Raw genomic sequence first — 111,399 nt, 5'->3', positions numbered from 1 at the left:
CGAAGTGAAGCCCGGTTCCCACGTCACGTTGCATTACCGGCTGGCACTGGCCGACGGCGCCGACATCGTCAACACCTTCTCGGACAAGCCGGCCACGCTGTTGCTGGGCGCGGGGCAACTGGCGCCGTCGCTGGAACAGATTCTGCTCGGGCTCAGGGTCGGCGACCATTCGACTTTTCAGCTAGCCCCCGATCAGGGGTTCGGCCCCCGCAATCCGGACATGCTCCAGCGCGTGACGCTGTCGACGCTGCGCGAGAACGGGATGGTCGGCGACGATTTCACGCCGGGCGAACTCATCGAGTTCAATGCGCCGGATGGCGGTCGCTACGCGGGGGTGCTGAAGGAAGTCAGCGAGACTTCCGCGCTGTTCGACTTCAATCATCCGCTCGCGGGCCAGGCGCTCACGTTCGAAGTGAAAATCATCGGAATCCTGTAATCATGAGTACCACCGATACGCTGTCCGGGCAGACCGTCGCCGCCGACGCCGAAATCCTGCTGGCCCAGCCGCGCGGTTTCTGCGCGGGCGTCGACCGCGCGATCGAGATCGTCGAGCGCGCCATCGCGATGCACGGTGCGCCGATCTACGTGCGTCACGAAATCGTCCACAACAAGTACGTGGTCGAGGATCTGAAGAAGAAGGGCGCGATCTTCGTCGAGGAGCTCGAGGAAGTGCCGGCCGGCAACACCGTGATCTTCAGTGCGCACGGCGTGTCGAAAGCCGTGCGCGACGAGGCCGACGTGCGCGGGCTGCGCATTTACGACGCAACCTGCCCGCTCGTCACGAAGGTGCACGTCGAAGTGGCGAAGATGCGCCAGGACGGTGTCGACATCGTCATGATCGGGCACAAGGGCCATCCCGAAGTCGAAGGCACGATGGGCCAGGTGGAGCGCGGCATGCACCTCGTCGAAAGCGTCGAGGACGTGCAGAAGCTCGAGCTCGCCGATCCTGAGCGCATCGCGCTCGTCACGCAGACGACGCTGTCCGTCGACGACGCGGCCGAGATCATCGGCGCGCTGAAGGCGAAGTATCCGAAGATTCGCGAGCCGAAGAAGCAGGACATCTGCTACGCGACGCAGAACCGCCAGGACGCGGTGAAGTTCATGGCGCCGCAATGCGACGTCGTGATCGTGGTCGGTAGTCCGAACAGCTCGAACTCGAGCCGGCTGCGCGAAGTGGCCGAAAAGCGCGGCGTGGCCGCGTACATGGTCGATGCACCGGACCAGATCGATCCCGCATGGGTCGCCGGCAAGCGCCGCATCGGCGTGACGGCCGGCGCGTCGGCGCCCGAGGTGCTCGCCCAGGCCGTGATCGCGCGGCTGCGCGAACTCGGCGTGCGCAACGTCCGCGCACTCGACGGCATCGAGGAAAACGTGTCGTTTCCGCTGCCGCGCGGGTTGAACCTGCCGCCCGCCGCCTGATTGCCGCATCGCACTCCGCGGAACACCGAAGCGCGCCCTCCCGGCGCGCTTTTTTTGTGCCTCGACATTCAAATCGCAACCATTATTCCCGGTCATGGTGCAACCCGGTTGCTCCGGCTGCGCCCAATCGTGTCTCAAAATTGGTTGCAATGCAGGAAAACCCCATCGAATCAGGAATATTGGCGTCCTATAAATGGAGTTACAATGCGCCCGTTTTCAAGCCGGAATGGCTTTGAAATCGGGATTTGGCAAGGCGCGGGAGACCATTCAATGCATGTGAAGTTGGCTTACGCCGTGTCCGTCGCCGCACCGGTTGCAATGCTTGCCGGCTGCAGCAAAAAGAGCGACGACGAGGCGGGCAGGGAGGCCGCGGGGGGCGCGGCACCATCGGCCGGCGGCGTGCGCGTCGCCGGAGCCGGACGTGCGGCGCCATCGGCGCGCCGTATCGCGCAACTGGGCAGGGACAAGGAAAACGGGGCACGTTTGACGAGTTTGACGATCGAGGAAATCCACGCGCGCAGCCTGGCGACCGGGCCGGCAGCGGGCATGCCGGCTGCGTCGCGGCCAGCCGCCGATCGACGGATGCCGGATGCTCACGGCCTGGCCGGCAGCGTGCCGAGGCCACTGTCCCCCCTTCAATTCGATTCGACGAAACAGCGCGCCGCCGCGACCGACCGTGTCGCGACGCGCAGTCTGGTTCGTACGATGGATTCCGATGCAGTCCTGACGAAAGTCGGGCGCGGCTGTCGCAACGCCCTCGCCGGCGACGCGACGCGGAATCCGATCCGTCCTGGCGCGATGCTTGCATGGCACTGGACGGGCCAAGGCACGGATGCCGGGAAACCGGACGACGGCCGTCTCGGCATGCTGCCCCACGACTTCAAGGAGGCCACGAACACCGTCCTCGATGTCGTGACGATTTAGCGACGGGACTCATGACGGCACCGGAACAGTGCGGTGCCGTTTTTGTATCCGCTTCGGCGGCAGGTCCGGCCGTACAGGCCGGGCGGCGCGCGCCGGAACGATCCACCCTTACCGGTATCGACTAGTACCCGCAGTGTCGCCGAGAAGGCGCGATTCCTCGCTTACCCGCGGGGCGCAACGTCCTCCGGCAGCACGGGCCAAGGAGCTTTAAATGGATATTTTCGTCCAGCAGGTTCTCAACGGGCTGGTGCTCGGCAGTGTGTACGCCATCATCGCGTTGGGATACACGATGGTGTACGGCATTCTCGGCATCATCAACTTCGCGCACGGCGACGTGCTGATGATCGGCGCGATGGTCGCGCTGTCGGCCATCACCGTGCTGCAGAACCACTTTCCCGGACTCGGCAACGTCGCGACGCTGACGATCGGCCTGGGCATCGCCGCGGTCGTCTGTGCGTTCGTCGGCTTCACCATCGAACGCGTCGCATACCGGCCGCTGCGCCGCGCCCCGCGTCTCGCCCCGCTGATCACCGCGATCGGCGTGTCGATCCTGCTGCAGACCGCTGCGATGATCATCTGGTCGCGCAACCCGCTGCCGTTCCCGCAGTTGCTGCCGACCGACCCGATCAACGTGATCAAGGCCACCGACACGACTCCCGGCGCCGTGATCTCGGTGACTGAAATCGTGATCATCGCGGTCGCGTTCATCGTGATGGGCGGCCTGCTGCTGCTCGTGCACAAGACCAAGCTCGGCCGCGCGATGCGCGCGATCGCCGAAAGCCCGAATACGGCGAGCCTGATGGGCGTGAACCCGAACTTCGTGATCTCCGCGACGTTCATGATCGGCTCCGCGCTCGCCGCGCTGGCCGGCGTGATGATCGCGTCCGAATACGGCAACGTGCACTTCTACATGGGCTTCATCCCCGGCATGAAGGCGTTCACCGCGGCGGTGCTCGGCGGGATCGGCAACCTCGGCGGCGCGATGGTCGGCGGCGTGCTGCTCGGCCTGATCGAGCAGCTCGGGGCCGGCTACATCGGCAACCTCACGGGCGGCGTATTCGGCAGTAACTACCAGGACGTGTTCGCCTTCGTCGTGCTGATCATCGTGCTGGTGTTCCGTCCGTCGGGCCTGCTGGGCGAACGGGTCGCGGATCGCGCGTAACGGAAGGGGAGCAAACAACATGACATCCATTCAACCGATCGAATCGTCGACGTCGCTGGTCGAAGAGCGCAATACCGCCAAGACCGTCGTCATCGGCATCCTGACCGCCGCGTTCGTGATCGCCGCGCCGATCATCATCGGCTCGGCCGGCGGCAACTACTGGGTCCGCGTGCTCGACTTCGCGATGCTGTACGTGATGCTCGCGCTGGGCCTGAACGTGGTGGTCGGCTTCGCCGGCCTGCTCGACCTCGGCTACATCGCGTTCTACGCGGTGGGCGCCTACACGGCGGCGCTCCTGAGCTCGCCGCACCTGACCTCGCAGTTCGAGTGGATCGCGGCGCTCGCGCCGAACGGGCTGCACGTGCCGTTTCTGCTGATCGTGCCGATCGCGATGGCGCTGGCGGCGACCTTCGGGATCCTGCTCGGCGCGCCGACGCTGCGCCTGCGCGGCGACTACCTGGCGATCGTCACGCTCGGCTTCGGTGAAATCGTCCGGATCTTCATGAACAACCTCGACCGTCCGGTGAACATCACCAACGGCCCGAAGGGGATCACGGGCATCGATCCGGTGCACGTCGGCGGCTTCAACCTGTCGCAGACGCATACGCTGTTCGGCTTCCAGCTGCCGTCGGTGTACATGTACTACTACCTGTTCGTGCTCTGCTCGCTGCTGGTGATCTGGGTGTGTACGCGTCTGCAGCACTCGCGTATCGGCCGCGCGTGGGCTGCGATCCGCGAGGACGAGATCGCCGCGAAGGCGATGGGCATCAACACCCGTAACGTGAAGCTGCTCGCGTTCGCGATGGGCGCGTCGTTCGGTGGCCTGTCGGGCTCGATGTTCGGCGCGTTCCAGGGCTTCGTGTCGCCCGAGTCGTTCACGTTCTGGGAATCGATCGTCGTGCTCGCCTGCGTGGTGCTCGGCGGCATGGGCCACATCCCGGGCGTGATCCTGGGCGCGGTGCTGCTCGCGATCTTCCCGGAATTCCTGCGCTCGACGATGAGCCCGCTGCAGCACGCGCTGTTCGGTCATGACATCGTCGACACCGAAGTGATCCGTCAGGCGCTGTACGGCCTCGCGATGGTGATCATCATGCTGTACCGCTCGGAAGGCCTGTGGCCCGCGCCGAAGCATGAGGACAAGATCGCGAAACTGGCGAAGCGCAACAGCAAGAAGCCGGTGCGCGCTTAACCTACGGACAAGGGGATACACACATGAGCGACAAGCAAATCCGACTGTCCGTCTCGGGCGTGAACAAGCGCTTCGGCGGGCTGCAGGCGCTGTCCGACGTCGGCCTGCAGATCCGCGAAGGCGAGATCTACGGTCTGATCGGCCCGAACGGCGCCGGCAAGACGACGTTCTTCAACGTGATCACGGGCCTCTATACGCCCGACTCCGGCGACTTCAAGCTGGACGGCACGAACTACACGCCGACGGCCGTGCACCAGGTGGCCAAGGCCGGCATCGCGCGCACGTTCCAGAACATCCGCCTGTTCGGCGGGATGACGGCGCTCGAGAACGTGATGGTGGGCCGCCACGTGCGCACCAAGCACGGGCTGCTCGGCGCGGTGTTCCAGACGCCGGCCGAACGCCAGGAAGAGCGCGAGATCAAGGAGCGCGCGATCGAGCTGCTCGAATACGTCGGCGTGCTGCAGTACGCCGACTACACGTCGCGGAACCTGTCGTACGGTCACCAGCGCCGGCTGGAAATCGCCCGGGCCCTCGCGACCGACCCGAAGCTGCTCGCGCTCGACGAGCCGGCAGCCGGGATGAACGCGACCGAGAAGGTCGAACTCACGCGCCTGCTCGACAAGATCCGCTCGGACGGCCGCACGATTCTCCTGATTGAGCACGACGTGAAGCTCGTGATGGGGCTGTGCAACCGGATGACGGTGCTCGATTACGGCAAGGTGATCGCCGAAGGTCTGCCGCAGGACGTGCAGAAGAATCCGAAGGTGATTGAGGCATATCTCGGCGCAGGGGTGCACTGATGGCAGCGGCAATGTTGAAAATCAAGGGCTTGCAGGTCAACTACGGCGGCATCCAGGCCGTCAAGGGCGTTGACATGGAAGTCCGTCAGGGCGAGCTCGTGACGCTGATCGGTGCGAACGGCGCCGGCAAGACCACGACGATGAAGGCGATCACCGGGCTGAAGCCGTATTCGGCCGGCGACATCGAGTACGAAGGCAAGTCGATCAAGGGCATCCCGTCGCACGAGCTGCTCAAGCGCGGCCTCGCGATGGTGCCGGAAGGCCGCGGGATCTTCGCGCGCATGTCGATCATCGAGAACATGCAGATGGGCGCGTACCTGCGCAACGACAACGAGCAGATCAAGAAGGACGTCGACCGGATGTTCGGCTTCTTCCCGCGCCTGAAGGAACGGGCGACGCAGCTCGCGGGCACGCTGTCGGGCGGCGAGCAGCAGATGCTGGCGATGTCGCGCGCGATCCTGTCCAAGCCGAAGCTGCTGCTGCTCGACGAGCCGTCGATGGGGCTGTCGCCGATCATGGTCGAGAAGATCTTCGAAGTGGTTCGGGAGATCTCGAAGGAGGGCATCACGGTGCTGCTGGTCGAGCAGAACGCACGCCTCGCGCTGCAGGCGGCCGACCGCGGCTACGTGATGGATTCGGGCACGGTCACGATGGAAGGCGACGCGAAGCAGATGCTCGACGATCCGAAGGTGCGCGCCGCGTATCTGGGCGAGTAAGCGATGGACTGAGCGGGCCCGGTTGCGCAGGTCGCATCCGGGCTGTCGAAAAGCCGTCACGGCAGAAACCGTGACGGCTTTTTTTCGTCTTGGTCGATCGCGTCGAACTCTGCGTGCAAACGCCACTCCATTCGACTGTCGGGTCGTGCACGCGGCCGGCCGTCGGCAAACCGACACACGGGCCGCGTAGCATCGATGACCCATCGGGACACGGAGAACGCGCATGAGTCTGGACTACGGTTTCGTGAAGGCGAAGGTGACGTCGGTGGCGAGGCTGAAGGGCTCGCCGCACGGCCGCGAGATCCAGTATCACGTTCACCTGACGCTGGCGTTGCCGGCGGGCGACTGGGACGTCGCGATCAACGTCGGCACCAGCGACGCGGACGATTTGCTGAACTACAAGCTCGTCTACGATTTCCACCATCCGGTCACGGCGACGCTCGCCGCCGCGGCCGAGGGCTATACCGATCTGACGGGGCAGGCCGCGCTGCCCGCGCTCGACTACCTGCGCAGCGACATCCTGAACGAGACGGGCGCGTGGCGCGCGAGCGCGGTGATGGACGGCACCGAGCATCCGGAGCCGATCCCGTCGCTGCTGCGGCTCGTGAACGCCGCGCAGTCGCAGGGCCTCGACGTCGTCGTGTTCGGCCGCACCTATGCGCAAGGCAATGGCATCCACGACACGCACATGAACCAGGGCTCGACGGGCCCGAACTACCTGCATCGCGCGGGTGACGACCACAACGACCACAACGACGTCTGGCAGGACGGCGCGCTGCTCGTGCGCGTGAGCGACACGCAATGGGCCGCGTATTTCGCGGCGTTCGAGCAGCAGGCCGTGCCGACCGACGCGCTCGGCAATCCGCTGCCGGGCGCGGGGCCGATCACGCGCTGAGCCGCTACTGCTACGAGCGGCCGTGTTACGCGGCCGACAGCGTCTTGCCGAACGAGATGCGTTCCTCGACGCGATAGCCGAGCGCGGCATAGAAGCGGCATGCGTCGTCGTTGCCGGGCAGCACCTGCAGGTTGATCTTCGGGCAGCCGCGTGCGGCGAGCGCGCGTTCCGCATGCGCGATGAGTGCACGGCCGATGCCGAGCCGGCGCGCGTCGTTCGCGACGCCGAACGAGTAGAGCCAGCCGCGATGTCCGTCGAAACCGGCCATCAGCGTGCCGACGACGCGCGCGCCGCTGGTCGCGACGAAGAACAGTTCCGGCTGCGTCGCGAGCTTCAGCTCGATCGATCGCAGCGGATCGCGGTGCGGCGGCGCACCGGCTTCGTCGTACTGCGGGAACGCGTCGCGCCATACCGCGAGCACGGCATCGGTGTCGGCGCGTTCGAACGGGCGGATAGCGACAGCATCGGCGGCGGCATCCATCGCGACGGTCTCCTTACAGCGTGTCGAGGATCGACCGCAGCATCGCCATCATCTGGTCGATTTCTTCGGTCGTCACGTTCAGGGCAGGCATGAAGCGCAGCAGGTTCGGCCGTGCGGCGTTCAGCAGCAGGCCGTCGGGCTGCATGTCGCGCGCCTTCTCGACGATCTGCGGGCCGATGTCCTTGCCGAGCAGCAGCGCGCGCAGCAGGCCTTCGCCGCGTTCGCCCTCGAAGCCGCGCTCCTCCGACAGTTCGAGCAGCTTGCGCTTCAGATACTCGCTGCGCGCACGCACGCCTTCGAGGAAGCCGGGTGCGACGAGCTGCGAGATCACCGAATAGCCGACCGCCGTCATCAGCGGGTTGCCGTTGTACGTACCGCCCTGGTCGCCGGCCTCGAACACCGCGACGTCGGCTTTCGACAGCAGCGCGCCGAGCGGTGCGCCGCCGCCGATGCCCTTCGCGAGCGTCATGACGTCCGGCTCGATGCCGGACAGCTCGTACGCGAACAGCTTGCCCGCGCGGCCGCAACCGCTTTGCACTTCGTCGACGATCAGCAGCAGGTTGTGCTGCTTCGTCAGCGCGCGCAGCGCCTGCATGAATTCACGCGTGGCCGGGATCACGCCGCCTTCGCCCTGGATCGGCTCGAGCATCACCGCGACGGTCTTGTCGGTGATCAGCTTCTCGACCGACTCGATGTTGTTCAGCTCGGCCTTCGGGAAGCCCGGCACCTGCGGCGCGTAGATCGTGTCCCAGCCCGGCTTGCCGCTGGCCGACATCGTCGCGAGCGTGCGGCCGTGGAAGCTGTGGTCGAACGTGATGATCTCGTATGCGCCGTTCTTGTACTTGCGGCCCCACTTGCGCGCGAGCTTGATCGCGCCTTCGTTCGCCTCGGCGCCGCTGTTCGTGAAGAACACCTTGTCGAACACGCTGTGCTGCGTGAGCAGACCCGCGAGCTTCGCCATCGGTTCGTTGTAGAACGCTGGCGACGGGTTCAGCAGCTTTTCGGCCTGCGTCTTCAGCGCCTCGACGATACCGTCGTTGCAGTGGCCCAGGCTGTTGACGGCCCAGCCCTGGATGAAGTCCAGATAGCGCTTGCCCGTGTGATCGTAGAGCCACGAACCCTTGCCGTGCGTAAACACGATGTCGGGGCGGTTCGTGATGTACATCAGCGAGTCGATCGGATAATCGTTCAGGGGCATGGCAGCAGACTCCAGCGGGCGTTGAAAGGGAAACGGGCAATAAAAAAGCCACGGAAGGCCGTGGCTGGTGGGTCGAACAGCTTGTGCGTAACCGGTGAAGCGGAGGAGGGTTACGCGCGAGTCCGTGACGAGCCGGCGGCATCCGGGCGGAGCGGCGAGCGGCGACGTCGGAAAGCGGACAGGAAGCGGTTCATGTGCGCAAGCATAAGGCATCCCGCGCCCCACTGTAAACCGCCGCGATGCCACGGATGTGACACGGCGGCGCGCAGCGGGGGCGCGCCGCGCCCGGTGCTCAGACCGGATGCGCGAGATCGGCGGCGCTCGTGAACGAGTCCGCGTAGAACTCGTCGGCCGGCAGCGCGTGGTGCTGCGTGAAGTCGCGCTGCGCGGATTCGACCATCACCGGCGCGCCGCACGCGTACACCTGGTGGCCCGACAGATCGGGCAGATCCTCGATCACCGCGCGATGGACGAAGCCGGTGCGGCCCGTCCACTGGTCGGCGTCGTCCGGCTCGGAGAGCACCGGTACGTACTTGAAGTTCGGGATCTCGCGCGCCCACTGCTCGGCGAGTTCGGCGAGGTAGATGTCCTTCTTGCGGCGCGCGCCCCAGTAGAGCGTCATCGGGCGGGTGATGCCCGAATGCTTCACGTGCTCGATGATCGCCTTGATCGGCGCGAAGCCGGTGCCCGACGCGAGCAGCACGATCGGCTTGTCGGAATCCTCGCGCAGGAAGAACGTGCCGAGCGGGCCTTCGAAGCGCAGGATGTCGCGCTCCTTCATCGCACCGAACACGTGGTCGGTGAACTTGCCGCCCGGCATGTGGCGGATGTGCAGTTCGATCGGGCCTTCCTCGTGCGGCGCGTTCGCCATCGAGTAGCTGCGGCGCGAGCCGTCCTTCAGGATGAATTCGACGTACTGGCCCGCGAGGTACTGCAGGCGCTCGTTCGCGGGCAACTGCAGCTTCACGACCATCACGTCGTCGGCCTTGCGTTCGAGCGCGGCGATCCGGCACGGCAGCTTCTTCACCTGCACGCCGTCGACGCCGGCGATCTCGCGCACGTCGATCTCGAGGTCGCATTGCGCCTTCGAGCAGCACAGCAGCGCGAGGCCGCGCGTGCGTTCGTCGTTGGACAGCGCCGACGCGGCATGCGGGCCCTGTTCGATCTGGCCCGATACGATCTGGCCCTTGCACGAGCCGCACGCGCCGTTCTTGCAGCCGTACGGCAGATGGACGTTCTGGCGCAGCGCGGCCGCCAGCACGGTTTCGTCCGACTCGACCTGGAATTGCCGGCCGCTTTGCTTGAGAGTGACGTTGAATGCCATAGAACCAAACTAGAACAAAATGGGGGGACCGTGCATGTCGCGCACGGCAGCTACAATGCAAAGCCGTTGCGCGTCGCGCAACGGCGGCTACTGATTTCGCAACCAACATGATCGCGACACGAATCCTGCGCCGGCCGCGCGTACTGATCGTCGGCTGCGGCGACGTCGGCATGCGCTGCGTCGCGCAATGGCGTAACGCGCGCCCCGACCTGCGTATCCTCGCGCTGACGAGCCATCCGGCTCGCCGCGACGAACTGCGCGCCGCGGGCGCGACGCCGATCGTCGGCGACCTCGATCGCCGGGCGGCGCTCGGCCGTCTCGCGGGCCTCGCCCGCACGATCCTGCATCTCGCGCCGCCGCCATCCGACGGCCGTGACGACCGGCGCACGCGTGCGCTGATCGCCGCAACGTCCATGCCCGCGCGTCGGCCGGCGGCACCGCCGGCCCCGGCGGTCGGCCGGCTCCGAACGCTGCGCACCGCGGCGCGACAGGCCGGCGCGCCCGTTCGGGCAGCGCGTATTGTACCCGAGGGCCTTCGCGCGCCGACGCTCGTCTATGCCAGTACGACGGGCGTCTACGGCGACTGCGGCGGCGCGCGCATCGACGAAACGCACCCGCTGCGCCCCGCGAATCCGCGCGCGTTCCGGCGCGTGTCGGCCGAGCGGCAACTGCGTGCGGCGACGGTGCGCGGCGTGCTGTCCGCACGCATCGTGCGCATCCCCGGCATCTACGCGGCGAACCGCCTGCCGGTCGCGCGGCTCGAGCGCGGCACGCCGGCGCTCGAGCCGGCCGACGACGTCTACACGAACCACATCCATGCGGACGATCTCGCGGCGATCCTGCGCCGGGCGGCCGAGCAGGGCAAGCCGGCGCGCGTCGTGCACGCGTCGGACGACACCGAATGGCGGATGGGAGAGTATTTCGACCGGGTCGCGCAGGTGCTCGGCCTGCCGAAGCCGCCGCGCGTGAGCCGCGCGGACGCCGAGCGCCTGCTCGAGCCGACGCTGCTGTCGTTCATGCGCGAGTCGCGGCGCCTGTCCAACACACGGCTCAAGGCCGAATTGTGCGTGACGTTGCGCTATCCGACCGTAGACGATTTCCTTCAAACGCTCGCGCCGGCCAGCGCGTCAGGTGAGCGCCGGTAACGCCTCGATCAGCAGGAAGCACAGCAGCGCACCGATCAGCGCGCCGATCAGGTTCGGATGATATTTGTGCTTCAGATGCATCGTGGCCAGCAGGCCTCCGATCACGATGACACCGATGACCGCGAACGCGATCATCACCGACGACAGTTCGAAAGAATGGTTGATGTTCATGATGCCTCCCCCTGCATCGCTGCTCTTGCAGCTTGTGATTTCAGTATAGCGGGGGAACCTGCGGCCGAGACGCGGCCAGGCACCGAACGGTCGTGCGGATTTTCCCTTACAGGGTTTTGACGGAATTGCGCAGCGCGGCAAGGTCGGCTTCGTCGAGCCATCGCCATGCGCCGGGCGCGAGGTCGGCCGGCAGCGCGAACCCGCCGATGCTTTCGCGGTGCAGCAATTCGACGCGGTTACTCGCCGCGGCGACCATCCGCTTGACCTGGTGGTACTTGCCTTCGAGCACGGTCAGCGCGAGTGCATGCGTGTCGCGGGCGTCGGCGGCGACGGCCGCGATCGGCTTCGGTTCGCCATGCAGTTGCACGCCGGTGCGCAGCGCGTGCAGTTGCGTGTCGTCGAGCGGGTGGCGCACGGTCGCGACGTAGGTCTTCGGCACCTTGCGCTTCGGCGACGTGTACGCGTGCACGAACTGGCCGTCGTCGGACAGCAGCAGCAGGCCGGTCGTGTCCTGGTCGAGCCGGCCCACGCATTGCACGCCGCGCGCGACGAGCGGCGCGGGCAGCAGGCTGAACACGCTCGCATGGTGCTGCGGATCGCGCGAACACTCGTAGCCCGCCGGCTTGTTGAGTGCGAGGTACGCGCGTGCATGGAACGGCCACGCCGTATCGTCGACCGAGAACACGAGGCCGTCGGTGTCGAAGGTGGCGTCCGGGTCGGTCGCGGCGGCGCCCGCGACGGCGACGCGGCCCGCTTCGATCAGACCGCGGCACTGGCGGCGCGAGCCGAAGCCCTGGGTGTAGAGAATGCTTTCGAGATCCATAGCGCGCGCATTCTATCAAGCACCGGCGCATGGGCGGCATGAACGCGCCCGCGCTGGTAAGCTGCCGGGACGCCGCGCAGCGCGCGGCACCCGTTCATTCTTCACGGAAAGTCCATGCCTTTCGATTCATTCCCGTTCGGCCGCCACGCTGCCGCCGTCATCGCGGCCGCGACCGTTTCGTCGGCCGCGTTCGCGCATGCGCATCTCGCGAAGAGCGACCCGGCGGCGGGCGCGGCGCTGGCCGCCGCACCGGCGGCCGTCACGATCGACTTCACCGAGCCGCTGGAGCCGGCATTCAGCTCGATCGTCGTCGTCGACGGCGACGGCAAGACGGTGTCGAACGACCGCGCGCGCATCGACGCGTCGAACCGCAAGCGGATGACGGTGCCGCTCACGGCGCTCGGCACCGGCGCGTATACGGTGAAGTGGGTGGCCGTCGCGACCGACGGGCATCGCACGCAGGGCGCGTACGGCTTCAGCGTGAAGTGACGCAACGGCGGCGGCAGGCCCGTGCCAGGGTTGCCGCCCGCCTTTATCCGACAGGAGGCTCCCGCATGAATCCGACGACGCTCGACGCACTCGCGGATTTCCCTCGTCAGCTCGAAGCGCATTTCGCGGCCGTGCCCGACGGCTATGCGCGCTGGACACCCGACGACTGGGCCGGCATGCCGAGCGAGCATTTCTCGCCGCTCGGGCAGCTCTGCCATGTGCGCGACATCGAGATCGACGGCTATCACGTGCGGCTGCGGCGCATGCTCGACGAAGACCACCCGCTGCTCGTGTCGATCGACGGCGACGCGCTCGCGATCGAGCGGCGCTACGACGACGCGTATGCGTCCGACGTGCTTGCGGCGATCCGCGACGCACGACGCGAAACGCTGGAATGGCTGTCGCGCCTCACGCCCGCACAGTTCGAGCGTACCGGCGAGTTCGACGGCTACGGTTCGCTGACCGTGCGCGGGCTCGTCCATTACCTGTGCAGCCACGACCAGCAGCATCTGGCCGGCATGCAGTGGCTGCTCGGCAAGATCGACGCGGCGCTGTACGCGCGCTGACCTGGCCCGCGGCCGCGCTCGGCTTCAGAATCCGGTGTCGCCGTCGGTGCGGCAGACCACCTTGTGCCGCTTTGATTGGATCGGTTTTCTGGATAATCCATCCAGCCGCGGCCGGCTGACCGGCGCGTCGCGCATGCCTACACTCCTAGCTTCGTTCAACGAAAAAAGGAGTCAACCGTGGCAACTCATACGCTCGCAGACAAGGTCGTCCTGATCGCAGGCGGCGCAAAGAACCTCGGCGGCCTGATCGCCCGGGACCTGGCGGGCCACGGCGCGAAGGCGGTGGCGATTCACTACAACAGCGCGGCGTCGCAGGCGCAGGCCGAGGAGACGGCTGCCGCGGTGCGCGCGGCCGGCGCGGAGGCCGCGACGTTCCAGGCGGACCTGACGACGGCCGCCGCGGTCGAGAGGCTGTTCGACGACGCGAAGCAGCGCTTCGGCAAGATCGACATCGCGATCAACACGGTCGGCAAGGTGCTGAAGAAGCCGTTCACCGAGATCAGCGAGGCCGAATACGACGAGATGTTCGCGGTCAACAGCAAGTCGGCGTTCTTCTTCATCAAGGAAGCCGGCCGGCATCTCGAGGATCACGGCAAGCTCGTCACGCTCGTGACGTCGCTGCTCGGCGCGTTCACGCCGTTCTACGCGGCGTACGAGGGATCGAAGGCGCCGGTCGAGCACTTCACGCGCGCGGCGTCGAAGGAGTACGGCGCCCGCGGGATCTCGGTGACGGCCGTCGGGCCGGGCCCGATGGACACGCCGTTCTTCTATCCGGCCGAAGGCGCCGATGCGGTCGCGTATCACAAGACGGCCGCCGCGCTGTCGCCGTTCAGCAAGACGGGGCTGACCGACATCGAGGACGTCGTGCCGTTCATCCGCCATCTGGTGACCGACGGCTGGTGGATCACCGGCCAGACGATCCTGATCAACGGCGGCTATACGACCAAGTAACCGGGGCGCTTGCCGGCCGCGCGGCGCACCGCACTGGCGCGTTTGCGTGGACAATGGACGGGCGCGCGACCACGAGGCCGCGCGCCCGTTTTCTCTGTGCCGCCGAAGCCGGCCGCGATGCGCGGCGGCCGGCGGCGACCGTCGTTCGAACCCGGGTTTCCCGCCGATGGACAAGCTGGATCAGGTCAGGATCTTCCTGCAGGTTGCCGAGATGGGCAGCTTCATCAAGGCCGCGCATGCGCTCGACGTGCCGCGCGCGACCGTGTCGGCGGCCGTCCAGCAGCTCGAGACGGCGCTCGGCACGCGTCTGTTGCACCGCACGACCCGCCAGGTGCAGCTGACCGCCGACGGCGCGCTGCTGCTCGAGCGCGGCCGGCGCCTGCTCGCGGAGGCCGACGAACTCGACCGCCTGTTTCGGCGCCGCGACCGTGACGTGGTCGGGCGGCTGAACGTCGACGTGCCGAGCCGGATCGCGCGCCGCGTCGTGGCGCCCGCGCTGCCGTCGCTGTTTCGCCGCCACCCGAAGCTGCAACTGTCGCTCGGCTCGACGGACCGCTCGATCGACCTCGTGCAGGAGGGCGTCGATTGCGCGATCCGCGTTGGGCGGCTCGCGGACAGCAGCCTCGTCGTGCGGCCGCTCGGGCAGTTCACGCTGATCAACTGCGCGAGCCCCGACTATCTGCGCGAGTGCGGCGTACCCGAGCATCCGGACGCGCTCGCGCACGGGCACTGGGCGATCGGCTATGCGTCGCCGACGACCGGGCGCGAGCTCGGCTGGGAATACTGCGCGGACGGGCAGCGGCACACGCTGACACTGCCGAGCCGCGTGATCGTCAACAACGCCGAAACCTATATCGCCGGCTGCATCGCCGGAATGGGCTTGATCCAGATTCCGCGCTTCGACGTCGAGCATCTGCTCGCAAGCGGCGCGCTCGTCGACGTGATGCCCGGCCACCGCGCCGAGCCGATGGACGTATCGGCCGTGTATCCGCACCGCCGGCATCGCTCGCGCCGGCTCAACGCGTTCATCGAGTGGTTCGGCGCGTTGATGGCGGATGCGTTGAACGACGCGGGCGCGCGCGGCAGCGGCGACTGACGGCGGCATCGTGCCGGTATCCAGTGGGCAGGCCTGCTGCTCGCCGGCCGATCGGCTCCGGTGCGAGGCGGCCCGTGCGACGAGCGCACAGCGCGTGTTCAGGCGGCGAACTGCCGCGTGCGCCCGGTGGCCCGCACCGCGTCGATCAGCGCGGCGCCGGCGCCTGAGGGTTTCGACGCGAATGCGTAAAAGCGTGCGGCCGGCAGCGCCGGCAGGCCGTCGTGCGGCCCGCATTCCCGCAAGCCGTCGCGCAATTGGCTGCGTGCGAGTGCCGTGACCGCGAAGCCGGCGAGCGCGGCCGACATGCAGCCGGCCATGCTCGCGCTTTCGAACAGCACGCGAAACGGCCGCAGCGCCGCGGCGAGCGCGGACACCGCGGCTTCCCGGTACACGCACGGTTCCGGAAACAGCGCGAGCGGCACGCCTTCCTCGGCGTCGAGCGCCGTATCGGCCGCGAAGGCCCAGACGAGCGGCTCTTCCCACAGCAGTTCGCCAGGCGTGTCGACCTGTCGGCATTGCTTGCCGAACACGACGTCGAGCCGGCCGAACGTCTGCTCCCGCAGCAGCGATGCGGTGATGCCGACCTTCAGTTCGATCGATGCGCGCGGATGGCGGTCGCGGAAGGTGCGCAGCACCTGCGGCAGCCACGTGCCCGCGAAATCCTCCGACGCGCCGATCCGCAGCGGCCCGTGCGCCGGCGCGCCGCGCAGCCGTGCCCGCACCTCGCGTTCCATGTCGACGATGTTGCGCGCGTACGCGTACAGCGTGTCGCCGGCCGGCGTGAGCGCGATCCGGCGGGTGGTGCGCGCCAGCAGCACGGTGCCGGCCGCCTGTTCGAGCCGCTTGATGTGGCCGCTCACCGCGGACGGCGTCAGCGCGAGGCGTTCCGCGGCCGGCGCGAACCCGCGGCGGTCGACGACCTCGAGAAAGGTGCGCAGCAGCGCGATGTCGAGCGTGGTCGACGCGGGGTCGGTCGGCGGTTGCATGGATCGATTCAACGCAAGAATTGAAGAATGAATCATGATACTCCGTGAATTGTGATGAAAGACCGACCTACCATCGTAGGTTCACGGTGACTTCACGGAGTACACGATGACGACCTATGCGCATGCGACGACCGCGTCGCTCGACATTGCCTATCTCGAATGGAATCCGCGCGGCGAACGCGTGGCCGTGCTGCTGCACGGCTGGCCGGACAGCCCGGTCGGCTGGGAGGCGGTGGCATCGGCGCTCGCCGCACGCGGCTACCGCGTGCTCGCCCCTGCGTTGCGCGGCTTCGCGCCGACGCGCTTTCGTGACGCGTCCGTGCCGCGCAGCGGCCAGCTCGCCGCGCTCGGGCGCGACCTGCTCGAATTCGTCGATGTGCTCGGTATCGAGCGGCCCGTGCTGGTCGGACACGACTGGGGCGCCCGCGCGGCCGCGAACGCATGCGGGCTACGCGACGGTGTTGCCTCGCAGCTCGTGATGCTGTCGGTCGGCTACGGCACCAACGATCCCGCCCAGCCGCTGTCGCTGCAGCAGGCGCGCAACTACTGGTATCACTGGTTCATGGCGACGCCGCGCGGCGAGCAGGCGCTGCGCGACGACCGCCGCGCGTTCGCGCGCCTGATGTGGGATACGTGGTCGCCGCCGGGCTGGTATCGCGACAGCGATTTCGACGCGGCGGCCGCCGCGTTCGACGGACCCGACTGGATCGACGTCGTGCTGCATTCGTACCGGCAGCGCTGGGGCTTCGCGCCAGGCACGCCGGCTTATGCCGACGACGACGCGCGGCTGAACCCGGCGCCCGTGCTGACGGTACCGACGCTCGTGCTGCACGGCGGCGCGGACACCTGCAATCATCCGGACAGCTCGGTCGGGCGCGAGCGGTTCTTCGCCGGGCGCTACGAGCGGCAGGTGCTCGACGGCATCGGGCACTTCCCGCAGCGCGAATCCGCGACGGCGGTCGCTGACGCGATTCTCGGCTTCTGCGAGCGGGATTGACGCGCGCCGGCCGGCCCGGCGCGCGAAGAAATCAGCCGTCGACACGCGGCGCGAGCAGATCGGCGAGCCCGATGTTCCGGAACATCTCGCGGCGGATGCGATCGCCGACACGGAACACTTCCTCGGCGCCGTCCTGCGACGGGTCGACGAACACGCGGTAGGGGCGCTTGCCGGCCGGCGCCGCGACGAGCTCGGCAATCGCCGTGGCGACGGCGCCGGCGTCGGCGTCCGCCGGTTCGAGCGCGGCGAGGCCCGTCAACGCCTGATCGGCGACGCCCGCGTACGGCCCGCTGTCGTACGCAGCCTGCACGGCGGTATCGGCCGGCTTGCCCGCATGGAGGAAGTGATTCGTGCCTCGGGTGAACGCGCCCGGCACGACGATCGACGTTTCGATGCCCCAGCGGGCGAGTTCGGCGGCGTAGGACACCGCGAGCGAGTCCATCGCGGCTTTCGCGGCGAAGTAGGGGGCGAGGAACGGCGGGGTGCCGCCGCGCGCCGACGAGGACGACACCCACACGAGCAGGCCGCGGCCCTGGCGGCGCAGGTGCGGCAGCGCCGCGCGGTTCACGCGCTGGGTCGACACGACGTTGACGTCGTAGAGCTGCGCAAGCTGCTCCGGCGTGAAGGCTTCGGCCGGCCCGAACACCATGTGGCCGGCGTTGTGGACGACGACGTCCAGACGGCCGTTGTCGGTGATCACGCGCTCGATGGCGGCGTCGACCGATGCGTCGTCGCCGACGTCGAGTTCGAGGCTGCGCAGGTCGACGCCGTGTTCCTGCGCATAGGCCGCGACGGCGGCGGCGCGCGGCGCGTTGCGCCCGGCGCGCTCGCGCATCGATGCATAGACCGTGTGACCGGCGCGCGCGAGCGCCTGGACCGTCAGCAAGCCGAAGCCGCTGGACGCGCCGGTGACGAGGACGACTTCCTTCATGAGCGATCTCCTGGCAGAAAGATGAGGTGGCGGCGAGGGGGCGTCAGCACATGCCGCCGTTGGCGCGCAGGATCTGGCCGTTGATCCACGCGCCGTTCGGGCCGGCGAGGAACGCGACGACGCGCGCGATGTCGTCGGGCTGGCCGAGCCGCTCGAGCGGGTTCAGCTTCGCGAGCCGCTCGACGAGTTCCGGGCTCTTGCCCTGCAGGAACAGCTCGGTCGCGACCGGCCCGGGCGCGACGGCATTCACGCGGATGCCGCGCCCGCGCATTTCCTGCGCAAGCACCTGCGTGAGGCTTTCGACCGCCGCCTTGCTGGCGACGTACACGCCGTAAGTCGGCATGCGCATGCCGATCACGCTGGTCGACAGGTTGATGATGCATCCGCCGTCGCGCACCCGCCTGGCCGCTTCGCGGCAGACGTTGAAGGTGCCTTTCACGTTGATGGCGAGCGTTTCGTCGAACAGCGCATCGTCGCAGTCGGCGATGGTCGCGAGCTTCATCACGCCCGCGGAATTGACCACCACATCCAGACCGCCGAATGCGTGTTGCGCGGCGTCGAACAGCGCGGCCACGGCCGCCGGGTCGGCGACGTTCGCCTGCACCGCGATCGCATGGCCGCCGTCGGCGACGATCGCGTCGACCACTTCGCGGGCCGGGCCGGCGCTCCCGGCATAGTTGACGACGACCCGGAAGCCGTCCCGGGCGAGTTGGCGGGCGATTTCCGCGCCGATGCCGCGCGACGAACCCGTGACGACGGCGACCTGTTCCGATGTGCTCATGTCCTGCTCCTGATGACTGGATGAATGCCGTTCGATCCGGCGACAGGACAACTGTAGGCTTCCGCGATCAATAAAAATAATGAATAATGATCAGTCGATGAATGACTGAAAGTATGTCTCATGGGATTCGACAGCAGGCTGCTCAGCGGTATCGGTGTGCTCTCCGCGGTGATAGAGGCCGGCACCTTCGCGCGGGCGGGCGAGGCGATGGGGCTGACTCAACCGGCGGTGAGCCGCGCCGTTGCCCGGCTGGAAGAGCGGGTCGGCATCCGGATCTTCAACCGGACGGCCCGCGCGATCACGTTGACCGACGAAGGGCGACGCTTTTACGAGGCGGTCGCGCCGCTGCTGGCCGGCATCGAGGAGGCGGCGCTCGACGCCGGCCAGTCGAAGGCGCGCGTGAGGGGGCGGCTGCGGGTCAACGTGGACGGCACGTTCGGCCACTACGTGCTGGCGCCGCGGATGGCGGAATTTCTCGACCGCTTTCCCGATCTGTCGGTCGAGATCAGCGTGCGGGACCGGATGGGCGACCTCGTCGCCGACGGTTTCGACGTGGCCGTGCGCTTCGGTATCCCGGAGCCGTCGTCATATCGGGCGCGACTGCTGCTCGAGACGCGTGTGCTGACCTGCGCATCGGCGGCCTACGTCGCGCGTCATGGCGAACCGCGTCATCCGCGCGATCTCGCGGACGGGCATCGTTGCGTGCTGATCCGCGATCCGGTGACGGGGCGACCGTACGAATGGGAGTTTCATCGCGGCAAGGAAGTGGTGCCGGTCGACGTCGCCGGCAGGTTGACCGTCAACGATACGGGCGGGCTGCTCGGCGCTTGCCTGGGCGGTGTCGGCATCGCGCAACTGCTGGAGCTCTATGCGCGGGAGATCCTCGCCGACGGGCGGTTGGCGCAGTTGTTGCCCGAGTGGGCCGACGAGACTTTTCCGCTTTATGCGTATCACCACGCGTCGAATCTCGTTTCGGCCAAGGTTAGGGTGTTTCTCGACTTCGTCCGCGAGTTGATGGCCTGAGTCTGCCGAGCGAACGGCGGCCGTCGGGTCATTCGGTGCGATGCGGAATGTTGTCCGGGAACGGATAGGGCGCATGCGGGCCGGGCCAGTCGGGTACGGGCGGCGCGCTCAGCACGTCGCACCCGCCGAGCACGAGCGCCAGCACGCCGCGGCAGGTCCGGCATGCAATCGCGCGCATGGACATGGGCGGCCTCCATGGTCGGCATTCCCTGATGCTTGGACTACCGGAGCGGGCCACCTGTTGCGGCGAATGCGGGCGCAACAACAAAAAACCCGCGAAGCGGCGAGCTTGCGCGGGTTTCGACAGTGGCAGCGCTTTCGACAGTGGCAGCGCATAACGCTGCGAAATTCTGGTGCCCAGGGCCGGAATCGAACCGGCACGCCTTGCGGCGGGGGATTTTGAGTCCCCTGCGTCTACCAATTTCACCACCTGGGCTTGATCCTGGCCGCGCGCCCGATGCAGATTGTGCGCGGCGAAACGCGAATTATGGCGGAAAACCGGGCACCGGGCAAGCAGCCCGGCGACCGGCTGCTTCTGCTACTGGCTCAGGTACACGAACCGGCCCTGCTTCACGATCCCCATCACGCTCGCGCGCTGGTCGAGCCCCACGTGATCCTTGTCGCTGGTATTGACGACGCCGTTCGGCACGACGAGCTCGTGCGCGCGTTCGAGCTCGCGGCGCAGCGCCGCGCGGAACGCGGGCGTGCCGGGTTGCGCCGCTTTCAGCGCGCGGCCGACCGCATCGGCGAGGCGCGGGTACACGCCCGCCGCATCGCCCGCGAACTGCGTGACCGTGCCGGCGCCGTATTTCGCCTCGTACGCGTCGACGAACGCGAGCGCGGCCTGGCGGGCCGGGTGGTCGGCCGGCAGCGTGCGGGCGACGACCACCGGCTGGGTCGGAAACAGCGTCCCGTCCACGTCCTTGCCGCCGAGCTTGATGAATTCCGGCGTCGCGATCCCGTGCGTCTGGTAGATCGGGCCCTTGTAGCCGCGCTCGATCAGCGTGCGCTGCGGCAGCACGGTCGGCGTACCGGCGCCCGCGATCAGGATCGCGTCCGGCTTCGCCGCGATCAGTTTCAGCGCCTGGCCGGTGACGCTCGCGTCGGTGCGGTTGAAGCGCTCGGTCGCGATCACGCGGATCTTGCGCAGGTCCGCGAAGCGCGTGAATTCGTTGAGCCAGCTGTCGCCGTAGCTGTCCGCGAAGCCGATGAAGCCGACCGTCTTCACGCCGTGGTTGGCCATGTAGCGGGTCATCACGTCGGCCATCGCGCGGTCGCTCTGCGCCATCTTGAATGCCCAGGTCCGCGCGCCCTCCTGCGGCTCGACGATCGAGCCCGAGCCGACCAGCGTGATCATCGGCGTCTGCGCGGCCGCCACTGCGTCGAGCGCCGCGAGCGCGGCCGGCGTGATGTTCGGGCCGACCACGACGTCGACGTGATCCTCGTCGACCAGCTTGCGGATGTTGCGTACCGCCGCGCCCGGGTCGGACGCGTCGTCGAGCACCGTGACCTGCACGGGTTGCCCGGCGATCGTCTTCGGCCACATCAGGATCGCGTTCTTGCTCGTGATGCCGATCGCGGCGGCCGGGCCGGTCGACGACAGGTCGACGCCGACCTTCAGGTCGGCATGCGCGGCCGCGCAGGCCAGCACGAGGGCGGCGCCGGCGGCGCGGCGGGTGCGGCGCAACAGGGTGGGACGTCGCAACAGGGCGGGAAGCGTCATGCGGGAATCTCCATCTCCGTCGGGCAACGAAAAGGGGCGCAATGTGCGCCCCCGTGTTCATACCTGTCCGTCAAAGCTCGTACGATTCGGCTTCGCCCTTGAGCGCCTGCTCGATCAGCTTGCGGTTCAGCGTGGGCGACAGCAGTTCGACCAGCGTATACACATAGCTGCGCAGGTAGGCGCCCTGCTTGAGCGCGACGCGCGTCACGTTGCTGCCGAACAGGTGGCCGACCGGGATCAGCCGCAGGCCGCGATCGCGCTCGGGATTGAACGCAATGTCGGCCATGATGCCGACGCCGAGGCCGAGTTCGACATAGGTCTTGATCACGTCGGCGTCGATCGCCTCGAGCACGATGTCCGGCGACAGCCCGCGCAGCGCGAACGCATGGTTGATCTTCTTGCGGCCGGCGAACGCATCGTCGTAGGTGATCAGCGGGTATTGAGCGAGATCGTCGAGCGTGACCGGCTTGCGTTCGAGCAGCGGGTGGTCGGCCGGCACGACGGCCGCGTGATGCCACTGGAAGCAGGGCAGCGACACGAGCTCCTTGTAGTCGGAGATCGCCTCGGTCGCGATCGCGAGATCGGCCTGGTCGTGGATCACCATCTCGGCCACCTGCGTCGGACTGCCTTGCAGGATCGACAGGTGCACCTTCGGGAAGCGCTTCTTGAACTCGGCGATCGCGGCCGGCAGCGAGTAGCGGGCCTGCGTGTGGGTCGCCGCGATGGTCAGGTTGCCCTGGTCCTGCGCTGCATAATCCTTCCCGACCCTTTTAAGGCTTTCCACTTCCTGGAGAATCCGCTCGACCGACGCGAGGATGATCCGGCCCGGCTCGGTGAGTGAGCGCACGCGCTTGCCGTGCCGCGTGAAGATCTCGACGCCCAGCTCGTCCTCGAGCTCGATGATCGCCTTCGATACCCCCGGTTGCGACGTGTAGAGCGCCTTGGCGGCCTCGGTGAGGTTGAAATTCTGCCGGACGGCCTCGCGCACGAAGCGAAATTGGTGCAGGTTCATTTATAACCCTTCCGCATATCAACAGAATTTTTTAGTCGTTTGAAATATAAGGCGAGTTTATTACGATTCACCGGAGTTTTTCAAATATGGATATCTGTTTTCGTCATTAGCAATCCAGCCGGCAGCGGTTGGCGGCGGTGACGACGGAACGGAGATTCGGGCGCGACGTGGCTAGGACGTCGCGCAGTCACCACGAAAACCCTGGGGTCCCCGAATGTATCAGTACGACCAATACGACCAGACGATCGTCGACGAGCGAGTCGCGCAGTACCGCGATCAGGTGCGCCGCCGGCTGTCGGGCGAGTTGAGCGAAGACGAATTCCGTCCGCTGCGTCTGCAGAACGGCCTGTACATGCAGCGCCACGCGTACATGCACCGCATCGCGATTCCGTACGGCAACCTGCGCAGCGACCAGCTCCGGATGCTGGCGCGCATCGCCCGCGAACACGACCGCGGCTACGGCCATTTCTCGACCCGCTCGAACATCCAGTTCAACTGGATCGAGCTGGAAGACACACCCGAAATCCTCGCGAAGCTCGCGTCGGTGCAGATGCATGGCATCCAGACGTCGGGCAACTGCATCCGCAACATCACGGCCGACCAGTTCGCCGGCGTCGCGCAGGACGAGGAGATCGATCCGCGTCCGTGGGCCGAGATCCTGCGCCAGTGGTCGACGTTCCACCCCGAATTCGCGTGGCTGCCGCGCAAGTTCAAGATCGCGGTGTCGGGCTCGAAGCGTGACCGCGCGGCCGTGCAGATCCACGACCTCGGCGTGTACCTGAAGAAGAACGCGCAGGGCGAGGTGGTCGCGAGCATCCTCGCGGGCGGCGGCCTCGGCCGTACGCCGATCGTCGGCGCGGTGATCAAGGAAGACCTGCCGTGGCAGCACCTGCTCACGTACTGCGAAGCCGTGCTGCGCGTGTACAACCGTTACGGCCGCCGCGACAACCTGTACAAGGCGCGCATCAAGATCCTCGTGAAGGCGCTGTCGCCGGCGAAGTTCGCGCAGCAGGTCGAGGAAGAATGGCAGCACCTGAAGGACGGCCCGTCGACGCTCACGCAGGCCGAAATCGACCGCGTGTCGCAGTACTTCCAGCCGCCCGTCTACGAGAAGCTGGCCGACACCGACGCGTCGTTCGAACAGCACCTGCTCGAGAACAAGGCGTTCGCGCGCTGGGTCGAGCGTAACGTCGCGCCGCACAAGGTGCCGGGCTATGCGGCCGTCACGCTGTCGCTGAAGGACCACCGCGTGGCCCCGGGCGACGCGACCGACGCGCAGATGGATCTGGTCGCCGACTGGGCGGACGCGTATTCGTTGGGCGAGCTGCGCGTGTCGCACGAGCAGAACCTGATTCTCGCGAACGTGAAGAAGCGCGACCTGTTCGCGCTGTGGGAAAAGGCGAAGGCGGCCGGTTTCGCGACGCCGAACGTCGGCCTGCTGACCGACATCATCGCGTGCCCGGGCGGCGACTTCTGCTCGCTCGCGAACGCGAAGTCGATCCCGATCGCGCTGGCGATCCAGCAGCGTTTCGACGATCTGGACTACGTGTACGACCTCGGCGACCTGTCGCTGAACATTTCCGGTTGCATGAACTCGTGCGGTCACCACCACGTCGGCAACATCGGCATCTTGGGCGTCGACAAGGACGGCGCCGAGTGGTACCAGGTGTCGCTCGGCGGCGAGCAGGGCACGGGCCGCAACGGCGCGCGTCTCGGCCGCGTGATCGGGCCGTCGTTCTCGGCGGAAGAAGTGCCCGACGTGATCGCGAAGCTGATCGATACGTTCGTCGAGGCGCGCATCGACGGCGAGCGCTTCATCGACACGTATGATCGCATCGGCATCGCGCCGTTCAAGGAGCGCGTGTATGCGGCGCGCCAGGCAGTGAACGCGTAATCAACCGGGTAGAGGGAATTTGCAGATGGCTTCGATTATCAAGAACCGCGCAGTGATCGACGACGCATGGCAGGTCGTACGCGCGGCGGAAGACGGTACGCTGCCCGCGGTCGACGCATTGCCGGCCGGCAAGGTGCTGGTGCCGTTCGCGTTGTGGCAGGCCGGGCGCGCGGCGCTCGTCGCCGCGAAGACGAAGGACGAACTCGGCGTGTGGCTCGCGCCGGACAGCGAACCGGCCAATCTCGTGGCCGACTTCGGCGCGATCTCGCTGATCGCCGTCGACTTCCCGCGCTTCGCGGACGGCCGCGGCTACAGCATCGCGCGCCTGCTGCGCGAGCGTCATGGCTGGACCGGCGAGCTGCGCGCGATCGGCGACGTGCTGCGCGACCAGTTGCTGTACATGTCGCGTTGCGGCTTCGACGCGTTCGCGGTGCGTGCCGACAAGGACATCCACGACGCGCTGAATGCGTTCACGGAATTCACGCAGCGTTACCAGGGCGCGTTCGACGAGCCGGCGCCGCTGTTCCGCCGCCGCGAGGCGGCTGCCGCCAAGGTGAGCGCATGAGCACCGCGACCGCCCCCGCGCTGACGCCGGAACTCGCCGCCAAGGTCGAGCGCCTCGACGCGCTGCTCGCGCAGATCGGCGAGCGTCACGACAAGGTGAAGTTCGCGAGCAGCCTCGCCGCGGAAGACATGCTGCTCACGCACGCGATCCTGTCGAAGGGCGTGTCGATCGGCATCTTCTCGCTGAACACGGGCCGCCTGCACGCGGAGACGCTCGGCATGATCGACCGCGTGCGCGAGCGCTACGGCTACGAGATCGAGCAGTTCCACCCGCGGCAGGACGCGGTCGACCAGTATGTCGCCGAGCACGGCCTGAACGCGTTCTACGAGAGCGTCGAGCTGCGCAAGTCGTGCTGCCACATCCGCAAGGTCGAGCCGCTGAACCGCGCGCTGGCCGACGTCGGCGCGTGGGTGACGGGCCAGCGCCGCGAGCAGTCGGTCACGCGCGCGGAGCTGCACGAGGAAGAACAGGACGAAGCGCGCGGGATCGCGAAGTACAACCCGCTCGCCGACTGGACGGAAGCCGACGTGTGGGCGTACCTTAAGGCGTTTGACGTGCCGGTCAACCCGCTGCATGCGCGCGGCTATCCGAGCATCGGCTGCGAGCCGTGCACGCGCGCGATCCGTCCCGGCGAGGACAGCCGCGCGGGCCGCTGGTGGTGGGAGTCGCGCGACACGAAGGAATGCGGGCTGCACATCACGATCACGCCGATTCCCGCGGATGCCGAAGCCGGCGCCGCGCACTGAACGCCCGATAAGAAACTGAATATTGCGCCGCCTGCGACAGCGGGCGGCACGAACCCAGAAGAGAAGGACTGAAATCATGAGCACGACGCTCGAGCAATCCGCCTTTGCCCCGCCCACCGGCGCCGACAGCCGCATGGGCCACCTCGACTGGCTCGAAGCCGAGTCGATCCACATCCTGCGCGAACTGGTTGCGGAATGCAGCAAGCCGGCGCTGTTGTTCTCGGGCGGCAAGGATTCGGTCGTCGTGCTGCATCTGGCGCTGAAGGCGTTCGGCCTCGGCGCGAACCGCAAGACGACGCTGCCGTTCCCGCTCGTGCACATCGACACGGGCCACAACTACGAGGAAGTGATCGACTTCCGCGACCGCCGTGCGCAAGAGCTCGGCGCCGAGCTGGTGGTCGGTCACGTCGAGGATTCGATCAAGCGCGGCACGGTCGTGCTGCGCCGCGAGACCGATTCGCGCAACGCCGCGCAGGCCGTCACGCTGCTCGAGACGATCGAACAGCACGGCTACACGGCGCTGATCGGCGGCGCGCGCCGCGACGAAGAGAAGGCCCGCGCGAAGGAGCGGATCTTCTCGTTCCGCGACGAATTCGGCCAGTGGGACCCGAAGGCGCAGCGCCCGGAACTGTGGAGCCTGTACAACGCCCGCCTGCACAAGGGCGAGCATCTGCGCGTGTTCCCGATCTCGAACTGGACCGAGCTCGACGTGTGGCAGTACATCGCGCGCGAGAACCTCGAACTGCCGTCGATCTATTACGCGCACCAGCGCGAGATCGTGCGCCGCAACGGGCTGCTCGTGCCGGTCACGCCGCTCACGCCGATGCGTGACGGCGAGACGAGCGAGCTGGCGCAGGTGCGCTTCCGCACGGTCGGCGACATCAGCTGCACGTGCCCGGTCGAGAGCGACGCGGACGACGTCGAGAAGATCATCGCCGAGACGGCGGTGACCGAGATCACCGAGCGCGGCGCGACCCGGATGGACGACCAGGCCTCCGAAGCCGCGATGGAACAGCGCAAGAAGCAAGGTTATTTCTGAAGCACACGAGGACATTCACATCATGAGCATCATCGAGAACACCGAAGACCTCGGCGTGTTGCGTTTCATCACCGCGGGCAGCGTCGACGACGGCAAGAGCACGCTGATCGGCCGCCTGCTGTACGACAGCAAGGCCGTGCTGTCCGACCAGCTGTCCGCGCTGTCGCGCGCGAAGAACAAGCGCACGGTCGGCGACGAGCTGGATCTCGCGCTGCTGACCGACGGCCTCGAAGCCGAGCGCGAGCAGGGCATCACGATCGACGTCGCGTACCGCTACTTCGCGACCGCGAAGCGCAAGTTCATCATCGCCGACACGCCGGGCCACGAGCAGTACACGCGCAACATGGTGACGGGCGCGTCGACCGCGCACGCGGCGATCGTGCTGATCGACGCGACGCGCATCACGGTCGAGAACGGCGTCGTGCAACTGCTGCCGCAGACCAAGCGCCACAGCGCGATCGTCAAGCTGCTCGGCCTGCAGCACGTGATCGTCGCGATCAACAAAATGGACCTCGTCGACTACAGCGAGGCGCGTTTCAACGAGATCCGCGACGCGTACGTCGCGCTCGCGAAGCAGCTCGGCCTGACCGACGTGCGTTTCGTGCCGGTGTCGGCGCTGAAGGGCGACAACATCGTCGGCGCGAGCGAGCGGATGCCGTGGTACGCGGGCGAGCCGCTCCTCGACGTGCTCGAGTCGCTGCCGGTCGAGACGCAGGCGCATGACGCGCTGCGCTTCCCGGTGCAGTGGGTCGCGCGCCAGGACGGCAGCTCGGCTGACGATTTCCGCGGTTACATGGGCCGCATCGAGTCGGGCGAAGTGAAGGTCGGCGACGCGATCGTCGTGCTGCCGTCGAACCGCACCGCGACGGTTGCCGAGATCGTCGCGCCGGTGCCGGGCGGCACCGCGGCAGTTCCGCACGCGTTCGCGGGCCAGACGGTGACGATCCGTCTCGAAGAGGACGTCGACGTGTCGCGCGGCGACATGTTCGTCACGACCGCCGAGCCGGTCGAGCCGGCCAAGAAGCTCGAGGCCGACCTGTGCTGGTTCGACGAGGCGCCGCTGTCGCCGCAGCGCAAGTACCTGCTGAAGCAGACCACCAGCACGGTGTTCGCGAAGATCGGCGCGGTCAAGCAGGTGCTCGACGTGCATACGCTGTCGCACGCGACCGACCGTCAGGAACTGAAGATGAACGACATCGGCCGCGTGGCGCTGACGCTGCAAAAGCCGATCGTCTGCGACACGTACGATGCGCACCCCGGTACGGGCGCGTTCGTGCTGATCGACGAGGCGACGCATCACACGGTCGCCGCGGGCATGATCCGCGCGTTCTCGGCGTAATCGTCAATCTGCGCGGCGGCGAACCGGCCGCCGCGGCAGGACCTTAGCGAAGCGACAAACATGGGCAAGGTGTATCTGATCGGAGCAGGACCGGGCGCGGCGGACCTCATCACGGTGCGCGGCATGCGGCTGCTCGAGCAGGCCGACGTCGTGCTGCACGACGCGCTCGTCGAGCCCGCGATGCTCGACTATGCGCCGAACGCGCGCAGGATCGCGGTCGGCAAGCGCTGCGGGCAGCGCTCGACCGCGCAGCATTTCATCAACAAGCAGATCGTCGATGCGGCGCGCGAGCATGCGTGCGTCGTGCGGCTGAAGGGCGGCGATCCGATGCTGTTCGGCCGCGCGGAAGAGGAAATGCGCGCGCTGGAAGCGGCCGGCATCGACTACGAGGTCGTGCCGGGCATCACCGCGGCGCTGGCCGGTGCGGCGACGCTCAAGCGTTCGCTGACGTTGCGCGGCGTGTCGCGCAGCGTCGCGTTCGCGACGCACAGCCGCGCGCCGGGCAGCGACGAGATCCGCGAAGCGGCGCGCGCCGATTCGATCGTCTATTACATGGGCCGCGACAGCGCGCCCGGCATCGCGCAGGAACTGATCGACGCCGGCCGTGCGCCGGCGACGCCGGTGGCGATCGTCGAGGCCTGCAGCACCGCACGCGAACGCACGCTGACGCTGACGCTCGCGCAGATGGCGGCCGGCGACGCGCAGGCGTGGCTCGATCCCGCGGAACCGAGCCTGCTGATGATCGGCGATGCGTTCGCCGAACGCGCACGGCAGGCGCAGGCGGGTGCGTCGGTGCGCCATGCCGCCTGAGCGCGGCTCGAACGCGGTCCGAAACGAAAAAAGCGCCGGCAGATGCCGGCGCTTTTTCTTTGGGTGCGGCGAAGGCGCGGGCTGCTACGCGTCGCCGCCGAGCTGGTCGATGCAATAGCGTGCGACCGCGTCGAGCACGCCGTCGTCTTCGCCGACGGCCGTCGCGCAGCGGATCTCGACGCCCGGATGCGCGGCGCGGCATGCATCGACGAGCTGCGGCAGGTCGCGGCGCACGTGGCCACCCTGGCCGAAGAACACGGGCACCACGGTGATGCGCGCGCAGCCGGCCGCGACTTGCGCGGCCACGGCCTCACCGAGCGACGGCGTCATCAGTTCGAGGAACGCGAGCGACACGTGCGTGGCAGGGGAGCCGGCGCCGCGCAGCCGCGCGGCGAGCCGCTCGAACGGCTCGGCCCAGCGCGGGTCGCGGGCGCCGTGGCCGAACAGGACGATACCGTGCGAACTCATGTGGAAGCCTCCGTCGTGACGACGCTCAGTGCCGGTCGACCCACTTGAGCGCGAACAGGCCGAGCGCGAGATAGATGAGGCCCGGCGTCGCGGCGGTGAGCGGCGCGGGCCACGTATTCAGCGTGCCGATGTGCGAGAACAGCGTGTTGAGCAGCTGGAAGCTCATGCCGAGCATGATGCCGCCGAACACCTTCACGCCGACCACGCCCGCCCGCGTGTGCAGGTACGCGAACGGCAGCGACAACACGAGCATCACGAACACCGCGAACGGATACAGCAGCTTGCGCCACAGCGCGATGTCGTAGCGCTGCGTGTCCTGCTGGTTCTCGCGCAAGTGCTGGATGTAGCGGAACAGGTTGATGATCGACATGCGCTCCGGCGACACGAGCAGCACCGACAGGATCTGCGGCGTCAGGTCGGAGCGCAGCCGGTATTCGGGCAGCGACACCTGCTGCGACCGGTACACGGGGTTCAGCGCATCGGCCGGCTGGCCGGTGATCGGCTTGATCGGCGTCAGCTCCGTCTCGGTGACGCCCTTCAGCAGCCAGTGGCCGGGCGGCTCGTAGCGGCCCGTCTGCGCGATCCGCACGTTCTGCAGCTGGAATTTCGAGTCGAATTCGTAGATGCGCACGTTGCTGATCGTCGAGTCGGGCGACAGGCTGCCGACGTTGACGAAGCGCGTGACCTGCTCGCCGTTCTCGCGGGCGGCGAGCGTGTCCTTGACCCACACACCGGACTGGAAGTTCGACGACACCGAGGCGCCGAGCGCCTGCAGCCGCACGCGTTCGGACAACTGGTCGGCGTACGGGCCGACGAATTCGCCGATCAGGTAGGTGACGATCACGAGCGGCACGCCGATCTTCAGCAGCGAGCGCAGCGCCTGGTTGGTCGCGAGGCCCGACACGCGGAAGATCGTGAATTCCGAGTTCGCGGCCATCTGCGCGAACACGTAGATCGCGCTGATCAGCGCGGCGACCGGGATGATCTCGTAGAAGCGCGACGGCGTCTGCAGCGCGACGCGCAGCACCGCGTAACCGAACTTGTAGTTGCCGTGCCCGACCGAGTTCAGCTCGCTGATCAGGTCGAAGAAGAAGAACAGACCCGAGAACGCGAACAGGATGAAGACGAACGTGATGTAGATCTGCCGCGCGAAGTATTTTTCATAGAGCCGCATCGATCATGCTCCCGAGCGGCCGAACAGCGCGCGTGTCAACAACGGACGATTGCGCACGCGCAACCAGAAAATGAACGCGACGATCGCCGCGACGACCACATGCAGGCCGACGAGGCCGACGCCGAACGACATCTTGCCCTGCTCGATCTGCGCCTGCACGACGTTCAGCAGGTTCGAGTACGTGAGGTAGATCAGCACGGCCATCACGAGGTTGATCGTGCGGCTGCGGCGCGGGTTCTGGTACGACAGCGGGATGCCGAGCACCATCAGGTTGATCGCGATCAGCGGCAGCCCCGCGCGCCACGCGAATTCCGCGAGATTGTCGCGCGTCGGGTTGCGCAGCAGGTCGGGCGTGGGCGTGCTGTTGGTGGTCTGCACGTTGGTGACCGGCTTGCTCGTGATCTTCACGCCGTAGCGCTCGAACTCCATGATCTTGAAGTTCGGCTGGCCGGGCGTGCCGTCGTAGCGGCGGCCGTCCTCGAGGACGACGAAGCGATCGCCGTCCTTCGAGGTTTCCGTATGGCCCGTTTGCGACACGACCACGTTGACCTTGCCGTTTTCCGTCGACGTGACGAAGACGTTCTGGACCTTGCTCTGGTCCGGCGACATCTTCTCGATGAAGAACACGCGATGGTTCGCGGCCGATTCGCGGAACTGGCCCGGCGCGAGCAGCGAGATTTCGTCGCGCTGCTGGAAGCGCGCGCGGATCATCTTGCTCTGCTGGTTCGACCACGGCCAGCCGACGAACGCGAAGAAGGTGATCAGCAGGATGATCGGCGTGGCGAACACGCCGATCGGCTTGATGAGGCGCGTGAGGCTCACGCCCGACGCGAGCCACACCACCATTTCGGAGTCCCGGTACCACCGGGTCAGCACGAACAGGATCGACACGAACAGCGTGACGACGAGCATCACGGCGAGGTAGCCGATCACGGTCAGGCCGATCAGCACGAGCACGTCCCGCGGATCGATTTCGCCGGACGCGGCGTAGCCGACGATGCGAATCATCATCGTCGTGAGCATGATCGTGAGCAGCACCATGAACACGGCGCCAGCCGTATACGCAAGCTCGCGCTGGAGGGAGCGTTCGAAGATCATTCTTGATGAGAAGAGGGCGGGAGGCTGCGCACGCGTGGTGGAGCGCTCGCGCCGCCACGGGAAAAATAGCGGATAATTGCGGCTTTCATCCTTAGCCCAGATTTTATCCGAGGACAAGCGCGATGGACTTTAGCATAAAAGGCTGTGATTGGAGCAAAGGCGAGGCCAAGGGGTTCCTGACCGGGAAGTCCGACTGCATCGTGCTCGGCATCTTCGAGGCGCAGACCCTGTCGGGCGCGGCGCTCGACATCGACACGGCCACCAAGGGACTGATCTCGCGCGTGGTGAAGGCCGGCGACATGGACGGCAAGCGCGGCAAGACGCTGTTCCTGCACGAAGTGTCGGGCATCGGCGCGTCGCGCGTGCTGCTCGTCGGGCTCGGCAAGCAGGATGCTTTCAATCAGAAAGCCTATAACGATGCGGCGACGACCGCCTGGCGCGCGCTGCTGGCGACCAAGGTCGTCCAGGTCACGTTCTCGCTCGCGCAACTGCCGGTCGACGAGCGCAGCTCCGACTGGGGCGTGCGCGCCGCGATCCTCGCGCTGCGCAACGAGACCTACCGCTTCACGCAGATGAAGAGCAAGCCGGAACCGGCGTCGCACACGCTCAAGCGCGTCGTGTTCAGCGTCGACCCGGCGGACGAAAAGGCCGCGAAGGTCGCGATCAAGCAGGCCGTCGCGCTCGCGAACGGGATGGATCTCACCCGCGACCTCGGTAACCTGCCCGGCAACGTCTGCACGCCGACCTATCTCGGCAACACCGCGAAGAAGATCGCGAAGGATTGGGGCCTGAAGGCCGAAGTCCTCGGGCTCAAGCAGATCCAGGCGCTGAAGATGGGGTCGTTCCTGTCGGTCGCGCGCGCATCGGTCGAGCCGCCGCAGTTCATCGTGCTGCACTACCAGGGCGCCGCCGCGAAGGCCGCGCCGGTCGTGCTGGTCGGCAAGGGCATCACGTTCGACACGGGCGGCATCTCGCTGAAGCCTGGCGAGGGCATGGACGAGATGAAGTACGACATGTGCGGCGCGGGCTCGGTGCTCGGCACGATGCGTGCGGTCGCCGAGATGGGCCTGAAGATCAACGTCGTCGCGATCGTGCCGACCTGCGAGAACATGCCGGGCGGCAATGCGACGAAGCCGGGCGACATCGTCACCAGCATGAAGGGGCTGACGATCGAGGTGCTGAACACCGACGCCGAAGGCCGCCTGATCCTGTGCGACGCACTCACGTACGCCGAGCGCTTCAAGCCGGCCGCCGTGATCGACGTCGCGACGCTGACGGGCGCGTGCGTGATCGCGCTGGGCGGCCACAACAGCGGGCTGTTCTCGACGAACGACGCGCTCGCGGGCGAACTGCTCGACGCGTCGCGCGAGGCGAACGACCCGGCATGGCGCATGCCGCTCGACGACGAGTACCAGGATCAGCTGAAGTCGAATTTCGCGGATCTCGCGAACATCGGCGGGCGCCCGGCCGGCGCCGTGACGGCCGCGTGCTTCCTGTCGCGCTTCACCGAGAGCTATCCGTGGGCCCACCTCGACATCGCGGGCACCGCATGGAAGGGCGGTGCCGCGAAGGGTGCGACGGGCCGTCCGGTGCCGTTGCTCGCGCAGTTCCTGATCGACCGCGCCGGCCAGTGATGGCGGGGCTGACGACGCTGCGGGTGCGCGGGCAATGACGCGGATCGATTTCCACTCGAACGTCGGCGATTCGCTCGCGTACGCGTGCCGGCTGCTGCGCAAGGCCTATCAGGCCGGGCAGCCGGTCGTCGTGCTCGCCGAGCCCGCGCGCCTGCGCGCGCTCGACGAGCGGCTCTGGACGTTCTCGCCGCTCGATTTCATCCCGCATTGCGGCGTCGACAGCGAGCACGCAGCCGGCACGCCGATCGTGCTGGCCGCCGATCTCGATCGTGCACCGCATCATCACGTGCTGCTGAACCTCGGCGCGACCGTGCCCGCGCAGTTCGCCCGCTTCGAGCGCCTGCTCGAAGTGGTCGGCAACGCGCCGGAAGAGCTGGCCGCGGGCCGCGACCGCTACCGGTTCTACCGCGACCGCGGTTACGCGCTGAACAACTACAAGCAGGGCGGCTAGCCGCAACCGTCGACGGAGTGTTCCCGTGACAGAAGCCGATTCATCCTCGATCCCGACACTGACCGACGTGCTGGTGCCGGGCAAGCCGGCGTCGGCGCGTTCGTCCGCGTCCGCCGCGCCCCAACCGCACGACAGCGCGGCCATTCCGGTGCTAACCGACGTGATCGCCCCGGGCGCCGCCGGTGCGGCGCCGGCTGATTTCCGTCAAACCGAAGCCGACCCCGAATCCGTCGTGGTCGAGCCCATCCCCACGCCGCACGTGCCGGCCGTCGAGTTGCCCGGCGACGCGGCGACGGCCGCCGCCGCAGGCGAGACCGATGCACCGGCCGAACCCGGCGCCGCGGAGCACGTGGTCGCAGAAGACGCGGCAGCGATGACGGCGCCGCTGCGCTCGTCGCTGGTCGATGACGACCTGCCGCCGCACACGTTCGCCGCGATTGCGCCCGAAGCGGTTGCGCACGCGCCCGGCACGGCGATGCCGCAGGCGGACCTGCCGAGTGCAGCGCCGCAGCCGGACGCGCAGGCCGCAGCGGGGCTGACGCCGGAAGATGCGCAGCACATCGCCGAACGGCTGCGCAATCGGCTGACGAATTATCTGACCGGTGCGGGGCGCGACGCCATCGAAGCGCGCTGTCGCGATGCGCTGCACGAGCATTCGGCCTGGCTGGTCGGCCAGATCACGCGCGAAGTCGCCCTCGCGCTGGAAACCGAGGTGATGGACTGGGTGCGCGATGCGGTCGATGAAGAGATCGCCCGCCGTCGCGTCGGTCATTCCGGCTGAACGGCCGATCTTTCGCGCTGGCGAAAAAGAGGGGGCGGGTCCGGTAAGGGCTTGCGAAGGCGCCGCAGAGGTGTGGCGCGGCCAGTACCAGGCCGCCTTCTTGCTGCGCACTGCACACGGCGCGGGTACGCCGCGCGAGTATCCGATTCAGCGGACCGACAGCACCCACTGGGCGAGCGTGTGGGCTTCGATGCTCGTCAGTTGCGTATTGGCGGGCATCGGCACGCTGCCCCATACGCCGACGCTGCCTTTTACGATCGATTGCGCCAGATAATCGGCGGCGTCGCCGCGCGCCGCGTACTTGCCGGCGATGTCGTGGAACGACGGGCCCATCAGCGGCTTGCCGATTGCATGGCACGCCATGCAGTTCTTGCGCTGCGCCAGCGCGAGCCCGTCGGTCTGGTCGGCACGCGCCGCCGCCGCGCTGCCGGTCAGCAGCGTGGCGAGCAGCACGCGCAATATCGTCTGTTTCATGCGGTTCTCCGCCGGCGGGGACGGCCGGCTTCATGGTCCGCGCATTATAGAAGCAAAGGGGAAGCACGTTTTGCGCGTTCCCGGCGGCCTCGTTTATCGGGGTCGCATGCCTTGCGGCCCTGCTTCAACCCGTGACCGCCCCCTGGTTCGCCGGTCGTGCGAGCACCGCGAATTTCGCGAGCACCCCGCGCGTATAGCGCGGCGCCGGCTGTCGCCACGCGGCGCGGCGCCGGGCGAGTTCCGCCTCGTCGACGTTCAATTGCAGCAGCAGCCGGTGCGCGTCGATCGTGATCGAATCGCCTTCCTGCACCAGCGCGATCGTGCCGCCGACGAACGCTTCCGGCGCGACGTGGCCGACCACCATGCCCCAGGTGCCGCCCGAGAAGCGTCCGTCCGTGATGAAGCCGACCGATTCGCCGAGTCCCTTGCCGATGATCGCGGAAGTTGGCGCGAGCATTTCCGGCATGCCGGGGCCGCCCTGCGGGCCGAGGTAGCGCAGCACGAGGATGTCGCCCGCGCGAATCCGGTCGCCGAGGATCGCGTCCATCGCGCTCTGTTCGTCGTCGAACACGCGCGCCGGGCCCGTGATCACCGGGTTCTTCAGGCCGGTGATCTTCGCGACCGCGCCGTCTTCCGCGAGATTGCCCTTCAGGATCGCCAGGTGGCCTTCCTTGTACAGTGCGCGGTCGATCGGGAAGATCACATGCTGGTCCGCGCGCGGCACGGCCGGCACGTCCTTCAGCTCGTCGGCGATCGTGCGGCCGGTGATCGTCAGGCAGTCGCCGTGCAGCAGCCCCGCATCGAGCAGGATCTTCAGCACCTGCGGAATCCCGCCGGCCCGGTGTAGGTCGGTCGCGACGTATTGTCCCGACGGCTTCAGGTCGCAGATCACCGGCACGCGCTTGCGAATGCGCTCGAAGTCGTCGATCGTCCAGTCGACTTCGGCCGCGTGCGCGATCGCGAGATAGTGCAGCACCGCATTGGTCGAGCCGCCGGTGGCCATGATCACCGACACCGCGTTCTCGATGGATTCCTTCGTGATGATGTCGCGCGGCTTCAGGTCGCGCTTCACCGCCTCGACCAGCACGCGTGCCGATTCGGCGGCCGAATCGACTTTTTCCTGGTCGGGGTTCGCCATCGTCGACGAATACAGCAGCGACATCCCGAGCGCCTCGAACGACGAACTCATCGTGTTCGCGGTGTACATGCCGCCGCACGAACCCGACGTCGGGCACGCATTCTTCTCGACGCCTTCGAAGTCTTCCTGCGACATCCGGCCCGCGGTGAATTCGCCGACGGCCTCGAACGACGACACGATCGTCAGGTCGCGGCCCTTCCAGTTGCCCGGGCGGATCGTGCCGCCGTACACGTAGATGCCCGGCACGTTCAGGCGTGCGAGCGCGATCATGCCGCCGGGCATGTTCTTGTCGCAGCCGCCGACCACCACCACGCCGTCCATCCACTGGCCCTGCACGCAGGTCTCGATGCAGTCGGCGATCACTTCGCGCGACACGAGCGAGTACTTCATCCCTTCGGTGCCCATCGACATGCCGTCCGAAATCGTCGGCGTGCCGAAGATCTGCGGGTTCGCGCCGGCCGCCTTCACGGCATCCACGGCCGCGTCCGACAGGCGCTGCAGGCCGGAATTGCACGGCGTGATCGTCGAGTGGCCGTTCGCGACGCCGACCATCGGCTTGTCGAAATCGTCCTTCTGGTAGCCGAGGGCGTAATACATCGACCGGTTTGGCGAACGGGCCACGCCTTGCGTGATGTTTTTAGAGCGGCGGTTGTACGACATGGGGAGCTCCATCGTTGTTTTGGCGACGCCGGCGCGACCGGTGCGCCGGGTGGATCAACCAAGCATGGAGTTTCAGTTATCGGATGTCCAATATATTATTTGTCGCTTATTAAGTCGTTTTACGAATGAGTCGAGCATGGCCGATCCCACCCCCGACCTGCGCCAGTGGCGCTATTTCGTCACCGTCGCCGACGAGCGCCATTTCGGCCGCGCGGCCGAGCGCCTGTCGATGACGCAGCCGCCGCTGTCGCAGGCGATTCGCGCGCTGGAGGACGCGCTGGGGGTCGCGCTGTTCGTGCGCACCAAGCGCTCGGTGGCGCTGACGGCGGTCGGCGCGGCGCTGCTGCCGGACGTGCGCCGGCTGCTGGCGTCGGCCGACGCGCTGCCGCCGCTCGCGCGGCGGCTCGCACGCGGCGAGGCCGGCTCGCTGTCGCTCGCGTTCGTGTCGACCGCCGACTACGGGCTCTTGCCGTCGTTGCTGCGTGCGTTCGGCGCGCGCTATCCGCAGGTGCGGCTGCAACTTGCGGAAGCGACGAGCGACGTGCAGATCGACGAACTCGTCGCCGGGCGCATCGATGCCGGGCTCGTGATTCCACCCGTGCCGCCGCGACACGCGGCCGGGCTGTCGTACCTGCCGGTGGTGCGCGAACCGCTGGTGGTCGCGATGCCGGCCGGGGCATCCGATGCGCCGGAGGACGCGCCCGTGCAGCTCGCCGAGGTTGCCGCGTTGCCGCTCGTGATCTTCCCGCGTCGTTTGGCGCCCGGCTTTTATGACATCATTACGGGCTGCTACGGCGCGGCGGGGGAAACCCCCCACATCGGCCAGGAGGCGATCCAGATGCAGACGATCGTCAGCCTCGTGTCGGCCGGCATGGGCGTCGCACTGGTGCCGCAATCGCTGCGTAACCTGCGGCGCACCGGCGTGGTCTACCGGCCGCTCGCCGGCCCTGCGCCGGTCGTCGAGACGGGCCTCGTGTGGCGCACCGGCGACGTGAGCCCCGTGCTCGCCGGCTTCATCGACGTCGTGCGCGCGCAAGGTCTTGCCGCGTGACGTGAACGATGGCGTGCGCGCCCCGTCCAACGCGCGGTGCCGCACATGTGCGACGGCCGTACCGTATTCGAAAACTTCTTCGCTAACCCATGATCATTCACCCGAATTTCGACCCCGTTGCGATCCATCTCGGGCCGCTGGCCGTGCGCTGGTATGGCCTCATGTATCTCGTCGGCTTCATCGCGGCAATCGTCGTCGGCCGGATCCGCCTGAAGCTGCCGTACGTCGCGGCGCAGGGCTGGACCGCGAAGGACATCGACGACATGATGTTCTACGGCGTGCTCGGCACCGTGCTCGGCGGCCGGCTCGGCTACGTGCTGTTCTACAAGGCCGATTTCTATTTCTCGCATCCGCTCGACGTGTTCAAGGTGTGGGAAGGCGGCATGTCGTTTCACGGCGGCTTCCTCGGCGTGACGCTCGCGATGATGCTGTTCGCGTGGCAGCGCAAGCGCCACTGGCTGCAGGTCACCGATTTCGTCGCGCCGATGGTGCCGTTGGGGCTCGCGGCCGGGCGGCTCGGCAACTTCATCAACGGCGAACTGTGGGGCCGCGTGACCGATCCGACGGCGCCGTGGGCGATGCTGTTCCCGGGCGCGATGCGCGACGATGCGGCGTGGCTGCCGAAACATCCGGAACTCGTCGAGAAGTGGCATCTCGCCGACGTGTTCATGCAATACCAGATGCTGCCGCGCCATCCTTCGCAGCTCTATGAAATCGCGCTCGAAGGTATCGCGCTGTTCTTCGTGCTGTTCCTGTTCGCGCGCAAGCCGCGGCCGATGGGCGCGATATCCGCGCTGTTCCTGATCGGTTATGGCCTCGCACGTTTCACGGTCGAGTTCGCGCGCGAGCCCGACGACTTCCTCGGCCTGCTCGCACTCGGCCTGTCGATGGGGCAGTGGCTGTCGTTGCCGATGATCCTCGCCGGTATCGCGATGATGGTCTGGGCGTATCGGCGTCGCGCGGCGAATGCGGCTGCTTGAAGTGACTACATGAAGTGGCTGCATGAGGTGGCCGCATGACGCAGTAGCGATGCACGTGCGCCTGGCACGCGCATCGGTCACCCCGATGCACATGAAAACGCCGGCCCTCGGGCCGGCGTTTTTCGTTTCCGACGACTGCGCGATGTGCGTTACTTCATCTGCACCGAGCCGTTGACGGTGACCGACACGGTGGCCTTGCCGCCTTCGACCGCGATCGGCGCGCTCATCTTCGCGCTGTCCATCGGCGCCGCGGCCATCGCCATCATGCGCGGGTACGGCTGCACGTTGCGGCCGCTGCCGACGTTCACGTCGCGGATCGTGTAGCTGCTGTAGCCGAACGCCTTCGCGGCTTCGTCCGCGCGGGCGCGGAACGACTTGATCGCTTCGGTCGTGAGCTTCTGCTCGGCCGTGCGCTGTGCTTCCGGCGACAGCGAGAATTCGACGTTCGCGACCTGCATCAGGTTCGACAACTGGCCCGCCAGCTTCGACGCCGCGGCGAAATCGCGCGATTCGAGCGCGACCTCGGTGCGGCCGCGCCATGCGGAGATCTTGCCGTCGCGATCGGTGCTCGGATACACGGAGAACGCGCCCGTGTGCGCGGTGACGCCCGACACGCCCTTCGCCTGCGACAGCGCCGCATCCGCGCGCTGGTTCAACTGCGCGGTGAGGCTGCCCGGGTCCTTGGCCTGCTGCTCGTAGAACAGCGTGATGTGGATGATGTCCTGCGGCACGTCGGCACTGGCCTGCGACGAAAGCGACAGCACGCCCGCCGGCTCCGGAAAGTGCGGATTCGCCGCCTGCGCGTGCGCGGCGGGCGACGCGAGCGTCAGCGCGACGGGAACGGCGGCGGCGAGGGCGAGCGACAGCGCGAGTGCGGATTTCTTGGTCATTGTTGGACTCCTTGTGCGAGGGCGCGCACGCGGATCACGCGTGCGCGACGCGGGCGTACCGCGCGACGAAAAAACGACAGCCGGCCCGATTGGCCGACAGCGGTTGCTTAGGCTGCGCGAATGCTTCGCGAGTTCCGTTACGGCAACGCGTACTGACCGGATTTGACGTTTGGCGCGCGCCTACTTCATCAACTTTTCGGTGATGAATCGCCATTCCGCCCGCGTGACGGGCGTGATCGACAGCCGGTTGCCGCGCGCGAGCACGCGCATGTCGGCGAGCTCGTCGTGTTCGCGCAGCGCGGCGAGCGGCACGAGCGGCGACTTCTTCACGAAGCGCACGTCGACGAGCAGCCAGCGTGGCGCTTCCTGCGTCGATTTCGGGTCGTAATAGGGGCTTTTCGGATCGAACTGCGTGGGATCGGGGTAGGGCGTCGACGATACTTCGGCGAGGCCCGCGATGCCCGGCTCGGGGCAACTGGAGTGATAGAACAGCACGCCGTCGCCGATCTTCATCGTGTCGCGCATGAAATTGCGCGCCTGATAGTTGCGCACGCCGGTCCACGGCAGCGAGCGCTGCGGTGCGTTGGCGAGATCGTCGATGCTCGCTTCGTCCGGTTCGGACTTCATCAGCCAGTATTGCATGGTCGTGATCGACGCAGAAAGAGGCTGCTACAAAAGAAAACGGCACCGGGCGTTGCCCGATGCCGTTGGATAGGCCCCCGCCTTGGCCGCTAGGCCGGCATCCTGAACCTGAGGTTCAGAATTGGTCGCAGTTAGCAGCACTTCGGGTACATCAGACAGAGTGACGCGCGCGCCCGTGCTACAAATTTCCGCAACCGTGCACATGGCATTGGTTCAAGGAATATATGACCTTGGCGAACCAGGCAGGGAAGCTGACTGAACTGTGTTTCGATGCGCCAATTTGACCACCGTTGATCGTCGAGATCAAGCGGAATCGACGTATCGTTTGAAACGTTACTGCGTCTCGTGCTGTGCGAGCACCGCGCCGAGCTGTTCGTTCATCTGGTGCATTGTACGACGGATTTCCTCGGCCGGAAATGCTTCACCGTGCCGCACGCTCGTTTGCAGTCGCAGCAATTCCGATGCGAGGGACAGCGCCGCCATCACCGCGATGCGATCGGTGCCGCGCACCGAGCTGTTCGAGCGGATTTTCGACATTTCGGCGTCGACGCGTGCGACCGCTTCGAGCAGCGCCGCTTCGGTCTCGGCCGAACAGGCGAGCCGATAGGGCTGACCGAGAATCGAGACTTCGATCTGCTTGGTGCTCATGCATGTTCTCCGTGGCTGGCCGCGTCATCGCCATCCGTGCGCGCCTGCGCATCGAGCAGGTCGAGCTGGTTGTCGGCTTGCTCCGCGCTCTTCGAGCGCGGCAGCTTTTCGAGAATCGCGTTCAGTTTCACCTGGGCGTCGTCGATCTTCGCCGACAGCGTGTCGCGCTCGGCCGCGAGCGCATTGCGTTCGTCGCGCAGCTGCGCGAGTTCCGCGCGGACCGTGTCCGCTTCCGCGCGCAATTGCGCGACCTGCTCCTCGAGCGCGAGCCGTTCCGAGTGATAGCGCTTGTTCAGCGAAATCAGACGGCCAATATTTTGAGATAGGGTTTCGAGTTCGTTGAGCATTTGCTGCGTCCTCTAAAGACCCAGCATTTTAGCGCGGAATAACGCGCAATCCGACATCTGTAACGTTTCCAGTCGTAACACCCCGGCTTCTTGCCGCGAATAGGCGTGTCCCGCGCCGCGCCGGACGCTTCCTTGACGCTCGCGCGACCGCCTCCTAAACTGGCGCCGCCTCGGTGCTCGCGCGCAGGACGCGCGGTTAAACGGGAAGCAGGGTGCGGGCTCCACGAGCGTGCCAACCTGCGCTGCCCCCGCAACGGTAAGCGGCCGCGTCGTGTGACGCAGGCCGGCTCGGGCGCGTTTCGCGTGCAGGTCGCAGGCGGGCGCGGGCCACTGCGCGTCATCGCGCGGGAAGGCGAGCCGGACCGCCGCCAGCCCGGATACCGGCCGAGACGGGGAGCCCGCACGGGCTTCATGACGCGCGACCTGCGGGGAAGCAGGGCGCGCAATGTTTCACGGAACGTTCTTCGATGCCGACCCCAATCGTCCGCCACGCGCCCCTGTCGCGCCCGGCCGGCTGCCGCAAGCGGATGCGCCGCGCGTCGTGCGCGCGGCCGTGCGCGGCATGAGCGCCGCACGCGCCACCGTCATCTGGGCCGCGCTGGCCGCGTTGGTCGCGCTGCTGTTCGTCGCGTCGCTGTCGATCGGCAGCGTGCCGATGTCGCCGTGGCAGGCGCTCGCATCCCTCGTGCCGCACGGCGGCGACACCCTGTTTGCCGACATCGTCCGGACGCTGCGCCTGCCGCGCGCGCTCGCGGGTTTCGCGTGCGGCGCGCTGCTCGCGCTGGCCGGCGCGTTGTTGCAGGTGCTGCTGCGCAATCCGCTCGCCGAGCCGTACGTGCTGGGTGTGTCCGGCGGCGCGGCCGGCTTCGCGCTCGTCGCGATGATCGCGGGCGGCGCATGGTGGCTCGTCGACGCATCCGCGTTCGCCGGTTCGCTCGTATCGGTCGCGCTGGTGCTCGGTCTCGCGCGGCGCGAGCTGTGGCGGGGCGACTCGCGCGACGCGTCGCCGCGGCTGCTGCTCACCGGCGTCGTGATCGCGGCGGGGTGGGGCGCGCTCGTCACGCTGTTGCTGTCGCTCGCGCCCGACGCGCGGCTGCGCGGCGTCATCTTCTGGCTGACGGGCGACCTGAACGGCGCGACGGCGCCATGGTTCGCGTGGGGCGCGCTGCTGCTGAGCGCAGGCGTCGCGCTGCCGGTCGCGCCGCAACTGAACGTGCTGCTGCGCGGCGACGCGACCGCGCAGGCGCTCGGCGTGCCGGTCGCGCGCCTGCGCGTGCGGATCTATCTCGTCGCGTCGCTGGCCGCCGCGGCTGCCGTGACGACGGCCGGGACGATCGGCTTCGTCGGCCTCGTCGTGCCGCATGCGTTGCGGCTCGCATTCGGCAACGACCAGCGGATGCTGCTGCCGGCCGCGATGCTCGCGGGCGGGGGCGGCGTGATGGCGGCCGACCTGCTCGCGCGTACCGCGATCGCGCCCGCGCAATTGCCGGTCGGCGTGATGACCGCGTTGATCGGCGTGCCGGTGTTCCTGTGGATGTTGCTGAGGAGGCCGATGCGATGACGGGCACCGCGGCACTGAACGCCGCCGCCGGCGACCTGCACTACAGGGCCGTCGACCTGACGCTGAAGGCCGGCGCGCGCACGTTGCTCGACCGCTTCACGCAGGCGTTCCGCCCCGGCGAGATCTGGTGCGTCGCCGGGCCGAACGGTGCGGGCAAGACGACGCTGCTCGCCACGCTCGCGGGATTGCAGCCGCCGGCCGGCGGACACGTCGAGATCGACGGCCGGCCGCTTGCCGCGTGGCGCCCCGAGCCACTCGCGCGGCGCCGCGCGCTGATGCCGCAGCAATTGCACGATGCGTTCAGCGCGACCGTGTTCGACACGGTGCTGCTCAACCGCTTTCCGTATCTCGGCGGCTGGGGCTGGGAGCGCGACGACGACCGCACGGCCGCGCGCGCTGCACTCGCGACGTTCGACCTGAGCCCGCTCGCGTCGCGCGACGTGATGTCGCTGTCGGGCGGCGAGCGGCAGCGGGTCGCGCTGGCCGCGACGCTGTGTCAGGATGCGCCGCTGATGCTGCTCGACGAACCGCTCGCGCATCTCGACCTGCATCACCAGATCGATTGCCTCACTGCGCTGGCCGCCTGGCTCGCGGCAGCCCCGCGCACGATATTGTTTTCGTGTCACGACCTGAATCTCGCGCGGCGCTTCGCGACGCATGCGCTATTGCTCGACGGCCGTGGCCATGCGTCGGCCGGCCTCGTGCACGACGTGTTGACGCCCGAGCGCGCGAGCGACGCGTTCGGCTATCCGCTCGTGCTGATCCGCGAGAACGGCCGCGATGCGCTGCTGCCGGCGTGGCCTGCGCGACAATGACCTTTCCTGTTCCGATTTTTCCGATGCGCGGCGCATGCCGCGCCCACGACCCGGCTCCTCGATGACGACTCCCACCCCATTCCCGCCCGCGATCGCGCCGCTCGACGACGCGCTGCGCAAGCGCCTCCAACATGTGATCGACCACAAGACCAAGCCGCCCGGCAGTCTCGGCCAGCTCGAGGCGCTCGCGCTGCAGATCGGCCTGATCCAGCTAAGCGAGCGGCCGGTCGTGCAGCGTCCGGTGACGATCGTGTTCGCGGGCGATCACGGAATCGCGGCCGAAGGCGTCAGTCCTTATCCGCAGGCGGTGACTGCGCAGATGGTCGCGAACTTCCTGGCCGGCGGTGCGGCGATCAATGCGTTCTCGGGTGTCGCACAGAGCACGCTCGAGATCGTCGATGCGGGCGTCGTATCGCCGCTGCCGGTATCGGACCGGCTGGTGTCGCTGCCGGTCGCGCGCGGCACGCGCAACTTCGCGACGGAGCCGGCGATGACCCGTGAAGAAGCGATGACGGCGCTGGCCGCCGGCGCGGCGCGGGTACGCCTGCACGCGTCGCTCGGCACGAACGTGATCGGTTTCGGCGAGATGGGGATCGCGAACACGTCGTCGGCCGCGTGCCTGATGAGCCGCCTGCTCGACGTGCCGATCGACGCCTGCGTCGGCCGCGGCACGGGCCTCGACGACCAGGGTCTCGCGCACAAGCGCGCGGTGCTCGGCCGCGCGCTCGTCAAGCACTCGCATGCGATCGCGCCGCTCGACGTGCTCGCGACGTTCGGCGGCTTCGAGATCGCGATGATGACGGGCGCGTACCTCGCGGCCGCGAGCGAGCGGATGACGATCCTCGTCGACGGCTTCATCGCGACCGCCGCGCTGCTCGTCGCCGAGCGCATCGCGCCCGGCGTGCGCGACTACTGCGTGTTCTCGCATACGTCGCACGAGGCCGGGCACCGGCGCATGCTCGAGCATTTCGGCGCGAAACCGCTGCTCGCGCTCGACCTGCGGCTCGGCGAAGGCACGGGCGCAGCGCTCGCGCTGCCGCTGGTGCGCGCGGCGGCCGCGTTCCTCAGCGAGATGGCGAGCTTCGAGTCCGCCGGCGTCGACAATCGTGACGCCTGAGCGCGCGCGCGGCATGTGGGCCGAACTGCGCTACTTCTTCGTCGCGCTCGGCTATTTCACGCGCGTGCCCGTGCCGCGCTCGATCGGCTACGCGGCCGGCGATCTCGACCAGGCCGCGCGCTATTTCCCGCTCGTCGGCGCCTGCGTCGGCGCATGGGGCGCGCTCGTCTATCTCGTCGCACTGCGCGTGCTGCCCGCGTCGATCGCGGTCGGGCTGTCGATGGCCGCGACGCTGCTCGCGACCGGCGCTTTCCACGAAGACGGCCTCGCCGACAGCTGCGATGCGTTCGGCGGCGGTTACACGCGCGACGACGTGCTGCGCATCATGCACGATTCGCGGATCGGCACGTTCGGCGCGGTCGCGCTCGTGATCGCGCTCGGCCTGAAATGGCAGGCGCTGGCGGCGATGCTGCCGCTGCGCGCCGCATGGACGATGATCGCCGCGCATGCGGCGAGCCGCGCGATGGCCGTGAGCCTGCTGATGTCGCTCGACTACGTGCGGCCCGAAGGCAAGGCGAAGCCGGTTGCGCAGCGGATGGGCGCACGCGCGGCGTGCGTCGCGGCGGGGTTCGGATTGCCGTGGCTGTTCTGGCCGGACTGGCGCATGGGCGTTGCCGCGTGCGTGGCGCTCATGCTCGTGCGCGCGTGGCTGGCCCGCTATTTCGTGAAGCGGATCGGCGGTTATACGGGCGACTGTCTCGGCTTCACGCAGCAACTGGGCGAACTGACGATCTATCTCGTGGTGCTCGGATGGACATCGTCCTGATCCGCCATCCGGCCGTCGGCATCGAGCCGGGCGTCTGCTACGGGCGCAGCGACGTGCCGCTCGCCGATTCGACCGATGGCGGTGCGCAGGCCGTGCGTGCGCATCTGGCGGAACTCGGTGCGCCGTTACCCGAGCAGGTCTGGACGAGCCCGCTGACGCGCTGCGCATCGATTGCCGAACGGCTCGCGCGGGCTTTCGACGTGCCGTTGCGGCGCGATGCCGACTGGCAGGAAATGGATTTCGGTGCGTGGGAAATGCAGCGCTGGGACGATATCGACCGCGCGGCGCTCGATGCATGGGCGGCCGACCTGATGCATGCGTGCGCGCACGGCGGAGAAAGCGTCGCGCGATTCGTCGCGCGGGTTGCGCGGCGGGCCGATGCGCTTGCGGCATTCGACGGGCCGCAATGGGTCGTCACGCATGCGGGCGTGATCCGCGCATTCGCGTCGCATGTGTTGCGCGTGCCGCTCGATACGCTGCTGTCGCGGCCGGTGCCGACCGGCGGGGTCGTGTGGCTGCGCACGGACGACGACACGCGCACATGGGAAGTCGTGCACTGGGACGCATAGGTGCACTTGCGTCTGCAAGCGAACGACGCGGCACACGGATCGATCTGCGCTCGGCCGCCGGACGCATCCGGCACCGATGCGCGATGAACGCGCGAGCCGCTGCGCGGGAAATCAGCGCACCGGCCGCCGCGCACGCGCGGCATCCAGATCCTCGCACAGCGCGGCCGCACCCTGCGCGATCCGCGGCGATGGCCGCGTCAGCAGATCGCCGTCGATCGCGAACAGGTTGTTGCGCGCCACGGCCGTCAGCGCGGGCCACGCACGCCAGCGCGCGAGGCTCGGCAGCGGTTCGTTCGAACGGGTCGCGCCGGCACTCGTCGTCACGATCGCTTCCGGATTCGCCGCGAGCACGGCCTCGTCGGTCACGGTCGGCGCGAGCGGCTTGAGCGACGCGAATACGTTGCGGCCGCCGCAGAGTTCGAACACTTCGTTGATCAGATGCGTGCCGTTGAGCGTCGTCAGCGGGCGGTCCCACACCTGGAAGAACATCGTGACGGGCGGGCGTGCCGCGTAGCGTGCGCGCAGTGTCGCGATGTCTCGGGTAAAGGCGGCCGCGGCGGCATCGGCAGTCGGTTGCGTGCCGAGCAGCGTGCCGAGCCGGCGCAACGACGACGACACGTCGTCGAGATGCTTCGGTTCGCTGAAGAACAGCGGAATGTGCAGCGCGCGCAGCGCGTCGGTCTGCCGCTCGGCGTTGCCGTGCCGCCACACGACGATCAGGTCGGGCTTCAGCGCGGCGATGCGTTCGAGATCGAGCGCCTTGTTGTCGCCGACGCGTGGCACCGCTTGCGCGGCGGCCGGATAGTCGCTGTACGTGACGGTGCCGACGAGCTTCGCGCCGCCGCCGGCCGCATAGACGAGCTCGGTCGCGTGCGGCGCGAGGCTGATTACGCGCTGGGCAGGCGCGGGTAACGTGACCGTGTTGCCGGCGTCGTCGCGGGTCGTGACGTCGGCGTGGACGAGCGGTGCGTGAGCGAGCGCGGCCAGCAGCGCGGCCGGCGCGAGCCGGCGGAACATGGGGGCGCTCATGCGGATGCCTTCAGCAGCGGCACGCAATGCGCGAGCGCGTCGCCGAGGCGCTGCCATTCGGCTTCGCTCGCCGGCAGGCCGATGCGTACGCTCGACGGCGCCGGGAAGTGCCGCGTCCAGATTCCGCGTGCCGCGAGCGCGGCATGCAGCGCCGCGGCGCGCGGGTCGTCGCTCCAGCTGAAGAGCGGCGTCGCGCGAACCGCGAAGCCGTGCGCACGCAGCAGCGCGGCCAATCGTTCGCCGTCGGCCGCGAGCCGCTCACGGGCGGCAGCTTGCCATGCGCGATCGGCGAACGCCGCGGCGACCGCGTGGCGCGCGGGGCCGCCGACCGTCCACGCGCCGAGCGTGTCGCGCAGCGCGGCGATCAGCGCGGGATGCGTGAGCACGAAGCCCGCGCGAATGCCGGCAAGCCCGAAGAACTTGCCGACCGAGCGCAGCACGACGAGCCCCGGACGATCGACCCGCGGCGCGAGCGAGGGCGCGGCGCCCGTATCGGCGAACGCTTCGTCGACGATCAGCGTGCCGCCGCGTGCCGCCAGTTGCGCATGCCAGCCGAGCAGGCGCGCGGTCGGCACGCACTCGGCCGTCGGATTATTCGGATTCCCGACGATGATGTGGCGCAGCGTTGCGGGCAGCGTATCGGCGTGGATATCGAGCGTGACGACGCGATGGCCGTGGCGCGCGAACGCGGGCGCGTATTCGCCGTACGCGAGCGCCGCGACGCCGGCGTCGCCGGCCGGCAGCAACGCGGGCAACGCGCGGATCGCGGCCTGGCTGCCGGCAACCGGCAGCACGTGCGCGGCATCGGGCGCGTGGTAGTGCTGCGCGGCACAGGCCGCGAGACCGTCGCCGTCGTCGGGCAGCCGGCGCCATGCGTCGGCCGGCACGGGCGGCACCGGGTAGCCGACCGGATTGATGCCGGTCGACAGGTCGAGCCACGCGTCGTACGGAATGCCGTGGCGGCGGGCGGCTTCATGCAGGTTGCCGCCGTGCGCGATGGATGAATCAGACATGATGGGTGGCCATGACGAGTGCGCCGCTCGCGACCAGCAGCGCGAGCCACAGCGCGAGCGTGCGCGTGACCAGCGACAGCGCGGCGACGATGTGAAGGGCGGTGGCCGTGGCCCCGGTGCCGAGCACCGGGCGATCCTCGATTTCGCCGTGATAGACGGCCGGGCCGCCGAGCTGCACGTTCAGGCTGCCGGCGCCCGCGGCCATCACGGGGCCCGCGTTCGGGCTGTCCCAGTGGCGCGCCTGCGTGCGCCAGCAGCGCCACGCGGCTGCCGTGTCGCCGAGCAGCGCGTAGCTCGCGGCGGTGAGCCGCGCGGGAATCCAGTTCAGCGCGTCGTCGATGCGCGCGGCGGCCCAGCCGAAAGTCAGGAAGCGCGGCGTGCGGTAGCCCCACATCGCGTCGAGCGTGTTCGCGAGCCGGAACAGCAGCGCGCCGGGGCCGCCCGCGACGACGAACCAGAAGAGCGCGCCGAAGATCGCGTCGTTGCCGTTCTCGAGCGCCGATTCGACGGCCGCGCGCGACAGCGCTCCTTCGTCGGCCTGGCTCGTGTCGCGCGACACGATGCGCGCGGTCAGCGTGCGCGCCGCGTCGAGGTCGCGCCGCAGCAGCGCGGCGGCGATCGGCGCGACGTGGTCGGCGAGGCTCTTCGCGCCGAGCGCGAACCACAGCAGCGCGACGTGCAGCGCTGCGGCGAACGGCCAGGGCAGCACGGCGACGAGCCATGCCGCGACGGCCACCGGCGGCACGACCGCCGCGAGCCACGCGGCGACGCCGATTACGCGGCCGCGCCGGCCCGTGTTCAGTGCGGCTTCGATGCGCGCGGCGAAGCGGCCGAACGCGACGAGCGGATGCCAGCCGGCCGGCTCGCCGATGGCGCGGTCGACGATCGCGGCCGCGACCGCGAGCATCGCGACGACGGGCAGCGACAGCATCAGCATGACGGCGCGCCTGCCTTGAGGTCGAGCGGCAGCCCGGCGACCAGCAGCGTGACGCGCGTCGCGAGCGCGGCGACGCGCTGGTTCAGGCGCCCGAGCTCGTCGACGTAGCGGCGCGTGACCGACCCGAGCGGCACGACGCCGAGCCCGATCTCGTTGCTGACGACGATCACCTTGGCACGCGCGCCGCGCAGCGCATGTTCGAGCCGCTCGACCTGCGCCGCGTACTGCGCATCGTCGAGCGGTTCGCCGTCGGCGGGACACAGCAGGTTGGTGAGCCACAGCGTCAGGCAGTCGACGAGCAGGCACGCCTGCGAATCGTCGAGCCGCGCGAGCGTGCCCGGGAGATCGACGCTCGCGTCGGCGAAGCCCCAGTCGGCCGGCCGGCGCGCGCGGTGATGCGCGATGCGCTGCGCGAATTCGGCATCGGCGGCGGTCGCGGTCGCGATGTAGGTGACGGGGCGGCCGCTGTCGGCGGCGAGCCGCTCGGCATGCGCGCTCTTGCCCGAGCGCGCGCCGCCGAGGACGAAGGTGAGGTCGTGCGGAATCATCGCGTGATTGTAACGGCGCGGGCGACCCGGCGCGGGCGATAATGCCGCCTTTGCTTCGCGACACCTTTCACACGATGAATGCACCCGAGCCGCGGCCGCGCGGCACGCTGATGATCCAGGGCACGACGTCCGACGCGGGCAAGAGCACGCTCGTCGCGGGCCTGTGCCGCCTCGCGCGCCGCGGCGGCGCGCGCGTGGCGCCGTTCAAGCCGCAGAACATGGCGCTCAACAGCGCGGTGACGGCAGACGGCGGCGAGATCGGCCGCGCACAGGCGTTGCAGGCGCTGGCCGCCGGCGTCGCGCCGCATACGGATTTCAATCCGGTGCTGCTGAAGCCGACGAGCGACCGCGGCGCGCAGGTGATCATTCACGGCCAGGCGCGCATGAACCTCGACGCGCGCGCGTATCACGACTACAAGCCGGTTGCGTTCGATGCGGTGCTCGAGTCGTATGCGCGCCTGCGCGCCGGGTACGACACGGTGATCGTCGAAGGCGCCGGCAGCCCGGCCGAGATCAACCTGCGCGAAGGCGACATCGCGAACATGGGCTTTGCCGAGCGCGTCGACTGTCCGGTCGTGCTCGTCGCCGACATCGATCGCGGCGGCGTGTTCGCGCATCTGGTCGGCACGCTCGCGTGCCTGTCGGACAGCGAGCGCGCGCGCGTGCGCGGCTTCGTGATCAATCGCTTTCGCGGCGACCTCAAGCTGCTCGAACCGGGACTCGACTGGCTGCGCGCGCAGACGGACAAGCCGGTGTTCGGCGTGCTGCCGTATCTGCACGGGCTGCTGCTCGACGCGGAGGACATGCTGCCCGCGCAGGCGCGCAGCGCCGCCGCTCGCAGCGATGCCGGCGTGTTGCGCGTCGTCGTGCCCGCGCTGCCGCGCATCAGCAACCACACCGATTTCGATCCGCTGCGCGCGCATCCGCAGGTCGAATTCACGTATTGGAAGAGCGGCCCCGTACCCGACGCCGATCTGCTGATCCTGCCCGGTTCGAAGAGCGTGCAGCGCGACCTCGCGTGGCTGCGCGATGCGGGCTGGGACGCGCTGATCCGGCGCCATCTGCGCTACGGCGGCAAGGTGATCGGCATCTGCGGCGGCATGCAGATGCTCGGCCGCACGCTCGACGATCCGCTCGGCCTCGAAGGCGCGCCCGGCAGCGTGCCGGGGCTCGGGCTGCTCGATTTCGACACGACGCTGCAACCCGACAAGACGCTGAAGAACGTGACCGGGCAACTCGCGCTGCCGGGCGCGGCCGCCGTGCGCGGCTACGAGATCCACATGGGCGACACGCGCGGGCCGGCGCTCGAGACGCCCGCGCTGATGCTGGCCGCCGATATCGCGCGGGAGGGCGTGCGTCCCGACGGCGCGCTGTCGGCCGACGGCCAGATTCTCGCGACCTACGTGCACGGGTTGTTCGACGCACCCGACGCCTGCGCGGCGCTGCTCGCGTGGGCGGGGCTCGACGGCGCGGCCCGCATCGACTACCCGGCGCTGCGCGAGGCTTCGCTGGAGCGGCTGGCCGACACGTTCGCCGCGCACCTCGACCTCGACGCGCTGTACGCCGAGTTTCGTTGAGGCCGGCCCTCGCTTTTTCCGCCCGATCGCGTACAACAGAGGAGGGCGGAGGTCCGCCCGAAGGAGGGCGACGATGAGGGCGCGACGGTGGTGGGGCGTACTGCTCGCGGTGCTGCTGGGCGTGTCGGCGGTGGCGCATGCGTGCGATTCGTATGCGCCGGGCGGCGGCCAGTCCGGCGGCGACGCCACGCAAGGCAAGAGCGGTTACTGAGCGGGATGCAGGGCATGATCGGTCATGCCCTTTTTTTGCGTCGATTCGTTCCTTGATGGAATCAATTTAAGCGGTATGGCGTGTTTATCGGCCGAATCGATTCGAATAGAGTGCGATCCACTCCCATCCACTCACGAAGGACTCCGTCATGAACGCCAACCGCCTGAACGATTTCGCCGCGACGCTGCTGCGCGTCGCCCTCGGCGTGCTGTACCTCGCACACGTCGCACAGAAGGTCTTTGTTTTCACGCTGCCCGGCACCGCGCAGTTCTTCGCGTCGATCGGCCTGCCGGGCTGGCTCGCCTACCTGACCACGTTCGTCGAACTGGCGGGCGGCCTGGCGCTGCTCGCGGGGTTCCGCGTGCGCATCGCCGCGCTGGTGCTGCTGCCGTTCATGCTCGGCGCGGTCGCCGCGCATCTGCCGAACGGCTGGAGCTTCGCGTCGCCGCACGGCGGCTGGGAATATCCGGCGTTCTGGGCCGTCACGCTGGCCGTGCAGGCCCTGCTGGGCGGCGGCGCGTTCGCGCTCGGCGCGCGGGAGGCCGCGGTCCAGCGCGCATGACGTGAAGGAAAGCAGACGAAAGCGGCACGCGGTTCGGCGTGACCGGTTCCGGTGACACCCCGTTTGCCGATATCATCGCTCCCTGTATCCGCAATCGAGCGGCGCCTGCCATGCGGCCGGCGCCGCGCGGCTTTTTCGGGGGAATTCATGACGGTCATCGTGGTGGCGAATCCGAAGGGCGGCGTGGGCAAGAGCACGCTGTCCACCAACTTAGCCGGCTATTTCGCGGCGCAGGGCGCGTGGGTCGCACTGGCCGACCTGGACCGGCAGCAGTCCGCGCATGCGTGGCTCGACCTGCGGCCGGCCGGCTTGCCGGCGATCGAGGCGTGGGAGCTCGATCCGGAGGCGCCGTCGAAGCCGCCGCGCGGGCTGGAATATGCGGTGATCGATACGCCGGCCGGCCTGCACGGCACGCGGCTCAACGTCGCGCTGCAACTGGCCGACAAGGTGATCGTGCCGCTGCAGCCGTCGATGTTCGATATTCTCGCGACCCAGCAGTTTCTGGAGCGCCTCGCCGGCGAGAAGGCCGTGCGCAAGGGCAGCGTCGAGGTCGGGATCGTCGGGATGCGGGTCGACGCGCGCACGCGCTCGTCCGACCAGTTGCACCGGTTCGTCGAGGGGCTGGGCCTGCCGGTGCTCGGCTACGTGCGCGACACGCAGAACTACGTGCAGATCGCCGCGCACGGCCTGACGCTGTGGGACGTCGCGAAAAGCCGGGTCGAGAAGGATCTCGAGCAGTGGCGGCCGATCGTCGAATGGGCCGAGCGCCGCGTGCCGAAGGCCGAGAAGGCCGCCAAGGCTTCCTGAGCGGCCGGCCATCCGGCCGTCTTGCCGGCGCGACACCCAATGAGAAAGGGCCGGAACCGTGGTGTACGGTGTCCGGCCCTTCGGCGACCAGCGGCGCTGCGCGGGTGGCCCGCGCCACGGCACGCGGGCGTGCCGCTCGGCTTACGTCCAGTTCTGCGTCGGCACGTGATCGCGGTGGCCCTTGATCTTGTTGCCGTCGTCGATGAACACCAGCTTCGGCTTCCAGCCGGCCTGCAGCTCGGCTTCGTCGACCATCGCGAACGCGGCGATGATCACGAGGTCGCCGAGCTGCGCGCGGCGCGCGGCCGAGCCGTTCAGCGAGATCATCCCGCTGCCGCGCTCGCCCTTGATCGCGTACGTCGAGAAGCGCTCGCCGTTGTTGATGTTCCAGATGTCGATCCGTTCGTTTTCGATCAGGCCCGCCGCTTCGAGCAGGTCTTCGTCGATCGCGCACGAACCTTCGTAGTGCAGTTCGCAGTGCGTGACCGCCGCACGATGGATCTTCGATTTGAGCATGTGGCGCTGCATGGTGTCTCCGTGATGCGTCGTGAGGGGCGCGGGCGGGCCGGCCGTCAGATTTCCAGGTTGTCGATGAGGCGCGTCGCGCCGAGCTTCGCGGCCGCGAGCACGACGAGCGGCTCGCCGGCCTCGAGTTCGGCGGCGCTCGGCGCGATCAGGTTCGCGCGGCGGCGGATCGCGATGTAGTCGGGCACCCAGCCGCGTTCGGCCAGGTGCGTGTGCGCGTGCTGCTCGAGCTTGCCGAGGTCGCGTTCGCCGCCGAGCACGCTGTCGCGCACGCGCTGCAGCGTTTTCGCCAGTTCCGGCGCTTCCTTGCGCTCGTCGGTCGTCAGGTAGCGGTTGCGCGACGACAGCGCGAGGCCGTCCTCGTCGCGCACGGTCTCGGCCGCGATGATCTCGACCGGCAGCGCGAGCTGCTGGCACATCCGGCGCACGATCATCAGCTGCTGGTAATCCTTCTTGCCGAACACGGCGACGCGCGGCTGCACGCAGGACATCAGCTTCGTGACGACCGTGCACACGCCGGCGAAGAAGCCGGGCCGGAACTCGCCTTCGAGAATCCCGCCGAGATCGTCCGGCGGCAGCACGCGATACTCCTGCGGCTCAGGGTACATGTCGCGCTCGGTCGGCGCGAACAGCACGTATACGTTGTTCTGCTGCAGCTTCTCGATATCGTCCTGGAGCGTGCGCGGGTACTTGTCGAAATCCTCGTTCGGGCCGAATTGCAGCCGGTTGACGAAGATGCTCGCCACGACCGGGTCGCCGTGCTGGCGCGCGAGGCGCATCAGCGACAGGTGCCCTTCGTGCAGGTTGCCCATCGTCGGCACGAACGCCGTGCGGTTCTGTCCGCGCAGCTGGTCGCGCAGTTCCTGGATCGAGCTGATGACTTTCATGATCGGGTAGCGGGTTCCTCGCGCAGGCGCGCGTTGACGCCGCGGCAGCGGCGTCGGGGTCGAAGCGGAGAACGCCGGCGCGCGGGCGGCGCATCGGACGTCGGCGGATTGTAGAGGATTTGGCCGCGCGACGCATCGATAAAAGAACGATCGTTCACTTTATAGTGGGGCGTGCCGGACACCCGCCGGACGGCCGTCCGCCGCGGCGAAGCCGCGAGCGTCGGGATGAACCGCGGAGCGGGGAAACGGCTGAGGGAAGACCTTACGCGGGCAGGTACGCGAGGCGCACGTAGATCGGCGCGAACGGCTCGGCCTGCGTGATTTCGAGCAGCGATTCGCGCGCGAGTTCGAGCATCGCGATGAAATTCACGACGACGACCGGTACGCCGCGCGACGTGTCGAACAGGTCGGCGAACTCCATGAAGCGCGCGTTCTGCAGCCGGCGCAGGATCAGGCTCATGTGTTCGCGCACCGACAGCTCCTCGCGGGAGATCTTGTGGTGCTGCACGAGCTTCGCGCGCTTGAGCACATCGGCCCACGCGGCGCGCAAGTCGTCCGAATTCACGTCGGGAAAGCGCGGCGTGACGCTTTGCTCGATGTACACCTCGGCGCGCAGGAAATCACGGCCGAGCTGCGGCAACTGATCGAGCCGCTGCGCGGCGAGCTTCATCTGCTCGTATTCGAGCAGCCGGCGCACGAGTTCGGCGCGCGGATCCTCGGCTTCCTCGCCGGTGTCGGCCTTCTTCACCGGCAGCAGCATCCGCGACTTGATCTCGATCAGCATCGCGGCCATCAGCAGGTACTCGGCCGCGAGCTCGAGGTTCGACGCGCGGATCTGGTCGACGTAGCCCAGATATTGCGCGGTGACCTGCGCCATCGGGATGTCGAGCACGTTGAAGTTCTGCTTGCGGATCAGGTACAGCAGCAGGTCCAGCGGGCCTTCGAACGTTTCGAGGAACACCTCGAGCGCGTCGGGCGGGATGTAGAGATCCTGCGGCAGCTTGAAGAGCGGCTCGCCGTACAGGCGAGCGAACGCCGCGACACCGTCGACCGTGTCGGGCGTCGAATCGGCGCCCGCGGGCGCGGCGATCGCGTCGTCCTGCCGGGCGGCGCTGGCCTCGTCGGCGGCGCTCACGTCGTCAGAAGTTCTGGTAGTAGACGTACGACGTTTGCTTCACGCGCGATTCCTGCTGCTCGGCGCGCTCTTCGAGATCGATCGGCTGCTTGTCCCACAGAAGGGAACGGCCCTTGCGCTGCTCTTCCTCGAGCGTCGGCTTCTGCTGCTTGAGCTGGTTCAGGAACTGCGTGACGTCGGACTGGTACGGCATGGCTGGATCTTCCGTTTCGGGCGGCGCACGGTGCGCCGGATTCGCGATGGCGGGATTTTACCGCATCGCGGGGAACAGCCGGCGCCAATCGCGCGTCGAATCCGCGGGCCGGTACCGGCGGACACCGTGCGGCGGCCCTTCCGGCGCCTTGGCACTCTTTCACAATCGTTTGGCTGTGACGCCGGCGCCCTGTGGTCAAATACAGGGTTTTCCACGAAACCGTAACCATCCAGGACGGCGAGGTCATATTTGGCGGGGCAGTCGAACCAGCAAGCACACACGGCGCATCACGCGGGCCCGCGCGCGGCCCGCGATCGCGCCGGCGCCGCGGCCCGCGTCGCGCGGGCGGCCCTCGCGGGTTGCCTGGCCGCGTGTTTCGCGCTGCCGGCCCATGCGAAATACGACGTCGACATCGACGCGCCGCGCTCGATCCGCAAGCTCCTGAAGACCCATCTCGATATTGCCCGCTTCGCGAAGCGTGACGACATCAGCGACGACCAGTTCGACTTCCTCGTGACCGCCACGCCGCAGCAGGTGCGCGATTTGACCGCGACGGCCGGCTATTTCTCGCCGGTCGTGCGTACCGACGTGCGCACCCGCGACGGCAAGCGCGACGTGCACATCGCGGTCGATCCGGGCAAGCAGACCGTCGTGTCGACGGTCGACCTGACGTTCAAGGGGCCGGTCGAGACCGAGGACCCGAAGCAGGAAACCGCGACCCGTTTCGCGTTCTCGATGAAGCCGGGCGATCCGTTCACGCAATCCGACTGGGACGACGCGAAGGGCGCGGCGCTCCGGCAACTGCAGTCGCGCCGCTATCTCGGCGCGAAGATCGTGTCGTCCGAGGCGCGCATCGATCCGCGCACGCAGCGTGCGACGCTCGCGGTCGCGTTCGACAGCGGCCCGACGTTCACGATCGGCAAGGTTGATGTCGACGGCGTGCGCCGTTATCCGGAAAAGATCGTCACGAACGTCAATCCGCTGTCGGAAGGCGAGATCTACGACGTGCAGCGGATCGCCGAATTGCAGCGCCAGTTGCAGAACACGCCGTACTACGCGAGCGTCGCGATCGACGTCGGCGACGATACGTCGAAGCCCGAGCGCACGCCCGTGCACGTGAAGGTCAGCGAGTTTCCGTACAACAACATCCGCGGCGGCGTCGGCTTCGCCACCGATACCGGGCCGCACGTGCAGGGTTCCTATACGTATCTCGACACGTTCGGCGCCGCGTGGCCGCTGACCGTGTCGGGCCGGCTCGACCAGATCCAGCAGTACGGGCAGGTCCAGCTGTCGATGCCGCCGGGCGAGAAGGGCTGGACCAACAGCGTGCTCGCGTCGTACACGAACACCAACGTGTCGGACACGCGCATCTACAGCGCGCGGGTCGGCGTGCAGCGCACGCGCACCGGCCAGTTCATCGACTATGCGTATTCGCTGATGTACTACCAGGATCGGCTCGACCAGAACGGCGCGGGGCCGACCACGAGCCGCGCGCTGGTGCCGCAGTGGGCGTGGACCCGCCGCAACGTCGACGATCCGCTGTTCCCGCGCTCGGGCAACCTGATTCATGCGGAGGCCGGCTTCGCGGTCAAGGGCGTGCTGGCCGACGAGAGCTTCATTCGCGGCTACGCGCGCGGCCAGCAGTATTTGCCGATCGGCAAGCGCGACCTGTTCGTGTTCCGCGCGGAACTCGGCGGCGTGTTTACGAGCGGCAGCTCGACCGGCGTGCCGGCGTCGCTGCTGTTCCGCGCCGGCGGCTCGAACTCGGTGCGCGGCTACGGTTACCAGAGCATCGGCAACAGCGTCGACGGCTCCGTTTTGCCGACCAAGTACCTGATGACGGGGACGGCCGAATACCAGCACTGGTTCAACCGCGACTGGGGCGCCGCGACGTTCTTCGACATCGGCACCGCGACCGATGCATGGGGCGAGCGCGTGTTTTACCCGGGCGTGGGCGTCGGTGCACGCTGGCGCAGCCCGGTCGGCCCGATCAACGTCGACGTCGCGTACGGCTTGCGCAACCACAGCGTGCGCCCGTACCTGACGCTCGGCATCGCTTTCTGAACCCGCCGCCCTATTGACGACGACCCGCACGACGAACCGCATGACGAAGGACCCGAACGACACGCCGCCGCCTCACGATCCGGATTCGCCCGACGGCGCGCCCGACACGCCGCCGCGCGCGCCGCGTCGCGGCCGCGCGTGGCGTGTCATTGCGTGGACGCTCGCGACGGTCGTGCTGCTCGTCGTGCTGGCGGCGGGGCTCGTGCTGGGCGCGGTGACGACCGAGCGCGGCACGCGGCTCGCGTGGCAGGCGGCCGGCAAGGTGCTCGGCACGCGGCTCGCGGGCACGCTCGAAGGCGGCTCGCTCGCGACCGGCGTGCGCTTGCGCGGGTTCGCGTGGACGAGCCCCGACGGCACCGGCACCGAGGTGCGCATCGACCGGCTCGACGGCCGTTGGGCATTGACCCGCGCGCCGTGGCGGCTGTCCATCGCCTATCTGCGCGCGGGCACGATCGACGTGCGGATCGCGCCGGGGCCGTCGACGCCGAGCACGACGCCGCAGGACCTGAGCCTGCCGCTGCAGGTGCGGATCGACGACCTGCGCGTCGATCGCCTCGCCATTCACGAAGGCACGTCGACGACGCAGCTCGACCATCTCGCGCTGAACGGCCGCAGCGACGGCCGTCACCATGAACTCGTGCTCGACGGCGTCGATACGCCGTACGGCGCGCTGACCGCGCGCGCGAAGCTCGACGGCGTGAAGCCGTTCGCGCTGACCGGTGAAGCGACCTACGCGGGCAAGCTGTCGGACGAGCCGGTCGACGCGCGGGCCCGCGTGTCGGGTTCGCTCGAGGCGCTCGTCGCAGACGTCGACGCGAGCGGGATGAAGCTGAACGGGCGCGCGCACGTCGAGGCCGCGCCGTTCGGCACGGTGCCGCTCACGCGCGCGTCGCTCGCGTTCGACCACGTGAACCCGCAAGCATTGTCGCCCGGCGCGCCCGCGGCCGATCTCGCGGTGCGCGCGGAACTCGCACCGGTGAGCGCACAGGCAGGCTCGGCGCCCGCGAAGGGTTTCGCGGTGACGGGCCCGGTGTCGATCGTCAACGCGAAGCCGGGCACGCTCGGCGACCATCTTCTGCCGGTGATCGACGCGCATGCGACCGTGCATCTCGACGCGCACGCGCAACGGATCGACGGCCTCGCGCTGAAGCTGATCCGCGACGGCAGCGTGACCGGCGGCGGCACGCTCACGGGCGGCAAGGGCCGCTTCGATCTGAAGGTTGCGAACCTCGACCTGAACGCGTTCGTCGCCGAGCTGCGGCCGATGCGCCTCGGCGGCCCGCTCGGCGTGACGCTCGCGGGCGACGTGACGACCGTCGATTTCAACCTGAACGATCCGAAGCTCGCGCTCGGCGCACGCGCCAAGGTCGCGCTCACGCGGCAGCAGACCGTGCTGACCGACACGCGCGTGACGGCGGGCAAGGGGCGCATCGACCTGACGGGCGTGTTCCGCCACGACGCGCATTCGAGCTACGACGCGAAGGCGACGCTGACCGCGTTCGATCCGCTGCTGCTCGCCGCGATGAGCGCGCCGAAGGCGGGCGGCGGCAAGGCGCCCGCGACGGCCGCCAAGGCCCCGGCCAAGCGCGGCGAAACGCGCGTATCGGGCACGCTGACCGCGTCGGGCGCGTTCGCGCCGCAGGTGTCGACGAAGGCGACCTTCAAGCTCGCCGACAGCCTGTACGACGGCGTGCCGCTGACCGGCGCCGGCGTCGTGCAGCTCGCCGGCTCGCGAATCCTGCCGAGCAACGCGAACCTGTCGATCGCCGGCAACCACGTCGACCTGCGCGGCAGCTTCGGCGCGCCCGGCGACCGGCTGCGCTTCGTCGTCGACGCGCCGCAGCTCGACCGGCTCGGCTTCGGCGTCCAGGGGCTCGTGCAGGCGCAAGGCGACCTGACCGGCAGCTTCGCGCATCCGAACGTGACGGCGACCTACAAGGCCGAGCACGTCGTCGTCGGTTCGAACCGGATCGGCACCGCCCAGGGCCGCGCGGACATCCGCGATGGCGCGCACGGCGCGCTCGTGTTCACGGCCGACGCGTCCGACATCGCGCTCGGTTCGTTCCAGCTGAAATCGTTGCGCGCGAACCTCGACGGCACGCGCGCGAAGCACACGCTCGACGCGTCGGCGCTCGGGGTGGCCGGTGGCCGCGTGATCGACCTGACGCTCGCGGCGAACGGCGGCGTGGTCGAGAACCGCGACGGCATGCGCTGGGACGGCACCGTCACGCGGCTCGCGAATCGCGGCACGCCGGCGCTCGCGCTGCAGGCGCCGCTGACGATATCGGCCGGCGCCGGCCGCGTGACGCTCGGCGCGACGCGGCTTACGCTCGAAGGTGCGGCGATCGACCTGAAATCGTTCGTGTTCGACCGCGGCCAGATGCGCTCGGCGGGCGCCGTGACCGGCGCGTCGGTCGCGCGTTTCCTCGAGGTTCGCCAGGCGCTGACCGGCCAGCGGCCGCCGGTGCGGACCGACGTCGTGCTCGATGCCGACTGGGATTTCGCGCTCGGCGCGAACGCGACGGGCTACGTGCAGGTGAAGCGCCGCGGCGGCGACGTGACGATCGAGACCGGGCGCGGCATCGCATCGCTCGGCCTGACCGACCTGTCCGCCCGCGCGAGCTTCGCGCCCGGCAACCGGCTCAACGTGACGGCACTCGCGAAGGCGAGCCGGATCGGCACGCTCGACGCGAACGTCACGGTGCCGTTCGCGCTGCGCGACGGTGTGTTCGGCCTCGTCGACGACGGTCCGCTGGCGGGCCGCATCGACGCCGACATTCCGGCGCTGAAGACCACCGGCAACCTGTTCGGGCCGAGCTACCTGCTCGGCGGGCGCGCAGCGCTGAAGCTCACGGTCTCCGGCACGCCGGTGAAACCGAACCTGTCTGGGACGCTGACGGGCGACGAGCTTTCAGCGACGCTGATCGACCAGGGCGTGCAGTTGAAGGACGGCATCGTGCGCGTGAAGCTGTCGGACAACCTCGTCGAATTCCAGCAGGTCGAATTTCACGGCGGCGACGGCACGCTGCGCGCGCTCGGCCGCGTGCGGCTCGACGGCGAGGCGCCGGACCTGACCGCCAGCATCGTCGCGGACAAGCTCGAACTGTTCGCGGCGCCGGACCGCAAGCTGTCGCTGTCGGGCAAGGCCACCGTCGCGAACGACGGGCCGCGCGGCGCGCTGTCGATCGACGGCAAGTTCATGGTCGACCGCGCGCTGTTCGACCTGCCCGAGCAGTCGGCGCCGCACCTGTCCGACGACGTCGTGATCGTGCAGCCGGACGGCACGGTGCGCGGCGAGACGCCCACCGGCACCGCGGCCGCGAAGCCGAAGCCGGTCGAAAACAAGCCGGCGCCGTCGCTGGCGCCGCGCGCGAACATCGACGTCGGGCTCGGCAACAACTTCCGCTTCAAGGGCCACGGCGCGGATCTCGGGCTGCGCGGCACGATCACCGTGATGAGCGCGCCGGGCGTGCCGCTGCGCGCGGTCGGCAACGTGCGCGTGACCGAAGGCTCGACGTACACGACGTTCGGCCGCAAGCTCGCGATCGAGAACGGCTTCTTCACGTTCAACGGCCCCGTGTCGAACCCGGGCGTCAACATCCTCGCGATGCGGCGCAACCAGGAGGTCGAGGCCGGCGTGCAGGTGACGGGCACGATCCAGTCGCTGACGGTCAAGCTCGTGTCGGAGCCGAACGTCACGGACAACGAAAAGCTGTCGTGGCTGCTGTTCGGGCACGGCACCGACCAGGGCAACAACGTCGGCCAGCAGGGGGCGATGACGGCGGCGCTCGGGCTGCTCGGCAGCGTGACCGGCAAGCGGGTCGCGCAGACCTTCGGTCTCGACGAGGTGTCGGTCGGCCGCAGCGAGGTCGGCCTGACCGATCCGCAGGTCGTGCTGGTGTCGAAGGCGATCAACGAGCGGTTCGTGCTCGGCTTCGAGCAGGGGCTGCAATCGGCGGCCAACGCGTTCAAGGCGACGATCAACCTGACGCGCTTCTGGTCGGTGTCCGCGTACGGCGGCACGTTCCAGGGCGTCGACCTGAACTACACGCGGCGGTTCGACCGCTGGTTCGGGCAGCGCTGACGAAGGGCGCGGCATACCGGGCAGCGATAAAAAAGCCCCGCACGATGCAAGTCGTGCGGGCTTTTTTGCGCAAGCAGCAGCTGCGCGTTGCGCTTACTTCACGCGCATGCCGGGCTTCGCGCCGCTGTGCGGTTCGAGGATGTAGAGGCCCGGTTCCGCCTTCTCGTCGGTGGCCGATGCGGCGAGCACCATCCCTTCGGACAGGCCGAACTTCATCTTGCGCGGCGCGAGGTTCGCGACCATCACCGTCAGCTTGCCGACGAGCTGCTCGGGCTGATACGCGGACTTGATGCCCGAGAACACGTTGCGGGTCTTTTCCTCGCCGACGTCGAGCGTGAGCTGCAGCAGCTTGTCCGAGCCTTCGACCGCCTGACACGCGACGATCTTCGCGATGCGCAGATCGATCTTCGCGAAATCGTCGATCGAGATCGGTGCGTCGTCGGCGCCGTTCACGGCCGCCGGCTTCGCGCTCGCCTTCGCGTTGCTCTTCGCATCCTTCGCGGCATTGGCGCCCGCGGCGGCCGCGCCGGCTGCCTCGGCCTGCAGCGAATCGCGGTTCGCGGCGAGCAGCGCTTCGATCTGCTTCGCATCGACGCGCGTCATCAGGTGCTGGTACGCCTTGATCGGTTGCGCCGACGACAGCGGCTTCGCGGCGTCGGCCCACGCGAGCGGCGCGATCCCGAAGAACGCCTCGACCGCAACGGCCACGCGCGGCATCACCGGCTTCAGCGCGAGCGACAGCAGGCGGAAGGCCTCGAGGCTCACGCTGCAGGTTTCGTGCAGCGCGACCGCGTTGGCCGGGTCCTTCGCGAGATCCCACGGCTTCGCGCCGTCGACGTACGCGTTCACTTCGTCCGCGAGCTCCATCGTGTGGCGCAGCGCGCGGCCGTATTCGCGTGCTTCGTAGCTCGCGGCGATCTGTGGAATCGCATCGCGCAGCTTTGCGACGAGCGGATGATTCATCGCGCTGTCCTGCACGCGACCGTCGAAACGCTTGATCAGGAAGCCGGCCGCGCGGCTCGCGATGTTCACGTACTTGCCGACGAGGTCGCTGTTCACGCGCGCCTGGAAGTCGTCGAGGTTCAGGTCGATGTCTTCCATCGTCGCGTTCAGCTTCGCGGCGAAGTAGTAGCGCAGCCACTCGGGGTTCAGGCCGGTGTCGATGTAGCTCTGCGCGGTGATGAACGTGCCGCGCGACTTCGACATCTTCGCGCCGTCGACCGTCAGGAAGCCGTGCGCGAACACGTTGGTCGGCGTGCGGTGGCCCGAGAATTCGAGCATCGCGGGCCAGAACAGCGTGTGGAAGTACAGAATGTCCTTGCCGATGAAGTGGTACTGCTCGGCCTTCGAGCCCGGGCGGATCCACGCATCGAAATCGATGCCGTTGCGCTCGCACAGGTTCTTGAAGCTCGCGTAGTAGCCGACCGGCGCGTCGAGCCACACGTAGAAATACTTGCCGGGCGCACCGGGGATCTCGAAGCCGAAGTACGGCGCGTCGCGCGAGATGTCCCAGTCGGCGAGCTTGGATTCGCCGGCGTCGCCGAGCCATTCGCGCATCTTGTTGGTCGCTTCGGGCTGCGCGAGGCCGCTCACCCACTCGCGCAGGAACGATTCGCAGCGCGGGTCGGACAGGCGGAAGAAGTAGTGCTTCGAGGTCTTGCGCACCGGCGTCGCGCCCGACACGACCGAATACGGATTCAGCAGTTCGGTCGGCAGGTAGGTCGAGCCGCACACCTCGCAGCTGTCGCCGTACTGGTCCTTCGCGTGACACTTCGGACACTCGCCCTTGATGAAGCGGTCCGGCAGGAACATTTCCTTGACCGGATCGTAGGCTTGCTCGATTTCGCGTTCGGCGATCAGGCCGGCTTCCTGCAGCGCGAGATAGATGTTCTCGCTCAGCACGCGGTTTTCTTCCGAATCGGTCGTGTAGAAATTGTCGAACGACACGCCGAAGCTGTCGAAGTCGCGCTTGTGCTCGGTCCACACGCGGTCGATCAGCTGCTTCGGCGTCAGGCCTTCCTTCTCCGCGCGCAGCATGATCGGCGTGCCGTGCGTATCGTCGGCGCCGATGTAGTAGACCTCATGGCCATGCATTCGCAGCGTCCGCACCCAGATGTCGGTCTGGATGTACTCGACCAGGTGGCCGATGTGGATCTGCCCGTTGGCATAGGGCAGTGCGGACGTAACGAGGATCTGGCGGCTGCCTTGCGGCGCCGCAGCCTGCACGGAAGTGAGGTCGGATGCGGACATAGGGTCTGGAGAAGAACAGCGGGAAAAACGACGGGAAACTGCGATTCTAGCAGGGGCGCGGGCTCGCGCGGCGGGCGGGTGCCGTGGACCGGCCGGCTGCAGGGAGGAGGTCGCCCAAGTGCCGCGCCCGGCGGCGCGATGCTGCGGCGCAGCATGAATTCTGCGGGCAAAAAAAACCGGGGCGGATACGGCCCCGGAGCAACAACGACAAGAGGAGAATGGTGACGCGCCGGCAACACCAGCCACGTACCGTAAATACTGACCACGGCCTGCGACAGAAGTTCGAAAATTTTTTCGATTTGTTACCGGCTCCGCCGAAAGCCTTATCCGGCGGGGCTGTGCGGGCAGGATGCCCGCACGATTCCCCTCGTGGTTGCGCTTACTGATGCTGTTGCGGCGCGCGCAGGTAGATCTCGACGCGGCGGTTCTGTGCGCGGCCGGCTTCGGTCGCGTTGTCCGCGATCGGGTTCGACGGGCCCATGCCTTGCGCCGACAGACGGCCGCCATTCACGCCGCGCTGCACGAGCGCGTTCACGACGCTTTGCGCGCGGTTCTGCGACAGCGTCTGGTTCAGCTGCTGCGAGCCCGTGCTGTCCGTGTAGCCGACGATCGACGCCGTGACTTGCGGGTTCTGGTTCAGCGTCGTCGCGAGGTCGTTCAGCAGCGGCGTGAACGCCGGCGTGATCGCGTACTGGTTCGTCGCGAACGTGACCGAGCTCGGCACGTTCAGCTTCAGCGAGCCGTCCGGCTGCTCGGTGACCTGCGTGCCCGTCTGCGCTGCCGACGGCGCGAGCTTGTTCTTGATCGCCTGCCAGTTGTAACCCGTCACGCCACCGACCAGTGCGCCGACGCCCGCGCCGATCGCCGCGCCCTTGCCGCCACCGGCCAGTGCCCCGATCCCCGCGCCCAGCGCCGCGCCCGTGCCGGTACCGACGGCCGTATTGTTGCCTTGCTGCGTGGCGCAGCCTGCCAGCAGTGCGCCGGCGAGTGCGAATACGGACAGGCGAGTCGCGATTTTCATGTTCATCTTGGATTCCTCTCTTGGTTGAACGAGTCGACAACGACGACAAACAACAGTTATGGCTCCCTGCGCGGGCCGTCCGAAAAAGGAGGGCCGGCCTGCGCTTGCGGCAGCCGCCGAGGCGGTCGCATGCCCTGTCCGTCAGCGTGGCTGTTCGGGCAGCGCGACGCGTCAGCCTCTACAATATAGGCGGTGAGCGGCCGATTTGGCCCTATAGCATGCCGCACGCGAAGAGTGCGCCGGGTCGCGCGTTCGCGCAATGGCGTGCAACAGATTCTTTCACTTTTCCCGATTTTCGCAGCGTAATTTGATATTTTTTGACGTTTGCGCGCGAGAAAAACGTTTTCATGGAGTTTTGATGAGCATTGACCGGGCACAAGTCGACGCCGCGCTGGCGGCAGTCGTCGACCCCAATACCGGCCGCCCGTACGCGGCGAACAAGGGCGTGCGCAACGTCGCGATCGACGGCGATGTCGTGGCGCTCGACGTGGTGCTCGGTTATCCGGCGCGCAGCCAGCACGATGACGTGCGCGCACGCGTCGCCACGGCGCTCCAGGCCGTGCCGGGCGTGCGCGGCGCACGCGTCGCCGTGTCGCAGGAGATCGTCGCGCATACGGTGCAGCGCGGCGTGAAGCTGTTGCCGAATGTGAAGAACATCGTCGCGGTCGCGTCGGGCAAGGGTGGCGTCGGCAAGAGCACGACGGCTGTCAACCTCGCGCTTGCGCTCGCCGCGGAAGGCGCGTCGGTCGGCATTCTCGACGCCGACATCTACGGCCCGTCGCTGCCGACGATGCTCGGCATCCACGGCCAGCGCCCCGAGTCGCCGGACAACCAGTCGATGAACCCGCTCGTCGGCCATGGGCTGCAGGCGAACTCGATCGGCTTCCTGATCGAGGAAGACAACCCGATGGTGTGGCGCGGGCCGATGGCGACGTCGGCGCTCGAGCAACTGCTGCGCCAGACCAACTGGCGCGAGCTCGACTACCTGATCGTCGACATGCCGCCGGGCACGGGCGACATCCAGCTCACGCTCGCGCAGCGCGTGCCCGTCACCGGTGCGGTGATCGTCACGACGCCGCAGGACATCGCGCTGCTCGATGCGAAGAAGGGACTGAAGATGTTCGAGAAGGTCGGGATTCCGATCCTCGGCATCGTCGAGAACATGAGCATCCACATCTGCTCGAACTGCGGCCACGAGGAGCACATCTTCGGCGCCGGCGGGGCGGAACGGATGGCGAAGGATTACGACGTGAACGTGCTCGGCAGCCTACCGCTCGACATCGCGATCCGCGAGCGGGCCGACAGCGGCACGCCGACGGTCGCGGCCGAGCCGGACGGTGCGCTCGCGCGTCGCTACCGCGACATCGCGCGCGGGGTCGCGCTGGCGATTGCCGAGCGATCGCGCGACATGACGTCGAAGTTCCCGTCGATCGTTGTTCAAAATACGTAAAACCCTTGCGGGGCGGGGCCTCACGCTGTTTACGGCGCCGCGAGGCGCGGTATCATGGCGACTTTTCCCGGGTCCCTTTACCCGCCCGGCGCGGCCGTCGTGTCAAACGGTCGCCAGCCGGCATGAGGATCGAATGAAACAACGACATCACGGCGTGCGCGCCGGCCGCGCGCGGCGCGCGCTGCTGGCCGCCGCCGCGCTGGGCCTGCTGGCCGGCTGTACCTCCTTTTCCTCGTCGCACGAAAAACGGGCCGACGCGCAACTGCAGCCGACGGTCGGCGCGCAGGCGCGCGGCGCGGTGACGTTCGTCGAGCGCCCGGACGGTGTGCAGGTCACCTACAACCTGGTCGGCCTGCCGCCGAACAGCGATCACGCGCTGCAGGTGCACGAGCGCGGCGACTGCAACGCGGGCGACGGCTCGAGCGCCGGCCAGGTGTTCGCGCCGGCCGCCGACCGGCTGCGCGCCGGCGCGCGCGTCGCCGGCGATCTCGGCAACATCCATGCGGATGCGAACGGCGTCGCGGCCGGCTTCATCGTCGCGCCCGATCTGGCCCTCGACGGCGTGCGCTCGGCGATGAACCGCGCGGCGCTGGTGCACCGCGACTCGAGCGACCCGGCGTTTCCGCAGCATGGCGCGGGGCCCGCGCTGGCCTGCGGCGTGATCCGTTGACGGCCGCCGCGTGCGTGAGCCGATGATCGCGTAAAATGTCCGCCTTTCCCGGCCGCCGCCTTGCGCGAGCGGCCCTCCCCTGACCGTCACGCAGCGTTTCCAGGCGCCCCGATATGAGCATCAAGTCCGACAAATGGATTCGGCGCATGGCCGAAGAGCACAAGATGATCGAGCCGTTCGTGCCCGATCAGGTCCGCGCGTCCGAGGACGGCCGCCGGATCGTCAGCTACGGCACGTCGAGCTACGGCTACGACATCCGCTGCGCGGACGAATTCAAGATCTTCACGAACATCAACTCGACGATCGTCGATCCGAAGAACTTCGACGAGGGTTCGTTTGTCGATTTCAAGGGCGACGTGTGCATCATCCCGCCGAACTCGTTCGCGCTGGCCCGCACCGTCGAATATTTCCGCATTCCGCGCACCGTGCTCACCGTCTGCCTCGGCAAGTCGACCTACGCGCGCTGCGGGATCATCGTCAACGTGACGCCGTTCGAACCCGAGTGGGAAGGCTACGTCACGCTGGAATTCTCGAACACCACGCCGTTGCCCGCGAAGATCTACGCGAACGAAGGCGTCGCGCAGGTGCTCTTCTTCGAAAGCGACGAGGTGTGCGACGTGTCGTACGCCGATCGCGGCGGCAAGTATCAGGGGCAGCGCGGTGTCACGCTGCCGAAAACCTGATCTGGTTGCATAACGTCTCACCAGTTTCCGGGTGACCGCTGCGCGTGACGCGCCGCGGTCGTTCTTTTTGGAGAATCGCCCATGAAGTTTCGTTTCCCCGTCGTCATCATCGACGAAGATTTCCGCTCCGAGAACATCTCGGGCTCCGGCATCCGGGCGTTGGCCGAAGCGATCGAGAAGGAGGGCGTCGAAGTCCTCGGCCTCACGAGCTACGGCGATCTGACGTCGTTCGCGCAGCAATCGAGCCGCGCGTCGTGCTTCATCCTGTCGATCGACGACGACGAACTCATGCTCGGCGAAACCGGCCCGGACGGCGAGCTGCCCGAGCTCGCGACCGCGATCATCGAGCTGCGCGCGTTCGTCACCGAAGTGCGCCGCCGCAACGCGGACATCCCGATCTTCCTGTACGGCGAGACGCGCACGTCGCGCCATCTGCCGAACGACATCCTGCGCGAGCTGCACGGCTTCATCCACATGTTCGAGGACACGCCGGAGTTCGTCGCGCGCCACATCATCCGTGAAGCGAAGGTCTATCTCGACTCGCTCGCGCCGCCGTTCTTCAAGGAACTCGTCAAGTACGCGGACGAAGGCTCGTACTCGTGGCACTGCCCGGGCCACTCGGGCGGCGTCGCGTTCCTGAAGAACCCGCTCGGCCAGATGTTCCACCAGTTCTTCGGCGAGAACATGCTGCGCGCGGACGTCTGCAACGCGGTGGACGAACTCGGCCAGCTGCTCGACCACACCGGCCCGGTGGCGGCGTCCGAGCGCAATGCGGCGCGCATCTTCAGCGCCGATCACCTGTTCTTCGTGACCAACGGCACGTCGACGTCGAACAAGATCGTCTGGCACGCGACGGTCGCACCGGGCGACATCGTGCTGGTCGACCGCAACTGCCACAAGTCGATCCTGCACGCGATCACGATGACGGGCGCGATTCCGGTGTTCCTCACGCCGACGCGCAACCATTTCGGCATCATCGGGCCGATCCCGCGCGACGAATTCAAGCCGGAGAACATCCGCAGGAAGATCGAGGCGAACCCGTTCGCGCGCGAGGCGATGCGCCAGAACCCGGACATGAAGCCGCGCATCCTGACGATCACGCAGAGCACGTACGACGGCGTGGTGTACAACGTCGAGATGATCAAGGACCTGCTCGGCGATCTGCTCGACACGCTGCACTTCGACGAAGCATGGCTGCCGCACGCGACGTTCCACGATTTCTACCGCGACATGCACGCGATCGGCGACGGCCGTCCGCGCACGGGCGCGCTCGTGTTCGCGACCCACTCGACGCACAAGCTGCTCGCGGGCATCTCGCAGGCGTCGCAGATCGTCGTGCAGGATTCGGAGAACCGCACGTTCGACAAGCACCGCTTCAACGAGGCGTACCTGATGCACACGTCGACGAGCCCGCAGTACGCGATCATCGCGTCGTGCGACGTCGCGGCCGCGATGATGGAGCCGCCGGGCGGCACCGCGCTCGTCGAGGAATCGATCGCCGAGGCGATCGACTTCCGCCGCGCGATGCGCAAGGTCGACGCCGAGTACGGCGACGACTGGTTCTTCAGCGTGTGGGGCCCGGACAACCTGTCCGAGGAAGGCATCGGTTCGCGCGAGGACTGGATGCTGAAGCCGAACGACCACTGGCACGGCTTCGGCCCGCTCGCGGAAGGCTTCAACATGCTCGACCCGATCAAGGCGACGATCATCACGCCGGGGCTCGACGTCGACGGCGAGTTCGGCGAGACCGGCATTCCGGCCGCGATCGTCACGAAGTACCTGGCCGAGCACGGGATCATCGTCGAGAAGACCGGCCTGTACTCGTTCTTCATCATGTTCACGATCGGCATCACGAAGGGCCGCTGGAACTCGATGGTGACCGAGCTGCAGCAGTTCAAGGACGACTACGACAACAACCAGCCGCTGTGGCGCGTGCTGCCGGAATTCGTCGCGCAGCATCCGCGCTACGAGCGCGTCGGCCTGCGCGACCTGTGCACGCAGATCCACGACGTGTACCGCGCGAACGACATCGCCCGCCTGACGACCGAGATGTACCTGTCGGACATGGAGCCGGCGATGAAGCCGTCGGACGCGTTCGCGAAGCTCGCGCACCGCAAGATCGACCGCGTGCCGCTCGACGAGCTCGAAGGCCGCGTGACGAGCATCCTGCTCACGCCGTATCCGCCGGGCATCCCGCTGCTGATTCCGGGCGAGCGCTTCAACAAGACGATCGTGAACTACCTGCGGTTCGCGCGCGACTTCAACGAGCGTTTCCCGGGCTTCCACACCGACATCCACGGCCTCGTCGCGGAAGAGGTGAACGGCCGCGTCGAGTACTTCGTCGACTGCGTGCGCGACTGATGGCGCCGCGCGGACGATTCCGGACGATGCGCGCGGCGCTGGCCGCGCTCGTCGTCTGGACGGCAGGATTGGCGGGGCTCGCGGGCGCGGGCGTCGCCCACGCGGAAGTCGCGGCGGCCGACCCGATCGATGTCGCGATGCGGCAATGCCTCGCGCGGCGCGACCGGTCGTCGCCGGCCGGGCAGATCCAGTGCATGGGCGAAGCGCAGCAGCAGTGGCAGGCAGTGATGGACGGCGCGTACCAGCGCCTGTCGAAGGATGCGCCGGCCGACGCGAAGCGCGGCTGGCAGGACAGCCAGCGCCGCTGGCTCACGTGGCGCAAGGACGAAGTGCTGCTGCTGAAGGCCGTGTACGACACGACGCGCGGCACCGCATATGCGATGTCGAGCGCCGACCTGCAGCTGCAGCCGGTGCGCGATCGCGCGCTGGCGCTGCGCGGGGCGGCCGATCGCTATGCCCCGCCGCCGGCAGCCGTGCCGGTCGCGGCGACGAGCGGTGCGCAGGGCGGTGGTGCGGGTGCGCCGGCTGGCGCCAAGCCGGCGAATGCGTCGCGCGATCCGGCGATCCGCCGCGTGCGGCCGTGCGTGCAGGACGCCGCGTGCGAACACGCGCTGTTCGACCTGAACCGCTATTACCAGAAGCTGCGCCGCAAGATGCCCGCGCATTCGGCCGCGACGCTCGTGCGCGCGCAGCGCGCGTGGGTGGCGTTCCGCGATGCGACGGCGCCGCTCGTCGGCGAGGACGGACGCGTCGACCTGATCGGTGCGCGCATCGCGACGATGAAGCGGCTGTCGGAGACGGCCGGCAACCGGTAAAGGACGCGCCGCTTTCGAGTGGGCGACACGACGAAACGGGCACCCTCGGGTGCCCGTTTTGCATGGCGCGGCGTATTGCCTACGCGGGCCTACGCGGGCTGCGACGTGCCCTGCAGCCCGAACCACGACGGCACGAGCGCGACCGCATCGTCGAGCGACGCGAGCACGTGCAGGCTCAGCGCGACGATCTCGGGCGTCGGCGCCTTCAGGTCGGGCACGGTGACGACGGCAGCACCCGCGCTGGCGGCCGACTGCGCGCCGAAGTCGCTGTCCTCGAACGCGACGCACGCGTGGGCCGGCACGCCGAGACGCTCGGCCGCGAGCCGGTAGACGGCCGGGTCGGGCTTGCCGCGCGCGACTTCGTCGCCGCCCGCGATCGCACGGAAGAACGGCAGCACGCCGACCGCGCCGAGCCGCGCGCGGATCACGTCGCCCGCGGACGACGACGCGACCGCGCACGGAATGCCCGCCCGCGCGAGCGTTTCGAGCAGCTCGAGCGCGCCCGGCTTCAGCGGAAACTTCGGATGGGGTTCGGGGGCGGCGAGTTGCTCGCGCACGCGGATGCGCACCGCGTCGAACGTATCGGGGTCGCCGATCAACCGCGCCAGGATCACCTGGCCCTCGGCGAACGACCGGCCGACGATCTGCAGGTAATCGATCTCGGTCAGCACGACGCCGTGCGCATTCGACACGTCGATCCACGTGTTCATGATGGTCCGCTCGGAATCGACGAGCAGGCCGTCCATGTCGAAGAGCGCGGCGGAAAAGGTCATCGGGGGCATCCGTGAAGCGGGGAAAGCAGCGGGCGGCGCGAGGGCCGCCCGAATGAAAAACGGACGCCGAAGGCGTCCGTCCGGAACCGCAGGCCGTTACTTGGCCAGCGCGGCGCGGGCCGCCTTGACGGCCGCACGCACCTGATCGGGCGAGGTGCCGCCCGGATGGTTGCGGCTCGCGACCGACCCTTCGAGCGTCAGGTAGCCGAACACGTCGTCGCCGATCAGGTGCGCGACGTTCGGCAGTTCCTGCTTCATCTCGTCGAGCGTCAGGTCGGCGAGGTCGATGCCGCGGTCGTCGCAGATCTTCACCGCGTGCGCGACGGCTTCGTGCGCGTCGCGGAACGGCAGGCCGCGCTTGACCAGGTAGTCGGCGAGGTCGGTGGCGGTCGAGAAGCCCTGCAGCGCGGCCGCGCGCATCGCGTCCGGCTTCACGGTGATGCCGGCGACCATCTCGGCGAAGATCCGCAGCGTGTCGGCGACGGTGTCGACCGTGTCGAACAGCGGTTCCTTGTCTTCCTGGTTGTCCTTGTTGTACGCGAGCGGCTGGCCCTTCATCAGCGTGAGGAGCGCCATCAGGTGGCCGTTCACGCGGCCGGTCTTGCCGCGCGCGAGCTCGGGCACGTCCGGGTTCTTCTTCTGCGGCATGATCGAGCTGCCGGTGCAGAAGCGGTCGGCGATGTCGATGAAGCCGACGCGCGGGCTCATCCACAGCACGAGTTCTTCGGAGAAGCGCGACACGTGCGTCATCACGAGCGCGGACGCCGCCGTGAATTCGATCGCGAAGTCGCGATCGGACACCGCGTCGAGCGAGTTCGCGCAGATGCCGTCGAAGCCGAGCGTCTTCGCGACCGCGTGACGGTCGATCGGGTAGCTCGTGCCCGCGAGCGCGGCCGCGCCGAGCGGCAGGCGGTTCACGCGGGTGCGGCAGTCGCGCATGCGTTCGGCGTCGCGCGTGAACATCTCGACGTACGCGAGCAGGTGGTGGCCGAACGTGACCGGCTGCGCGACCTGCAGGTGCGTGAAGCCGGGCATGATCGTATCGGCGTTCTGTTCCGCGAGGTCGATCAGCGCGCCGCGCAGGTCGTTCAGCAGGCCGCCGATGCGGTCGATCTCGCCGCGCAGCCACAGGCGGATGTCGGTCGCGACCTGGTCGTTGCGCGAGCGGCCCGTGTGCAGGCGCTTGCCGGCATCGCCGATCAGCGCGGTCAGGCGCGCCTCGATGTTCAGGTGGACGTCTTCCAGGTCGAGCTGCCATTCGAATTCGCCGCGCTCGATCTCGCCCTTGATCTGCGCCATCCCGCGTTCGATCGCGGCGAGGTCGTCGGCGTTGATGATCTTCTGCGCGGCGAGCATGTTCGCGTGCGCGAGCGAGCCGGCGATGTCGACGAGCGCGAGGCGCTTGTCGAAAAACACCGACGACGTGTAGCGCTTGACCAGCTCCGACATCGGTTCCGAGAAGCGGGCCGACCAGGCCTCGCCCTTTTTGTGCAGTTGGGACGTCATGGCGATTCTTCGAAGGGGAGTTGGGCGGCCGTGAGCCGCCGAGGGAATCCCGCGATTCTAACATTCGCGGGCCGGCCGACCGCCGCCGGCGCGGGGGCCGGCGCGCTCAGTCGCGCACCAGCACGACGAGCTTCAGGTCCTCGCGGTGCGTGGGCTTCAGCGTGATCTGCTGGTACACCAGACGGCCATCGGCCGGATGGTCGAATTCGCGCAGGCCGCCTTCGCGCTCGAACACGTCCTGCGACGCCCAGTACTGTGCGAACGCGTCGCTGCCGGTGGTCAGCGCGTCGATCAGCGCGCGCGTCGGCGCGTCGGTCAGGTGGCGGATCGCATCGGCGCGGAATTCGGCCGCGAGCCGCCGCGCGCGGGTGTCCCAGTCGACGATCAGCGTGCGTGCGGCCGGCGACATGAACGTGAAGCGCAGCAGGTTGCGGTCGTGCTCGTCGTCGAGCCAGCCGGAAAAGAGCGCGGCGGCCGGCGCGTTCCACGCGAGCGCGTTCCATTGGCGATCGAGCACGTAGGCTGGCGTCGCGATGGCCGCGACGGTGGCGGCGAGCGTCGGCGGCAGGTCGCCGCCCGCGACGTCGGGCTCGGCCGGGTCGCGCTGCGCGGCCAGCTCGAACAGGTACGCGCGCTCGGCCTTCGACAGCTGTAGCGCGACGGCGATCCGGGCGAGCGCGTCGGCGGAGGCCGACACGGGCCGGCCCTGTTCGATCCACGTGTACCAGGTCGGGCTCACGCCGCACAGTTGCGCGACTTCCTCGCGCCGCAGCCCCGGCGTGCGGCGGCGCGGGCCGGGCGGCAGGCCGACCGCCTGCGGCGACAGCCGCTCGCGGTGGGCGCGGATGAATTCGCCGAGCGCGCGGGCGGGCGTGGCGTCGAGCGGCGGGACGGGGGCGGAGGACGGCTGGTTCATGCGGAAACGGCGAAGTGGAAGCGAAAACGCGGCAACGATCGAACGATCAGACAGGTGGATCGAATACCAGAATAACTACTTAACTTGTACTGGTACAAGCGCAGGCCTATTGTAGCGGCTCGCGCGCTGGCAGGGCAGCGGGCGTCCCACACAATGCGATGCACGGGGCCGGATCGCGCGCTGAAGCGCCGGGATCGGCCGACTGCATCAAGGAAAGGAGCGAACGATGAAACACCACGACCAGGTCGCCGACGCATTCGGCACGACGGCCGCCGCCTATCTGACGAGCACGGTTCATGCGACGGGCGCCGACCTGCAGACGCTCGCCGACGCGGTGAGCGCGACGCCCGACGCCGCGGTGCTCGACCTCGGTTGCGGCGCCGGCCACGCGAGCTTCGCGGTCGCTCCGCACGTGCGCGACGTGGTCGCGTACGATCTCGCCGCGCCGATGCTCGCGACCGTCGAAGCGGCCGCGCGCGAACGCGGGCTCGCGAACGTCCGCACGCAGCAGGGGCCGGCCGAGCGGCTGCCGTTCGACACCGCGACGTTCGACTGGGTCGTGAGCCGGATGAGCGCGCACCACTGGCACGACATGCGCGCGGCGCTCGCCGAGGTGCGCCGCGTGCTGAAGCCGGGCGGCCGTGTGCTGATGATCGACATCGCCGGCAACGACCATCCGCTGCTCGATACGTACCTGCAGGCCGCGGAAGTGCTGCGCGACGCGTCGCACGTGCGCGACTACCGCGCGGACGAATGGCTCGCGATGTTCCGCGCAGCCGGTTTCGACGCGCAGGTGCACAGCCGCTGGCGGCTGCCGATCGATTTCGATACGTGGGTCGAGCGGATTCGCACGCCGGCCGACAGCGTCGCCGGCATCCGCGCGCTGTGGGCGCATGCGCCCGACGAGGTGCGCACCTATTACGCGGTGCAGCCCGACGGTTCGTTCGAGCACGATGCGTTGCTGATCGACGCGCACTGAGCGTGCGGCGCGCGCCGCGCCGCTTTGCCGTTGCGCCATTTCGTCGCCGCATGAAAAAAGCCGCGATACGCATGAACGCGTATCGCGACTTTCGTGATTCCGGCTGGCGCCGAACACACCCGGCGCCCGCGGAATCAGCCGGTGTTGCGCAGGCCGGCAGCGATCCCGTTGATCGTCAGGTGAATCCCGCGGCGCAGCCGCGCGTTCGTGTCGCCCGCGCGGTGACGCTTGATCAGCTCGACCTGCAGGTGATTGAGCGGATCGAGATACGGGAAGCGGTTCTTGATCGAGCGCGCGAGCAGCGGGTTGGTCGCGAGGCGGCCTTCCTGCCCGGTGATTTCCGCGAGCGCCCGCGACGTGCGCTCCCATTCCGCGACGATCCGCTCGAACACGTGCTTGCGCAGCTTGCGGTCGGACACGAGCTGCGCATAGCGCGACGCGACCGCGAGATCGGTCTTCGCGAGCACCATGTCCATGTTCGACAGCAGGTTCGCGAAGAACGGCCAGGTCTTGTTCATCTTCTTCAGCAACGTGACGCGCTTCGCGCGCTCGGCGTCGTCCTGCGCGCCGTCGAGATACGCGCTGACCGCGCTGCCGAAGCCGTACCAGCCGGTCAGCAGCAGCCGGCACTGGCCCCACGAGAAGCCCCACGGAATCGCGCGCAGATCCTCGATCTTGCGCTGCTTCGGGTCCTGCAGCTTGCGCGACGCCGGGCGGCTGCCGATGTTCAGCTCGGCGATCTCGGTGATCGGCGTCGACGAGAAGAAGTAGTCGGTGAAGCCCGGGGTTTCATAGACGAGCGCGCGGTACGCGGCCATCGCGGAATCGGACAGCGTCTGCATCGCGGCCTCGAACGCGGGCAACTGCGCCGGTGCGTTCGATTGCGGCAGCAGCGACGCCTCGAGCGTCGCGGCGACGACCGTCTCGAGGTTGCGCCGGCCGATCGACGGGTTCGAGAACTTGCTCGCGATCACCTCGCCCTGTTCGGTCAGGCGGATCTGGCCGTTCACGGTGCCCGGCGGCTGCGACAGGATCGCCTGGTAGGTCGGGCCGCCCCCGCGGCCGACCGTGCCGCCGCGGCCGTGGAACAGCCGCAGCGTGATCTTGCGCTCGCGGAACAGGTCGACGAGCGCGAGTTCCGCGCGATACAGCTCCCAGTTCGACGTGAGGAAGCCGCCGTCCTTGTTGCTGTCCGAGTAGCCGAGCATCACTTCCTGCTCGGCGCCCTGGTGCGCGATCAATGCGTCGATGCCCGGCAGCGCGAAGTAGTCGCGCATGATGCGCGACGCGTCGCGCAGGTCGGGGATCGTCTCGAACAGCGGGATCACCATCAGGCTGTTCTTCGCATGGCTGCCCGGCACGCCGAGCGTGCCTTCGAGCAGGCCCGTCTCCTTCTGCAGCAGCAATACCTCGACGAGGTCGCTGACGGTTTCCGTGTGCGAAATGATGTAGTTGCGCACCGCACGCGCGCCGAATTGCGCGCGGACCTCGCGCGCCTTCTCGAACACGCCGAGCTCGCTCTGCGCGAGCGCCGAGTATTCGAGGTACGGCGAGCGCAGCGGGCGCGGATCGGCGAGCGCGGCGAGCAGCACGCGCAGCTTGTCTTCCTCGGCGAGCGCCGCATAGTCGGCCTCGACGCCCGCGCGCGCGAACAGCTCGGCGACCACCGCTTCATGGATGTCGGAACTCTGGCGCAGGTCGATGCTCGCCAGATGGAAGCCGAACACTTCCGCCGCGCGCACGAGCGGCGCGAGACGCGGCGCGGCGAGCGACGCGCCGTGGTGTTCGTCGAGCGACGCGGTCAGCACCTTCAGATCGGCGACGAACGCTTCGGAATCCTCGTACGGAATCGCCCGCACGGGCGGCGCGCCGCGGCCCGCGCTGCGCACCGGCACCGTGCCTTCGCCGAGACGCACGCGCGCGCTTGCGGCGAGCCGCGTGTAGATGCCGATCAGCGCGCGGCGATACGGTTCGTCGACGCGGTGCGGCGACTGGTCGGGCGACGCGGCCGCGAGCGCCTTCACCGCGTCGTTCGCGCCGACCAGCAGGTTCGACACCGACAACTCGGCGCCTAGCTTGTGCACCTGTTCCAGATAGTGTTCGAGGATCACCGCGGCCTGGCGGTTGATCGCCTCGTCGAGCGTCGCCGCGGTCACGTTCGGGTTGCCGTCGCGGTCGCCGCCGATCCAGCTGCCCATCTGGAAGAACGCGGGCACGCGCGCGGACAGGCCGTGCTCCGCGAGCGCGGCCTCGATGTCCCCGTACAGCGCGGGCAACTCGTCGAGGAACGTCGCGCGGTAGTACGACAGCGCGTTCTCGATCTCGTCGCCCACCGTCAGGCGTGCGTCGCGCAGCATGCGCGTCTGCCACAGCGCGGTCACGCGCGCGCGCAGCATCGTTTCGTTGTACTGGCGCTCGCGCGCGGTCAGTTCCTGGTCGCGCTCGGCGAGCAGGCGCGCGATGTCGTGCTGCGCGTCGAGGATGCTCTTGCGCTGCACTTCGGTCGGGTGCGCGGTCAGCACCGGCACGATCAGCGCATCGTCGAAGAAGCGTTGCAGCAGGCGCTTCGACGCGTTGCCGGTGGTTTTCAGCTGGTCGAGCGCGTACGCGACCGTGCCGGGCTGCGGCGCGGAGCCGGCCAGCGCGTGGATGCGGCGGCGGCGGTTGTGGTGACGGTCTTCCGCGATGTTCGCGAGGTGCGAGAAATAGCTGAACGCGCGCACGACGCTCACCGTCTGCTCCGGCGTCAGCTTGCGCAGCTTCTTCTCGAGCGTCTGCGCGGCTTCGCTGTCGTCCTCGCGACGGAACTTCACCGCGGTCTGGCGGATCGTCTCGACCACGTCGAACACGGTATCGCCTTCCTGTTCGCGCACGACGTCGCCGAGCAGGCGGCCGAGGAAGCGGATGTCCTCGAACAGCGGGCCGTCCTTGTCGTCGCGCGTGCGGGTGCCGGCCTTCGGCGCGACGGCATTGCGGGCGGCGGGGCTCGTGGCTTTCGTCGTGCGTTTTGTCTGACGTATCGGGTCTTTCGGTTTCGTTGCCGTGGGTTTCGTTGCCGTTTTCGCACGGCCGTTCGCGGCGGTGGCGACGGTGTCCGTCGAGGCATCGGGGGAGGGCAAGGCAGCATTGCGGCGCGCCGTACGCGCCGATCCGGAAGACTTCACGATGGGTTTCCTTGGGAAAGCTCGAGTCAAAAGGAACTGCGGAAACTGCGGGAACTGCGGTCAAGCAACCAGCTACGTGCGGCACATCCGCACAACGGCGCCGCGACCCGCGCGGAAGCAGGCCGGGCGCAGGCTCCGGGCCCGGGCGGGCCGGGGCGTGCGTGCTACCATTGTTCGATCTTCAATCCCGTCCTTCGATGTTCCAGCAATGAATTCCGAGACCCCCGCGGCCGGGCCGCAGCAGGCACAGCCGCCCGCGACGTTGACGATTGCTTCGCGCGAGAGCCGCCTGGCGATGTGGCAAGCCGAACATGTGCGTGATGCGCTGCGCAAATTATATCCAGCTTGTGACGTGAAAATCCTCGGGATGACGACGCGCGGCGATCAGATTCTCGATCGCACGCTGTCGAAGGTCGGCGGCAAGGGCCTGTTCGTGAAGGAACTGGAAGCCGCGCTGGCCGACGGCCGCGCCGATCTCGCCGTGCATTCGCTGAAGGACGTGCCGATGGCGCTGCCCGACGGCTTCTCGCTCGCCGCGATCATGGAACGCGAAGACCCGCGCGATGCCTTCGTGTCGAACGACTACGCGTCGCTCGACGCGCTGCCGGCCGGCGCGGTCGTCGGCACATCGAGCCTGCGTCGCGAGGCGATGCTGCGGTCGCGTTATCCGCATCTCGAGGTCCTGCCGCTGCGCGGCAACCTCGACACGCGGCTCGCGAAGCTCGACCGCGGCGACTACGCGGCGATCATCCTCGCGGCCGCCGGCCTGAAACGCCTCGGCCTCGAAGCGCGGATTCGTGCGCTGCTCGACGTCGAGGCCAGCCCGCCCGCGGCGGGCCAGGGCGCGCTCGGCATCGAGATCGCCGCGCACCGCGACGACGTCGCCGCGTGGCTCGCGCCGCTGCACGACCCGCAGACCGCGCTCGCGGTCGAGGCCGAGCGGATGGTGTCGCGCGCGCTCGGCGGCAGTTGCGAGGTGCCGCTCGCCGCGCACGCGGTGTGGCGCGCGGGCGAGCTGTACCTGACGGGACGCGTGTCGACCACCGACGGCAAGCGCGTGCTGACGGCCGAGGAATGCGGCGCGGTCGTGACCGTCGCCGATGCGCTCGCGCTCGGCCGCGCGGTGTCCGACGAACTCGAGGCGCAAGGCGCGCTCGACATCGTCCAGGCGCTGCTCGCGAGCTCGCAGGCCGCGGGCAAGGGCGACGCCTGATGGCGGGCGGCGCGCGCGCGTTCACCGCTGTCCTGACGCGTCCGGACGGGCAGTCCGACGCGCTTGCGGCGCAACTGGCCGATGCCGGCTGCGACGTGCTCGAATTCCCGCTGATCGATATCGCGCCGGTCGACGATCCGGCGCCGCTCGACGCCGCGTTCGCGGCGCTGGCCGACTACGCGCTGGTGATCTTCGTGTCGCCGAACGCGATCGACCGCGCGCTCGCGCGGTACGACGCGATCTGGCCGAATGCGCTGCCGGTCGGCGTGGTCGGGCCCGGCAGCGTCGCGGCGCTCGAGCGCCACGGCATCGCGGCGCCCGCGCATCGCGTGATCGCGCCGCAGGCGCCGGCCGACGGCGGCGTGCCCCATTACGATTCGGAAAGCCTGTTCGCGAGCATCGAAGTCGCGTTCGGCGGCGCGCAGGCGCTCGCGGGCAAGCGCGTGCTGATCGTGCGCGGCGACGGCGGGCGCGAATGGCTCGCCGAGCGCCTGCGCGAGGCCGGCGCGGATGTCACGCTCGTGGCCGCGTACCGGCGCGTCGTGCCGGAGCCGCGCGTCGGCGCATGGGAGCGCGTGCACGCGTTGCTCGACGGCCAGCCGCATGGGTGGCTCGTCACGAGCTCGGAAGGCGTGCGCAACCTGCACGAGCTTGCGCGGGCCCATCTGAACGAGGCCGAGATCGATGCGCTCAAGCATGCGCCGCTCGTCACGCCGCACCCGCGGATCGAGCAGACCGCGCGGGCATTGGGTTTTGATAGGATTACGCTGACCGGCGCGGGCGATGAGCGCATCGTCCGCGCGTTTCGAACGATGGCCGACGAGGCCGTCCAACCGGCGACAGCCGTACCGGTGACTAAACGCATGACAGATACCAACGATTCCAAAAGCGTCGCTTCCCAGCCGGCCCCTGCATCCGCACCGCCGTCCAGCCCCCCTTATCTCGCGCCCGAGCCGCGTGCGCGCCGCGGCGGCAGCGCGGTGCTGTGGTTCGTCGTCGTCGTGCTCGGCTGCGCGGCGGGTGTCGGCGGCTACGCGCTGAACCGCAAGATCGACCGGCTCGACGGCACCTTCGTCGCGCGCCAGAAGGCGCTCGACGCGCAAGCGGCCGAAACGCGGCTGAAGACCGAGCAGGCGCTCGCCAGCACGCACCAGGTCGACACGCAGCTCGCGCAGCTCGACGGCAAGCTTGCCGATGCGCAGAGCGCGCAGCAGGCGCTGCAGCAGCAATACCAGGACCTGTCGCGCAACCGCGACGCGTGGATGCTCGAGGAGGTCGACCAGATGCTGTCGAGCGCGAGCCAGCAGCTTCAACTGACCGGCAACACGCAACTCGCGCTGATCGCGCTGCAGAACGCCGACGCGCGTCTCGCGACGTCGCAGAGCGCGCAGGCCGTCACGGTGCGCAAGGCGCTCGCGCTGGACATCGAGAAGCTGAAGGCTGCGCCCACCGCCGATCTCACCGGCCTCGCGATCAAGCTCGACGACGCGATCGCCAGGATCGACGCGCTGCCGCTGTCCGGCGAGGCGATCGTGCCGCACGCGGCGCCGAAGGCCGCGCCGGCCGACACCGCGTCGTCGGTCGCCGCCGGCGAGCCGCGCTGGAAGGTGTGGTGGCACGACTTCTCGGCCGGCCTCGGCCAGCAACTGAAGGGCCTCGTGCAGGTGCGCCGGATCGACAACGCGGACGCGATGCTCGCGTCGCCCGACCAGGGCTACTTCGTGCGCGAGAACGTGAAGCTGCGCCTGCTGACCGCACGGCTGTCGCTGCTGGCGCGCAACGACAGCGCGATGAAGGCCGACCTGCACGCCGCACAGGCGTCGCTCGGGAAGTATTTCGATCAGGCGTCGAAGGACACGCAGACCGTCGAGGATCTGCTCAAGCAGGTTGACGGCGCATCGCTGACGGTCGCGGTGCCGAACCTGAACACGAGCCTGAACGCCGTTCAGCAGTTCAAGAGCCGGGGGTAACGATGACGCTTCGAGGAATCGTCTGGCTCGCGGTCCTGTTCGCGATCGCCGCGGCGCTCGCCACCGTCGGCCGTTTCGACGCGGGGCAGGTGCTGCTCGTCTATCCGCCGTACCGGATCGACGTGTCGCTGAACCTGTTCGTGATCGCCATCGTCGTGCTGTTCATCGTCGTGTACGCGCTGCTGCGCATCGTGCGCAACATCTGGCGCATGCCGCAGCGGGTCGCCGCGTATCGAGCGCGTTCGCGCAACGAGAAGGCGCAGGCGTCGCTGCGCGATGCGATCGCGAACCTGTACGCGGGCCGCTTCTCGCGTGCGGAGAAGGCCGCGCGCGAAGCGCTGACCGTCGACGCGAACCTGGGCGCCGCGAGTCTCGTCGGGGCCACGGCCGCGCACCGGATGCACGAGTACACGCGCCGCGACGACTGGCTGTCGAAGGTCGACGCGCCCGAATGGCAGGATGCACGGCTGCTCGCCGCGGCCGACATGCGCGCGGACGCCCGCGACGCCGACGGCGCGCTCGCCGCGCTGGCCGACATGCAGGCCGGCGGCAAGCGCATTCATGCGCAGCAGGTCGCGTTGCGTGCCCAGCAGCAACTGAAGAACTGGGCCGAAGTGCTGAAGCTCGCGAAGGCGCTCGAAAAGCGCGAGGCGCTGCATCCGGCCGCGGCCGTGCGGCTGCGCCAGCAGGCAGCGGAAAACCTGCTGCGCGAACGCCGGCACGATCCGGACGCGCTGCTCGAAGTGTGGCAGTCGCTGTCGCCGGTCGAGCGCCAGTCGCCGCGTCTGGCCGATCTCGCGGCCGAGCTGCTGGTGCCGCTCGAGCGCCGCAACGAAGCGCGCCGCATCGTCGAGGACGCGCTCGCGCACAACTGGGATGCACGCCTGCTGCGCCGTTATCCGGACACGGCCGGCGCCGATGCGCTGCCGCTGATCCAGAAGGCCGAAGGCTGGAAGAAGGATCATCCGGAAGATGCCGACCTGCTGTTCGCGCTCGGCCGCCTCTGCCAGCAGCAGCAGCTGTGGGGCAAGGCCCAGTCGTTCCTCGAATCGGCGCTGAAGCTGGCCGACAACGAGGCGCTGAAGGTGCGGGCGCATCGTGCGCTCGCCCGCCTGTTCGAGCACCTCGGCGAAACCGACAAGGCCGCGAAGCACTACCGCGAAAGCGCGCTGGCGATTACCGTCGTGTGACGCTGCGCGGCAGCTGCGCTGCGTACAAAGCCCCGAACGCCGATCGGCCTTCGGGGCTTTTTTTCGCCTGTGGCGAGGCAGGGGCGGCCCGCAGCGCGTTACGCGCCGAGCCTGCGCAGCAGGTCGTCCTCGCTCGCGACGAACCAGACCGATTTTCCGCGATTGCACTCGCGAACGAGCGCGCGCAGCGCTTCGCTGCGCGCGAGCCGGCGGTCGATGTCGCCGACCACGCCGAGCCGGACGCCGTAGTTGGTCAGCTTTTGCAGCACGGCGCCGGCCAGCCCGCTGTCGAGCCGGTAGAAGTCGTCGTGCAGCGTGTCCGCCGCGACCGCGATCCAGTCGGCTTCATGCTCGTGCGCGAGCGCGACGAGATCGAGCGCGTCGCTTTCCCGTTGCACGAGGCCGGCGGAAGGATCGCGGACCAGCACGCGGCTGCCGGCGGCCTGAACGATTCGATGGGGCATGTCGAGCGTGTCCGTCGATGAGAGAAAAGTGCGCACGGTGTCGCGCTGCCCGCGGATGAAGTGAGGCTGCTCGGGAAGAAGCCGCACCTGCGCGTGCGGCACGAGGCGCGTCAGGCGATCCTGCGTGTCGCGGGAATCGAGCATCACGTCGCGGCCTCCGACGATCGCCAGCACGGGCATCGACAACGTGCGGAGCATGGTGTCGTCGAATACCGGAATCGGCTCGATGCGCGGCCGGAAGCCGCGGTCGACGGCGCGCATCAGGGCGAGCGCGTCCCGTTCGGCCGGCGTCGATGCGGGTGGCAGGCGACCCAGCACGCGCCGCCGCACGCATGCGCGCCCGGCATCGCCGAGCAGCAACAGCGGCAGCGCCCACCACAGAAACGGCTTCTGCCTGCCGATGCCGGACGGGCAGAGCAGCGCGAGCCGGGTGACGCGCGGCGGCCGCCGCAACGCAAAGTCGAGCGCCGTTCGCGCGCCGAGCGAGATGCCGACGAACGCGGCGCGCGACACCTGCAGGCCGTCGAGCACGTCGTCGAGCCACTGCGCATGGGCGTCGCCCGCGAGCGGCGGGCGTGACGGCGCGCTCGGTCCCGCTTCGCCGATCACGTCGATCGCGTAGAGCCGGAAGTGCGTCGCCCAGTCGGTCGCGTGATGCTGCCAGCTTGCCGCCGTCGTCTGTGCGCCGTGGATCAGCACGACCGGCGGCGCGTGTTCGGGACCGCAGGCGATGACGTGCGTCGCGCCATGACGCGTTTGCACGGTGACGCGCCGATGCCCGGCCGGCCAGTGCGACAGCGCGGCCGCGTACGCGGCGCGAATCGCGCGGGCATGGCGGGATGACTTGAAGATTGCGCTCATGTCCCGCTTTGCTGCAGCAGCATGTCGAGCGACGACATCAGCGCGGCCGTGTCGGCCGGTGTCGCGGTCACGATGATCTTGACCATGCTCGAGGCGGGATCGAACGTGACGTCGATTCGCACGGGGTCGACGTACGATGTGCGGCCGGACGCCAACGCGTGCAGCGACCGCGACAGGTACTGGTGCAGCGACTGCGACGCATCGGGAATGTCGACGATGCTGGTGACGCGCACCGCACGCGGCGCGGGCGAGGCCGGCTCCGTCCGGGCGAACGCGGCGAGGTCGGCCTCGAGGATGCGGTAGGCACGGCCGACCCGCGTCGCGCGCAGCTTGCCGTCGCGAATGAACCGCAGGACGGTCTTCGGATGGACGCGCAAGCGGGCGGCAGTGTCTTCGACGGTGTGGAACATGAGCTATCGACGATTCCTTAATTATCTTTATTGTTCCATATATAAAGGAGCATAAGGGAATAATTTGGGTGATAAAGGGGCTGCCGTCGGATGGGCGAGACACTCGGCCGATCCGGGTTGTGCCCGTCCGGAATTGAAAACGCCCCGGCGACCGGCCATGCCGGACGTCGGGGCGTATCGGGGAGAAACGGGCCGGGAATCGGCCGGCGTGTTCGATCGATCCGGGCGCGCCTTTACGCGCCGCGCGTCGTCACTTGTCGACGAGCCGCTTCGGCACCGACAGCGCCAGTAGCCCGCCGAGCACGAGGAACCCGGCCAGCATGTACATGCCCGCATCGTTGGTGCCCGTCACCTGCTTGAGCCAGCCCATCAGGTACGGGCTCAGGAAGCCGGCGAGGTTGCCGATCGAGTTGATCATCGCGATGCCGGCGGCGGCGGCCGTGCCGCCGAGGAACGCGGTCGGCAGGCTCCAGAACAGCGGCAGCGTCGTCAGGATGCCGATCGTCGCGAGCGTGAGGCCGAGCATCGCGAGCGCCGTCTGGTGCGCCCAGATCACCGACAGCACGAGGCCGACCGCGCCGATCGCGGCCGGAATCGCGAGGTGCCAGCGGCGTTCGCGGCGCTTGTCCGCGCTGCGCGCGATCAGGATCATCGCGACCACCGCGGCCGCATACGGAATCGCCGACAGCAGGCCGATCATGAACGTGTCGGTCACGCCGGTCGCCTTGATGATCGTCGGCAGCCAGAAGCCGACGCCGTAGAGCCCCATCACGAACGAGAAATAGATCAGCGCCATCAGCCAGACGCGCGGGCTCGACATCACGGCGCCGAGCGGCAGGTCCTCCTTGGTGGCTTCCTCCGCGTCGACGTTGCGGGCGAGCAGCGCCTTTTCTTCGTCGGTCAGCCACGTCGCCTTCGCGATCCGCTCGTCGAGGGTGAAGAACACGAGCACGCCGGCGAGCACCGACGGAATGCCTTCGAGCAGGAACAGCCATTGCCAGCCGTGCCAGCCGCTCACGCCGTCGAACGCCTTCAGGATGAAGCCCGAGATCGGCCCGCCGATCACGCCGGACAGCGCGACGGCCGTCATGAAGAACGTCGTCATCCGGCCGCGCCGGTGCGCGGGATACCAGTAGGTGAGGTAGAGGATCACGCCGGGGAAGAAGCCCGCTTCGGCGACGCCGAGCAGGAAGCGCATCACGTAGAACATCGCGGGCGTCGTGACGAACATCGTCAGGATCGAGATCACGCCCCATGTCGCCATGATGCGGGCGATCCACACGCGGGCGCCCACCCGGTGCAGGATGATGTTGCTCGGCACCTCGAACAGGAAATAGCCGAAGAAGAAGATCCCGGCGCCGAGCCCGTACACGGTATCGCTCAGGTTCAGGTCGCTCGCCATCTGCAGCTTCGCGAACCCGACGTTCACGCGGTCGAGATACGCGACCACGTAGCACAGCAGGAGGAGCGGCACGAGCCGCCACGACACCTTGCGGTAGGTTGCTTCCTCGAATGCGCCGGACGAGCCCGGCAGCGACTGCGTCGATGTTGCCATGTTGTCTCCTGTCGATCCAGGTTAGCGCTTTAGCGGTTACCTGAGTCCCATGCTTTGCGGTCGATCGAGGTCGGCGCTTGGGCGGCTACCTCGATCCGATGCACCGCTGTCGTTGTAGTGGGCCGGAGCAGGCGTGGTGGTGCCCGATCCGGTTTCGTGCGAAGCAAGACGGGCCGATCGTGCGGCCCGGTACGACTAGATGCAGCGCCCGCCGTCGACTTCGAGGCAGACGCCGGTGATGAATTCGGCTTCGTCGGATGCAAGATAAAGCGCGGCGTTCGCGATGTCCTGCGGCGTCGAGAAGCGGCCGAGCGGGATCGTCGCGAGGAAGCGGCGGCGATTGTCCGGGGTGTCCTCGCAGCCCATGAACTCGGTCATCAGCGCGGTTTCGCCGAGCACCGGGTTGATGCAGTTCACGCGGATACGGTCGGCGCCGAGCTCGGCCGCGAGCGACTTGCTGGCGGTGATCATCGCGCCCTTCGTGCTGTTGTACCAGACGAGGCCCGGGCGCGGGCGCACGCCGGCCGTCGATGCGACGTTCACGAACACGCCGCCGCCCTGTGCGCGGAAGTACGGCACGAAAGTCTGCACGCACCAGAACAGGCTCTTCATGTTGACCGCGTACACGCGGTCGAATTCGGCTTCCGTCACGTCGAGCACGGGCTTGTTGCGGTGCGTGGTGCCCGCGTTGTTCACGACGATCTGCACCGCATGGAAATCCTCGAGCGCGGCCTGCAGCAGCGCGCGCCAGTCGTCCTCTTTCGACACGTCGCCGGCCACCGCGATCGCCTTGCCGCCCGCGAGCGCGATCTCGCTCGCGACGCGCTCGGCCGCCGCGCCGTTCAGGTCGTTGACGACGACGTTCGCGCCTTCGCGCGCATAGGTCTTCGCGATGCCTTCGCCGAACCCCGAGCCGCCGCCCGTGACGATGGCCGTCTTGCCGCTCAACCGCATGGTGTGTCTCCTGTGCTGGTGACGAGGATCGTCGCGTGTCGACGGGCTGCCGGCCGCTGCCGGCTGCCTGTCGCGTGCCGTGCGCTCAGCCGTGCCGGATCGCGATCGTCTTCAGCGCGGTGAAACCGTACAGGGCCTCGAAGCCTTTCTCGCGGCCGTGGCCCGAATGGCCGACGCCGCCGAACGGCAGTTCGACGCCGCCGCCCGCGCCATAGTTGTTGATGAATACCTGGCCCGCGCGCAGGCGCCGCGCGAGCCGCATCTGGCGCGCACCGTCGCGGGTCCAGATGCCTGCGACGAGGCCGTACGGCGTGCCGTTCGCGAGCGCGACGGCTTCGTCCTCGTCGACGAAACGCATGGCCGCGAGCACGGGGCCGAATACTTCCTCCTGCGCGAGCCGATGCGACGGCGGCACGTCGCGCAACAGCGCGGGTGCCTGGTAGAAGCCGCTTTCGGGCGCGTCGGCGACCACCTGCCCGTGCGCGGCCATCGGAATGCCGTCGTGCTGCGCATCGGACAGGAAATCCCACACGCGTTGCTGCTGCTTCGCGTTGATCAGCGGGCCGCAGTCGAGATCGGCGCGGCTCGGGCCGACGCGCAGCCCGTTGAACGCGGTGGCGAGGCGCTCGACGAGCGGCTCGTACACCGCGCGCTCGATCAGCACGCGGCTGCCGGCCGAGCAGGTCTGCCCGCCGTTCTGCACGATGGCGGCTACGAGCACGGGCAGCGCGGCGTCGAGATCGGCATCGGCGAACACGATTTGCGGCGACTTGCCGCCGAGTTCGAGCGTGACGGGCACGTGGTTCTCGGCCGCCATCTGCGTGACCAGCTTGCCGGTGGCCGGCGAACCCGTAAACGAGATGTGGTCGATGCCCGGATGGCGCGCGAGCGCGGCACCCGCTTCATGGCCGTAGCCGGTGACGACGTTGAGCGCACCGGCCGGCAGCCCGACCTCGGCGGCCAGCTCGGCGACGCGCAGCACGGACAGGCACGCATCCTCGGCCGGCTTGACCACGCACGCGTTGCCGGCCGCGAGCGCCGCGCCGACGCTGCGCCCGAAGATCTGCATCGGGTAGTTCCACGGCACGATATGGCCGGTGACGCCGTGCGGCTCGCGCACCGTCAGCACCGTGTAGCCGGCCTGGTAGGGGAGGGTTTCGCCGTGCAGCTTGTCGGCGGCGCCCGCGTAGAACTCGAAGTAGCGCGCGAGCGCGGCGGCATCGGCGCGCGCCTGCTTCAGCGGCTTGCCGGTGTCGCGCGCCTCGATCGTGGCGAGCTCCTCGATCGAATCCGCCACGCGCGCCGACAGCCGCATCAGCACGCGGCCTCGTTCGGCGGCGCTGGCGGCGCCCCAAGGGCCCGCGAACGCGTCGCGGGCCGCGGCGACCGCGCGTTCGATGTCGGGCGCGGTGCCGCGCGCGATCGTCGCGAACGGCTGGCCGTCGGACGGATCGACGACCGCGATGGTTTCCAGTTGCGCGGGCAACGTCCATTCGCCCGCGATGAAATGCTTCGCCTCTTCCATGCCTCCTCCTGTCGACCCAAGTTAGCGCTTTAGCGCTTACTTGGGTCCCATGCAACGCGAGTCGACCCAAATTAGCGCTTTAGCGCTTACTTGGGTCCCATGCAAAGCGGTCGACCCAAGTTAGCGCTTTAGTGGTTACTTGGGTCCCATGCATAGCGGTCGACCCAAGTGAGCGCTTCAGCGCTTGCCCGGGCTCCATGCTTTGTGGTCGACGTGCAACAGGCCGCCGCTTCGACGGCCCGACATCCGGAACGATTATCGCGCCGATCGTCATCAGGACGCCACCGGTCGATTGGCTATAATGGCGCATTCCTTTTGGGGAATGCCCGCGGCGGTGCATCGGCCGCGGCGCCCTGTCCCGAATTCCCATCGACCTACAGAGAGTGCTCATGAGCTTCAATCATGTTCCGGCCGGCAAGGACCTGCCGCAAGATTTCAACGTGATCATCGAGATTCCCGCGCAAAGCGATCCGGTGAAGTACGAGGCGGACAAGGAACTGGGCCTTCTCGTCGTCGACCGCTTCATCGGCACGGGCATGCGCTACCCGGTGAACTACGGCTACATCCCGCAGACGCTGTCGGGCGACGGCGATCCGGTCGACGTGCTGGTGATCACGCCGTTCCCGCTGCTGGCCGGCTCGATCGTGCGTTCGCGCGTGCTCGGCATGCTGCAGATGACCGACGAGTCAGGCGTCGACGCGAAGCTGGTCGCGGTGCCGCACGACAAGATCTGCCCGATGACGGCCAACCTGAAGACGATCGACGACGTGCCCGAGTACCTGAAGGATCAGATCAAGCACTTCTTCGAGCAATACAAGGCGCTCGAGAAGGGCAAGTGGGTGAAGGTCGAAGGCTGGGCCGGCATCGAAGCCGCGCACAAGGAAATCACCGACGGCGCCGCGAACTACAAGAAGTAAGCGGCGTGCCGGCCGACGGCCGGTTCGTACGGAACGCAAACCGCGCGTGTCTCCTCAGGAGGCCGCGCGGTTTTGTTTTGCGCGTGCGGTTTTCGGGCGAGCGGACGGGGAGACGGGCGCGGGCGGGACAGCCGGCGCTTTCTTCGCGCGTTTCGTTCTGGGCGGGGCAACGGACGGAGCGATCGCGGCGGCGGCTTTCTTGGCCGCTGGACGGCGCCGGGCCGGTGCGGAAGCGGCCGCTTCGCGTACGCTCGCGCCGGGTTTGCCGGCAGTGGTCGGCGCCTTCCTTTTTGACGGCGTGGAAGAGTGCGAGCCGGTTTTCTTTACCGGTGCGCTACGCGACGTGGTCTTTTTTGCGGCAGCATTGCCGTCGGCTTTTGCACGTTGCGCGTCCGGTGCAGCTTGATTTGATTTCGTCGACTTCGACTTCGACTTCGACTTCGACTTCGACTTCGACTTCGACTTCGACGCTGGGGTGCCCTCTGTGGGCTTCGCCGTCTTCGCGGCCGTTGCGGCCCCGACAACTTTCCCGGCCTTCACCTTTTTCCCGGCAACCTGTTCCGTTGCAGCCGCCGTCGCCGCATCGTCGACGATTTCCGCCTTCTCCTTCTTCCGCCCGCGCGCCGTGGCCTTCGTCCCGGCCGTGTCGCCGGCCTCGTCGAGCGCGACCACCACCGGCAACACCGATTCCAGCGTGCGCAACCCAGCCGCCAGCTCGCGCTTTTTCGCGGGCGTGAGCCGCTTCACCCAGTATTCGGCGCGCGACGCGCTCGACCGGTCGGGCAGCGCAAACGACGCGAGCACCGCGCGCGGCTTGCGCGAGCGCGTGTAGCGCGCGCCCTTGCCGGACGCGTGTTCGTCGAAGCGCGCGGCGACATCGGTCGTGATGCCCGTGTAGACGCTGTCGTCGGCGCATTCGATCAGATACAGAAACCAGGACATGGCGGGGCGGCGGGATGCGAAGCCGCCAGTGTCTCAGAAAAAACGGGCGTCAACGCCACCGGTCGCCGTGCCCGTCGCGAAAGCGGCTCGGCGCCGCGCCGAGTTCGCGCGTGAAGAAGCGCGTGAACGCGCTCGTCGAACGGAAGCCGACGCGCACGCCGATCTCGCCGATCGGCAACTGCGTGTTGAGCAGCAGGTCGCGCGCCTCGCCGAGCCGCGCCTGCGCGACGAGCGCATGGAACCCGACCGCTTCGCGATGCAGCCGCCGGCGCAGCGTCCAGCGCGACATCGCGAAGCGCGTGCACACGTGCTGCATCAGCGTATCGGTCGGCACGTCGACGTCGTCGGACGTGCGCAGCCAGTCGCGCACGCATTGCTCGACCGACGAGCCGAACGTCGAGCGGGCGCGCACGCGTTCGCGCGCGGCGTCGGCCGCATGACGCTGGATACCGGCGAGCGGCGCGTTGTAGCGCTCGAACGGCGTGTCGACGTGCGCGGAGCGCAGCACGATGCGGTTGTGCGCGGCATCGAACGATACCGGCGCCCCGAGCATGTCGCGCAGCGCGGCAACGGGCGCAAACGCGCGGCCGACGAATTCGGCATCGTCGATGCGCACGTGCGGGTCGTACAGGCGCGCGAGCGCCGCGAGAATCGCGAGGTTCGCGAACGCGCTGCCCGCGTGCCGGCCGTCTCCTTCGTTCACGTACTCGAGCGCGATCGCGTCGTCGTTCTCGTGTGCGAAGACCCAGTCGACGTTGCCGATCAGCTCGCGATAGCGCAGGTAGCCGTGCAGCGCGTCGCGCAGTGTCGCCGCGTTGCAGGTGATGCCGGCGAGTTCGGGAAACGGCACGAGCCACGGCACGACCTCCGGCGGCGGGCGATGCCACGACAGCGGCCAGCCGCTCGTCTGCTGCATGGCGGCCACATGCCGGTCGCCCGCGATGCGGCGCGTGTCGTCGGCGAGCTCGGCCGGCCCGATGCCGAGCGTCTCGTAAAGCGGTGCGGGATCGATGCCGTTCGCACGCGCGTCTTCGCACAGCCAGCGGTAGATCCGGACGGATACCGATTTCTGTTGCAACTCCATGTCTGTCTCCCTGTCGTCATGCCGTTCGGGTTTGTCCCCGCTGCGAGAGGTCAACGCATGCTCCTGCCGGTCAAGCGTGGTGACCGGTTGATTTTTAGACTCGGACGCTGGAGTGAGGCGACAAGTACAACAGAACGATTCTGGAGGATCAATGAAAACTTCGCTGTTCCGGTGTTCGACGATTGCGTCCGCGTGCGCGCTCACGGTGCTGCTCGCATCGTGCGGCGGCGACGACATTCATGCCCCGACCGCGCCGGCCGACCCCGACGCGGCAGCCGACCAGCGCGCGGCCGCGCTCGTCGCGCAACTGACGACCGACGAGAAGCTGCAGCTCGTGCATGGCACCGGCATGCCGGCGCTCAGCCTGGGCGGCCCGTTCCCGGCCGACGCGCTGAACGGCGCGAGCTACATCCCGGGCGTGCCGCGGCTCGGCATTCCGGCCGTCAGCAGCGCCGATTCGGCGGGCGGCGTGAACGTGAAGAATGCGCGCGTGACCGCGCTGCCCGCGCCGGTCGCGCTCGCGGCGACATGGGACCCGGCGCTCGCGGGCGCCTACGGCACGCGCATCGCGCTCGAATTGCGCGCGCTCGGCTTCGCGGAAGGGCTCGGCGGCGGCGTGAACCTCGCGCGCGAGCCGCGCAACGGCCGCACCTTCGAATACATGGGCGAGGACCCGGTGCTCGCGGGCACGCTGAGCGCCGCGCGCACGCAGGCCACGCAGGCGCGGAAGGTGATTGCGACGATCAAGCATTTCGCGTTCAACGACCAGGAAACCAACCGGATGACGGTCGATTCGGTCGTCGACGAGCGGACCATGCGCGAGGCCGAACTGCTCGCGTTCGAGATCGGCGTGAAGGACGGCCAGCCGGGCAACGTGATGTGCGCGTACAACAAGCTGAACGGCGTGTATGCGTGCGAGAACCCGTATTTGCTGACGACGGTGCTGAAGAACGAGTGGGGCTTCAAGGGCGTCGTGCAGTCGGACTGGGGCGCGACGCATTCGACGGTCGCCGCCGTGCAGGCCGGGCTCGACGAGGAACAGCCGGGCGCGGCCGACGACGGCAACGCGCCGCTCGGCTCGTACTTCAATTCGAAGCTGCGCGCGGCGCTGCAGGCCGGCAGCGTGTCGGCCGCGCGGCTGAACGACATGGTGCAGCGCAAGCTGCGCACGCTGATCCGCATCGGCGTGATGGACGCGCCGCCGAAGCCGGGCGGCGCGATCGACGAAGCCGCCGGCAATGCCGATGCGCTCGCGATCGCACGGCAAGCGGCGGTGCTGCTGAAGAACGCGGCCGCACCCGGCGACACGCAGCCGGTGCTGCCGCTGGCTGCCGGCACGCTCAAGTCGGTCGTCGTGATCGGCGGGCATGCGGACGCGGGCGTGCTGTCGGGTGGCGGCTCGGGCGCGGTGCCGGCGATCGACGGCAATGCGGTGACGTCCTGCCAGCAGCCGGCCGACATGCTGTTCGGCGGGTGCGCGACCTGGTACAAGTCCGCGCCGCTCGCGGCGATCCGCGCGAAGGCGCCGAATGCGTCGGTCAGCTATCTCGACGGGACCGACGCGAACGCCGCGGCTACCGCGGCCGCGCAGGCCGATGTCGCGATCGTGTTCGCCACGCAGTGGCAGACGGAAGGGCTCGACCTTGCGAGCCTGTCGCTGCCCGATGCGAAGGCGGACCCGTACAACCAGCAATATGACCAGAACGCGCTGATCGCCGCGGTCGCCGCGAAGGCGAAGCGCGTGATCGTCGTGCTCGAGAACGGCAGCCCGGTGCTGATGCCGTGGCTCGCGAACGTGCATGGCGTGCTGGACGTGTGGTATCCGGGCGCACAGGGTGGCCAGGCGATCGCCGACCTGCTGTTCGGCGACGCGAACCCGTCGGGCCGGCTGCCGCTGACGTTCCCGAAGCAGGAGGCCGACCTGCCGCAGCCGACGATCGATCCGTCGAATCTGCGGAACGTCTATGCGGAAGGGCTCGCGTACGGCTATCGCTGGTTCGACGCGAAGGCGATCGAGCCGCTGTTCCCGTTCGGCTACGGGTTGTCGTACACGACGTATGCGTTGTCGGCGATGTCCGCGCAGGCCGACGCAGCGGGCAACGTGACGGTCGGCGTGACGGTGACGAATACGGGCTCGCGCGCCGGTACGCACACGGTGCAGATCTACGCCGCGTTGCCCGCGTCGCTCGGCGAGCCGCCGAAGCGGCTCGTCGGCTGGACCAAGGTCGCGCTCCAGCCGGGCGAGGCGCGCACGGTCAGCGTCGCGGTGCCGGCACAGCGCTTCGCGGTGTGGGATGCGAGCGCGCACGCATGGCGGATCGGCGCCGGCAGCTACGGGCTGTCGGCGGCCGCGTCGTCGCGCGATCCGCAGGCGCTGTCGCAGACGGTGACGCTCGCCGCGCACTGACCCGGCGACGATCGTGCGACATGCGGCGAGGCCACGCCTGGCTTCGCCGCATGCCGGTGCGCCGGATCGCGCTAGCCGGCGCTGCGCCGGAACGGATCGTGTTCGCGCAGTTCGTCGACATACGCGTGGATATGCTCGGTCTCGCGTTCGAGAAAGCGCGCGACCGCATCGGAAAACGCCGGATGCGCGAGCCAGTGCGCGGAGTGCGTGACGGTCGGCAGGAACCCGCGCGCGAGCTTGTGCTCGCCCTGCGCGCCGCCCTCGAAGGTGTCGAGCCCGGCCTCGATGCAGAACTCGAGCAACTGGTAGTAGGCCGTTTCGAAATGCAGGCAGGGCACGTGCTCGATCGCGCCCCAGTAGCGGCCGTACAGCGTGCCGCCGCCGTGTTCGCCGCGCCGGTACACGGCGAGCGCGCTCGCGACCGGTTTCCCGTCGGCTTCCGCGATCACGAGCAGCAGGTTCTCGGGCATCGTCGCGCCGATCGTGCGGAAGAAGTCGAGGTTCAGGTACGGGCTCGAATAGTGCTCGCGGTACGTTTGCCGATAGCAGCGCGAGAAAAAGCGCCAGTCGGCGTCGGTGATCTGGTCGCCGGTGAGCCGCCGGAACGTCACACCCGCGTCGTGCACCTTGCGCCGCTCCGCGCGGATGTTCTTGCGCTTCTTCTGCTCGAGCGTGCCGAGGAAATCGTCGAAGTGGCGGTAGCCGTCGTTGAGCCAGTGAAACTGCACGCCTTCGCGCAGCATCATCCCCATCGATTCGAGCAGCCGCGCTTCGTCGCCGGTCGGGAACAGCACGTGCAGCGACGACACGTCGCTCTGCTCGGCGAACGCGAGCAGCGTGGCCGCGAGCCGGCGGCGCGCGTCGTCGTCGGCCGCGAGCAGGCGCGTGCCCTGCACCGGCGTGAACGGCACAGCGCACAGCAGCTTCGGGTAATAGGGCAGGTTGTTGCGCTGGTATGCGTCGGCCCACGCCCAGTCGAACACGTATTCGCCGTACGAATGCTGTTTCGCATAGACGGGCGTGGCGGCCGCGAGGCGGCCGGTGTTCGCGTCGGTCAGCGTGACGAAGTGCGGCGACCAGCCGGTGTCGTCCACCGCGCAGCGCGCGACGTGCAGCGCGTCGAGAAATTCGTGGCGCAGGAACGGCGTGGGCTGCGCGTCGCGCGCGAGCAGCGCGTTCCATTCGTCGGCCGGCACTTCGGCGGGGGACGACAGGATGCCCGTGCGATAATCGATGCGTTCGTGTTTCAAGCGTGAATCCGTACCGTTGGATGTTGCCGGATGCGGGCCGCCGTGGCCCGCATCCGGGTCGATTTCGTCAGCCGTTCAAGGCGCGCCGCCGGGTTGCGCCGATCCCGCCATGAAGACCCGACTCGCTCTCGCCCAGATCAACGTCACCGTCGGCGATTTCGCCGGCAACGTCGCGCGGATCGTCGCGGCCGCACGCGCCGCGCACAACGATGGTGCGCAACTGATGGTCGCACCCGAACTCGCGCTGTCCGGCTATCCACCCGAAGACCTGCTGCTGCGGCCCGCGTTCTACGCGGCGGCGGCCGCCGCGCTCGATGCGCTCGCCGACGCGCTGAAAGCGTTCGACGGGCTCGCGGTGCTGGTCGGCCACCCGTTGCGCGGTCCGGGCAGCGGGGCGGGCGACGATGCGCGCGCGTCAGCCGTCGATGGTAATGCAAACCGCCCGATCGAGCGCGGCGTGCCGCCTACCGACACCTTCAACGCGGTATCGCTGATCGTCGGCGGCGAGATCGTCGGCACCTACCGCAAGCAGGATCTGCCGAACGCCGAGGTGTTCGACGAGAAACGCTATTTCGCGACCGACACCGAGCCGCTCGTGTTCGAGCTGAACGGCGTGAAATACGGCGTGATCATCTGCGAGGACGCGTGGCATGCGTCGGCCGCGCAGATCGCGAAGGCGGCCGGCGCGCAGGTGCTGCTGATCCCGAACGGCTCGCCGTATCACCTGAACAAGGAAGCGGTGCGCATCGACATCCTGCGCGCGCGGATTCGCGAGACCGGGCTGCCGATGGTGTACGTGAACCTCGTCGGTGGCCAGGACGAACTCGTGTTCGACGGCGGGTCGTTCGTGCTCGACGGCGAGGGCGGGCTCGTCGCGAAGATGCCGCAGTTCGACGAAGGGCACGCGATCGTCGAATTCGACGGCGCGCGGCCACTGCCCGGCGCGATCGCGCCCGAGCTGTCGACCGACGCGCAGGTGTACCGCGCGCTCGTGACCGGCGTGCGCGACTACATCGGCAAGAACGGTTTTCCCGGCGTGCTGATCGGGCTGTCGGGCGGCGTCGATTCGGCGCTGGTGCTGGCCGTCGCATGTGATGCGCTCGGGCCCGAGCGCGTGCGCGCGGTGATGATGCCGTCGCGCTTCACGGCCGACATCTCGACGACGGACGCGGCGGAGATGGCGCGGCGCGTCGGCGTACGCTACGACGAGATCGCGATCGCGCCGATGTTCGATGCGTTCCGCGTCGCGCTCGCGGGCGAATTCGCGGGCCGCGCGGAAGACGCGACGGAGGAGAACATCCAGGCGCGTATCCGCGGCACACTGCTGATGGCGCTGTCGAACAAGTTCGGCTCGATCGTGCTGACGACTGGCAACAAGAGCGAGATGGCGGTCGGCTATTGCACGTTGTACGGCGACATGGCCGGCGGTTTCGCGGTGATCAAGGACATCGCGAAGACGCTCGTGTACCGGCTGTGCCGCTATCGCAACGCAACGACCGACTACGGGCTGCGCGACGTGATTCCCGAGCGAATCCTGACGCGCGCGCCGTCGGCCGAGCTGCGCGAGAACCAGACCGACCAGGACAGCCTGCCGCCATACGACGTGCTCGACGCGATCATGCGGATGTACATGGAAGAAGACCGGCCGCTCGCCGAGATTGTCGCGGCCGGCTATGCGCAGGCCGACGTCGAGCGCGTGACGCGGCTCATCAAGATCAACGAATACAAGCGCCGCCAGGCGCCGATCGGCATCCGCGTCACGCATCGCGCGTTCGGGCGCGACTGGCGCTACCCGATCACGTCACGCTTCACCGAACGGCTCGATTGAGCCGTGCTGGGCCGGAGGCGGCCCGCCGGCTTACAATCGGGAACGCGATTTTTCATCCAAACGAGCATTGAGGGACAACCATCATGAAACGCATCACCGCCATCATCAAGCCGTTCAAGCTGGACGAAGTCCGCGAAGCGCTCGCCGAAGTGGGGCTCACGGGCCTGACCGTGACGGAAGTGAAGGGCTTCGGCCGCCAGAAGGGTCATACCGAGCTGTATCGCGGCGCGGAATACGTCGTCGATTTCCTGCCGAAGATGAAGATCGAGGTGGTCGTCGCGGAAGCGCAGGTCGATCAGGTGATCGACGCGGTGATCGGTGCGGCGCGCACCGGCAAGATCGGCGACGGCAAGATCTTCGTGTCGGACGTCGAGCGCGTGATCCGCATCCGTACCGGCGAAGAGAACGAAGCGGCCGTCTGAGCGCCGCGTCCGCGCCATTCGATTAACTTCCCGGCCGCTTCGGCCGATCGGGCCACGGGTCGTACGAACCCGATGCCCAAGAAAAAACGGTGCGGATACCCGGTTGGGTACCGCACCGATACGCGCCTCTCGCAGCAGCGTGGAAAGTGTTGTCGAATCGTTCTTTGACGGCGCCTGATCAGAACAGGTGCTGGATGCCGGCGTAGACGCCGGTCTGGCTGCCGCCCTGATGCGGGTTGCCCGTCGATACGGCCGTACCGGCGCCGTTCGCGTTCAGGCCGAAGTTGGCCGACGAGCTGTTGCGCACCGTCGCGACCTGCAGGTCGAACAGCGTGCGCTTCGAGATGTTGTACGAGCCGCCGACCGTGTAGATGTTCGCGTTGCCGCCACCGTGGTTCGCGTTCACGTGATACACGGCCGCGATCAGCGCTGCTGCCGGCGTGGCCTGCCACGTCACGCCGCCCCACACCTGTTGCGTACCCGTCACGCCGGCGTTCACTGCCGGGCCACCGCTGCCGTCGGCGCGCGATGCCTGATAGGCGGCCTGAACCTTGAACTGGCCGAGGAACACGTTCACGCCCGCGAAGTATTCACGCGAGTAGTTGAACACGTCCGAGAAGCGGCCGTTGCTGTCGCGCGTTTCGTCGTAGATGCCGCGCAACTGGAACAGCGAGTTCGTGTAGGTGACCTGACCGCCCATTGCACGGCCCGGTTGGCCGGCCGTCGTGTTGCCGTTGAAGCTGGTCGAGTTCGAGAACGAGAACTGGCCGTAGAAGTCGAGGCCGTAGAGCGACGGCGACTGGTACGACACGTTGTTGCTGGTCTTGTTCCAGTTGCGGCCGCGCACCAGCGAGGCCGTCGACCAGGACGACTGACCGAACGGGTCGAAGTCCCACACGCCGTTGGCGATCGCGAGTTCGCGACCCAACAGCAGCGTACCGTAGCGGTCGTTCGAGATACCGACGGTCGCGAAACGATCCCAGATCGAACCGCTGAAGCCGCCCGTCATCGTGTTGAACGCGCCTTCGAGGTGGAACAGGATCTTGTTGCCGCCGCCGATGTCCTCGCTACCCTTCAAGCCCCACAGGCTCGTGCCCCAGTCGCCGCTTTCCGCGCGCACTTGGTGGCCGTTTTGCAGGCCGTTCATGTACTCGATGCCTGCATCCAGGCGGCCATACAGCGTGACGCTGCTCTGCGCGTGCGCCGTCACCACCCCAGCAGCCATCAGCGCGGCCGCGACCAAAGCTTTCTTCATCATCTCCTCCATACCCTGTCAAAAAGTCAACCCAGACTGCACGAGATGCCCGGAGCGCGAGCGCCGGGCAAAAGCGGGATAACCAGGGAGACCTCGTGCAGGGCCGGTAAGCGCGGCACGCGGGCAAGCAGACGGAAAACCGTTGAGCGGTCCCGCGCAGCCGGGTCGGCCTGCGGGGTCTCCTTGTTGTGTCGTGAAGCTAAACTACATTTCACGAACTTCGTTTTGCTACTTTGGTTACTAATTTAGCAAAAATACAATTTTGTGGCGACGGAAATCGTTGTTTGACTAACCGCTGTCGCCAAATTGCCATGCAACACGGTGTGCAACAGGTGTCCCTAGGGTTCCTGATTACCGGAAAACCCTTGTCCCGCAAGGGAGACATGGATTCCGCGGGTATGGGTCAAGGATTGCCACTATTGACGTCGCCGGGGCGCCGGCGTAAGCGTGAAAGTCGCGAAATTGGTAAGTATTTCGTAATGATTCGGGCGATTGCCGACAGCGCCGATCGACGCCTGAAACCCCCCGCCCCGCAACGCGCCGCGCTTAGTCTGGGGGCGGCCGTGCGTCGAGTAACTGGGCGCGAATCCAGCGGTGCGCATCGGTGCGCGCATGCTTCGCGTGCGAGTAGACCTTCACCGTGTAGCGCGGGATCTCGAACGGCGCGGGGAAGATGCGGATCGGCGCCGCATGCCGCAGCGCCTGCGCGGCGCGGTTCGGCACCGTCATCAGGAGTGCCGACTCCGCGATCACGAACGGCGCGGCCAGCACGGTCGGCAACTGCACGGCCACATGCCGCGCGAGACCGAGCCGGTCGAGCACGTAGTCGACGACACCGCGCGACTCGTTCCATGGCGTGACGACCACGTGGCGGGCCGCCAGGTACTGGTCGAGCGTCAGCCGCCGCCGGATGTCCGGATGCGCGGCGCTCGCGATCACGACGTAGTCGTCGGAGAACCAGTCGAAATCCTCGATGCCCGGCGCGTCGGCCGCCGATTCCTCGTGGTAGCCGAGCGCGAAGTCGATGCGGCCGGCCGCGAGTTCGTCGACGGAAATCTTGCGGTCCGAATGGACGACGCGGACCCGCAGGTGCGGCGCCACGTGCTGGATGCGGGCGAGGAACGCCGGCAGCACCGCGAACGCCGTGTAGTCGGTCGCGGCGAACACGAACGTGCGGTCGCTTTGCGCGGGATCGAAGCGGCGCGCGCGGGCGAGCCCTTTCGACATCGCGTCGAGCGCGTCGCCGGCCCAGGTGGCGATGTCGTCGGCGCGCACGGTCGGCTGCATCTCGTTGCCGAGGCGCACGAACAGCGCATCGCCGATCGCGTCGCGCAGCCGGGCGAGCGCGTGGCTCAACGCCGACGGGCTCAACGCGAGCTCATGCGCGGCCGCCGCGACAGACCGATGGCGGTACAGCGCGTCGAATACGAGCAGCAGATTCAGGTCGAGGCGGCGCAGATCGGGATGCATCATGTTCAGGTCTGGATGAAGAAACTGCACTTCCTGCAGGCGTGGCGTGAACGTAGCATGACGGTTCGAACGGCGCCAGCGCGGGTGCGCGGCACCGTTTTCCCGCTGTTTTCCGCTTCACATCCGGGCCGGAGGAGGGCTCAACCCGTGCAAATCGATATCCGTTCCGCCACCGTCGCCGACGTGCCGCTGATCCTGCGCTTCATCACCGAACTGGCCGTCTACGAGAAGGCGGAGCACGAAGTCGTCGCGACGCCCGAATCGCTCGAACGCAGCCTGTTCGGCGAAGGCTCGCCGGCGCGTGCGCTGATGTGCGAGGTCGACGGCGAGCCGGCCGGCTTCGCCGTGTATTTCTTCTCTTATTCGACGTGGCTCGCGCGGCAGGGGCTGTATCTGGAGGATCTGTACGTGTCGCCGCGTTTTCGCGGCGCCGGCGCAGGGCTGCGGCTGCTGAAGGCGCTCGCGCGGATCGCGGTCGACTCGGGCTGCGGGCGTTTCGAATGGAGCGTGCTCGACTGGAACGAGCCGGCGATCCGCTTCTACGAAAGCGTCGGCGCGGCGCCGCAGAGCGAATGGGTACGTTACCGGCTGGCGGGCGACGAACTGCGCGCGTTCGCCGACGGCGCGCCGGTGAGCGCCGCGTAAACGCAAAACGGGCGCCGCGCGGTGAACCGCGGGGCGCCCGTTCGGGCGTGGCGCGTGGCGGGCGTTACTTGAGGCTGCCCGACAGGAACGCGCGCAGGCGGTCGCTCTTCGGGTTCGCGAGCACCTCGGACGGCACGCCTTGTTCCTCGACGCGCCCCTGGTGCAGGAACATCACGTGGTTCGACACGTTGCGCGCGAAGCCCATCTCGTGCGTGACGACGATCATCGTGCGGCCTTCTTCGGCCAGCTTCTGCATCACCTTCAGCACTTCGCCCACCAGCTCCGGGTCGAGCGCCGAGGTCGGCTCGTCGAACAGCATCACGTCCGGATGCATCGCCAGCGCCCGCGCGATCGCCACGCGCTGCTGCTGGCCGCCCGACAGATGCGACGGATATTGCTTCTCGACGCGCGGCGCGAGGCCGACCTTCTCGAGATACTCGCGCGCACGGTCCTCGGCTTCCTTCTTCGGGATGCCGAGCACGTTCACCGGCGCTTCCATCACGTTCTCGAGCACGTTCATGTGCGACCAGAGGTTGAAGTGCTGGAACACCATCGACAGCTTGGTGCGCACGCGCTGCAGCTGCTTCGAATCGGCCGCGCGCAGCGCGCCCGTCTTGTCGAGCGCGGTGCGCACTTCCTCGCCGTCGACGAAGATGCGGCCCGCGTTCGGCTGTTCGAGGAAGTTGATACAGCGCAGCATCGTGCTCTTGCCGGAGCCGGACGAGCCGATCACGCTGATCACGTCGCCCGAGTTCGCCCTCAGCGACACGCCTTTGAGCACCTCGTTGTCGCCGTACCGCTTGTGGAGATCGTCGACGAAAAGCTTCTGGGTCTGGGAGTTCATCAATAGTCCTGCGAAAACTTACTTGCCTTGCGGGCGCAGATACGCGAGCCAGCGACGCTCGGCCTGGCGGAACAGCCACACGAGCGTGAACGAGATCACGAGGTAGAGCAGGGCGGCGATGCCGAACGCGTGGAACGACATGTAGGTCGCCGAGTTCACGTCGCGCGCGATCTTCAGGATGTCGGGCACGGTCGCGGTGAAGGCCACCGTCGTCGCGTGCAGCATCAGGATCACTTCGTTGCTGTACAGCGGCAGCGCGCGGCGCAGCGCCGACGGCAGGATCACGCGGCGATACATCGTGAACGGCGACATCCCGTACGCGCGCGCGGCTTCGATCTCGCCGTACGACGTCGCCTTGATCGCGCCCGCGAAGATTTCGGTGGTGTACGCGCAGGTGTTCAGCGTGAACGCGAGCAGCGTGCAGTGCATCCCGTCGCGGAAAAACGCATCGAGCATCGGCGTGCCGCGCACGGCCTGCAGGCTGTAGAGGCCCGTGTAGCAGAGCAGCAGCTGCACGTAGAGCGGCGTGCCGCGGAACACGTACGTGTACAGCCATACGGCGCCCGACAGCCACTTCCGCTTCGACACGCGCGCGACGGCGAGCGGCACCGACAGGCAGAAGCCGAGGCCGATCGACACGACCAGCAGCCACAGCGTGATCGCGACACCGGTGATGCGATAGCCGTCGGTGTACAGATAGTTGCGCCAGTATTCTTGGATGAGTTCGATCATAGGTCAGCCTTGCGGACACCGGTCGAGTAGCGCTTTTCGAGCCACATCAGCACGAAGTTCGAGATCGTCGTGATGGCGAGGTAGACCGCTCCCGCGATCAGCGTGAAGAAGAAGAACCGCAGCGTGCCCTTGCCGGCGTCCTGCGACGCCTTCACGACGTCGGCCAGGCCGATGATCGACACGAGCGCGGTCGACTTCACGAGCACCTGCCAGTTGTTGCCGATGCCCGGCAGCGCGAAGCGCATCATCTGCGGGAACATGATCCGCGTGAACACCTGCCAGTTCGTCATCCCGTAGGCGCTGCCGGCCTCGAGCTGGCCGCGCGGCACCGACAGGAACGCGCCGCGGAACGTCTCGGTGAAGTACGCGCCGTAGATGAAGCCGAGCACGAGCACGCCGGCGAGGAACGGGTCGATGTCGATCTGGTCCCAGCCGAGCGCGTCGGTCGCCATGTTCAGCCAGATCTGCAGGCTGTAGAACAGCAGCAGCATCAGCACGAGATCGGGTACGCCGCGGATCAGCGTCGTGTAGACGGTGCCGACGCCGTTCGTCACGCGGTTGCGCGACAGCTTCGCGCCGGCGCCGAGCAGCCCCAGCAGGAACGACAGCGCAAGCGAAAGCACCGCCAGTTTGACGGTTTGCCAGGTGCCGGCGAGGATCAGCGGGCCGTAGCCTTGTAGAAACATATGTGGTCCCTGGTGTGGTCCCTGACGGTGCACGTCGTGCGCCGCGAAAGACGCGCCCGCCAAGCTGCGCGGAACGCCCCGTGCGTATCATGACCGTCCGCCCCGGCAACGGTGCCGGGCGAGCCCGTCGCGCGAACGGCGGGCAAGGGGGCGGGCGGCGCGTGGTTGACTGCCTGTACTGCCCGGACGCGGGGCCGCCCCCGCATCCGCTGCTGCTTGTCGACGTTCAGCGGGCCGGCGCCGAGTAGACGCTGAACGAGAAGTACTTGTGCGACAGCCGGTCGTACGTACCGTCCTTGTGCATGTCGGCCAGCGCCTGGTTGATTCTCAGCTTCAGGTCGGTATCTTCCTTGCGCAGGCCGATCGCGGTGCCGTCGCCGATCGTCTTCGGATCCTTCACTTCCGGCCCGGCGAACGCGAAGCCCTTGCCGCGCGGCGTGCGCAGGAAGCCGTAGTCGGCCTGCAGTTCATCCTGCAGCGTCGCGTCGAGGCGGCCCGTGCCGAGATCGGCATAGACCTGGTCCTGGTTCTGGTAAGGAACGATCGTCACGCCCTGCGGTTCCCAGTACGCCTTCGCGTAGGTTTCCTGCGTGGAGCCCTGCTCGACGCCGACGCGCTTGCCCTTGAGCGACGCGACCGTCGGCAGCAGCGGCGAGCCGGTTTTCGCGATCATCCGCGCGGGTGCGTCGTACACCTTGTCGGAGAAGTCGATCTGCTCGCGACGCTTGTCCGTCACGGTCAGCGACGACACGATGACGTCGTACTTCTTCGCCTTCAGCGCCGGGATGATCCCGTCGAGATCCTGCGCCACCCACACGCACTTCACGTTGATCCGCTTGCAGATTTCCTTGGTGAGATCGACGTCGAAACCGACGATCTCGCCGCTCGGCGCGGTCGACTCGAACGGCGGGTAGCTGGCATCGACGCCGATCCGCACGGTCTTCCACTCCTTCGCGAAGGCGCTGCCCGCCACGAGGGCGAGGGCGGCGCACAGGGCGGCCTTCTTCATTTCCATCCTTCTGTTGCTGACTTTCCGGGGGCGCTCGCGGCCGGTCGAACCGGGCGCCGCGGCGTATTCTAGACGGCCAAAAATCGCCGATCGGCGCTCTGGCGTTGGCGACCGCCGGAAGGGCGAACGCCAAAAGGGCGGTATTTTACCCGAACGCGATACCCGGAAAACGGCAATCCGGCGCGGTCGACCGATTCCTCGATTCGGCTGTTGCGGCAATCGAGGTATTCGCAACGAATATTTCGGCAATTGGTTGTGCGGGTGCAACGATGCGGTGCGCGGGCGGCGGATTGTGGCGCTGCCGGCCTCCCCTTACAGTGGAGGTAAACCCGAACAGAACATCCGCGCCCCGAGCGTCCGCCCCAATGTTCCAGATCCTGCGCGCCGAAGACCGCTGCCGCACGCACCACGGCTGGCTCGAATCGAGTCACAGCTTTTCGTCCGTCTGCCGCGACGGGCATGCGCCGGTGCGTCCGCCCGTCGGCGCGCTGTGCGTGCTGAGCGAGGACCGGATCGCGCCGACGCGCGGTTTCGGGATGCAGCCGCGCCGCGACGTCGAAATCCTCACCTACGTGCTGGATGGCGAGCTCGCGCACCGCGACAGCCTTGGCTGCGGCGCGATCGTCCGGACTGGCGGCATTCAGCGGATGAGCGCCGGCACGGGGCTCGTGCACAGCGAAACCAACGCGTCGCGCGACCGGCCGCTGCATCTGCTGCAGATCTGGCTGCAGCCGGCCGAACGGGGCGGGCGGCCCGGCTACGAGGAACGGCGTTTCGCCGATGACGAGAAGCGCGGCCGGCTGAGGCTCGTCGCGGCGCCCGACGGCGGCGACGGCGCGCTGTCGGTGCGGGCCGACGCCCGCATCTTCGCGGGGCTGATCGACGGCGACGAGACGGCGGCGTTCGACGTGCCGGCCGGACGCAGCATCTACGTGCACGTCGTGCGCGGCGAGGTCGAGGTCAACGGCCGCGCGCTGGCGGCCGGCGACGGCGCGCGGATCGGCGGCGTGGATGCGGTGGCGTTCGCGCGTGGCCGCACGGCCGAGGTGCTGCTGTTCGACGTCGCCTGAAACGAAAAGGGGACGCAGGCTGGTGCCTGCGTCCCCTTCGATGCCGCTGCGGGAGCGGCCCGCCGGCTTACTGCGCCGGCGCCGACGCGCCCTTCGCGGCCGCGCGATGCTGCTCCCAGCGCTCCTTCATCTTCTCGTGGCGCTGCTCCATCTTCGCGAACTGCTGCTTGAGCGCCGTGCTGACCATCGTCTTCTGCTGGTCGTTCAGCCCGTTGTAGAACGTGAGCCACGCGGCGGACGTCTGCTCGCGCAGTTGTGCGTTCTGCGCCTCCGCCTGCTGGCGTGCCGAGTGCATCGCGCTCAGGTCGAGGATCGGCTGGTTCTGCTGCGCCTTGAACTGCTCGCGCATCTGCTCGTGGCTCTTGCGCATCGCGTCACGGTTCTGCTTCATCGTGTTGACGGCTGCCTGCCATTGCTGTTCCTGCGACGCGTTGAGCTTCAGCTGGTCGTGCAGTTTCATGATCGCGCCGAACGGGCCGCCTTCGTGCCCGCCGTGCATCTGGTGCATGCCGGGGCCGCCCGGCGGCGGCACGTCGGTGGGTTGCGCGGCATGCGCGGTGCCGAATGCGAGAGCGAGCACGGTGGCGGCCGCGATGGCCACGCGGGAAGTCTTCTTATACATTTCAGAAACTCCTTGTATCCAAAGGGTCCGGCGATGCGGTGCCGGGAAAGTCGGGTACCGCATCCGGTAAGACGCAGGTTAGCGATGCAGGCCCCGGCGGGTGTTACGCGGGGTGGCGGCCCGGTTACCGCGCATTACAGTTCCCTTGCGCGGTAACCCGCAGTAACCCTTTCGCCCCTTTGTTTCGTTCTTCGACTCCGCCCTCGCGCGGTAAACTTCGAGCCATGACTACCCAGATCCTCATCGTCGACGACGACCAAGAACTCCGAGACCTGCTGCGCGACTATCTCGTGCGCCAGGGGATGGAAGTGTCCGTGCTGCACGACGCAGCGACGCTCGAGAAGCGCCTCGAGCGCGAGCGGCCCGACCTGATCGTGCTGGACCTGATGATGCCGGGCGTGGACGGCCTGACCGCGCTGCGCCAGTTGCGCGCGGCCGGCGACGACATCCCCGTGATCATGCTGACCGCGCGGGCGGACGACGTCGACCGCATCGTCGGGCTCGAGCTCGGCGCGGACGACTACCTCGGCAAGCCGTTCAATCCGCGCGAGCTGCTCGCGCGCGTGCAGGCCGTGCTGCGCCGCCGCCGCGCGACGCCGTCGGCGGCCGCGCCCGAGCAGCGCGAGCCGTTCGCGTTCGGCCGCTTCCTGCTCGACTTCCAGGCGCGCACGCTGTCGGTCGACGGCAAGCCGGCCACGCTGTCGAGCAGCGAATTCGCGCTGCTGAAGATCTTCGTGAACCACGCGCTGCGCACGCTCACGCGCGAGCGGCTGCTCGAGCTGCTGCACGGGCCCGAGTACGACGGCACCGACCGCGGCATCGACGTCCAGGTGTGGCGCCTGCGCCGCATCCTCGAAACGGATCCGTCGACGCCGCGCTTCATCCAGACGGTCCGCGGGCGCGGCTACGTGTTCGTGCCCGACGGCGAGGCCCATGCGCAAACCCATTGATTCACTGTTCGGGCGGCTGGCGCTGCTCGTCGTCGGTGTCCTGCTCCTGTCGCACTTCGCGTGGTTCTTCGCGATGCGGCTCGAGCGCAACCAGATGCAGACGCGTTATGCGGTCGAGGAAGCCGCATTCCTCGTCGACGCGGTGCGCCAGCACATCGAGCGTACGCCCGACCAGCCGTTGCCGTCGCGCGTGCGGCTCGTGTCGCCCGATAGTGCCGATGTGCCGAAGAGCGGCGATTCGGGGCTGCCGCCGCCGCTGAAGCGGTTCCGCGACGACGTGAGCGAGCGCATGCCGCCCGGCACGCAGGTCGAGATCGGCACGCCCGGCCATCCGCCGGTGCTGTGGGTGAAGGAGCCGACCGACCGCAACTGGATCGTGGTGCCCGTGCAGCCGCTGCGGCCGCCGCGCTCGCTCGACCGGATGCTGCTGTGGCTCGGCACGATCTTCTCGGCCGGCGTGATCGCCGCGCTGTTCGCGGCCTGGCAGTTGCAGCAGCCGCTGCGCTCGCTCGCGCGCGCGGTCGCGCGTTTCGGTCGCGGGCAGCCGGTGCCGCCGCTGCGCGAGCGCGGCCCGCGCGAGCTGCGCCAGCTCACGCACGGCTTCAACCAGATGGTGGAGCAGGTGTCGCAGGCCGAGAGCGATCGCGCGGTGATGCTGGCCGGCGTCGCGCACGACCTGCGCACGCCGCTCGCGCGGATGCGCCTGCGGGCCGAAATGATGGACGACGCACGGCTGCGCGACGGCGTCGTGCGCGACGTCGACTCGATGTCGCACATCGTCGACCAGTTCCTGGTGTTTGCGCACGGCGGGGCCGACCGCAGCGAGCCGGTGCCGGTCGACCAGGCGTGCGAGCGGATCGCGCGTAGCTATCGTGCGGTTGCGCCGAATGCGCCGACGGTCCAGACGCGGCTGGAGGCCGATCCCGGCTTCCGGCTGCCGACGGCGACGCTCGACCGGATCTTGTCGAACCTGCTGGACAACGCGCATGCGTACGGTGCACCGCCCGTATTCGTCGAGACGGCGCGCACGCCGGCCGGCTACGTGCTGTCGGTCAGCGACAGCGGCGGCGGCATCGCGCCGCGCGACCTCGCGGCCGCCACGCGGCCGTTCGTGCGGCTCGATCCCGCGCGCGGCGGGAACGGCCACAGCGGGCTCGGGCTCGCGATCGTCGAGCGGCTCGTGCTCAGGCTGGGGGGCGCGTGCGACATCGGCAATCGCCCCGAGGGCGGCCTGCGGGTATCGATGACGTTCCCGTTCGACGCCGTGCCGAAGGACGAACCCCACGCACAGGCCGCATGAGCGGCCGCGGCGCCTGCCCGGGCGGGCAAGCGCCGCGCGGCATCATTCGCCGAACAGCGTGCCGAGCGTCTCCGCCGCGTTGCTGTCGATCGTGTTGTAGGTCACCGTGGTGGCCTCGAAGATATAGACCGTCGTATACCGGCCAAGGCGCTCCAGGATTTCCTCCTGCAACGATTCCGGCACGACGTTCATGTTCAGGTACCACGCCGTGGACGACAGCCGCGTCTGGAACGACCCGTACTCCTGCATGAGTTCATAGAACGCGTCGGCATCCTGATCGCGACAGACGATCACCAAGTTTCCTGCCATTCCCTTCCTCCCGCTCGTCGGTCGATCCCCGGGGCCGGTATACAGACGGCGCGTGCGCATTGCGGCGGCACGGCCGAAACGGACCCGGGGGCTAGCCCCGATCATACCTGCTTCGCCGTATCCGGCTGCTGATGCCGGACACGGTTTGTGCCCGCGTGCGGGGGGCGGGTTCACGGCCGGGCCGGATCACGGCATAATTCGGGCCTGCGCGCCGGCCGCACGACCGCGGCCGGGTCGTTCCGTACCGCGCGCCCGTCATCCGCCCACGCGCCGGGCACGATCCATGCGCTGCCTAGCCGTCCCGGGACGGTTGTACCTGAAATACAGGTTGGTGTAGTGTCGTGCCGTCGCGGCCCGGCTCGCCCGGCCGCGGCAGCGCATGCGCGCACGGCGCGCCGCGCGTGCGCGGCATCGCCAGTCAATCGAATTACCGCGCCCGTGCGCTTTGCCATGAATCAACATCGACTGCCGGCTTCGTTCGGCCTTACCGGGGAGGGCGCCTGATGAACGTCGGATTCTTCAATCCGAACCGGACCGCCAACGCATCCGCGTGGCGCGTGTTGCCGAACCGGTGGGACTTCATCGCATTTCCGCTGATCATCTGCCTGATCGCGATGGCGGTGGTCGGCTTTCACGAAACGATGGCGCCGATCGGCGTGCTGCAGACGCAGAAGATCTCGCTCGATCCGTCGAACCTGCCCGAATACGCGCTGCGCACCACGCTGCGGATGCTCGCCGCGATGGTCGCGTCGCTGGCGTTCACGCTCGTCTACGGCACGCTCGCGGCCAAGAGCCGCCGCGCGGGCATGGTGCTGATCCCGATCCTCGACATCCTGCAGTCGGTGCCGGTGCTCGGCTTCATCTCGTTTACGGTCACGTTCTTCCTCGCGCTGTTCCCGAGCCGCGTGCTCGGCGCCGAGCTGGCCGCGATCTTCGCGATCTTCACGAGCCAGGCGTGGAACATGACGTTCAGCTTCTACCAGTCGCTGCGCACGGTGCCGCGCGACCTGGACGAAGTGTCGCGCGGCTTCCACCTGACGTCCTGGCAGCGCTTCTGGAAGCTCGAAGTGCCGTTCTCGATGCCGGGCCTGATCTGGAACATGATGATGTCGATGTCGGGCGGCTGGTTCTTCGTCGTCGCGTCGGAGGCGATCACCGTCGGCAACCAGACGATCACGCTGCCGGGCATCGGCGCGTATCTCGCGCAGGCGATCTCCGACAAGAACTTCGGCGCGATCGGCTGGGTGATCCTGACGATGACGGTCGTGATCCTCGCGTATGACCAGCTCCTGTTCCGCCCGCTCATCGCGTGGGCCGACAAGTTCCGGATGGAGAACACCGCGTCGGGCGATGCGCCGCAATCGTGGCTGCTCGACCTCGTGCGCCGCACGCGGCTGATCCATCAGTTGCTCGTGCCGGCCGGCTGGTTCTTCGCGAAGGCCGCTCGGATTCCGCTGCGCCTGCCGCTGTCGGGCGCGATGCGTTTCACGCTGCCGAAAGTCGAGAAGAAGGCGTCGCGCACGGTCGACATCGCGTGGGCCGGGCTCGTGCTGATCGGCACGGCCTATATCGTGTGGCGCGTCGTCAGCTTCGTCGCGACCGGCGTGACGATGGCCGAGGTCGGCCACGTACTCGTGCTCGGGCTCATCACGCTGCTGCGCGTGGTCGTGCTGATCTCGATCGCGTCGGTGATCTGGGTGCCGATCGGCGTGTGGGTCGGGCTGCGCCCGAAGCTGGCCGAGAAGCTGCAGCCGCTCGCGCAGTTCCTCGCCGCGTTCCCGGCGAACCTGCTGTTCCCGGTGTTCGTGATCGTGATCGCGCGCTTCCACCTGAACGCGGACATCTGGCTGTCGCCGCTGATCGTGCTCGGCACGCAGTGGTATATCCTGTTCAACGTGATCGCCGGCGCGACGTCCTACCCGAACGACTATCGCGAAGCGGCGACCAACTTCCGTATCCGCGGCTGGCAGTGGTGGCGCCAGGCGATCCTGCCCGGCATCTTCCCGTACTACGTGACGGGCGCGATCACCGCATCGGGCGGCGCGTGGAACGCGAGCATCGTGTCGGAAGCCGTGCAGTGGGGCAGCACCCGAATCGAGGCGCACGGCCTCGGCGCCTACATCGCGCAGACCACCGCCGCCGGCGATTTTCCGAAGATCATCCTGGGCATCGCCGTGATGTCCCTGTTCGTCACCCTGTTCAACCGCCTGCTGTGGCGCCCGCTGTATGCCTTCGCCGAAGCGAAGCTGCGGCTCGACTGAGACCGATTGAGAGCGAAACGCGATGCACAATCCGAATGCTGTAAACGCCCCCGTCCAGACGTCCCAGCCGCCGCGCCTCGGTGAAGAAATCCTGCGCGTCGATCACGTCTGCCGCGGCTTCAACAAGACGCAGGGCGAACTGCTCGTGCTCGACGACGCGAACCTGTCGCTGCGCGAAGGCGAGATCGTTGGCCTGCTCGGCCGCTCGGGCTCGGGCAAATCGACGCTGTTGCGCATCATCGCCGGCCTGATCGAGCCGACCGGCGGCGAAGTGACCTACCTCGGCAAGCCGCTGCGCGGCCCGGCCGAAGGCGTCGCGATGGTATTCCAGACCTTCGCGCTGTTCCCGTGGCTCACCGTGCTGCAGAACGTGGAAGCCGGGCTCGAAGCGCTCGGCGTCGGCGCGCGCGAGCGGCGCGAGCGTGCGCTGGCCGCGATCGACCTGATCGGTCTCGACGGTTTCGAGAACGCGTATCCGCGCGAGCTGTCGGGCGGGATGCGCCAGCGCGTCGGCTTTGCGCGCGCGCTCGTCGTCGACCCGACCATTCTGCTGATGGACGAGCCGTTTTCCGCGCTCGACGTGCTGACGGCTGAAACGCTGCGTACCGATTTGCTGGACCTGTGGACGCAAGGCC

Annotated in this window: 106 protein-coding genes, 1 tRNA gene, 1 other RNA gene and 1 riboswitch (1 of these 109 only partly in view); of the genes, 56 read left to right on the top strand and 52 right to left on the bottom strand. The window is 68.2% G+C overall.

Features of this window, described 5'->3' with window-relative positions; all coding sequences use genetic code 11:
• From AP428_RS10090 to AP428_RS10055, 8 genes are all read left to right on the top strand, one after another.
• A protein-coding gene (locus tag AP428_RS10090; protein WP_006488950.1) for a peptidylprolyl isomerase crosses the window boundary here: on the top strand, positions 1–436 show its 3' portion. Its footprint begins 20 nt before the window's first position; 436 of the gene's 456 nt are visible here — the last part of the coding sequence; its start codon lies beyond the left edge, outside the window; it ends in the stop codon at positions 434–436.
• Between the two features lie 2 nt (positions 437–438).
• A complete protein-coding gene (gene ispH, locus AP428_RS10085) occupies positions 439–1,419 on the top strand; it encodes a 4-hydroxy-3-methylbut-2-enyl diphosphate reductase (RefSeq protein ID WP_006488968.1) in 981 nt (326 codons plus the stop codon).
• A 270-nt stretch (positions 1,420–1,689) separates the two neighbouring features.
• Positions 1,690–2,343 carry a hypothetical protein gene (locus tag AP428_RS10080; protein WP_011546005.1) on the top strand — a complete coding sequence of 218 codons (654 nt, stop codon included), beginning with the start codon at positions 1,690–1,692 and terminating at the stop codon, positions 2,341–2,343.
• 211 nt (positions 2,344–2,554) lie between these two features.
• Positions 2,555–3,505: a branched-chain amino acid ABC transporter permease gene (locus AP428_RS10075; protein WP_006478051.1), complete on the top strand. Its 951-nt coding sequence runs from the start codon at positions 2,555–2,557 to the stop codon at positions 3,503–3,505.
• A 19-nt stretch (positions 3,506–3,524) separates the two neighbouring features.
• Positions 3,525–4,694 (top strand): ABC transporter ATP-binding protein, encoded by a 1,170-nt coding sequence (locus AP428_RS10070; protein WP_006478052.1) that lies wholly within the window; start codon positions 3,525–3,527, stop codon positions 4,692–4,694.
• A gap of 23 nt (positions 4,695–4,717) precedes the next feature.
• Positions 4,718–5,494: an ABC transporter ATP-binding protein gene (locus AP428_RS10065; protein WP_006478053.1), complete on the top strand. Its 777-nt coding sequence runs from the start codon at positions 4,718–4,720 to the stop codon at positions 5,492–5,494.
• The gene (locus AP428_RS10060; protein ID WP_006478054.1) at positions 5,494–6,210 is read left to right on the top strand and encodes an ABC transporter ATP-binding protein; all 717 of its coding nucleotides are present in this window, start codon (positions 5,494–5,496) and stop codon (positions 6,208–6,210) included. The genes AP428_RS10065 and AP428_RS10060 overlap by 1 nt, the downstream gene beginning before the upstream one ends.
• Before the next feature lie 223 nt (positions 6,211–6,433).
• The gene (locus tag AP428_RS10055; protein ID WP_006478055.1) at positions 6,434–7,105 is read left to right on the top strand and encodes a DUF2278 family protein; all 672 of its coding nucleotides are present in this window, start codon (positions 6,434–6,436) and stop codon (positions 7,103–7,105) included.
• Between the two features lie 25 nt (positions 7,106–7,130).
• Here the strand turns inward: AP428_RS10055 and AP428_RS10050 are convergent, their stop codons facing one another.
• From AP428_RS10050 to AP428_RS10040, 3 genes are all read right to left on the bottom strand, one after another.
• Entirely contained in the window at positions 7,131–7,586 is a 456-nt protein-coding gene (locus tag AP428_RS10050) for a GNAT family acetyltransferase (protein ID WP_011546003.1), read from the bottom strand.
• A 13-nt stretch (positions 7,587–7,599) separates the two neighbouring features.
• Positions 7,600–8,784: an acetylornithine transaminase gene (locus AP428_RS10045; RefSeq protein ID WP_011546002.1), complete on the bottom strand. Its 1,185-nt coding sequence runs from the start codon at positions 8,782–8,784 to the stop codon at positions 7,600–7,602.
• Between the two features lie 292 nt (positions 8,785–9,076).
• Positions 9,077–10,108, bottom strand: coding sequence for a CDP-6-deoxy-delta-3,4-glucoseen reductase (locus AP428_RS10040; protein WP_006478058.1), 1,032 nt, complete (start codon positions 10,106–10,108; stop codon positions 9,077–9,079).
• 107 nt (positions 10,109–10,215) lie between these two features.
• Between AP428_RS10040 and AP428_RS10035 the strand changes: the two genes are divergently transcribed.
• Entirely contained in the window at positions 10,216–11,253 is a 1,038-nt protein-coding gene (locus AP428_RS10035; protein ID WP_011546001.1) for an NAD-dependent epimerase/dehydratase family protein, read from the top strand.
• Here the strand turns inward: AP428_RS10035 and AP428_RS10030 are convergent.
• Together AP428_RS10030 and AP428_RS10025 are read right to left on the bottom strand one after the other, a co-directional pair.
• Positions 11,236–11,424 (bottom strand): hypothetical protein, encoded by a 189-nt coding sequence (locus AP428_RS10030; protein WP_011546000.1) that lies wholly within the window; start codon positions 11,422–11,424, stop codon positions 11,236–11,238. The genes AP428_RS10035 and AP428_RS10030 overlap by 18 nt on opposite strands.
• Before the next feature lie 106 nt (positions 11,425–11,530).
• A complete protein-coding gene (locus AP428_RS10025) occupies positions 11,531–12,247 on the bottom strand; it encodes a 16S rRNA pseudouridine(516) synthase (protein ID WP_011545999.1) in 717 nt (238 codons plus the stop codon).
• Between the two features lie 114 nt (positions 12,248–12,361).
• On the opposite strand from AP428_RS10025, the gene copC reads away from it, so the two are divergent.
• The 4 genes from copC to AP428_RS10005 all read left to right on the top strand — a co-directional run bounded on the left by copC (position 12,362) and on the right by AP428_RS10005 (position 15,349).
• Complete coding sequence (gene copC, locus AP428_RS10020) at positions 12,362–12,736, top strand: copper homeostasis periplasmic binding protein CopC (RefSeq protein WP_011545998.1); 375 nt, start codon at positions 12,362–12,364, stop codon at positions 12,734–12,736.
• Between the two features lie 65 nt (positions 12,737–12,801).
• The gene (locus tag AP428_RS10015) at positions 12,802–13,302 is read left to right on the top strand and encodes a DinB family protein (protein ID WP_011545997.1); all 501 of its coding nucleotides are present in this window, start codon (positions 12,802–12,804) and stop codon (positions 13,300–13,302) included.
• A gap of 177 nt (positions 13,303–13,479) precedes the next feature.
• Complete coding sequence (locus AP428_RS10010; protein WP_011545996.1) at positions 13,480–14,253, top strand: SDR family oxidoreductase; 774 nt, start codon at positions 13,480–13,482, stop codon at positions 14,251–14,253.
• A 166-nt stretch (positions 14,254–14,419) separates the two neighbouring features.
• Positions 14,420–15,349, top strand: coding sequence for a LysR family transcriptional regulator (locus AP428_RS10005; protein ID WP_011694365.1), 930 nt, complete (start codon positions 14,420–14,422; stop codon positions 15,347–15,349).
• Between the two features lie 98 nt (positions 15,350–15,447).
• Here AP428_RS10005 and AP428_RS10000 read toward each other — a convergent pair whose 3' ends face one another.
• A complete protein-coding gene (locus AP428_RS10000; RefSeq protein ID WP_041489238.1) occupies positions 15,448–16,335 on the bottom strand; it encodes a LysR substrate-binding domain-containing protein in 888 nt (295 codons plus the stop codon).
• A gap of 106 nt (positions 16,336–16,441) precedes the next feature.
• On the opposite strand from AP428_RS10000, the gene AP428_RS09995 reads away from it, so the two are divergent.
• Positions 16,442–17,332, top strand: coding sequence for an alpha/beta fold hydrolase (locus AP428_RS09995; protein WP_011545993.1), 891 nt, complete (start codon positions 16,442–16,444; stop codon positions 17,330–17,332).
• Positions 17,333–17,363: 31 nt separating this feature from the next.
• Here AP428_RS09995 and AP428_RS09990 read toward each other — a convergent pair whose 3' ends face one another.
• Complete coding sequence (locus AP428_RS09990) at positions 17,364–18,263, bottom strand: SDR family oxidoreductase (protein WP_011545992.1); 900 nt, start codon at positions 18,261–18,263, stop codon at positions 17,364–17,366.
• Between the two features lie 43 nt (positions 18,264–18,306).
• Positions 18,307–19,044, bottom strand: coding sequence for an SDR family oxidoreductase (locus tag AP428_RS09985; RefSeq protein WP_011545991.1), 738 nt, complete (start codon positions 19,042–19,044; stop codon positions 18,307–18,309).
• 120 nt (positions 19,045–19,164) lie between these two features.
• Between AP428_RS09985 and AP428_RS09980 the strand changes: the two genes are divergently transcribed.
• Entirely contained in the window at positions 19,165–20,067 is a 903-nt protein-coding gene (locus tag AP428_RS09980; protein ID WP_011545990.1) for a LysR family transcriptional regulator, read from the top strand.
• 28 nt (positions 20,068–20,095) lie between these two features.
• On the opposite strand, the gene AP428_RS37145 is transcribed toward AP428_RS09980, so the two are convergent.
• The 4 genes from AP428_RS37145 to AP428_RS09965 all read right to left on the bottom strand — a co-directional run bounded on the left by AP428_RS37145 (position 20,096) and on the right by AP428_RS09965 (position 22,802).
• Positions 20,096–20,251 (bottom strand): hypothetical protein, encoded by a 156-nt coding sequence (locus tag AP428_RS37145; RefSeq protein ID WP_166488150.1) that lies wholly within the window; start codon positions 20,249–20,251, stop codon positions 20,096–20,098.
• 167 nt (positions 20,252–20,418) lie between these two features.
• Positions 20,419–20,503, bottom strand: a tRNA-Leu gene (locus AP428_RS09975).
• Positions 20,504–20,605: 102 nt separating this feature from the next.
• Positions 20,606–21,790 carry an ABC transporter substrate-binding protein gene (locus AP428_RS09970; RefSeq protein ID WP_011545989.1) on the bottom strand — a complete coding sequence of 395 codons (1,185 nt, stop codon included), beginning with the start codon at positions 21,788–21,790 and terminating at the stop codon, positions 20,606–20,608.
• A gap of 70 nt (positions 21,791–21,860) precedes the next feature.
• Positions 21,861–22,802: a CysB family HTH-type transcriptional regulator gene (locus AP428_RS09965; RefSeq protein ID WP_006478072.1), complete on the bottom strand. Its 942-nt coding sequence runs from the start codon at positions 22,800–22,802 to the stop codon at positions 21,861–21,863.
• A 214-nt stretch (positions 22,803–23,016) separates the two neighbouring features.
• Here AP428_RS09965 and AP428_RS09960 point away from each other — a divergent pair, with 214 nt between their 5' ends.
• The 6 genes from AP428_RS09960 (at position 23,017) to cobA (ending at position 29,195) form a co-directional block, all read left to right on the top strand.
• Positions 23,017–24,696 (top strand): nitrite/sulfite reductase, encoded by a 1,680-nt coding sequence (locus AP428_RS09960; protein WP_011545988.1) that lies wholly within the window; start codon positions 23,017–23,019, stop codon positions 24,694–24,696.
• Positions 24,697–24,721: 25 nt separating this feature from the next.
• On the top strand, positions 24,722–25,261 hold the full coding sequence (locus AP428_RS09955) for a DUF934 domain-containing protein (protein WP_011545987.1): 540 nt from the start codon (positions 24,722–24,724) through the stop codon (positions 25,259–25,261).
• Complete coding sequence (locus AP428_RS09950) at positions 25,258–26,007, top strand: phosphoadenylyl-sulfate reductase (RefSeq protein WP_011545986.1); 750 nt, start codon at positions 25,258–25,260, stop codon at positions 26,005–26,007. Before AP428_RS09955 ends, AP428_RS09950 begins: the two co-directional genes overlap by 4 nt.
• Positions 26,008–26,083: 76 nt before the next feature.
• Entirely contained in the window at positions 26,084–27,046 is a 963-nt protein-coding gene (gene cysD, locus AP428_RS09945; protein WP_006478076.1) for a sulfate adenylyltransferase subunit CysD, read from the top strand.
• Between the two features lie 22 nt (positions 27,047–27,068).
• A complete protein-coding gene (locus AP428_RS09940; RefSeq protein WP_011545985.1) occupies positions 27,069–28,385 on the top strand; it encodes a sulfate adenylyltransferase subunit 1 in 1,317 nt (438 codons plus the stop codon).
• Positions 28,386–28,445: 60 nt separating this feature from the next.
• On the top strand, positions 28,446–29,195 hold the full coding sequence (gene cobA / locus AP428_RS09935) for a uroporphyrinogen-III C-methyltransferase (protein WP_011545984.1): 750 nt from the start codon (positions 28,446–28,448) through the stop codon (positions 29,193–29,195).
• Between the two features lie 84 nt (positions 29,196–29,279).
• Here cobA and AP428_RS09930 read toward each other — a convergent pair whose 3' ends face one another.
• Genes AP428_RS09930 through lptF form a run of 3 tightly spaced genes read right to left on the bottom strand, consistent with a single transcriptional unit; the run spans position 29,280 to position 31,935 of the window.
• Complete coding sequence (locus tag AP428_RS09930; protein WP_011545983.1) at positions 29,280–29,663, bottom strand: sirohydrochlorin chelatase; 384 nt, start codon at positions 29,661–29,663, stop codon at positions 29,280–29,282.
• Positions 29,664–29,688: 25 nt separating this feature from the next.
• Complete coding sequence (gene lptG, locus AP428_RS09925; RefSeq protein WP_011694364.1) at positions 29,689–30,837, bottom strand: LPS export ABC transporter permease LptG; 1,149 nt, start codon at positions 30,835–30,837, stop codon at positions 29,689–29,691.
• A 3-nt stretch (positions 30,838–30,840) separates the two neighbouring features.
• Positions 30,841–31,935, bottom strand: a complete 1,095-nt coding sequence (gene lptF / locus AP428_RS09920) for an LPS export ABC transporter permease LptF (RefSeq protein ID WP_011694363.1) — start codon at positions 31,933–31,935, stop codon at positions 30,841–30,843.
• A 122-nt stretch (positions 31,936–32,057) separates the two neighbouring features.
• Between lptF and AP428_RS09915 the strand changes: the two genes are divergently transcribed.
• Genes AP428_RS09915 through AP428_RS09905 form a run of 3 tightly spaced genes read left to right on the top strand, consistent with a single transcriptional unit; the run spans position 32,058 to position 34,801 of the window.
• On the top strand, positions 32,058–33,569 hold the full coding sequence (locus AP428_RS09915) for a leucyl aminopeptidase (RefSeq protein WP_054928041.1): 1,512 nt from the start codon (positions 32,058–32,060) through the stop codon (positions 33,567–33,569).
• A 34-nt stretch (positions 33,570–33,603) separates the two neighbouring features.
• Positions 33,604–34,020: a DNA polymerase III subunit chi gene (locus AP428_RS09910; protein ID WP_006478083.1), complete on the top strand. Its 417-nt coding sequence runs from the start codon at positions 33,604–33,606 to the stop codon at positions 34,018–34,020.
• 25 nt (positions 34,021–34,045) lie between these two features.
• Positions 34,046–34,801: a DUF2486 family protein gene (locus tag AP428_RS09905; RefSeq protein WP_011545979.1), complete on the top strand. Its 756-nt coding sequence runs from the start codon at positions 34,046–34,048 to the stop codon at positions 34,799–34,801.
• A 147-nt stretch (positions 34,802–34,948) separates the two neighbouring features.
• Here the strand turns inward: AP428_RS09905 and AP428_RS09900 are convergent, their stop codons facing one another.
• Both AP428_RS09900 and ilvD read right to left on the bottom strand, forming a co-directional pair.
• Entirely contained in the window at positions 34,949–35,275 is a 327-nt protein-coding gene (locus tag AP428_RS09900) for a c-type cytochrome (RefSeq protein WP_006478085.1), read from the bottom strand.
• Positions 35,276–35,399: 124 nt separating this feature from the next.
• Positions 35,400–37,073, bottom strand: a complete 1,674-nt coding sequence (ilvD, locus tag AP428_RS09895; protein WP_011694362.1) for a dihydroxy-acid dehydratase — start codon at positions 37,071–37,073, stop codon at positions 35,400–35,402.
• A gap of 136 nt (positions 37,074–37,209) precedes the next feature.
• Between ilvD and AP428_RS09890 the strand changes: the two genes are divergently transcribed.
• Positions 37,210–38,124, top strand: coding sequence for a LysR substrate-binding domain-containing protein (locus tag AP428_RS09890; RefSeq protein ID WP_006478087.1), 915 nt, complete (start codon positions 37,210–37,212; stop codon positions 38,122–38,124).
• Between the two features lie 89 nt (positions 38,125–38,213).
• Positions 38,214–39,104, top strand: coding sequence for a prolipoprotein diacylglyceryl transferase (lgt, locus tag AP428_RS09885; protein ID WP_011545976.1), 891 nt, complete (start codon positions 38,214–38,216; stop codon positions 39,102–39,104).
• Positions 39,105–39,253: 149 nt separating this feature from the next.
• On the opposite strand, the gene AP428_RS09880 is transcribed toward lgt, so the two are convergent.
• The 5 genes from AP428_RS09880 to AP428_RS09865 all read right to left on the bottom strand — a co-directional run bounded on the left by AP428_RS09880 (position 39,254) and on the right by AP428_RS09865 (position 41,631).
• Complete coding sequence (locus AP428_RS09880; RefSeq protein WP_011545975.1) at positions 39,254–39,994, bottom strand: SIMPL domain-containing protein; 741 nt, start codon at positions 39,992–39,994, stop codon at positions 39,254–39,256.
• Between the two features lie 180 nt (positions 39,995–40,174).
• On the bottom strand, positions 40,175–40,636 hold the full coding sequence (locus AP428_RS09875) for an EVE domain-containing protein (protein WP_006478090.1): 462 nt from the start codon (positions 40,634–40,636) through the stop codon (positions 40,175–40,177).
• Positions 40,637–40,706: 70 nt separating this feature from the next.
• Positions 40,707–40,888: non-coding RNA, 6S RNA (ssrS, locus tag AP428_RS34345), on the bottom strand.
• An 81-nt stretch (positions 40,889–40,969) separates the two neighbouring features.
• The gene (locus AP428_RS09870) at positions 40,970–41,284 is read right to left on the bottom strand and encodes a cell division protein ZapA (RefSeq protein WP_006478091.1); all 315 of its coding nucleotides are present in this window, start codon (positions 41,282–41,284) and stop codon (positions 40,970–40,972) included.
• Complete coding sequence (locus AP428_RS09865) at positions 41,281–41,631, bottom strand: ATPase (RefSeq protein WP_006478092.1); 351 nt, start codon at positions 41,629–41,631, stop codon at positions 41,281–41,283. The genes AP428_RS09870 and AP428_RS09865 overlap by 4 nt, the downstream gene beginning before the upstream one ends.
• 154 nt (positions 41,632–41,785) lie before the next feature.
• Positions 41,786–42,035: riboswitch (cobalamin riboswitch) on the top strand.
• Between the two features lie 41 nt (positions 42,036–42,076).
• Between AP428_RS09865 and AP428_RS09860 the strand changes: the two genes are divergently transcribed.
• The 5 genes from AP428_RS09860 (at position 42,077) to cobC (ending at position 46,459) form a co-directional block, all read left to right on the top strand.
• Positions 42,077–43,192 (top strand): iron ABC transporter permease, encoded by a 1,116-nt coding sequence (locus AP428_RS09860; RefSeq protein WP_011545974.1) that lies wholly within the window; start codon positions 42,077–42,079, stop codon positions 43,190–43,192.
• Positions 43,189–44,007, top strand: a complete 819-nt coding sequence (locus tag AP428_RS09855) for an ABC transporter ATP-binding protein (protein ID WP_011545973.1) — start codon at positions 43,189–43,191, stop codon at positions 44,005–44,007. Before AP428_RS09860 ends, AP428_RS09855 begins: the two co-directional genes overlap by 4 nt.
• Positions 44,008–44,068: 61 nt before the next feature.
• Positions 44,069–45,124 (top strand): nicotinate-nucleotide--dimethylbenzimidazole phosphoribosyltransferase, encoded by a 1,056-nt coding sequence (gene cobT, locus AP428_RS09850; RefSeq protein ID WP_011694361.1) that lies wholly within the window; start codon positions 44,069–44,071, stop codon positions 45,122–45,124.
• A 13-nt stretch (positions 45,125–45,137) separates the two neighbouring features.
• Positions 45,138–45,890, top strand: coding sequence for an adenosylcobinamide-GDP ribazoletransferase (locus tag AP428_RS09845; protein ID WP_011545971.1), 753 nt, complete (start codon positions 45,138–45,140; stop codon positions 45,888–45,890).
• On the top strand, positions 45,875–46,459 hold the full coding sequence (cobC, locus tag AP428_RS09840) for an alpha-ribazole phosphatase (RefSeq protein ID WP_011545970.1): 585 nt from the start codon (positions 45,875–45,877) through the stop codon (positions 46,457–46,459). Before AP428_RS09845 ends, cobC begins: the two co-directional genes overlap by 16 nt.
• A 111-nt stretch (positions 46,460–46,570) precedes the next feature.
• On the opposite strand, the gene AP428_RS09835 is transcribed toward cobC, so the two are convergent.
• The 4 genes from AP428_RS09835 to cobU are packed head-to-tail and all read right to left on the bottom strand — an operon-like array spanning position 46,571 to position 49,986.
• Positions 46,571–47,488, bottom strand: a complete 918-nt coding sequence (locus AP428_RS09835) for a cobalamin-binding protein (protein ID WP_011545969.1) — start codon at positions 47,486–47,488, stop codon at positions 46,571–46,573.
• Positions 47,485–48,501: a threonine-phosphate decarboxylase CobD gene (gene cobD / locus AP428_RS09830; RefSeq protein ID WP_011545968.1), complete on the bottom strand. Its 1,017-nt coding sequence runs from the start codon at positions 48,499–48,501 to the stop codon at positions 47,485–47,487. The genes AP428_RS09835 and cobD overlap by 4 nt, the downstream gene beginning before the upstream one ends.
• Entirely contained in the window at positions 48,494–49,438 is a 945-nt protein-coding gene (gene cbiB / locus AP428_RS09825) for an adenosylcobinamide-phosphate synthase CbiB (protein WP_041489237.1), read from the bottom strand. Before cbiB ends, cobD begins: the two co-directional genes overlap by 8 nt.
• Entirely contained in the window at positions 49,432–49,986 is a 555-nt protein-coding gene (gene cobU, locus AP428_RS09820) for a bifunctional adenosylcobinamide kinase/adenosylcobinamide-phosphate guanylyltransferase (protein ID WP_011545966.1), read from the bottom strand. The genes cbiB and cobU overlap by 7 nt, the downstream gene beginning before the upstream one ends.
• A 74-nt stretch (positions 49,987–50,060) precedes the next feature.
• Between cobU and AP428_RS09815 the strand changes: the two genes are divergently transcribed.
• The 4 genes from AP428_RS09815 to AP428_RS09805 all read left to right on the top strand — a co-directional run bounded on the left by AP428_RS09815 (position 50,061) and on the right by AP428_RS09805 (position 53,143).
• Entirely contained in the window at positions 50,061–51,563 is a 1,503-nt protein-coding gene (locus AP428_RS09815; protein ID WP_041489325.1) for a cobyric acid synthase, read from the top strand.
• A gap of 73 nt (positions 51,564–51,636) precedes the next feature.
• Positions 51,637–51,774, top strand: a complete 138-nt coding sequence (locus AP428_RS37140) for a hypothetical protein (protein WP_164728347.1) — start codon at positions 51,637–51,639, stop codon at positions 51,772–51,774.
• A 148-nt stretch (positions 51,775–51,922) separates the two neighbouring features.
• Positions 51,923–52,336: a DoxX family protein gene (locus AP428_RS09810; protein WP_011545964.1), complete on the top strand. Its 414-nt coding sequence runs from the start codon at positions 51,923–51,925 to the stop codon at positions 52,334–52,336.
• Between the two features lie 147 nt (positions 52,337–52,483).
• Positions 52,484–53,143, top strand: a complete 660-nt coding sequence (locus AP428_RS09805; RefSeq protein WP_011545963.1) for a ParA family protein — start codon at positions 52,484–52,486, stop codon at positions 53,141–53,143.
• Positions 53,144–53,284: 141 nt separating this feature from the next.
• On the opposite strand, the gene panD is transcribed toward AP428_RS09805, so the two are convergent.
• The 4 genes from panD to AP428_RS09785 form a co-directional block, all read right to left on the bottom strand.
• Complete coding sequence (gene panD / locus AP428_RS09800; protein WP_011545962.1) at positions 53,285–53,671, bottom strand: aspartate 1-decarboxylase; 387 nt, start codon at positions 53,669–53,671, stop codon at positions 53,285–53,287.
• 44 nt (positions 53,672–53,715) lie between these two features.
• Positions 53,716–54,555 (bottom strand): pantoate--beta-alanine ligase, encoded by an 840-nt coding sequence (gene panC, locus AP428_RS09795; protein ID WP_011545961.1) that lies wholly within the window; start codon positions 54,553–54,555, stop codon positions 53,716–53,718.
• A 262-nt stretch (positions 54,556–54,817) separates the two neighbouring features.
• Positions 54,818–55,690: a ScpA family protein gene (locus tag AP428_RS09790; protein WP_006478106.1), complete on the bottom strand. Its 873-nt coding sequence runs from the start codon at positions 55,688–55,690 to the stop codon at positions 54,818–54,820.
• 4 nt (positions 55,691–55,694) lie between these two features.
• The gene (locus AP428_RS09785) at positions 55,695–55,883 is read right to left on the bottom strand and encodes a DUF3460 family protein (protein ID WP_006478107.1); all 189 of its coding nucleotides are present in this window, start codon (positions 55,881–55,883) and stop codon (positions 55,695–55,697) included.
• A 249-nt stretch (positions 55,884–56,132) separates the two neighbouring features.
• Here AP428_RS09785 and AP428_RS09780 point away from each other — a divergent pair, with 249 nt between their 5' ends.
• The gene (locus AP428_RS09780; protein ID WP_011545960.1) at positions 56,133–57,947 is read left to right on the top strand and encodes an autotransporter assembly complex family protein; all 1,815 of its coding nucleotides are present in this window, start codon (positions 56,133–56,135) and stop codon (positions 57,945–57,947) included.
• Positions 57,948–57,987: 40 nt separating this feature from the next.
• Complete coding sequence (locus AP428_RS09775) at positions 57,988–62,031, top strand: translocation/assembly module TamB domain-containing protein (protein WP_011694360.1); 4,044 nt, start codon at positions 57,988–57,990, stop codon at positions 62,029–62,031.
• A 93-nt stretch (positions 62,032–62,124) separates the two neighbouring features.
• Here AP428_RS09775 and metG read toward each other — a convergent pair whose 3' ends face one another.
• Together metG and AP428_RS09765 are read right to left on the bottom strand one after the other, a co-directional pair.
• Entirely contained in the window at positions 62,125–64,281 is a 2,157-nt protein-coding gene (gene metG / locus AP428_RS09770) for a methionine--tRNA ligase (protein ID WP_011545958.1), read from the bottom strand.
• A gap of 379 nt (positions 64,282–64,660) precedes the next feature.
• Positions 64,661–65,308, bottom strand: a complete 648-nt coding sequence (locus AP428_RS09765) for an OmpA family protein (RefSeq protein ID WP_006478111.1) — start codon at positions 65,306–65,308, stop codon at positions 64,661–64,663.
• A 352-nt stretch (positions 65,309–65,660) separates the two neighbouring features.
• On the opposite strand from AP428_RS09765, the gene apbC reads away from it, so the two are divergent.
• The 5 genes from apbC (at position 65,661) to AP428_RS09740 (ending at position 71,281) form a co-directional block, all read left to right on the top strand.
• Complete coding sequence (gene apbC / locus AP428_RS09760; protein ID WP_011545957.1) at positions 65,661–66,752, top strand: iron-sulfur cluster carrier protein ApbC; 1,092 nt, start codon at positions 65,661–65,663, stop codon at positions 66,750–66,752.
• Positions 66,753–66,885: 133 nt separating this feature from the next.
• Complete coding sequence (sodC, locus tag AP428_RS09755) at positions 66,886–67,422, top strand: superoxide dismutase [Cu-Zn] (protein WP_011545956.1); 537 nt, start codon at positions 66,886–66,888, stop codon at positions 67,420–67,422.
• A 113-nt stretch (positions 67,423–67,535) separates the two neighbouring features.
• Entirely contained in the window at positions 67,536–68,105 is a 570-nt protein-coding gene (gene dcd / locus AP428_RS09750) for a dCTP deaminase (protein WP_006398615.1), read from the top strand.
• Between the two features lie 81 nt (positions 68,106–68,186).
• Complete coding sequence (locus tag AP428_RS09745) at positions 68,187–70,466, top strand: arginine/lysine/ornithine decarboxylase (RefSeq protein ID WP_011545955.1); 2,280 nt, start codon at positions 68,187–68,189, stop codon at positions 70,464–70,466.
• A complete protein-coding gene (locus tag AP428_RS09740; protein WP_011545954.1) occupies positions 70,466–71,281 on the top strand; it encodes a lysozyme inhibitor LprI family protein in 816 nt (271 codons plus the stop codon). Before AP428_RS09745 ends, AP428_RS09740 begins: the two co-directional genes overlap by 1 nt.
• An 89-nt stretch (positions 71,282–71,370) precedes the next feature.
• On the opposite strand, the gene AP428_RS09735 is transcribed toward AP428_RS09740, so the two are convergent.
• The 3 genes from AP428_RS09735 to AP428_RS09725 form a co-directional block, all read right to left on the bottom strand.
• Complete coding sequence (locus AP428_RS09735; RefSeq protein WP_041489236.1) at positions 71,371–72,054, bottom strand: HAD family phosphatase; 684 nt, start codon at positions 72,052–72,054, stop codon at positions 71,371–71,373.
• Between the two features lie 96 nt (positions 72,055–72,150).
• On the bottom strand, positions 72,151–73,560 hold the full coding sequence (argH, locus tag AP428_RS09730) for an argininosuccinate lyase (RefSeq protein WP_011545952.1): 1,410 nt from the start codon (positions 73,558–73,560) through the stop codon (positions 72,151–72,153).
• A gap of 106 nt (positions 73,561–73,666) precedes the next feature.
• Complete coding sequence (locus AP428_RS09725; RefSeq protein WP_011545950.1) at positions 73,667–74,476, bottom strand: helix-turn-helix transcriptional regulator; 810 nt, start codon at positions 74,474–74,476, stop codon at positions 73,667–73,669.
• 226 nt (positions 74,477–74,702) lie between these two features.
• Here AP428_RS09725 and AP428_RS09720 point away from each other — a divergent pair, with 226 nt between their 5' ends.
• Positions 74,703–75,455 (top strand): class I SAM-dependent methyltransferase, encoded by a 753-nt coding sequence (locus tag AP428_RS09720; RefSeq protein ID WP_011545949.1) that lies wholly within the window; start codon positions 74,703–74,705, stop codon positions 75,453–75,455.
• A gap of 134 nt (positions 75,456–75,589) precedes the next feature.
• Here AP428_RS09720 and ppc read toward each other — a convergent pair whose 3' ends face one another.
• Positions 75,590–78,619: a phosphoenolpyruvate carboxylase gene (gene ppc, locus AP428_RS09715; RefSeq protein WP_027805226.1), complete on the bottom strand. Its 3,030-nt coding sequence runs from the start codon at positions 78,617–78,619 to the stop codon at positions 75,590–75,592.
• A 208-nt stretch (positions 78,620–78,827) separates the two neighbouring features.
• Here ppc and hemC point away from each other — a divergent pair, with 208 nt between their 5' ends.
• From hemC to AP428_RS09700, 3 genes are read left to right on the top strand one after another with little or no spacing between them, the layout of a single operon-like run.
• The gene (hemC, locus tag AP428_RS09710; protein WP_011545947.1) at positions 78,828–79,832 is read left to right on the top strand and encodes a hydroxymethylbilane synthase; all 1,005 of its coding nucleotides are present in this window, start codon (positions 78,828–78,830) and stop codon (positions 79,830–79,832) included.
• Positions 79,832–81,802, top strand: coding sequence for a fused uroporphyrinogen-III synthase HemD/membrane protein HemX (hemDX, locus tag AP428_RS09705; protein ID WP_054928040.1), 1,971 nt, complete (start codon positions 79,832–79,834; stop codon positions 81,800–81,802). Before hemC ends, hemDX begins: the two co-directional genes overlap by 1 nt.
• Positions 81,803–81,804: 2 nt before the next feature.
• On the top strand, positions 81,805–82,992 hold the full coding sequence (locus AP428_RS09700) for a heme biosynthesis protein HemY (RefSeq protein WP_011545945.1): 1,188 nt from the start codon (positions 81,805–81,807) through the stop codon (positions 82,990–82,992).
• 98 nt (positions 82,993–83,090) lie between these two features.
• Here the strand turns inward: AP428_RS09700 and AP428_RS09695 are convergent, their stop codons facing one another.
• The 5 genes from AP428_RS09695 to AP428_RS09675 form a co-directional block, all read right to left on the bottom strand.
• Positions 83,091–84,317 carry an alpha/beta fold hydrolase gene (locus tag AP428_RS09695; protein WP_011545944.1) on the bottom strand — a complete coding sequence of 409 codons (1,227 nt, stop codon included), beginning with the start codon at positions 84,315–84,317 and terminating at the stop codon, positions 83,091–83,093.
• Positions 84,314–84,727 (bottom strand): helix-turn-helix domain-containing protein, encoded by a 414-nt coding sequence (locus AP428_RS09690; protein WP_011545943.1) that lies wholly within the window; start codon positions 84,725–84,727, stop codon positions 84,314–84,316. The genes AP428_RS09695 and AP428_RS09690 overlap by 4 nt, the downstream gene beginning before the upstream one ends.
• 250 nt (positions 84,728–84,977) lie before the next feature.
• Positions 84,978–86,282 (bottom strand): MFS transporter, encoded by a 1,305-nt coding sequence (locus AP428_RS09685; protein ID WP_006478124.1) that lies wholly within the window; start codon positions 86,280–86,282, stop codon positions 84,978–84,980.
• Positions 86,283–86,477: 195 nt separating this feature from the next.
• Positions 86,478–87,236: an SDR family oxidoreductase gene (locus AP428_RS09680; protein WP_011545942.1), complete on the bottom strand. Its 759-nt coding sequence runs from the start codon at positions 87,234–87,236 to the stop codon at positions 86,478–86,480.
• An 85-nt stretch (positions 87,237–87,321) separates the two neighbouring features.
• The gene (locus AP428_RS09675; RefSeq protein WP_011545941.1) at positions 87,322–88,761 is read right to left on the bottom strand and encodes an aldehyde dehydrogenase family protein; all 1,440 of its coding nucleotides are present in this window, start codon (positions 88,759–88,761) and stop codon (positions 87,322–87,324) included.
• 389 nt (positions 88,762–89,150) lie between these two features.
• Here AP428_RS09675 and ppa point away from each other — a divergent pair, with 389 nt between their 5' ends.
• Entirely contained in the window at positions 89,151–89,678 is a 528-nt protein-coding gene (gene ppa / locus AP428_RS09670) for an inorganic diphosphatase (protein WP_006489643.1), read from the top strand.
• Between the two features lie 54 nt (positions 89,679–89,732).
• Here ppa and AP428_RS09665 read toward each other — a convergent pair whose 3' ends face one another.
• A complete protein-coding gene (locus tag AP428_RS09665) occupies positions 89,733–90,620 on the bottom strand; it encodes a GIY-YIG nuclease family protein (RefSeq protein WP_011545940.1) in 888 nt (295 codons plus the stop codon).
• Positions 90,621–90,669: 49 nt separating this feature from the next.
• The gene (locus AP428_RS09660; RefSeq protein WP_011694356.1) at positions 90,670–91,704 is read right to left on the bottom strand and encodes an AraC family transcriptional regulator; all 1,035 of its coding nucleotides are present in this window, start codon (positions 91,702–91,704) and stop codon (positions 90,670–90,672) included.
• Positions 91,705–91,855: 151 nt separating this feature from the next.
• On the opposite strand from AP428_RS09660, the gene AP428_RS09655 reads away from it, so the two are divergent.
• Positions 91,856–94,111, top strand: coding sequence for a glycoside hydrolase family 3 C-terminal domain-containing protein (locus AP428_RS09655; protein ID WP_011545938.1), 2,256 nt, complete (start codon positions 91,856–91,858; stop codon positions 94,109–94,111).
• A gap of 71 nt (positions 94,112–94,182) precedes the next feature.
• Here AP428_RS09655 and AP428_RS09650 read toward each other — a convergent pair whose 3' ends face one another.
• The gene (locus AP428_RS09650; protein ID WP_011545937.1) at positions 94,183–95,361 is read right to left on the bottom strand and encodes a GNAT family N-acetyltransferase; all 1,179 of its coding nucleotides are present in this window, start codon (positions 95,359–95,361) and stop codon (positions 94,183–94,185) included.
• Between the two features lie 109 nt (positions 95,362–95,470).
• On the opposite strand from AP428_RS09650, the gene AP428_RS09645 reads away from it, so the two are divergent.
• Together AP428_RS09645 and AP428_RS09640 are read left to right on the top strand one after the other, a co-directional pair.
• Positions 95,471–97,189 carry an NAD+ synthase gene (locus AP428_RS09645; RefSeq protein ID WP_011545936.1) on the top strand — a complete coding sequence of 573 codons (1,719 nt, stop codon included), beginning with the start codon at positions 95,471–95,473 and terminating at the stop codon, positions 97,187–97,189.
• Between the two features lie 83 nt (positions 97,190–97,272).
• Positions 97,273–97,611 (top strand): P-II family nitrogen regulator, encoded by a 339-nt coding sequence (locus AP428_RS09640; protein ID WP_006398637.1) that lies wholly within the window; start codon positions 97,273–97,275, stop codon positions 97,609–97,611.
• A 178-nt stretch (positions 97,612–97,789) separates the two neighbouring features.
• Here the strand turns inward: AP428_RS09640 and AP428_RS09635 are convergent, their stop codons facing one another.
• The gene (locus tag AP428_RS09635) at positions 97,790–98,869 is read right to left on the bottom strand and encodes a porin (protein WP_011545935.1); all 1,080 of its coding nucleotides are present in this window, start codon (positions 98,867–98,869) and stop codon (positions 97,790–97,792) included.
• Between the two features lie 543 nt (positions 98,870–99,412).
• Positions 99,413–100,339 carry a LysR family transcriptional regulator gene (locus AP428_RS09630; RefSeq protein ID WP_011545934.1) on the bottom strand — a complete coding sequence of 309 codons (927 nt, stop codon included), beginning with the start codon at positions 100,337–100,339 and terminating at the stop codon, positions 99,413–99,415.
• A gap of 144 nt (positions 100,340–100,483) precedes the next feature.
• Here AP428_RS09630 and AP428_RS09625 point away from each other — a divergent pair, with 144 nt between their 5' ends.
• Complete coding sequence (locus tag AP428_RS09625; RefSeq protein WP_012328987.1) at positions 100,484–100,981, top strand: GNAT family N-acetyltransferase; 498 nt, start codon at positions 100,484–100,486, stop codon at positions 100,979–100,981.
• A gap of 64 nt (positions 100,982–101,045) precedes the next feature.
• Here AP428_RS09625 and AP428_RS09620 read toward each other — a convergent pair whose 3' ends face one another.
• The 4 genes from AP428_RS09620 to AP428_RS09605 all read right to left on the bottom strand — a co-directional run bounded on the left by AP428_RS09620 (position 101,046) and on the right by AP428_RS09605 (position 104,252).
• A complete protein-coding gene (locus AP428_RS09620) occupies positions 101,046–101,825 on the bottom strand; it encodes an ABC transporter ATP-binding protein (RefSeq protein WP_011545932.1) in 780 nt (259 codons plus the stop codon).
• Positions 101,826–101,843: 18 nt separating this feature from the next.
• The gene (locus AP428_RS09615; RefSeq protein ID WP_011545931.1) at positions 101,844–102,557 is read right to left on the bottom strand and encodes an ABC transporter permease; all 714 of its coding nucleotides are present in this window, start codon (positions 102,555–102,557) and stop codon (positions 101,844–101,846) included.
• Positions 102,554–103,243 (bottom strand): ABC transporter permease, encoded by a 690-nt coding sequence (locus tag AP428_RS09610; protein ID WP_006489645.1) that lies wholly within the window; start codon positions 103,241–103,243, stop codon positions 102,554–102,556. Before AP428_RS09610 ends, AP428_RS09615 begins: the two co-directional genes overlap by 4 nt.
• Positions 103,244–103,469: 226 nt before the next feature.
• Positions 103,470–104,252 carry an ABC transporter substrate-binding protein gene (locus AP428_RS09605; RefSeq protein WP_011545930.1) on the bottom strand — a complete coding sequence of 261 codons (783 nt, stop codon included), beginning with the start codon at positions 104,250–104,252 and terminating at the stop codon, positions 103,470–103,472.
• A gap of 365 nt (positions 104,253–104,617) precedes the next feature.
• On the opposite strand from AP428_RS09605, the gene AP428_RS09600 reads away from it, so the two are divergent.
• The gene (locus AP428_RS09600) at positions 104,618–105,322 is read left to right on the top strand and encodes a pirin family protein (protein WP_011694354.1); all 705 of its coding nucleotides are present in this window, start codon (positions 104,618–104,620) and stop codon (positions 105,320–105,322) included.
• Between the two features lie 67 nt (positions 105,323–105,389).
• Here the strand turns inward: AP428_RS09600 and AP428_RS09595 are convergent, their stop codons facing one another.
• Positions 105,390–105,944 carry a periplasmic heavy metal sensor gene (locus AP428_RS09595; RefSeq protein ID WP_011545928.1) on the bottom strand — a complete coding sequence of 185 codons (555 nt, stop codon included), beginning with the start codon at positions 105,942–105,944 and terminating at the stop codon, positions 105,390–105,392.
• Between the two features lie 224 nt (positions 105,945–106,168).
• Here AP428_RS09595 and AP428_RS09590 point away from each other — a divergent pair, with 224 nt between their 5' ends.
• Together AP428_RS09590 and AP428_RS09585 are read left to right on the top strand one after the other, a co-directional pair.
• Entirely contained in the window at positions 106,169–106,894 is a 726-nt protein-coding gene (locus AP428_RS09590) for a response regulator (RefSeq protein ID WP_006493394.1), read from the top strand.
• A complete protein-coding gene (locus AP428_RS09585; RefSeq protein WP_011694353.1) occupies positions 106,878–108,194 on the top strand; it encodes an ATP-binding protein in 1,317 nt (438 codons plus the stop codon). Before AP428_RS09590 ends, AP428_RS09585 begins: the two co-directional genes overlap by 17 nt.
• Positions 108,195–108,236: 42 nt before the next feature.
• On the opposite strand, the gene AP428_RS09580 is transcribed toward AP428_RS09585, so the two are convergent.
• A complete protein-coding gene (locus AP428_RS09580) occupies positions 108,237–108,503 on the bottom strand; it encodes a hypothetical protein (RefSeq protein ID WP_011545926.1) in 267 nt (88 codons plus the stop codon).
• Between the two features lie 503 nt (positions 108,504–109,006).
• On the opposite strand from AP428_RS09580, the gene AP428_RS09575 reads away from it, so the two are divergent.
• On the top strand, positions 109,007–110,764 hold the full coding sequence (locus AP428_RS09575) for an ABC transporter permease subunit (protein WP_011545925.1): 1,758 nt from the start codon (positions 109,007–109,009) through the stop codon (positions 110,762–110,764).
• Between the two features lie 22 nt (positions 110,765–110,786).
• Positions 110,787–111,399, top strand: a 613-nt coding sequence (locus tag AP428_RS09570) for an ABC transporter ATP-binding protein (RefSeq protein ID WP_156349311.1), incomplete at its 3' end; no start/stop codon positions are given.

Origin of the sequence: Burkholderia sp. E168m22 (assembly GCF_001319805.1) — a bacterium.
Classification (GTDB): domain Bacteria; phylum Pseudomonadota; class Gammaproteobacteria; order Burkholderiales; family Burkholderiaceae; genus Burkholderia; species Burkholderia orbicola.
The sequence above is the reverse complement of the archived record's forward strand: the minus strand, read 5'-3'. Positions and strand labels throughout refer to the sequence as shown.

What these genes read in the sequence shown, in the direction of transcription:
- ispH (WP_006488968.1), top strand. Translation starts at nt 439, where the DNA reads ATGAGTACCACCGATACGCTGTCCGGGCAGACCGTCGCCGCCGACGCC.
- AP428_RS10080 (WP_011546005.1), top strand. Translation starts at nt 1,690, where the DNA reads ATGCATGTGAAGTTGGCTTACGCCGTGTCCGTCGCCGCACCGGTTGCA.
- AP428_RS10075 (WP_006478051.1), top strand. Translation starts at nt 2,555, where the DNA reads ATGGATATTTTCGTCCAGCAGGTTCTCAACGGGCTGGTGCTCGGCAGT.
- AP428_RS10070 (WP_006478052.1), top strand. Translation starts at nt 3,525, where the DNA reads ATGACATCCATTCAACCGATCGAATCGTCGACGTCGCTGGTCGAAGAG.
- AP428_RS10065 (WP_006478053.1), top strand. Translation starts at nt 4,718, where the DNA reads ATGAGCGACAAGCAAATCCGACTGTCCGTCTCGGGCGTGAACAAGCGC.
- AP428_RS10060 (WP_006478054.1), top strand. Translation starts at nt 5,494, where the DNA reads ATGGCAGCGGCAATGTTGAAAATCAAGGGCTTGCAGGTCAACTACGGC.
- AP428_RS10055 (WP_006478055.1), top strand. Translation starts at nt 6,434, where the DNA reads ATGAGTCTGGACTACGGTTTCGTGAAGGCGAAGGTGACGTCGGTGGCG.
- AP428_RS10050 (WP_011546003.1), bottom strand. Translation starts at nt 7,586, where the DNA reads ATGGATGCCGCCGCCGATGCTGTCGCTATCCGCCCGTTCGAACGCGCC.
- AP428_RS10045 (WP_011546002.1), bottom strand. Translation starts at nt 8,784, where the DNA reads ATGCCCCTGAACGATTATCCGATCGACTCGCTGATGTACATCACGAAC.
- AP428_RS10040 (WP_006478058.1), bottom strand. Translation starts at nt 10,108, where the DNA reads ATGGCATTCAACGTCACTCTCAAGCAAAGCGGCCGGCAATTCCAGGTC.
- AP428_RS10035 (WP_011546001.1), top strand. Translation starts at nt 10,216, where the DNA reads ATGATCGCGACACGAATCCTGCGCCGGCCGCGCGTACTGATCGTCGGC.
- AP428_RS10030 (WP_011546000.1), bottom strand. Translation starts at nt 11,424, where the DNA reads ATGAACATCAACCATTCTTTCGAACTGTCGTCGGTGATGATCGCGTTC.
- AP428_RS10025 (WP_011545999.1), bottom strand. Translation starts at nt 12,247, where the DNA reads ATGGATCTCGAAAGCATTCTCTACACCCAGGGCTTCGGCTCGCGCCGC.
- copC (WP_011545998.1), top strand. Translation starts at nt 12,362, where the DNA reads ATGCCTTTCGATTCATTCCCGTTCGGCCGCCACGCTGCCGCCGTCATC.
- AP428_RS10015 (WP_011545997.1), top strand. Translation starts at nt 12,802, where the DNA reads ATGAATCCGACGACGCTCGACGCACTCGCGGATTTCCCTCGTCAGCTC.
- AP428_RS10005 (WP_011694365.1), top strand. Translation starts at nt 14,420, where the DNA reads ATGGACAAGCTGGATCAGGTCAGGATCTTCCTGCAGGTTGCCGAGATG.
- AP428_RS10000 (WP_041489238.1), bottom strand. Translation starts at nt 16,335, where the DNA reads ATGCAACCGCCGACCGACCCCGCGTCGACCACGCTCGACATCGCGCTG.
- AP428_RS09995 (WP_011545993.1), top strand. Translation starts at nt 16,442, where the DNA reads ATGACGACCTATGCGCATGCGACGACCGCGTCGCTCGACATTGCCTAT.
- AP428_RS09990 (WP_011545992.1), bottom strand. Translation starts at nt 18,263, where the DNA reads ATGAAGGAAGTCGTCCTCGTCACCGGCGCGTCCAGCGGCTTCGGCTTG.
- AP428_RS09985 (WP_011545991.1), bottom strand. Translation starts at nt 19,044, where the DNA reads ATGAGCACATCGGAACAGGTCGCCGTCGTCACGGGTTCGTCGCGCGGC.
- AP428_RS09980 (WP_011545990.1), top strand. Translation starts at nt 19,165, where the DNA reads ATGGGATTCGACAGCAGGCTGCTCAGCGGTATCGGTGTGCTCTCCGCG.
- AP428_RS37145 (WP_166488150.1), bottom strand. Translation starts at nt 20,251, where the DNA reads ATGTCCATGCGCGCGATTGCATGCCGGACCTGCCGCGGCGTGCTGGCG.
- AP428_RS09970 (WP_011545989.1), bottom strand. Translation starts at nt 21,790, where the DNA reads ATGACGCTTCCCGCCCTGTTGCGACGTCCCACCCTGTTGCGCCGCACC.
- AP428_RS09965 (WP_006478072.1), bottom strand. Translation starts at nt 22,802, where the DNA reads ATGAACCTGCACCAATTTCGCTTCGTGCGCGAGGCCGTCCGGCAGAAT.
- AP428_RS09960 (WP_011545988.1), top strand. Translation starts at nt 23,017, where the DNA reads ATGTATCAGTACGACCAATACGACCAGACGATCGTCGACGAGCGAGTC.
- AP428_RS09955 (WP_011545987.1), top strand. Translation starts at nt 24,722, where the DNA reads ATGGCTTCGATTATCAAGAACCGCGCAGTGATCGACGACGCATGGCAG.
- AP428_RS09950 (WP_011545986.1), top strand. Translation starts at nt 25,258, where the DNA reads ATGAGCACCGCGACCGCCCCCGCGCTGACGCCGGAACTCGCCGCCAAG.
- cysD (WP_006478076.1), top strand. Translation starts at nt 26,084, where the DNA reads ATGAGCACGACGCTCGAGCAATCCGCCTTTGCCCCGCCCACCGGCGCC.
- AP428_RS09940 (WP_011545985.1), top strand. Translation starts at nt 27,069, where the DNA reads ATGAGCATCATCGAGAACACCGAAGACCTCGGCGTGTTGCGTTTCATC.
- cobA (WP_011545984.1), top strand. Translation starts at nt 28,446, where the DNA reads ATGGGCAAGGTGTATCTGATCGGAGCAGGACCGGGCGCGGCGGACCTC.
- AP428_RS09930 (WP_011545983.1), bottom strand. Translation starts at nt 29,663, where the DNA reads ATGAGTTCGCACGGTATCGTCCTGTTCGGCCACGGCGCCCGCGACCCG.
- lptG (WP_011694364.1), bottom strand. Translation starts at nt 30,837, where the DNA reads ATGCGGCTCTATGAAAAATACTTCGCGCGGCAGATCTACATCACGTTC.
- lptF (WP_011694363.1), bottom strand. Translation starts at nt 31,935, where the DNA reads ATGATCTTCGAACGCTCCCTCCAGCGCGAGCTTGCGTATACGGCTGGC.
- AP428_RS09915 (WP_054928041.1), top strand. Translation starts at nt 32,058, where the DNA reads ATGGACTTTAGCATAAAAGGCTGTGATTGGAGCAAAGGCGAGGCCAAG.
- AP428_RS09910 (WP_006478083.1), top strand. Translation starts at nt 33,604, where the DNA reads ATGACGCGGATCGATTTCCACTCGAACGTCGGCGATTCGCTCGCGTAC.
- AP428_RS09900 (WP_006478085.1), bottom strand. Translation starts at nt 35,275, where the DNA reads ATGAAACAGACGATATTGCGCGTGCTGCTCGCCACGCTGCTGACCGGC.
- ilvD (WP_011694362.1), bottom strand. Translation starts at nt 37,073, where the DNA reads ATGTCGTACAACCGCCGCTCTAAAAACATCACGCAAGGCGTGGCCCGT.
- AP428_RS09890 (WP_006478087.1), top strand. Translation starts at nt 37,210, where the DNA reads ATGGCCGATCCCACCCCCGACCTGCGCCAGTGGCGCTATTTCGTCACC.
- lgt (WP_011545976.1), top strand. Translation starts at nt 38,214, where the DNA reads ATGATCATTCACCCGAATTTCGACCCCGTTGCGATCCATCTCGGGCCG.
- AP428_RS09880 (WP_011545975.1), bottom strand. Translation starts at nt 39,994, where the DNA reads ATGACCAAGAAATCCGCACTCGCGCTGTCGCTCGCCCTCGCCGCCGCC.
- AP428_RS09875 (WP_006478090.1), bottom strand. Translation starts at nt 40,636, where the DNA reads ATGCAATACTGGCTGATGAAGTCCGAACCGGACGAAGCGAGCATCGAC.
- AP428_RS09870 (WP_006478091.1), bottom strand. Translation starts at nt 41,284, where the DNA reads ATGAGCACCAAGCAGATCGAAGTCTCGATTCTCGGTCAGCCCTATCGG.
- AP428_RS09865 (WP_006478092.1), bottom strand. Translation starts at nt 41,631, where the DNA reads ATGCTCAACGAACTCGAAACCCTATCTCAAAATATTGGCCGTCTGATT.
- AP428_RS09860 (WP_011545974.1), top strand. Translation starts at nt 42,077, where the DNA reads ATGTTTCACGGAACGTTCTTCGATGCCGACCCCAATCGTCCGCCACGC.
- AP428_RS09855 (WP_011545973.1), top strand. Translation starts at nt 43,189, where the DNA reads ATGACGGGCACCGCGGCACTGAACGCCGCCGCCGGCGACCTGCACTAC.
- cobT (WP_011694361.1), top strand. Translation starts at nt 44,069, where the DNA reads ATGACGACTCCCACCCCATTCCCGCCCGCGATCGCGCCGCTCGACGAC.
- AP428_RS09845 (WP_011545971.1), top strand. Translation starts at nt 45,138, where the DNA reads ATGTGGGCCGAACTGCGCTACTTCTTCGTCGCGCTCGGCTATTTCACG.
- cobC (WP_011545970.1), top strand. Translation starts at nt 45,875, where the DNA reads ATGGACATCGTCCTGATCCGCCATCCGGCCGTCGGCATCGAGCCGGGC.
- AP428_RS09835 (WP_011545969.1), bottom strand. Translation starts at nt 47,488, where the DNA reads ATGAGCGCCCCCATGTTCCGCCGGCTCGCGCCGGCCGCGCTGCTGGCC.
- cobD (WP_011545968.1), bottom strand. Translation starts at nt 48,501, where the DNA reads ATGTCTGATTCATCCATCGCGCACGGCGGCAACCTGCATGAAGCCGCC.
- cbiB (WP_041489237.1), bottom strand. Translation starts at nt 49,438, where the DNA reads ATGCTGATGCTGTCGCTGCCCGTCGTCGCGATGCTCGCGGTCGCGGCC.
- cobU (WP_011545966.1), bottom strand. Translation starts at nt 49,986, where the DNA reads ATGATTCCGCACGACCTCACCTTCGTCCTCGGCGGCGCGCGCTCGGGC.
- AP428_RS09815 (WP_041489325.1), top strand. Translation starts at nt 50,061, where the DNA reads ATGAATGCACCCGAGCCGCGGCCGCGCGGCACGCTGATGATCCAGGGC.
- AP428_RS37140 (WP_164728347.1), top strand. Translation starts at nt 51,637, where the DNA reads ATGAGGGCGCGACGGTGGTGGGGCGTACTGCTCGCGGTGCTGCTGGGC.
- AP428_RS09810 (WP_011545964.1), top strand. Translation starts at nt 51,923, where the DNA reads ATGAACGCCAACCGCCTGAACGATTTCGCCGCGACGCTGCTGCGCGTC.
- AP428_RS09805 (WP_011545963.1), top strand. Translation starts at nt 52,484, where the DNA reads ATGACGGTCATCGTGGTGGCGAATCCGAAGGGCGGCGTGGGCAAGAGC.
- panD (WP_011545962.1), bottom strand. Translation starts at nt 53,671, where the DNA reads ATGCAGCGCCACATGCTCAAATCGAAGATCCATCGTGCGGCGGTCACG.
- panC (WP_011545961.1), bottom strand. Translation starts at nt 54,555, where the DNA reads ATGAAAGTCATCAGCTCGATCCAGGAACTGCGCGACCAGCTGCGCGGA.
- AP428_RS09785 (WP_006478107.1), bottom strand. Translation starts at nt 55,883, where the DNA reads ATGCCGTACCAGTCCGACGTCACGCAGTTCCTGAACCAGCTCAAGCAG.
- AP428_RS09775 (WP_011694360.1), top strand. Translation starts at nt 57,988, where the DNA reads ATGACGAAGGACCCGAACGACACGCCGCCGCCTCACGATCCGGATTCG.
- metG (WP_011545958.1), bottom strand. Translation starts at nt 64,281, where the DNA reads ATGTCCGCATCCGACCTCACTTCCGTGCAGGCTGCGGCGCCGCAAGGC.
- AP428_RS09765 (WP_006478111.1), bottom strand. Translation starts at nt 65,308, where the DNA reads ATGAACATGAAAATCGCGACTCGCCTGTCCGTATTCGCACTCGCCGGC.
- apbC (WP_011545957.1), top strand. Translation starts at nt 65,661, where the DNA reads ATGAGCATTGACCGGGCACAAGTCGACGCCGCGCTGGCGGCAGTCGTC.
- sodC (WP_011545956.1), top strand. Translation starts at nt 66,886, where the DNA reads ATGAAACAACGACATCACGGCGTGCGCGCCGGCCGCGCGCGGCGCGCG.
- dcd (WP_006398615.1), top strand. Translation starts at nt 67,536, where the DNA reads ATGAGCATCAAGTCCGACAAATGGATTCGGCGCATGGCCGAAGAGCAC.
- AP428_RS09745 (WP_011545955.1), top strand. Translation starts at nt 68,187, where the DNA reads ATGAAGTTTCGTTTCCCCGTCGTCATCATCGACGAAGATTTCCGCTCC.
- AP428_RS09740 (WP_011545954.1), top strand. Translation starts at nt 70,466, where the DNA reads ATGGCGCCGCGCGGACGATTCCGGACGATGCGCGCGGCGCTGGCCGCG.
- AP428_RS09735 (WP_041489236.1), bottom strand. Translation starts at nt 72,054, where the DNA reads ATGACCTTTTCCGCCGCGCTCTTCGACATGGACGGCCTGCTCGTCGAT.
- argH (WP_011545952.1), bottom strand. Translation starts at nt 73,560, where the DNA reads ATGACGTCCCAACTGCACAAAAAGGGCGAGGCCTGGTCGGCCCGCTTC.
- AP428_RS09725 (WP_011545950.1), bottom strand. Translation starts at nt 74,476, where the DNA reads ATGAACCAGCCGTCCTCCGCCCCCGTCCCGCCGCTCGACGCCACGCCC.
- AP428_RS09720 (WP_011545949.1), top strand. Translation starts at nt 74,703, where the DNA reads ATGAAACACCACGACCAGGTCGCCGACGCATTCGGCACGACGGCCGCC.
- hemC (WP_011545947.1), top strand. Translation starts at nt 78,828, where the DNA reads ATGAATTCCGAGACCCCCGCGGCCGGGCCGCAGCAGGCACAGCCGCCC.
- hemDX (WP_054928040.1), top strand. Translation starts at nt 79,832, where the DNA reads ATGGCGGGCGGCGCGCGCGCGTTCACCGCTGTCCTGACGCGTCCGGAC.
- AP428_RS09700 (WP_011545945.1), top strand. Translation starts at nt 81,805, where the DNA reads ATGACGCTTCGAGGAATCGTCTGGCTCGCGGTCCTGTTCGCGATCGCC.
- AP428_RS09695 (WP_011545944.1), bottom strand. Translation starts at nt 84,317, where the DNA reads ATGAGCGCAATCTTCAAGTCATCCCGCCATGCCCGCGCGATTCGCGCC.
- AP428_RS09690 (WP_011545943.1), bottom strand. Translation starts at nt 84,727, where the DNA reads ATGTTCCACACCGTCGAAGACACTGCCGCCCGCTTGCGCGTCCATCCG.
- AP428_RS09685 (WP_006478124.1), bottom strand. Translation starts at nt 86,282, where the DNA reads ATGGCAACATCGACGCAGTCGCTGCCGGGCTCGTCCGGCGCATTCGAG.
- AP428_RS09680 (WP_011545942.1), bottom strand. Translation starts at nt 87,236, where the DNA reads ATGCGGTTGAGCGGCAAGACGGCCATCGTCACGGGCGGCGGCTCGGGG.
- AP428_RS09675 (WP_011545941.1), bottom strand. Translation starts at nt 88,761, where the DNA reads ATGGAAGAGGCGAAGCATTTCATCGCGGGCGAATGGACGTTGCCCGCG.
- ppa (WP_006489643.1), top strand. Translation starts at nt 89,151, where the DNA reads ATGAGCTTCAATCATGTTCCGGCCGGCAAGGACCTGCCGCAAGATTTC.
- AP428_RS09665 (WP_011545940.1), bottom strand. Translation starts at nt 90,620, where the DNA reads ATGTCCTGGTTTCTGTATCTGATCGAATGCGCCGACGACAGCGTCTAC.
- AP428_RS09660 (WP_011694356.1), bottom strand. Translation starts at nt 91,704, where the DNA reads ATGGAGTTGCAACAGAAATCGGTATCCGTCCGGATCTACCGCTGGCTG.
- AP428_RS09655 (WP_011545938.1), top strand. Translation starts at nt 91,856, where the DNA reads ATGAAAACTTCGCTGTTCCGGTGTTCGACGATTGCGTCCGCGTGCGCG.
- AP428_RS09645 (WP_011545936.1), top strand. Translation starts at nt 95,471, where the DNA reads ATGAAGACCCGACTCGCTCTCGCCCAGATCAACGTCACCGTCGGCGAT.
- AP428_RS09640 (WP_006398637.1), top strand. Translation starts at nt 97,273, where the DNA reads ATGAAACGCATCACCGCCATCATCAAGCCGTTCAAGCTGGACGAAGTC.
- AP428_RS09635 (WP_011545935.1), bottom strand. Translation starts at nt 98,869, where the DNA reads ATGATGAAGAAAGCTTTGGTCGCGGCCGCGCTGATGGCTGCTGGGGTG.
- AP428_RS09630 (WP_011545934.1), bottom strand. Translation starts at nt 100,339, where the DNA reads ATGATGCATCCCGATCTGCGCCGCCTCGACCTGAATCTGCTGCTCGTA.
- AP428_RS09620 (WP_011545932.1), bottom strand. Translation starts at nt 101,825, where the DNA reads ATGAACTCCCAGACCCAGAAGCTTTTCGTCGACGATCTCCACAAGCGG.
- AP428_RS09615 (WP_011545931.1), bottom strand. Translation starts at nt 102,557, where the DNA reads ATGATCGAACTCATCCAAGAATACTGGCGCAACTATCTGTACACCGAC.
- AP428_RS09610 (WP_006489645.1), bottom strand. Translation starts at nt 103,243, where the DNA reads ATGTTTCTACAAGGCTACGGCCCGCTGATCCTCGCCGGCACCTGGCAA.
- AP428_RS09605 (WP_011545930.1), bottom strand. Translation starts at nt 104,252, where the DNA reads ATGAAGAAGGCCGCCCTGTGCGCCGCCCTCGCCCTCGTGGCGGGCAGC.
- AP428_RS09600 (WP_011694354.1), top strand. Translation starts at nt 104,618, where the DNA reads ATGTTCCAGATCCTGCGCGCCGAAGACCGCTGCCGCACGCACCACGGC.
- AP428_RS09595 (WP_011545928.1), bottom strand. Translation starts at nt 105,944, where the DNA reads ATGTATAAGAAGACTTCCCGCGTGGCCATCGCGGCCGCCACCGTGCTC.
- AP428_RS09590 (WP_006493394.1), top strand. Translation starts at nt 106,169, where the DNA reads ATGACTACCCAGATCCTCATCGTCGACGACGACCAAGAACTCCGAGAC.
- AP428_RS09585 (WP_011694353.1), top strand. Translation starts at nt 106,878, where the DNA reads ATGCGCAAACCCATTGATTCACTGTTCGGGCGGCTGGCGCTGCTCGTC.
- AP428_RS09580 (WP_011545926.1), bottom strand. Translation starts at nt 108,503, where the DNA reads ATGGCAGGAAACTTGGTGATCGTCTGTCGCGATCAGGATGCCGACGCG.
- AP428_RS09575 (WP_011545925.1), top strand. Translation starts at nt 109,007, where the DNA reads ATGAACGTCGGATTCTTCAATCCGAACCGGACCGCCAACGCATCCGCG.